Annotated in this window: 87 protein-coding genes (2 of these 87 running past the window's edge); 22 read left to right on the top strand and 65 right to left on the bottom strand. The window is 71.9% G+C overall.

Annotated features, from left to right (window positions below; translation table 11 throughout):
- A protein-coding gene (locus WME79_RS09180; RefSeq protein WP_437534277.1) for a Crp/Fnr family transcriptional regulator crosses the window boundary here: on the bottom strand, nt 1-467 show its 5' portion. It extends 370 nt beyond the left edge of the window; 467 of the gene's 837 nt are visible here — the first part of the coding sequence; its start codon is at nt 465-467; the stop codon falls past the left edge of the window.
- Entirely contained in the window at nt 464-1,285 is an 822-nt protein-coding gene (gene tsaB / locus WME79_RS09175) for a tRNA (adenosine(37)-N6)-threonylcarbamoyltransferase complex dimerization subunit type 1 TsaB (protein WP_437534276.1), read from the bottom strand. The genes WME79_RS09180 and tsaB overlap by 4 nt, the downstream gene beginning before the upstream one ends.
- 125 nt (nt 1,286-1,410) lie before the next feature.
- On the opposite strand from tsaB, the gene WME79_RS09170 reads away from it, so the two are divergent.
- The 5 genes from WME79_RS09170 to WME79_RS09150 all read left to right on the top strand — a co-directional run bounded on the left by WME79_RS09170 (nt 1,411) and on the right by WME79_RS09150 (nt 6,356).
- The gene (locus WME79_RS09170; RefSeq protein WP_437534274.1) at nt 1,411-2,391 is read left to right on the top strand and encodes a hypothetical protein; all 981 of its coding nucleotides are present in this window, start codon (nt 1,411-1,413) and stop codon (nt 2,389-2,391) included.
- 117 nt (nt 2,392-2,508) lie between these two features.
- On the top strand, nt 2,509-3,933 hold the full coding sequence (locus WME79_RS09165) for a trypsin-like peptidase domain-containing protein (RefSeq protein WP_437534272.1): 1,425 nt from the start codon (nt 2,509-2,511) through the stop codon (nt 3,931-3,933).
- A 104-nt stretch (nt 3,934-4,037) separates the two neighbouring features.
- The gene (locus tag WME79_RS09160; RefSeq protein WP_437534270.1) at nt 4,038-4,274 is read left to right on the top strand and encodes a DNA gyrase inhibitor YacG; all 237 of its coding nucleotides are present in this window, start codon (nt 4,038-4,040) and stop codon (nt 4,272-4,274) included.
- The gene (locus WME79_RS09155) at nt 4,271-5,149 is read left to right on the top strand and encodes a hypothetical protein (protein ID WP_437534268.1); all 879 of its coding nucleotides are present in this window, start codon (nt 4,271-4,273) and stop codon (nt 5,147-5,149) included. Before WME79_RS09160 ends, WME79_RS09155 begins: the two co-directional genes overlap by 4 nt.
- 40 nt (nt 5,150-5,189) lie before the next feature.
- On the top strand, nt 5,190-6,356 hold the full coding sequence (locus WME79_RS09150; RefSeq protein WP_437534267.1) for a PrsW family intramembrane metalloprotease: 1,167 nt from the start codon (nt 5,190-5,192) through the stop codon (nt 6,354-6,356).
- 156 nt (nt 6,357-6,512) lie between these two features.
- On the opposite strand, the gene dnaJ is transcribed toward WME79_RS09150, so the two are convergent.
- The 24 genes from dnaJ to WME79_RS09030 form a co-directional block, all read right to left on the bottom strand.
- On the bottom strand, nt 6,513-7,598 hold the full coding sequence (gene dnaJ, locus WME79_RS09145; RefSeq protein WP_437534265.1) for a molecular chaperone DnaJ: 1,086 nt from the start codon (nt 7,596-7,598) through the stop codon (nt 6,513-6,515).
- Nucleotides 7,599-7,749: 151 nt separating this feature from the next.
- Entirely contained in the window at nt 7,750-9,018 is a 1,269-nt protein-coding gene (gene ftsZ / locus WME79_RS09140) for a cell division protein FtsZ (protein WP_437534263.1), read from the bottom strand.
- 245 nt (nt 9,019-9,263) lie between these two features.
- Complete coding sequence (gene ftsA, locus WME79_RS09135) at nt 9,264-10,586, bottom strand: cell division protein FtsA (protein ID WP_437534261.1); 1,323 nt, start codon at nt 10,584-10,586, stop codon at nt 9,264-9,266.
- Between the two features lie 129 nt (nt 10,587-10,715).
- On the bottom strand, nt 10,716-11,735 hold the full coding sequence (locus tag WME79_RS09130) for an FtsQ-type POTRA domain-containing protein (RefSeq protein ID WP_437534258.1): 1,020 nt from the start codon (nt 11,733-11,735) through the stop codon (nt 10,716-10,718).
- Nucleotides 11,732-13,141: a UDP-N-acetylmuramate--L-alanine ligase gene (gene murC, locus WME79_RS09125; protein ID WP_437534257.1), complete on the bottom strand. Its 1,410-nt coding sequence runs from the start codon at nt 13,139-13,141 to the stop codon at nt 11,732-11,734. Before murC ends, WME79_RS09130 begins: the two co-directional genes overlap by 4 nt.
- A complete protein-coding gene (gene murG, locus WME79_RS09120) occupies nt 13,141-14,352 on the bottom strand; it encodes an undecaprenyldiphospho-muramoylpentapeptide beta-N-acetylglucosaminyltransferase (RefSeq protein WP_437534255.1) in 1,212 nt (403 codons plus the stop codon). The genes murC and murG overlap by 1 nt, the downstream gene beginning before the upstream one ends.
- A complete protein-coding gene (gene ftsW, locus WME79_RS09115; RefSeq protein WP_437534253.1) occupies nt 14,346-15,668 on the bottom strand; it encodes a putative lipid II flippase FtsW in 1,323 nt (440 codons plus the stop codon). Before ftsW ends, murG begins: the two co-directional genes overlap by 7 nt.
- Nucleotides 15,668-17,038, bottom strand: coding sequence for a UDP-N-acetylmuramoyl-L-alanine--D-glutamate ligase (murD, locus tag WME79_RS09110; RefSeq protein WP_437534252.1), 1,371 nt, complete (start codon nt 17,036-17,038; stop codon nt 15,668-15,670). The genes ftsW and murD overlap by 1 nt, the downstream gene beginning before the upstream one ends.
- Before the next feature lie 4 nt (nt 17,039-17,042).
- Nucleotides 17,043-18,173 (bottom strand): phospho-N-acetylmuramoyl-pentapeptide-transferase, encoded by a 1,131-nt coding sequence (gene mraY / locus WME79_RS09105; RefSeq protein ID WP_012234296.1) that lies wholly within the window; start codon nt 18,171-18,173, stop codon nt 17,043-17,045.
- The gene (locus WME79_RS09100) at nt 18,170-19,774 is read right to left on the bottom strand and encodes a UDP-N-acetylmuramoyl-L-alanyl-D-glutamate--2,6-diaminopimelate ligase (RefSeq protein ID WP_437534250.1); all 1,605 of its coding nucleotides are present in this window, start codon (nt 19,772-19,774) and stop codon (nt 18,170-18,172) included. Before WME79_RS09100 ends, mraY begins: the two co-directional genes overlap by 4 nt.
- The gene (locus WME79_RS09095) at nt 19,771-21,858 is read right to left on the bottom strand and encodes a penicillin-binding protein (protein WP_437534248.1); all 2,088 of its coding nucleotides are present in this window, start codon (nt 21,856-21,858) and stop codon (nt 19,771-19,773) included. The genes WME79_RS09100 and WME79_RS09095 overlap by 4 nt, the downstream gene beginning before the upstream one ends.
- Entirely contained in the window at nt 21,855-22,208 is a 354-nt protein-coding gene (locus WME79_RS09090; protein ID WP_437534247.1) for a hypothetical protein, read from the bottom strand. Before WME79_RS09090 ends, WME79_RS09095 begins: the two co-directional genes overlap by 4 nt.
- Nucleotides 22,205-23,128, bottom strand: a complete 924-nt coding sequence (gene rsmH, locus WME79_RS09085) for a 16S rRNA (cytosine(1402)-N(4))-methyltransferase RsmH (protein WP_437539805.1) — start codon at nt 23,126-23,128, stop codon at nt 22,205-22,207. Before rsmH ends, WME79_RS09090 begins: the two co-directional genes overlap by 4 nt.
- Nucleotides 23,129-23,148: 20 nt before the next feature.
- Entirely contained in the window at nt 23,149-23,607 is a 459-nt protein-coding gene (gene mraZ, locus WME79_RS09080; RefSeq protein WP_012234291.1) for a division/cell wall cluster transcriptional repressor MraZ, read from the bottom strand.
- A 509-nt stretch (nt 23,608-24,116) separates the two neighbouring features.
- Nucleotides 24,117-24,521, bottom strand: a complete 405-nt coding sequence (locus WME79_RS09075) for a cobalamin B12-binding domain-containing protein (protein ID WP_437534245.1) — start codon at nt 24,519-24,521, stop codon at nt 24,117-24,119.
- 73 nt (nt 24,522-24,594) lie between these two features.
- Nucleotides 24,595-26,757 (bottom strand): GYF domain-containing protein, encoded by a 2,163-nt coding sequence (locus WME79_RS09070; protein WP_437534243.1) that lies wholly within the window; start codon nt 26,755-26,757, stop codon nt 24,595-24,597.
- A gap of 71 nt (nt 26,758-26,828) precedes the next feature.
- Nucleotides 26,829-28,514 carry a response regulator gene (locus tag WME79_RS09065; RefSeq protein WP_437534242.1) on the bottom strand — a complete coding sequence of 562 codons (1,686 nt, stop codon included), beginning with the start codon at nt 28,512-28,514 and terminating at the stop codon, nt 26,829-26,831.
- A 325-nt stretch (nt 28,515-28,839) separates the two neighbouring features.
- Nucleotides 28,840-30,024, bottom strand: coding sequence for a tRNA guanosine(34) transglycosylase Tgt (gene tgt / locus WME79_RS09060; RefSeq protein WP_437534240.1), 1,185 nt, complete (start codon nt 30,022-30,024; stop codon nt 28,840-28,842).
- Nucleotides 30,021-31,145: a tRNA preQ1(34) S-adenosylmethionine ribosyltransferase-isomerase QueA gene (queA, locus tag WME79_RS09055; protein WP_437534238.1), complete on the bottom strand. Its 1,125-nt coding sequence runs from the start codon at nt 31,143-31,145 to the stop codon at nt 30,021-30,023. The genes tgt and queA overlap by 4 nt, the downstream gene beginning before the upstream one ends.
- A gap of 9 nt (nt 31,146-31,154) precedes the next feature.
- Nucleotides 31,155-31,562, bottom strand: a complete 408-nt coding sequence (locus tag WME79_RS09050) for a response regulator (RefSeq protein ID WP_437534237.1) — start codon at nt 31,560-31,562, stop codon at nt 31,155-31,157.
- A gap of 396 nt (nt 31,563-31,958) precedes the next feature.
- Nucleotides 31,959-33,314: a sigma-54-dependent transcriptional regulator gene (locus tag WME79_RS09045; protein ID WP_437534235.1), complete on the bottom strand. Its 1,356-nt coding sequence runs from the start codon at nt 33,312-33,314 to the stop codon at nt 31,959-31,961.
- Nucleotides 33,315-33,524: 210 nt separating this feature from the next.
- Entirely contained in the window at nt 33,525-33,995 is a 471-nt protein-coding gene (bfr, locus tag WME79_RS09040; RefSeq protein WP_437534233.1) for a bacterioferritin, read from the bottom strand.
- A 198-nt stretch (nt 33,996-34,193) separates the two neighbouring features.
- Entirely contained in the window at nt 34,194-34,406 is a 213-nt protein-coding gene (locus tag WME79_RS09035; RefSeq protein WP_437534232.1) for a (2Fe-2S)-binding protein, read from the bottom strand.
- A 321-nt stretch (nt 34,407-34,727) separates the two neighbouring features.
- On the bottom strand, nt 34,728-35,492 hold the full coding sequence (locus WME79_RS09030; protein WP_437534231.1) for an SDR family oxidoreductase: 765 nt from the start codon (nt 35,490-35,492) through the stop codon (nt 34,728-34,730).
- A 188-nt stretch (nt 35,493-35,680) separates the two neighbouring features.
- Here WME79_RS09030 and WME79_RS09025 point away from each other — a divergent pair, with 188 nt between their 5' ends.
- On the top strand, nt 35,681-36,100 hold the full coding sequence (locus WME79_RS09025; protein ID WP_437534229.1) for a hypothetical protein: 420 nt from the start codon (nt 35,681-35,683) through the stop codon (nt 36,098-36,100).
- Nucleotides 36,101-36,136: 36 nt separating this feature from the next.
- Here the strand turns inward: WME79_RS09025 and WME79_RS09020 are convergent, their stop codons facing one another.
- From WME79_RS09020 to WME79_RS09010, 3 genes are all read right to left on the bottom strand, one after another.
- The gene (locus tag WME79_RS09020; protein WP_437534228.1) at nt 36,137-36,805 is read right to left on the bottom strand and encodes a sigma-70 family RNA polymerase sigma factor; all 669 of its coding nucleotides are present in this window, start codon (nt 36,803-36,805) and stop codon (nt 36,137-36,139) included.
- 2 nt (nt 36,806-36,807) lie between these two features.
- The gene (locus WME79_RS09015) at nt 36,808-37,050 is read right to left on the bottom strand and encodes a hypothetical protein (RefSeq protein WP_437534226.1); all 243 of its coding nucleotides are present in this window, start codon (nt 37,048-37,050) and stop codon (nt 36,808-36,810) included.
- Between the two features lie 65 nt (nt 37,051-37,115).
- Nucleotides 37,116-37,643 (bottom strand): hypothetical protein, encoded by a 528-nt coding sequence (locus tag WME79_RS09010; RefSeq protein ID WP_437534224.1) that lies wholly within the window; start codon nt 37,641-37,643, stop codon nt 37,116-37,118.
- A 202-nt stretch (nt 37,644-37,845) separates the two neighbouring features.
- Between WME79_RS09010 and ftsH the strand changes: the two genes are divergently transcribed.
- Entirely contained in the window at nt 37,846-39,669 is a 1,824-nt protein-coding gene (ftsH, locus tag WME79_RS09005) for an ATP-dependent zinc metalloprotease FtsH (protein WP_437534222.1), read from the top strand.
- A 9-nt stretch (nt 39,670-39,678) separates the two neighbouring features.
- Here ftsH and lepB read toward each other — a convergent pair whose 3' ends face one another.
- Nucleotides 39,679-40,413 (bottom strand): signal peptidase I, encoded by a 735-nt coding sequence (gene lepB, locus WME79_RS09000; protein ID WP_437534221.1) that lies wholly within the window; start codon nt 40,411-40,413, stop codon nt 39,679-39,681.
- Nucleotides 40,414-40,562: 149 nt separating this feature from the next.
- Here lepB and WME79_RS08995 point away from each other — a divergent pair, with 149 nt between their 5' ends.
- The 3 genes from WME79_RS08995 to WME79_RS08985 all read left to right on the top strand — a co-directional run bounded on the left by WME79_RS08995 (nt 40,563) and on the right by WME79_RS08985 (nt 44,825).
- Entirely contained in the window at nt 40,563-41,306 is a 744-nt protein-coding gene (locus tag WME79_RS08995) for a shikimate dehydrogenase (RefSeq protein ID WP_437534220.1), read from the top strand.
- Nucleotides 41,307-41,503: 197 nt separating this feature from the next.
- Entirely contained in the window at nt 41,504-42,547 is a 1,044-nt protein-coding gene (locus WME79_RS08990; protein WP_437534219.1) for an arginine N-succinyltransferase, read from the top strand.
- A gap of 196 nt (nt 42,548-42,743) precedes the next feature.
- Nucleotides 42,744-44,825, top strand: a complete 2,082-nt coding sequence (locus tag WME79_RS08985) for an FAD-dependent oxidoreductase (protein WP_437534217.1) — start codon at nt 42,744-42,746, stop codon at nt 44,823-44,825.
- Here the strand turns inward: WME79_RS08985 and WME79_RS08980 are convergent.
- The 8 genes from WME79_RS08980 to WME79_RS08945 all read right to left on the bottom strand — a co-directional run bounded on the left by WME79_RS08980 (nt 44,814) and on the right by WME79_RS08945 (nt 54,285).
- Nucleotides 44,814-45,548 (bottom strand): ABC transporter ATP-binding protein, encoded by a 735-nt coding sequence (locus WME79_RS08980; RefSeq protein WP_012234271.1) that lies wholly within the window; start codon nt 45,546-45,548, stop codon nt 44,814-44,816. The two genes, WME79_RS08985 and WME79_RS08980, sit on opposite strands and share 12 nt — an antisense overlap.
- A gap of 7 nt (nt 45,549-45,555) precedes the next feature.
- Entirely contained in the window at nt 45,556-47,718 is a 2,163-nt protein-coding gene (locus WME79_RS08975; RefSeq protein WP_437534216.1) for an FtsX-like permease family protein, read from the bottom strand.
- The gene (lysS, locus tag WME79_RS08970; RefSeq protein WP_437534215.1) at nt 47,715-49,436 is read right to left on the bottom strand and encodes a lysine--tRNA ligase; all 1,722 of its coding nucleotides are present in this window, start codon (nt 49,434-49,436) and stop codon (nt 47,715-47,717) included. The genes WME79_RS08975 and lysS overlap by 4 nt, the downstream gene beginning before the upstream one ends.
- Nucleotides 49,433-50,576 (bottom strand): peptide chain release factor 2 gene (prfB, locus tag WME79_RS08965; RefSeq protein WP_437534213.1). Its coding sequence is split into 2 segments (ribosomal slippage): nt 49,433-50,506 and nt 50,508-50,576, totalling 1,143 coding nucleotides; the frame shifts between segments, so codons are not numbered across the junction. Before prfB ends, lysS begins: the two co-directional genes overlap by 4 nt.
- 263 nt (nt 50,577-50,839) lie before the next feature.
- Complete coding sequence (locus tag WME79_RS08960) at nt 50,840-51,214, bottom strand: hypothetical protein (RefSeq protein WP_437534212.1); 375 nt, start codon at nt 51,212-51,214, stop codon at nt 50,840-50,842.
- Nucleotides 51,215-51,598: 384 nt separating this feature from the next.
- Nucleotides 51,599-52,126, bottom strand: a complete 528-nt coding sequence (locus tag WME79_RS08955; protein ID WP_437534210.1) for a hypothetical protein — start codon at nt 52,124-52,126, stop codon at nt 51,599-51,601.
- Between the two features lie 77 nt (nt 52,127-52,203).
- Nucleotides 52,204-53,937: a DUF885 domain-containing protein gene (locus tag WME79_RS08950; protein ID WP_437534209.1), complete on the bottom strand. Its 1,734-nt coding sequence runs from the start codon at nt 53,935-53,937 to the stop codon at nt 52,204-52,206.
- 90 nt (nt 53,938-54,027) lie between these two features.
- On the bottom strand, nt 54,028-54,285 hold the full coding sequence (locus WME79_RS08945; protein WP_437534208.1) for a hypothetical protein: 258 nt from the start codon (nt 54,283-54,285) through the stop codon (nt 54,028-54,030).
- Between WME79_RS08945 and WME79_RS08940 the strand changes: the two genes are divergently transcribed.
- Nucleotides 54,284-55,207, top strand: coding sequence for a S1C family serine protease (locus WME79_RS08940; RefSeq protein WP_437534206.1), 924 nt, complete (start codon nt 54,284-54,286; stop codon nt 55,205-55,207). The genes WME79_RS08945 and WME79_RS08940 overlap by 2 nt on opposite strands.
- A 73-nt stretch (nt 55,208-55,280) precedes the next feature.
- Here the strand turns inward: WME79_RS08940 and WME79_RS08935 are convergent, their stop codons facing one another.
- The 15 genes from WME79_RS08935 to WME79_RS08865 form a co-directional block, all read right to left on the bottom strand.
- Nucleotides 55,281-58,514 (bottom strand): efflux RND transporter permease subunit, encoded by a 3,234-nt coding sequence (locus WME79_RS08935; protein WP_437534205.1) that lies wholly within the window; start codon nt 58,512-58,514, stop codon nt 55,281-55,283.
- A gap of 44 nt (nt 58,515-58,558) precedes the next feature.
- Nucleotides 58,559-59,860, bottom strand: coding sequence for an efflux RND transporter periplasmic adaptor subunit (locus tag WME79_RS08930; protein WP_437534203.1), 1,302 nt, complete (start codon nt 59,858-59,860; stop codon nt 58,559-58,561).
- Nucleotides 59,861-60,266: 406 nt separating this feature from the next.
- Nucleotides 60,267-61,865: a glycoside hydrolase family 57 protein gene (locus WME79_RS08925; RefSeq protein WP_437534202.1), complete on the bottom strand. Its 1,599-nt coding sequence runs from the start codon at nt 61,863-61,865 to the stop codon at nt 60,267-60,269.
- A gap of 154 nt (nt 61,866-62,019) precedes the next feature.
- On the bottom strand, nt 62,020-63,114 hold the full coding sequence (locus WME79_RS08920; RefSeq protein WP_437534201.1) for a hypothetical protein: 1,095 nt from the start codon (nt 63,112-63,114) through the stop codon (nt 62,020-62,022).
- A 110-nt stretch (nt 63,115-63,224) separates the two neighbouring features.
- Entirely contained in the window at nt 63,225-64,130 is a 906-nt protein-coding gene (hemC, locus tag WME79_RS08915; RefSeq protein ID WP_437534200.1) for a hydroxymethylbilane synthase, read from the bottom strand.
- On the bottom strand, nt 64,127-65,722 hold the full coding sequence (gene hemA / locus WME79_RS08910) for a glutamyl-tRNA reductase (RefSeq protein ID WP_437534199.1): 1,596 nt from the start codon (nt 65,720-65,722) through the stop codon (nt 64,127-64,129). Before hemA ends, hemC begins: the two co-directional genes overlap by 4 nt.
- A gap of 5 nt (nt 65,723-65,727) precedes the next feature.
- Entirely contained in the window at nt 65,728-66,639 is a 912-nt protein-coding gene (locus WME79_RS08905) for a cytochrome C assembly family protein (RefSeq protein WP_437534198.1), read from the bottom strand.
- 254 nt (nt 66,640-66,893) lie between these two features.
- The gene (locus tag WME79_RS08900; RefSeq protein WP_437534196.1) at nt 66,894-67,292 is read right to left on the bottom strand and encodes a hypothetical protein; all 399 of its coding nucleotides are present in this window, start codon (nt 67,290-67,292) and stop codon (nt 66,894-66,896) included.
- A 209-nt stretch (nt 67,293-67,501) separates the two neighbouring features.
- The gene (pssA, locus tag WME79_RS08895) at nt 67,502-68,320 is read right to left on the bottom strand and encodes a CDP-diacylglycerol--serine O-phosphatidyltransferase (RefSeq protein WP_437534194.1); all 819 of its coding nucleotides are present in this window, start codon (nt 68,318-68,320) and stop codon (nt 67,502-67,504) included.
- A 160-nt stretch (nt 68,321-68,480) separates the two neighbouring features.
- Complete coding sequence (locus WME79_RS08890) at nt 68,481-72,023, bottom strand: hypothetical protein (RefSeq protein WP_437534193.1); 3,543 nt, start codon at nt 72,021-72,023, stop codon at nt 68,481-68,483.
- Nucleotides 72,020-73,192 (bottom strand): TolB family protein, encoded by a 1,173-nt coding sequence (locus WME79_RS08885; RefSeq protein WP_437534192.1) that lies wholly within the window; start codon nt 73,190-73,192, stop codon nt 72,020-72,022. Before WME79_RS08885 ends, WME79_RS08890 begins: the two co-directional genes overlap by 4 nt.
- Nucleotides 73,193-73,434: 242 nt before the next feature.
- Nucleotides 73,435-74,229, bottom strand: a complete 795-nt coding sequence (locus tag WME79_RS08880; protein ID WP_437534191.1) for a hypothetical protein — start codon at nt 74,227-74,229, stop codon at nt 73,435-73,437.
- Nucleotides 74,230-74,420: 191 nt separating this feature from the next.
- On the bottom strand, nt 74,421-78,443 hold the full coding sequence (locus WME79_RS08875) for a serine/threonine-protein kinase (RefSeq protein ID WP_437534189.1): 4,023 nt from the start codon (nt 78,441-78,443) through the stop codon (nt 74,421-74,423).
- Nucleotides 78,444-78,687: 244 nt separating this feature from the next.
- Nucleotides 78,688-79,020 carry a PD-(D/E)XK nuclease domain-containing protein gene (locus WME79_RS08870; protein ID WP_437539804.1) on the bottom strand — a complete coding sequence of 111 codons (333 nt, stop codon included), beginning with the start codon at nt 79,018-79,020 and terminating at the stop codon, nt 78,688-78,690.
- Nucleotides 79,021-79,146: 126 nt separating this feature from the next.
- A complete protein-coding gene (locus tag WME79_RS08865; protein ID WP_437539802.1) occupies nt 79,147-79,518 on the bottom strand; it encodes a hypothetical protein in 372 nt (123 codons plus the stop codon).
- Between the two features lie 199 nt (nt 79,519-79,717).
- Between WME79_RS08865 and WME79_RS08860 the strand changes: the two genes are divergently transcribed.
- The 9 genes from WME79_RS08860 (at nt 79,718) to WME79_RS08820 (ending at nt 94,635) form a co-directional block, all read left to right on the top strand.
- Nucleotides 79,718-83,989, top strand: a complete 4,272-nt coding sequence (locus WME79_RS08860) for a HEAT repeat domain-containing protein (RefSeq protein WP_437534187.1) — start codon at nt 79,718-79,720, stop codon at nt 83,987-83,989.
- The gene (locus WME79_RS08855; protein ID WP_437534186.1) at nt 83,986-84,576 is read left to right on the top strand and encodes a hypothetical protein; all 591 of its coding nucleotides are present in this window, start codon (nt 83,986-83,988) and stop codon (nt 84,574-84,576) included. Before WME79_RS08860 ends, WME79_RS08855 begins: the two co-directional genes overlap by 4 nt.
- On the top strand, nt 84,564-85,634 hold the full coding sequence (gene tsaD, locus WME79_RS08850) for a tRNA (adenosine(37)-N6)-threonylcarbamoyltransferase complex transferase subunit TsaD (protein WP_437534184.1): 1,071 nt from the start codon (nt 84,564-84,566) through the stop codon (nt 85,632-85,634). Before WME79_RS08855 ends, tsaD begins: the two co-directional genes overlap by 13 nt.
- 324 nt (nt 85,635-85,958) lie before the next feature.
- Complete coding sequence (locus WME79_RS08845; RefSeq protein WP_437534183.1) at nt 85,959-86,978, top strand: hypothetical protein; 1,020 nt, start codon at nt 85,959-85,961, stop codon at nt 86,976-86,978.
- A complete protein-coding gene (locus WME79_RS08840; RefSeq protein WP_437534181.1) occupies nt 86,968-88,764 on the top strand; it encodes a hypothetical protein in 1,797 nt (598 codons plus the stop codon). The genes WME79_RS08845 and WME79_RS08840 overlap by 11 nt, the downstream gene beginning before the upstream one ends.
- 11 nt (nt 88,765-88,775) lie before the next feature.
- Complete coding sequence (locus tag WME79_RS08835) at nt 88,776-89,813, top strand: PEGA domain-containing protein (protein ID WP_437534180.1); 1,038 nt, start codon at nt 88,776-88,778, stop codon at nt 89,811-89,813.
- A 33-nt stretch (nt 89,814-89,846) separates the two neighbouring features.
- Nucleotides 89,847-91,433, top strand: a complete 1,587-nt coding sequence (locus WME79_RS08830) for a PGRS family protein (protein WP_437534179.1) — start codon at nt 89,847-89,849, stop codon at nt 91,431-91,433.
- Between the two features lie 463 nt (nt 91,434-91,896).
- Nucleotides 91,897-92,928 (top strand): PEGA domain-containing protein, encoded by a 1,032-nt coding sequence (locus tag WME79_RS08825; protein WP_437534178.1) that lies wholly within the window; start codon nt 91,897-91,899, stop codon nt 92,926-92,928.
- A gap of 318 nt (nt 92,929-93,246) precedes the next feature.
- Nucleotides 93,247-94,635: a hypothetical protein gene (locus tag WME79_RS08820; RefSeq protein WP_437534176.1), complete on the top strand. Its 1,389-nt coding sequence runs from the start codon at nt 93,247-93,249 to the stop codon at nt 94,633-94,635.
- A gap of 341 nt (nt 94,636-94,976) precedes the next feature.
- On the opposite strand, the gene WME79_RS08815 is transcribed toward WME79_RS08820, so the two are convergent.
- The 3 genes from WME79_RS08815 to WME79_RS08805 form a co-directional block, all read right to left on the bottom strand.
- Nucleotides 94,977-97,040, bottom strand: coding sequence for a protein kinase domain-containing protein (locus WME79_RS08815; protein ID WP_437534174.1), 2,064 nt, complete (start codon nt 97,038-97,040; stop codon nt 94,977-94,979).
- A gap of 5 nt (nt 97,041-97,045) precedes the next feature.
- Nucleotides 97,046-98,599, bottom strand: coding sequence for a protein kinase domain-containing protein (locus WME79_RS08810; protein WP_437534173.1), 1,554 nt, complete (start codon nt 98,597-98,599; stop codon nt 97,046-97,048).
- Between the two features lie 263 nt (nt 98,600-98,862).
- Nucleotides 98,863-101,520, bottom strand: a complete 2,658-nt coding sequence (locus WME79_RS08805) for a protein kinase domain-containing protein (protein ID WP_437534171.1) — start codon at nt 101,518-101,520, stop codon at nt 98,863-98,865.
- A gap of 361 nt (nt 101,521-101,881) precedes the next feature.
- Between WME79_RS08805 and WME79_RS08800 the strand changes: the two genes are divergently transcribed.
- The gene (locus tag WME79_RS08800; RefSeq protein WP_437534170.1) at nt 101,882-102,247 is read left to right on the top strand and encodes a cupin domain-containing protein; all 366 of its coding nucleotides are present in this window, start codon (nt 101,882-101,884) and stop codon (nt 102,245-102,247) included.
- Nucleotides 102,248-102,450: 203 nt separating this feature from the next.
- On the opposite strand, the gene WME79_RS08795 is transcribed toward WME79_RS08800, so the two are convergent.
- The 8 genes from WME79_RS08795 to WME79_RS08760 all read right to left on the bottom strand — a co-directional run bounded on the left by WME79_RS08795 (nt 102,451) and on the right by WME79_RS08760 (nt 113,538).
- The gene (locus WME79_RS08795; protein ID WP_437534169.1) at nt 102,451-105,174 is read right to left on the bottom strand and encodes a transglycosylase SLT domain-containing protein; all 2,724 of its coding nucleotides are present in this window, start codon (nt 105,172-105,174) and stop codon (nt 102,451-102,453) included.
- A gap of 264 nt (nt 105,175-105,438) precedes the next feature.
- Entirely contained in the window at nt 105,439-106,521 is a 1,083-nt protein-coding gene (cheB, locus tag WME79_RS08790) for a chemotaxis-specific protein-glutamate methyltransferase CheB (protein WP_272101288.1), read from the bottom strand.
- Nucleotides 106,522-106,614: 93 nt separating this feature from the next.
- A complete protein-coding gene (locus tag WME79_RS08785) occupies nt 106,615-107,541 on the bottom strand; it encodes a CheR family methyltransferase (protein WP_437534167.1) in 927 nt (308 codons plus the stop codon).
- Nucleotides 107,538-109,658, bottom strand: coding sequence for a HEAT repeat domain-containing protein (locus tag WME79_RS08780; protein WP_437534166.1), 2,121 nt, complete (start codon nt 109,656-109,658; stop codon nt 107,538-107,540). Before WME79_RS08780 ends, WME79_RS08785 begins: the two co-directional genes overlap by 4 nt.
- A complete protein-coding gene (locus WME79_RS08775) occupies nt 109,655-110,146 on the bottom strand; it encodes a chemotaxis protein CheW (protein WP_437534165.1) in 492 nt (163 codons plus the stop codon). Before WME79_RS08775 ends, WME79_RS08780 begins: the two co-directional genes overlap by 4 nt.
- Before the next feature lie 56 nt (nt 110,147-110,202).
- Nucleotides 110,203-110,739: a chemotaxis protein CheW gene (locus tag WME79_RS08770; RefSeq protein WP_012234230.1), complete on the bottom strand. Its 537-nt coding sequence runs from the start codon at nt 110,737-110,739 to the stop codon at nt 110,203-110,205.
- A complete protein-coding gene (locus WME79_RS08765; protein WP_437534164.1) occupies nt 110,732-112,996 on the bottom strand; it encodes a chemotaxis protein CheA in 2,265 nt (754 codons plus the stop codon). Before WME79_RS08765 ends, WME79_RS08770 begins: the two co-directional genes overlap by 8 nt.
- The gene (locus WME79_RS08760) at nt 112,996-113,538 is read right to left on the bottom strand and encodes a response regulator (RefSeq protein ID WP_437534163.1); all 543 of its coding nucleotides are present in this window, start codon (nt 113,536-113,538) and stop codon (nt 112,996-112,998) included. The genes WME79_RS08765 and WME79_RS08760 overlap by 1 nt, the downstream gene beginning before the upstream one ends.
- 368 nt (nt 113,539-113,906) lie before the next feature.
- Between WME79_RS08760 and WME79_RS08755 the strand changes: the two genes are divergently transcribed.
- Nucleotides 113,907-115,016: a VWA domain-containing protein gene (locus tag WME79_RS08755; protein WP_437534162.1), complete on the top strand. Its 1,110-nt coding sequence runs from the start codon at nt 113,907-113,909 to the stop codon at nt 115,014-115,016.
- Nucleotides 115,017-115,152: 136 nt separating this feature from the next.
- Here the strand turns inward: WME79_RS08755 and WME79_RS08750 are convergent, their stop codons facing one another.
- Nucleotides 115,153-115,343: the 3' end of a DMT family transporter gene (locus WME79_RS08750; RefSeq protein ID WP_437534161.1), read on the bottom strand. Its footprint extends 646 nt past the window's final position; only the last 191 of its 837 coding nucleotides appear in the window; the start codon falls outside the window, past its right edge; the stop codon is at nt 115,153-115,155.

The raw sequence follows: 115,343 nt of genomic DNA, 5'->3' as shown, positions 1-115,343 counted from the left end.
TTCTGCAGCGTGCCGTGATCGAGCGCGAGCGCGACCCCGCGGGACAGCGCGATCGCCGTCGACGAGCGCGCCGCGCCGCCGAGGAGCGCGGATTCGCCGAACAGATCGCCGGGCTTCAGGACCATCAGGCTGCGCTCGGCGCCGCGGACCTTCTTGATGAGCCGGACCCGCCCTTCCTCGAGGAGGTACGCCTCGGTCCCGGGCTCGCCCTCGCGGAAGATGACGTCGCCGGCCTCGAACGGGCGGCCGAACCGGGCGCGGAGCCGCTCGGGATCAGGCCCCGGCTCGGCCGGCTCCACGCGGGCGGAGAGCGCGGCGGGCTCGTCGCGCGACGCGGCGGGGACGGAGGGAGAACGAGCAGGCTCCGCTGCCCCGGCGGGCGGCGGAGCGCGCTCCGCGTCGCTGGGGCTCGAGGCCTCGCGCTCCGCGTCGGGTGCGACGCCGTCCCCTTCAGGCGAGCTGATCATCGGGGCGGAGTGTATCCCAGCTCGGCCGGCTTCGCGTCCGGCGCGCGCACATAGAGCGGCTCCAGGAGCGCCGGATCGTGCGGGGCCGCCGCTGGCCCGCGCTCGCCGCCCGCGGCGGCCGCCCGGAGCCGGTCGATCGCGAGGCGTCCGACCCATGTTGCGTCGGGGAAATCCAGGGCATCGCCCCGCGCGGCGAGCGGCCGGAGCGCCTCGATCTCCTCGGCGACGGCGCCGACGACGACGATGCGGCGCCCCGCGGCGAGCTCGGCCACGACATCGAACGCCGCGTCGCGCGGCAGGTGGCGCGGCGGGAGCGAAGGCGCCGCCGCGGGCCCGTCGAAGGCGGCCAGGAAGACCTCACCCTTCTTGGCGTCGATCAGCGGGACCAGGAGATCGCCGGGGGTCGCCGCGCCAGCAGCGAAGGCGGCGGCGGCCATCGCCTCGAGCGAGGTGACGCCGGCGACCGGGACGTCCAGCGCCAGCGCGACGCCCTTGGCCGCCGCGACCGCCACCCGGACCCCGGTGAACGAGCCGGGCCCCACGTCGCAGCCGAGCGCCTGCACCGCCGCGGCCGGTATGCCCGCCGCAGCGAGCACCTCGTCGACGGCTCCGAAGATGCGCTCTGCGTGCCCGTGCACGTCGGCGTAGGTCGTCGCCGCGAGCAGCCGCGCGCCGGCCGCCGGCGCCGCGGCGAGGCCGGCGGTGGAGAGGGCGCGGCCCCGCGGCGCCGCCGCCTCGGCGTGCAGGTCCACGTCCGCTGCGTCGAAGAGGGCGGCGCTGCCGCGCGGGGTCGAGGTCGAGAGGGCGAGGAGCTTCAAGGCGCGCTCGGGAACGTTGCAGCCGCGATGCTGTCTGGCAGAACCTCGGGCCAAGGGCAACGAGCTTCAGCGAGGCGCTGGGGCGGCTGCCCGTCCGACTGGGCCGAAGGGCGGGGTGCGAGCCGATGCGCGATCAACGAGCGATGCTGCCGGCGCTCCTCGTATCGGCGCTCGTCCATCTGGGCGCGTGGAGCTCGGCGCGGCTGTCGCCGGAGGTGCCCGCCTGCGATCCCGCCGAGCCAGCGGCAGAGCGCGAGCCGATCGATCTCTGGACCGGGCTCACGGCCGCGCTGCCGGGCAGCGGTGGCGCGACGCGCCCGAGCGACGCTCGCGGCGAGCGCGATGAGGCCGGCGAGCGCGGCGAGCTTACGAGCATGCCAACGGCGCGCGCTCCGGCCGATGCCAGCCGGCCCACGGCACCTGCAGAGCGCCAAGCAGAGGCCGGCGGCGAGCCGGCGCCGCCCGTGACGGCCGCGCCGCGCGGCCATGCAGCACCTCGGCCGAATGCGACGCCCCGGCCCGCAGAGCGACTCCGGGAGCCCGCGGCGAACAGCGAAGCCGGCGCACCGGCGCGCTCCGCCGCCGCGCGGACGAGCGCTGGCGCCGGAGAGGACGGCGAGGGCGACTTCGGGGCGGTCGGCGTCAGCGCGGTGCGCAACCTCGGGCGCGCCTTCACGAGGGCCATTCCGCCCGCGTGCCAGGCGGATCCGATCTGGGCGACGCTCCCGCCCGGAAGCGCGGGGAAGGCGCGCTTCGTGATCGACATCGACGACGCCGGGCACATCGCGACGTGGCGTCCGGAGCCGGGAGGGGAAGAGCCCGCGCGACACCTGAGCAACCTGGCGAAGCGGACGATCGCGCTGCTCGGCGCCGGGACGTTCGCGGTGGCGCGGGGCGCCGTGACGGCGGGGAAGCAGACGCTGGAGGTGAGCGCCGTCGTCCGCGTCGGCGAAGGCGCGGGAGAGACAGGCGCTCCTGCCGATCTGGCGTGGCGCTTCGAAGGGGGGCGCGGCAAGGCGTCGTTCGTCCAGCCCGGTGGCCGCCTGGTGGAGGTCGTCGTCCAGGTGGTGCGCACCGAGGTCGCCCGAGGCGCGCCGCCCGGCTGAGCGGCCAGCGCATCGCCTCGTCCGGCCGACGGCGCCGCTCGGCTGCGACGCGGGGCGCTTTCCAGCGCGCGGTCCTCGCGCGCTTGCGGTCTCGCCTCGAGGCTCTACGTCCGGCGCGTGGGACGGCTCCGCGCTGCCGCATGGGCGTGTGTCGGGTTCCTCGGGACCGCTCCGCTCGCTGCCTGCGACGACCGAGCAGCCGCGCTCTCGCCCCCTCCATCGCCCCGCGGCGCGGCGAGCGCGCCGTGCTCGGTCCTGCGCGCGGAATCGCCGCCCGAGCCGCCGGCGGCCCGCGGCACGATGACCCTGCCTGCGCTGGTCGAGCAGGTGCGGCCGGTGGTGGTGACCATCACCACCCTGCGCGCGCCCTCGTTTCCAGACGGACGCGCGAGCCCGGCGCTCCCGTTCGAGGGCCGTGTGCAGCGGGTGGAGCGGGCGATCGGATCCGGGTTCGTGATCGCCGAAGAAGGGCTCGTGCTGACGAGCGATCACGTGATCGGCGACGCGTTCGGCATCGAGGTGCAGCTCTCGGACGAGCGCGCCTTCGAGGCGACCGTGATCGGGCGGGATCCGACGCTCGACGTGGCGCTGTTGAAGCTGCTCGGAGCGGGGTCGCTGAGGGTCGCCGCCCTCGGATCGAGCGCGCCGGTCCGGCCTGGCGACGGCGTCATCGTGATCGGGAGCCCGTTCGGGCTCGGACCGACGGTGACCCGGGGCATCATCAGCGCGACGTCGAGGCCCATGGGCACGGGGAGCCTCGACGGCTTCCTCCAGACCGACGCCGCCATCAACCCGGGAAACAGCGGCGGGCCGCTCTTCGACGCGACGGGGCAAGTGATCGGCATCGCGACGGCGATCCACGCCGATGGCCGCGGCATCAGCTTCGCCCTGCCGATCGACGAGGTCCTCGAGATCCTGCCCGAGCTGCGGGAGACGGGCCGCGTGGACCGGGGGCGCATCGGGATCAGCTTCCAGGAGGTGACCTCGCAGCTCGCGCGGGTGCTCCGGCTGCCAGGGCGGATGGGCGCGCTGATCACGGAGGTCGAGCCGGAGGGCCCCGGATCGCGGCTGGGCTTCAGGCCGGGCGACGTGATCACGTCGGTCGAGGGGCACCGCGTCGAGCACGCGCGCGAGCTCGCGCGCATGCTCCGGCGAGCCAAGCCGGGAGACGAGGTGGAGCTCATCTACAAGCGCGACGGCGCGGACCGGCGCGCGAGGATGAGGCTCGATCCGTCGGCCCCCAGCGAGCCGTCGTCGAGCTGGCGCGCGCCGGACGAGCGCGCGCCGAGAGAGGCCCAACAGCCGCCGTTCGGCGTCCTGGCGAGCGACGCCTTCGAAGGAGCGCGCATCGAGTCGATCGCGCCTCGGAGCCCTGCGGCTGGCCGCCTCGAGGTGGGCGACGTGGTGCTCGACCTGAACGGCGCGCCGGTGCGGGGCGGCGCCGACCTGACCGCGCGCCTGGGCGCGGCGGCACACCAGGATCTCCTGTTGCGGGTACGGCGCCACGGCGCGCCCCGCTACCTCGCGGTCCCGGCGCGCTGAGCGGGCGTCGCTCCAGCGAGCTCGGTCCAGCGCGCCGAGCGCGGGCCCGCTGCTCACCGAGCGCGGGCTACATGCCCGCAATGGACGCTGCTACGTTACGCCGCATGGGAGCTTTGGCAGGCGCGAGGTGCCCGATTTGCCGCAAGTCGGCGGGGCCCAGGCCCGAGAACCCGGTCTTTCCGTTCTGCTCGCCCCAGTGCAAGCTGGTGGACCTCGGCCGCTGGCTCGACGGTGGCTACCGGGTGCCTGGCCCGTCCGTTTCATCCACAGATGCCGAGACCCTGGAATCGAAGGGACGAACCGACGGGCTCGACGGGAACATCCAGGAAGAGGACGAATGATCGCTCGTCGCACGCTTTGCTTGCTCACCGTTCTCACGTCGGCCTGCATGACGTCCGCGGCCCTGGCACAGCAGGGGCAGCCGCTCCCGGGGACCTCGCCGAGCGTCGGCGCCAGCGCTGCCTCGCCCACCGGCGCCGCGGCCGCGCAGCCGAACCCGTACGATCCATCGATGCAGGCTGGAGGCCTGGCGCCGCCCCCTCCGATGACCACGCCCGAGCCGGAGCCCGCCGCCCCCGACGGCACAGCGCAGCGCCTCGACGAGGCCAGGGAGCGGGACTCGGGGCGCGGCCTCGAGATCGTCTGGCTGAACGTCGAGGGAGGCTACGAGAACGTCGGTCTCCAGACGTTCAACATCGACGAGGACGACTTCACGGCCGGGTTCGTTTCCAGCGCGGCGAACGGGGGCGTCATCGGCGCGGGGGTCGGCGTCCGGCTCCTGTACTTCACGCTGGGCGCCCGCGGACGGGTCGGGTTCTTCAGCGACTGGCAGCTCTTCACCCTGGGTGGCGAGGTCGGCATGCACCTGCCGCTCGGGAGGCTCGATCCGCACGTCGATCTGGGCTTCGGCTACGCCGGCCTCGGCAGCGTCAAGAGCGCGGTGAGCGGCGCGGCCGACGCCATCGCGATCCGCGGCTTCTACGGCAGGGTCTCCGGTGGGCTCGACCTCTACCTGTCGCCGGTCTTCTCGATCGGCGCGAACGCGAGCTGGGAGCTCCTGGCGCTGACCAGGCCGGGGCTCTCCTCGGCCGCGATCGAAGGGATCAAAAACGGAGCCGCCGCACCTCAGCAAGCGAAGGCCGATCTGCTCGCGGCCGACGGCTCCAGCGTGGGCTCGGCCCTCGCCCTGACCGCGGTCGCCGGGCTCCACTTCTAGCCGCAACGAAGCCAGCTCCGCCGCCCCGCCCCTCGCGCCCATGAACGCCGCCGCCGCGCTCCTCTGGCTCGCCACCGTCGCCGCGCCGCTCGGAGGGCTGGCCGCGCTCCTTGTCTGGTCGCAGCGCCTCTATGGCAGGCGCCGGTTCGCGGTGGGGACCGCGCTGCTCGGCGCGCTCGCGTTCGTGCCGGCGCTGCTCATCGAGACCTTCCTCCAGCGCTGGCAAGGCCTCGACAAGTCCGCCAGCGCGCTCGACGCCGTCACGCTCGTCTACATCTTCGTGGTCACGGCGCCGCTCGAGCAGGGGCTCAAGGTGGCGGCGGTCGCGCCGATCGCGCGGCTGCGCGCCGTGGAGGAGCCGTTCGATGGGCTCGTGTACGCGGCTGCCGCGGCGCTCGGGTTCGTGTCGGCCCACAACGCCGTGTACCTGTGGGGCCGGCCGCTGGCGCCGCTCGACATCGCGCGGGCCCTCCTCGCCGTGCCGGCGCACCTCTTCTTCGCCTCGCTCTGGGGCTACGCGCTGGGCCGCGAGCGCACGCGGCCGCTGGGCGGCCGTCGCTTCAACGCCGCGTGGCTCGGCGCGATGGTGCTCAATGGCGCCTACGACTACATCGTCTTTGCGTGCCGCCCGGTCGCGCTCTTCATGGCGGCGCCGGTGCTCCTCGGCGCCGGCCTCGTGACCTTCCTCGCCGCCCGCGACCTGCTCCGCCGAGGCGCGTCGCCGCACAGCTCGCAGCGCAGGGAGCGCCGCTTCCTTCCGCGCATCGCTCCGCCGTCGCTCGGAACGTTGCGTGAGGCGCTCAGGCGCACCGAACGACCGGTGACGCTCACGTGGATCGCCTTCGGCGCGCTCGTCACGGTCGGGGTGATGACGACCGCGCTCGCGATCGCGATCGCGCTCGGCCACCGCTTCGGCGTCGACTTCGCTGCGGTGGACCGGGGCGACGCCTCGACCGCCGCGGCGGCGCCGCTCCTCTTGCTCGTCGCAGCGGCGATCGCCGCCTTCCCCTTCGCTGGTTATCTCGTCGCCCGGGCCTCGTCGACGGGCAGCGTCCTGGAGCCGGCCGCATCGGCGGCGCTCGCCATCCTGGGCTCTCTGGTGCTGCTCGGCCTCGCGGCCCCCGTCGCCGTCGTGTTCGCGGCCGCGCTCGCCCCCATCGCCTTCAGCCTCGCGTGCGCGGGCGCCTGGATCGGCACGACGCGCTGAACGCGGCGCAGACCCACGCCTGGCGCCAGATATCCTGCCAGTTCGCTGGGCGTGAGCGCCGCTCAGAGCCGCGACGAGCCCGCGCGCCCCCGACCTCGTCTCCGCGCAGCCCGCCCCACGCCGCTGCGCTGGCCGGAGCTCGAGCGACCAGCAGACCTATGCGGTCGCCGCCTTCGCCGCTGGCTGGTGCTTGGCTACCTCGTCCTGGAACCTGCGGAGCAGCTCCTGCGCTGCAGGCGACAGGTTCCGCGGCACCTCGACCTGGATGACCACCTGGAGCGCTCCGCGGCCGCGACCGTCGATCCGGGGCGCGCCCTTGCCCTTGACCGAGATCACCTCGCCGGGCTGCACGCCCGCCGGGACCTCAACGTCGACCACCGTGTCGTCCGGCAGGTCGATCTTGACCGTGCTGCCGAGCGCCGCGTCGGCGAAGGAGATGGGCGCCCGCGTGATGAGATCGAGCCCGTCGCGCTCGAAGCGCTCGTCCGCGGCAAGATCGACGTCGACGTACAGATCACCGGGCGGCGCGCCCTGGGCGCCTGGCATGCCCTGGCCCGGCACCCTGAGCCGCTGGCCGCCGTCGATGCCGGCCGGGAAATTGACGACGACCTTCCGCGTCTTCTCGACCGCCCCGAACCCCTTGCAGGTGGCGCAAGGCGTCTTGATGACCGACCCCTCGCCCGAGCATTCAGGGCACGTCTGGGTGAACATCACGAACCCACGCGAGGTCGAGACCTGCCCGGCGCCGCCACACGTACCGCACGGCTTGCGCTTGGTCCCTGGCTTCGCCCCCGAGCCGGAACAGTCGTCGCACGCCACCGGCGTCCGCAGGACGACCTCCCGCTTGCAGCCGAGCAAGGCGTCCCGCAGCGAGAGCCGCTGCTGCACCCGGATGTCCTGGCCCCGCGCGGGCCCGCGCCGCCGGCGCTGCCCGCCGCCGAAGCCGCCGAAGAACTCCGAGAAGATGTCCTGGAAGTGGGAGAAGATGTCGCCGTCGGCCGCGCCGCCGATCCCCTCGAGGCCGGCGTGCCCGAACTGGTCGTACCGCCTGCGCTTCTCCTCATCGGAGAGGACCTGGTACGCCTCGGTGGCCTCTTTGAAGCGGGCCTCCGCCGACGCATCGCCGGGGTTCCGGTCCGGATGGTTCTTCAACGCAGCCTGACGATAGGCCTTGCGAATGTCGTCAGGCGTCGCGTCTCGCGCGAGGCCAAGAACTTCGTAGAAGTCGCGCTTTTCACTCATGAATCGTGGACCGCCGCGTCGATCCTGCCCGACAGCGGGCACAGGCGCCGGCAGACCATAAGTCGTCGTGCGCGCCTGTCAACGCGTAATACAGCGTGAACGCTCGCGGTGGCTGCGCACCGGGAGTTCTTCCGCGCGGGCTGCGCTGCTGCTACTGGCCCCGGCGCTGGAACGCGGGCGTGTCCCAGTCGGAGTCGAGCGGAGGGACGAAGCTCGCGCGATCGCGCGGGCCGCCGCCCGCCGCCTGGACCTGCGGCGCGGGCCGGCGGGTGGTCGGATACGCGACCTCCTCGTGCCGGTGCGGCTGGCGCTGCGTCATGGGCATGGGAGGAGCGCTCGGGGCGGAGCGGCCCGACATCGGCCCGGCCGCCGCGGCCAGCGACGCTCCGATGGAGTGCGCGGTGGCGCGCGGCTGCGCGGCGCTCGCGAGCTGCTGCGGGACCTCGGCGACGAGGTGGTCGAAGCCGGTCGCGATGACCGTGACCTTGATCATCTCGCCCATGTTCTCGTCGATCGTCGCGCCGAAGATGATGTTCGCGTCCTCGTGCGCCTGCTCCTGCACGAGCGTCGCGGCCTCCTCGATCTCGCGCATCCGCATGTCGGGGCCGCCGACGATGTTGATGAGCACGCCGGTCGCGCCCTCGACCGAGATGTCGTCGAGCAGCGGCGAGCTGACGGCCATCTCGGCGGCGAGGCGAGCGCGGCCCTGCCCCTTCGCGCAGCCGGTGCCCATGAGCGCGCGGCCCATGTTCGACATCACCGTCTTCACGTCCGCGAAATCGACGTTCACGATCCCGTTCTGCGTGATGAGATCGCTGATGCCCTTGATCGCCTGATAGAGCACCTCGTCCGCCTTGCGGAACGCCTCGACGAACGAGAGGTCCTCGTCGCCCAGCGAGAGGAGCTTCTGGTTCGGGATCGTGATGAGCGTGTCGACGTGCTCCGCGAGCATCGCGAGGCCGAGCTCGGCGCGCCGCGAGCGCTGCTTGCCCTCGAAGAAGAACGGCTTCGTCACGACGCCGACGGTGAGGCAGCCCTCCTCGCGCGCGAGCTGCGCGATGACCGGCGCGGCGCCCGTGCCCGTGCCGCCGCCCATCCCCGCGGTGACGAACACCATGTCCGCGCCCTGGAGGCACTCCTTCACGCGCGTCACGTCCTCGAGCGCCGCCTTGCGGCCCTTCTCGGGATCGGCGCCCGCGCCGAGACCGCGCGTGACGCTCGCCCCGATGTGGAGCTTGGTCGGGGCGAGGCTCGATCCGAGCGCCTGGGCGTCGGTGTTGACGACGATGAACTCCACGCCCTCGAGGCCGAAGTTGATCATCGTGTTGACTGCATTGCCGCCAGAACCGCCACAACCGATGACCTTGATCCGGGCGTCGTACCCGGTGTGCTCGTCGGCAAACTCGATGGAGAAACTCATGAACTCCTCCCGGGGATGTACTGCTAGCCGCTCGGCCCGGCGCCGACCCCTACGGAGGTCGAGCGGCGCGGAACCCTCAGTGCGCGAGGACGTCCTCGCTCCGGACGGCATTCGGAGGGGCGCCTCTTCCCCTTCGAACACCGCGCTTCAAACCCTCTTGACTTCGCGTTCAAGAAGGAGCGCCGGTGCGCTATCGGACCCTCTCAAACCCAATTCTCTAACAACTTTCTCTTGCCACGTCATGCCTAGAATGCTGCTCGAAGCCAGTTCCAGAACCTCCCGCTCGACCTCTTTTCAATCGGCATTTCTTCGACGACATCTCGACGCAACTCGCGCTCGCGGAGCTTCTCGCGACGGATCTCCGCGCGTCCGGCGTGGCCGGCGTCGAGCGTCACCGGCGTGAGCGCGCGCGCCTGCGCGAGTGCGTTGGCGCCGTACTGAACGAGGCCCACGCCGGTCGCGTACTGCGGGCCGGCGACGAGCTGCGTGATGCCTCGCACGCCGACCGGCACGCCGAGGCGCACGGGCATCCCGAGGATCTCCTCGGCGAACTCTGTCATCCCTTCCATCAGGACGCCGCCGCCGGTGACCACCGCGCCGGCCGAGAGCTGCTCGAGCATCCCCGTGTCCTCGATCCGCTTGCGGATGACCGCGAAGATCTCCTCGACGCGCGGCTCGATGATGTCCGACAGGACGCGGCGCGCCGCCTTGCGCGGCAGGTGCCCGCCGACGCCGGGGACCTCGATCTCCTCCTCGTCGCCCACCATTCGGCCCAGGGCGCAGCCGGCGTTGCGCTTCAGCCGCTCGGCCTCGCCCATCGGCGTGCGCAGCCCGGCGGCGATGTCGGCCGTCACGTTGTTGCCGCCCGCCGGGATCACGCTGGCGTGCGCGATTCCGCCGTCCACGTAGAGGAGCAGGTCCGTCGTACCGCCGCCGATGTCGATGATGGCGACGCCGATCTCCTTCTCGTCCTCGGAGAGCACCGCCTCGGCGCTGGCGAGCGGCTCCAGCACCACGTCGGCCACGGTGAGGCCGCAGCGCTCCGCGCAGCGGACGACGTTCTGCACGCACGAGGTCGCGGCGGTGATCAGGTTCACCTTCACCCCGAGCCGGACGCCGCTCATTCCAACCGGGTCGCGGATGCCGTCCTGGTTGTCGACCGTGAACTCGCGCGGCAGGACGTGCAGGATCTGACGATCCGCGTCGACCGGGATGGCCCGCGCGCCCTCGAGGACGCGCTCGACGTCCTGCCGCGTGACCTCGCCGCCGGAGACCGCGGCGACGCCGTCAGATTGCTGGCAGCGGATGTGGCTGCCCGCGACGCCGGCATACACGGTGCGGATCTCGACGCCCGCCATCGTCTGGGCGGCCTCGATCGCCTCGGCGATCGAGCGCACCGTCCAGTCGATGTTGCTCACCACGCCCTTCCGCAGGCCGCGGCACGGGACGTTCCCCACCCCGAGGATGGTGATCCCATCAGCGTCGATCTCGCCAACGACCGCCGAGACCTTGGTCGTCCCGATGTCGAGTCCGACGACGATCTCAGTAGTCTCCATCCGGCTCTTCATTGCGTGCACCACCTCATGCGGGGACGAGCCCCATGCGCGTGTAAGGCGGGCACGACGCTGCCATGAGCCAGCAGCACCGGCCAAGTTTTGCTCGGCGATCGCCGGCGCGGAGAGCGGGCCCGACGGCGCTCATCTCATCCTCACCACGACGCGCTCGGGGTGCGCGTCGTTGTCGAGGAAGATCACCGACGCGTTCGCCTTTCGCTGGGCGAGCTCGGTGAGCACCCGCGACGCCTGGGCGACCTTGTCCCGGTAGGGTGGCTGCCCGAGGTGGAGCGAGATCGCCTCCTTTCCGATGGTGACGACGATCGACCCGTCCCGCTCGACGTGGAGCTCCTGGGTTGGATAGCGGCGCGCGACGCCCGCGCGCTCCAGGTCCTCGACCACGTCGAGCAAGCGCCGGACCGCGATGACGACGCCGGGGCGATCCCGCGCCACCTGTTCGCCGGTGATCCCCGTGACGATCGGGAGGTCGACGGGGTCGTCCCCGGCGACCTCCTTGAAGAGCTCGCCGTCGCGCGTCGCGAGGTAGAGATCGCCGCCGATCGCGACCAGGGCCTGCGCCTCCCGCTCGACGACGTCGACGTGGATCGTCGAGGGGAGCCTGCGCGTGACCGTCGCCTTCTCGATCCAGGGGTCGGTGGCGATCGAGGCGCCGGCGAGCTCGAGATCGAGCGTGAAGATGTTCTTGCCCACCTCGATGCCGCCGGAGCTGGCCACCTGCTCAGCGGACCGGCGCTGGACGCCGTCGACGAGCACCGTGCGCACGGCGAAGCGAGGGCTCGACACGATGTAGCGTCGCGCGCCCCACGCGACGGCGGTCGAGGCGACGAGCACGACAGCGGCGCCCGCGAGCAGCTGCAGCGCGCGGAGGTGGCGCGCGATCGGCCGTCGAGTGCGCGTCGCCGGGGGCGCGCCCTCGGCGGCCGACGGGCGGGGCGGGCGCACGGAGACGCTCGTCGCGGGCGGGGCCGGCGACTCGTGCGACGGCGGGGTCGACGCGCGCACGCGCTCGTTCTTCGGCGGCACCGCCGCCACGGGCTCGGGCTTCGAGCCGCGCGCGGAGGCCGCCCGGACCGACGGCGCCGCGGGCACCGAAGGCAGCGTGCGGCGACGGTTCGGCGGGGGCGCGCTGGGACGCTCGGTCATGAGCTGCCCTCCTGCGGCGGCGACTTCGCCTCGAGCCGCGCCTTGAGCCCCCGCACGCACGCGTTCACGTCGCCCGCGCCGAGCGCGATGACCACGTCGCCGGGCCGGGCGATCTTCTCGAGGGCCTCCGGGAGGTCGGCCTTGTCGGCGATGAAGCGCGCGTCATGGTGACCGTGCTCCCGGATCGACTGGACGAGGCGCTCCGCGGTGACGCCGGGGATCGGCGGCTCGCCCGCGGCGTAGATGTCCGTGACGAGCAGGACGTCGGCCTGGTTGAAGGCGCGCGTGAACTCGTCGAAGAGATCGCGGGTGCGGGTGTGCCGGTGCGGCTGGAAGGCCACGACGACGCGGTGATCCTCGCCGGGGAACGCCCGGCGGGCCGCGTCGATGGTGGCGCGGATCTCGGCCGGGTGGTGGCCGTAATCGTCGATCATCGTGATGCCGCCGATCGACCCGACGACGGTGAAGCGGCGAGCGACGCCGCCGAACGTGGCCAGCGCCTGCTTGGTGGCGTCGAGCGGCACCTCGAGCTCGTCCGCGACCGCGATCGTCGCGAGGCAGTTGAGGACGTTGTGCGCGCCCGGCATCTTCACCGTGAATCCGCCGAGCGGCTCCCCTCGGCGGTACGCGTTGAAGCTCGTCTCGAGGCCGCGGAACTGGATGCCGCGCGCCGAGTAGTCCGACTGCGGCGAGACGCCGTACGTGACGTGGCGGCGCGGGATGCGCGGGAGCAGATCCTGGACGTGAGGGTGGTCGAGGCAGAGCACGGCGAGCCCGTAGAACGGGACGCGCGCGGCGAACTCGACGAAGGCGTCCTTGATGCGCTCGTGCGTGCCGTAGTGATCGAGGTGCTCGGGGTCGATGTTGGTGACCACCGCGATCGTCGGGGTGAGCCGCAGGAACGATCCGTCGCTCTCGTCGGCCTCGGCGACGAGCAGGTCACCGGCGCCGAGCCGCGCGTTCGTGCCGAGCGCCGCCATCTTGCCGCCGACGACGACGGTGGGATCGAGGCCGGCGGCGCGCAGGACCGTGGCGACCAGGGAGGTCGTGGTGGTCTTGCCGTGCGAGCCCGCGATCGCGACGCCGTACTTCACGCGCATCAGCTCGGCGAGCATCTCCGCGCGACCGATCACCGGGGTGCCGAGCGCGCGCGCCTCGGTGAGCTCGGGGTTCTCGGGGCGGATGGCGCTCGAGTACACGACGACATCGACGCCGCGGACGTTCTCGGCGCGGTGGCCGATGTCGATCCGGACGCCGAGCGACGTGAGCCGCCGCGTCGTCGAGCTCTCCTTGAGATCCGAGCCGGAGACCTCGAACTCGAGCGAGCGCAGGATCTCGGCGAGGCCGCTCATCCCGACGCCCCCGATGCCGACGAAATGGACGTGGCGAACGCGACCGCGGAACATCAGCCTGCCTCCTCCCAGCCGAGGCCAGCGCCGAGCGGCGCGACCTGATTCGTCACGGCGCCGCGCTGCGCCTCGTCAGCGCGCCCCGCGCGCCCTCCGAGGGTGGGGAAGCGCAGCGCGCGGTGGCGCGGAGCCCGCGCGAGCTCGAGCAGATCGGCGGCGACGCGCGCCGCGGCGTCCCGCGTCGCGAAGGTCGCCGCCGCGTCCGCCATGCGGGCGCGGTGCGCCGGCGCAGCCGCGAGCCGGGCGATCTCGTCGGCGAGGCGCAGCTCGGTGGCGTCGCCCTGGGCGATCGCGACCGCGGCGGAGGCCCGCTCGAGGGATTGCGCGTTCCTCAGCTGGTGGTTGTCGGCCGCGAACGGGTAGGGAATCAGGATTGAAGGGCGCCCGACAGCGCAGAGCTCGGCGAGCGTCGACGCGCCCGCGCGGGCGATCACGACGTCGGCCGCGGCGAGCGCCTCCGCCACGTCGTCGATGAATGGGACGACGCGAGCGCGCCCCGCGAGGCCGAGCTCGGCGTAGAGCGACCGGACCGCGGCCTCGCGATCCCTGCCCGTCTGGTGCACCACCTCGAGGTCGACGCCGCGCTCGCGGCCTCGCGCGATCGCGCGGGGGACGACGTCGTTCAGCGCCAGCGCGCCCTGACTGCCGCCGAGCACCAGCAGGCGGAGCGCGCCCTCGCGCGGCGCGTACGGGGCGCGGGCGAAGGCGCGCCGAAGGGGAACGCCGAAGAGGCGCACGGTGCTCGGGCGCAGCGCGCGCGCCGTCTCCGGGAAGGCGACGTACGCGCGATCGACGATGGGCGAGAGCAGCCGGTTCGACAGCCCGAGCACGCTGTTCGGCTCCAGGATCGCGACCGGAACCCCGAGCGAGCGGGCCGCGAGGGAGACCGGCCCGCCGGCGTACCCGCCGAGCGAGAGCGCCACGCGGGCGTCGAGCCGCTCGACGAGCCGCCGCGCCTCCGGGAGGACGCTGCCCGCGCGGGCAGCGCCGCGTACGAAGCCGGAGAGGCCGCCCCCGCGCAGCGGCAGGACGTGGAGCAGCTCGAGGTCGTCGCCGCGCTCGCCCATCACGCGCACCTCGATGCCGCGCGCGGTGCCGACGTAGACGACGCGCGCGTCCGGCGCCGCGGCACGGACGGCGTCGCCCACGGCGATCATCGGGAAGACGTGGCCGCCGGTGCCGCCTCCGGCGATGAGCACGGTCACCATGTGCCGCCCTCCTCGGCCGACGCGGCGACCACGGCCGACGCGCTCGGCGCGTGCGGGATCGGCGCAGCGCCCGCCTCGCCGCGCTTCTCGGGGGCCACGACGGTCCGCGATCGGCTGATGCTGAGCAGGATGCCCGCGGCCGCGGCGTTCACGAGCAACGAGGAGCCGCCATAGCTGAGGAACGGCAGCGTGAGCCCCTTCGTGGGGAGGATCGCCATCGCGACGGCGAGGTTCGTCATCGCCTGCACCCCGAAGAGCGTCGCGATGCCGAACGCCATGAAGCTGCCGTAGTCGTCGGCCGCCTCGAGGGCGATCTTCACGCCCCGTGAGACGATGACGAGGTATGCGGCGCACAGGCCGAGGATGCCGACGAAGCCGAGCTCTTCGCCGACGATCGCGGACACGAAATCGGTGTGCGCCTCCGGCAGGTAGAGCACCTGCAGCCCTCGCCCGAGGCCGAGGCCGAAGAGCCCGCCCGAGCCGAAGCTCATGACCGACTGGAACGGCTGGTAGGCGAGGTCCGCGCGGTTGTTGTCCATGTCGATCCACGCGAGGTAGCGCGCGTAGCGGTAGCCGCTGAAGCGAACGAGCGCGGCGCCGGCGAGCGCCAGCAGCATCGAGAACGCGGCGATGTACGGGACGCGCGCGCCCGCCACGAACAGCAGCGTGAAGGTCAGGAAGAGCAGCACGACCGCGCTGCCGAAGTCGGGCTGCTTGAGGCAGAGGAGCATCAAGAGCCCGACGACGAGGAGGTGCGGGAGGAAGCCGACGGAGAACGACTTGATGCGCTCGGCCTTCTTCGACAGCGAGTAGGCGAGCCAGAGCACGATCCCGAGCTTCGCCACCTCGGCCGGCTGCACGTGGACCGGGCCGAGCGAGATCCAGCGGTAGGCGTTGCCGGCCTTGTGGCCGAGCCCCGCCACGCAGGCGACGAGCATCCCGGTGACGGTGATGAGCACCGGGTACGTGAGGACCTTGAGCCGGCGGTGATCGATGCGGCTCGTGATCCACATCGTGGCGATCGAGAGGACCGCGTAGACTGCCTGACGCTTGAGGAAGAACTGCGCGTCCTTGTAGCGGACCGTCGCCTCGACGGCGCTCGCGCTGTAGACCATCACCACGCCGAAGCCGATGAGCGCCGTGACGACCGCCGCGAGGAAGGCGTCGACCGGCCCCGACGGGCTCGATCGCACCTTCCAGAAGGCCTCGGCGGCCGCCGCGATCCCGCCCGGCGCCGCCTTCTCCTGGTCCGGGGGACCGACGTGCCGGTTCTTGGGTGCATCGGCGCGCGCGCCGAACGCGCTGCTCCACGACATCACGACGCCACCTCCCCGGCGGCCCCGCCGGCAGCTCCCCGGAGCTCGCGGACCGCGCGGACGAAGGCGTCGCCGCGGTCCTTGTAGTCGCGGAACATATCGAAGCTGGAGCACGCGGGGCTGAGCAGCACCGCGTCGCCCGGCCGGGCGAGGGAGCGCGCGGCGAGGACCGCCTCCACCATCGAGCCCGCCCGCGCGATCGGCAGGACGCCGGCGGCTGCAGCGGCGATGCGGTCCGCGGCCTCGCCGAGGACGACGAGGGCGCGCCCCCGCTCGCGCAGCGCGGACACGAGCGGGGCGTAGTCGCCAAGCTTGTCGCGCCCGCCCGCGATCAGGACGGCCTTCGCCTCGCGCAGGCCAGAGAGCGCGGCGACGGAGGCGCCGACGTTGGTCCCCTTCGAGTCGTCGTAATAGCGGACCCCGTCGACGTCCGCGACGAGCGCGGTCCGGTGCGCGAGCCCCTCGAAGCTCGAGAGCGCGTCGCCGATCGCCACCGCGGGAGCGCCGAGCGCGGCGGCGAGCGCGACGGAGGCGCAGGCGTTCGCGAGGTTGTGCGCGCCCGTGAGCCGCACGTGATCCAGCGGGTAGCGGGCGCCGGCGACGCGATCGACGATCGCGTCCCCCGCGGCGCTCACGTCCGCGCGGGCGTCGCGCGCGCTGAACGTCACGACGCGGGCGCGCCCGCGCGCCGCCTGGCGGGCGACGAGCTCGTCGCCGAAGGGGACGACCGCGACATCGTCGGGCGTCATGCGCTCGAACGGGTTGCCCTTCGCGTCGGCGTACGCCGCGAAGCTCGGGTAGCGGTCGAGGTGATCGTCCGTGATGTTCAGCAGCGCGTGGGCGCGCGCGTGCAGCGTCGGCACGCGCTCCGCCTGGAAGCTCGAGATCTCGAGGACGAGGACGTCCCACGCCTGGTCGACGACCTCGGCGAGGGGGATCCCGAAATTGCCGCCGACGAACGTGCGGAGGCCGGCCCGATCGAGCATCGCGCCGGTGAGCGCCGTCGTCGTGCTCTTGCCGTTGGTCCCGCCGACGAGCACGACGGGCGCCGAAACGAAGCGCGACGCGAGCTCGAGCTCGCCGATGACCTCGCGCCCGGAGCGAGCGACGGCGTCAAGCGCGGGGAACGACGGCACGCCCGGTGAGACGACCACGAGGTCGGCGCCGTCGAACAGCGCCGGATCGTGCCCGCCCGGCGCGAGGACGACCCCCTCGCCCTCGAGGGCCGCGGCCGCGGCGGAGAGCCGCTCGCGCGGCGCGCCGTCGTTCGCGATCACGCGCGCGCCGCGCGCGTTCAGGAGGCGCGCGGCCGCGACGCCGCTCCGGCCGAGCCCCACGACGATCACTGTTCGCCCGCGGACGTCCATCATGCCCTCACCGCAGCTTCATCGACGCCAGGGAGACCAGCGCCAGGAGGATGGAGATGATCCAGAAGCGGACGATGATCTTGGGCTCCGCCCACCCCTTCTTCTCGTAGTGGTGGTGGATCGGCGCCATCAAGAAGACGCGCTTGCCGGTGAGCTTGAACGAGAGGACCTGCGTGATGACGCTGACCGTCTCGATGAAGAAGATCCCCCCGAGGATGATCGACAGGAGCTCGTTCTTGGTGAAGACGGCGAGCATCCCGAGCCCGCCTCCTAGGGCGAGCGACCCGACGTCCCCCATGAAGACCTGGGCGGGGTACGTGTTGTACCAAAGGAAGCCGATCCCCGCGCCGATGACCGAGCCGCAGTACACCGACAGCTCGCCGGCCGACGCGATCGCCGGGATGTCGAGGTAGGTCGCGAGCGAGAAGCTCGCGATGGAGGCGCCGACGATGTACGCGAGGATGAGGTAGGTCCCCGCGTTGATGATCACCGGGCCGATCGCGAGGCCGTCGAGGCCGTCGGTGAGGTTCACGGCGTTCGACGTCGCGACCACGACGAAGACGGCGAACGGGATGTAGACGTAGAGCGGCAGCTCGATCGGGTACTTCGAGAACGCGACGAACGGGATCGCGAGCCGCGTCCTGATCTCCGCCCAGTCCGGCGGGAGCTTGGACGCGAGCAGGAACGTGTAGGCCACGGCCGCGCCGCCGATGAGCACCTGGCCGATGAGCTTGTAGCGCCCGGGCAGGCCGCCGCTGTTCCGCCGCTTGATCTTGAGGAAGTCGTCCAGGTAGCCGATGACGCCGTAGCCCGCGGTGACGGCCGTCGTCGCGAGGACGAAGGGGTTCCTGAGGTCGGCCCACAGCACGGTGGGGAGCAGCAGCGAGAGCAGGATGAGCGCGCCGCCCATCGTCGGCGTGCCCGCCTTGATCTTGTGCGTCTCCGGCCCCTCGGCGCGGACCACCTGCCCGATCTGCTTGCGCCGGAGCTCGCGGATGAACCACGGCGCGAGCACGAACGTCAGCACCATGGCGGTGATCGTCGCCATGATCGTGCGGAACGGGATGTAGCGGAGGACGTTGAGCCAGCTCAGCCAGCCGTAGTGGAACTTGAGCGGGTAGAAGAGCTCGTAGATCACCCCGCACCTCCGTGCGACGGCTGCTCGCCGAGGGCGCGCGCGCGGCGTGCGGCGAGCGCGCGCCGCGCCTCGTCGCGATCGTCGAACGGCAGCGTGACGCCGCCGATGATCTGGTACGGCTCGTGGCCCTTGCCGGCGATGAGGACCACGTCCCCCGGCTCGGCGTCGAGCACCGCGCGCTCGATCGCGCGCGCCCGATCGAGCTCGACGACGACGCGCGCGCGCCCGGCGGCGAGCCCCGGCAGGATGGCGTCGGCGATCGCGCGCGGGTCCTCGCTCCGCGGGTTGTCGTTCGTGACGATGGCGACGTCGGCGGCGCGGCCGACCGCCTCGCCCATCTGCGGCCGCTTCAGCGGATCGCGGTCGCCGCCACACCCGAAGACGCAGAGGATGCGCCCGCCGCCGAGGGCGCGGACGCTCGCGAGCACGCGGGCGAGCGCGTCCGGCGTGTGCGCGTAGTCGACGAGCACGATCACATCGTCGGCGCCCGGGGTATCGCAGCGCTCCAGGCGGCCCGCGACCTGGATCGGAGACGAGAGCGCCGCGGCGGCGTCACCGACGTCGAACCCGAGCAGGTAGGCCACGGCGAGGGCGGCGAGCAGGTTCGACGCGTTGTGCGCGCCGAGCAGGTGGGAGCGGATGGTGACCTCGCCGGCGGGCGTGCGGGCGCGGATGAACGTGCCGCTCGCGCTGTGCGCGAGCTCGACGGGGGCGATCTCCGCGGCGTCCGGTCCCGCGCCCACCTCCGCCGAGTAGCGCGCGAGCGTGGCCGCGGTCGGGCGCGAGAGCCCGCCAGGGGCGAGCATCTCGACGAGCTGCCGCCCGAAGGGATCGTCGACGTTGATGACCGCGGCGCCGGGGCCGAGATCCACGAACAGGCGCGCCTTCGCCGCCGCGTACGCCTCCATCGTGCCGTGGTAGTCGAGGTGATCCTGCGTGAGGTTCGTGAAGACGGCGATCCGGAACCGGACCGCGTCGACGCGCTTCGCCGCGAGCGCGATCGACGACACCTCCATCACGAGGTGCGTCGCGCCGCGGGCGACCATCGCGGCGGCGACGCGCGCGAGCTCGTCCGCCTCGGGGCTCGTGTGCGAGGCGTGGACATCGAGATCGCCGAAGCGGTAACCGAGCGTCCCGACGATCCCGGCCTGGCCGCCGCACCGGTCGATGCAGGCCTGGACGAGGTGAGCCGTCGTCGTCTTGCCGTTCGTACCGGTGATGCCGACGACCTCGAGCGTGAAGGTCGGGTGTCCGTAGACCACGGCGGCAGCCTGGGCGAGCGCGAGCGGCACGTCGGGGACCTCGACGCGCGCGGCGCCGAGCGTGTCGGCCGCGCTCCCGCGGGCGACGATCACAGCCTGCGCGCCGCGCTCGATGGCCTCGGGGATGAAGCGCTCGCCGTGCGCCCGCGCGCCCGCGCGCGCGACGAAGATGTCCCCCTGCTCCACCTTGCGCGAGTCGAGGTGCACGCCCGTCACGACCATGTCCGCGGCGCCCGCCGGAGAGAGCGCGGCGCCCGGGATCTCGCGCAGCACGTCGCCGAGGCGGAGCGCGAGCTCGACCTCGGCCAGGCTGGCTTCCTTGTGATCGTGCTCCGTCATGTGGGGGGCTCGAAGATGAGCTTCAGGGGCGATCCCTTGGGCAGCACGGTCCCGGGCGGAGGCTCCTGGCGCGCGAGCCGCCCCGTGCCCTCGACGCTCGGATCGAGCCCGAGCGCCGCGGCGCTCTTCACGGCCTCGCGCTGCGGCAGCCCTGTCAGATCGGGGACGCGCAGCTCCCCCGCCTTGAGCGGCGCGGACGGCGTGACCACCCCCGTCGAGATCGGCGCGGCCGCGGCGCGCGCCTCGCTCAGCACCTGGTAGGTGCTCGCCGCGAGGTCCTCCCCGGACTGCTCGCTGATCTCCGACAGCTTCATCGGCACGCTCCCGCGCGGGGTAACGCCCAGGTAGCGCAGCGCCATCTCACCGACCCGACGGAAGACGGGCGCCGCGACCGAACCACCGGCGTACGTGCCGCCCATCGGCTCATCGAGCACCACCGCGATGGCGATCCGAGGCCTCTCGGCCGGGACGAACCCGACGAACGACGCCACGTAGTGGGTGTCCGTGTACTTGCCCGTCGCGGGATCGATCTTCTGCGCGGTGGCCGTCTTCCCCGCGACGCGGAACCCAGGGATCGCAGCCTCGACGCCGGTCCCGTCCCCCTCCGTCACCGCGACGAGCATCTCCGACATCATCCGCGCGATCGGCGCCGGCACCGTGTCGCGGCGCACGCGCGGCGACGCCTCCGACAGCGTGACGCCCGTGCCGTCGGTGACCCGCTTGATCAGGATCGGCTCGAGCAGCCGCCCGTGGTTGGCGATCGACGCCGACGCCATCGCGAGCTGGAGCGTGGTCACGCTGATCCCCTGCCCGAACGCGGCAGCCGCCGTCTCGACCTGGACCCAGGGGCGTCCGCGCGGCCGCAGCACGCCCACGGACTCGCCCGGCAGCGGCACGCCGGTCAGGTCTCCGAAGCCGAACCGCCGGAAGCCCTCGTAGAGCCGCTGCTCGCCGAGCCCGAGCGCGATCTTCGCCGTGCCGATGTTGGACGACTGGGCGAGGATCTGCGGCAACGTCAGCCACTTGTGGATGTGCGTGTCGTGGATCACGACGTTGTCGATCGCCATGTTCCCCTCCTCGCAGTAGATGGTCGCGCTGGGGGAGACGCTCTTCGCGGCGATCGCGCTCGCGATGGCGAACACCTTCATCGTGGAGCCGGGCTCGAAGCGATCGACGACGCAGCGGTTGCGCCGCGCCCCCGGATCGCTCTGCGAGTAGTCGTTCGGGTTGAAGCCCGGAGCGCTCGCCATCGCGAGGATCTCGCCGCTCTCCGGATCGACGACCACGATCGATCCGCCGAGCGCCTCGTAGGTCTTCATCGCCGCCTCGAGCTCGCGCTCGGCGGTGAACTGGATGCCCTTGTCGATCGTCAGGTGGACGTTGTGCCCGGCGAGCGCCTGCTCGTCCTCGATCCCCTCCGAGAAGATGAGCCGGCCCGATCGATCGCGGAGCCCGCGCACCTCGGACGCGTTGCCGCGGAGCTCGTGCTCCAGGCTGAGCTCGATCCCCTCCTTGCCTTCGCCGTCGGTGGCGACAAAGCCGAGCAGCGGGCCGGCGAGCTCGCGGTTCGGGTAGAAGCGGCGCCCCTCGCCCTCGATCACGAGCCCGCGCACCGGATAGCGCTGCGTCCTGTCCCCGAGCGCGCGGACGTTCTCGACCTCCTGCTCGGAGATGCGGCGCTTGAGCCAGGCGAAGCGGCGCCGCCGGCTGAGCTTCTCCACGACCTCCTCGAGCGGCAGCGAGAGCGCCTGCGCGATGCGCTCGGCATACTGCTGGATCCGCATCGGGACGTACTTCTCCTCGATGCCGCGGAGCATCTCGACCGCGTCCACGGAGACGCTGGGCACCTCCACGCTCTCCGCGAGCGGCGCGCCGTTCCTGTCGTAGATGGTGCCGCGCTTCGGCGTGATGTGGAGCCGCCGCTGGCGCTGCCGCTCGGCGAGGTCGTACCACGCGTCCCCGTCCTCGACCTCGATGCGGTAGGCGCCGGACACGACGCCGCCCAGGCCGAGCGCCATGAGGCCGCAGAGCAGCCCCATGCGGATGCGGATCCACCGCGCGCGCCGGGGATCGAGGTTCTTCACGGCTGCCCTCCGCTCGGCGGCGCGCTGCCGGACTCCTCGCCCTCGGGCTCGCGCTCGCCGGGCGGCGCCGAGTAGCCCCGCACCGGGATCACGCGCTCGGGCGGGGGCGGCGTCATGCCGAGCAGCGAGCGGGCGACCATCTCCACGCGCTGCGGCGTCTCGTAGCTGGCCGCCTCGAGCGAGAGCACCCGCTTGACCTCACGCAGCCGCGCCTGCTCGGCGCGCGCTCGCCCGAGCTTGTACCCCAGGTCGACCGTGCGCCCTCGCAGCGCGAGGTGCACGACGAACGCCGCCACCGTCGCGGCCACCGCGAGCGTCCACAGAATGAGGAACGGACGCTGCTGCGTCACGCGAGCGCCTCCGCCCAGCCCACGCGCCTCGCGGCGCGGAGCTTTGCGCTGCGGGCCCTCGGGTTGTCGGCGACCTCGTCGTCGGCCGCGGTCACCGGCTTCTTCGTCAGCGGCTCCCAGACCTCCGGCTCGCGCAGCGCGCGCTTGACGATGCGGTCCTCCAGCGAGTGGAACGAGATCACGGCGAGCACGCCGCCCGGCGCGATGATCCTGGGCGCCGCCTCGAGCAGCGCCTCGAGCTGGTCGAGCTCACCGTTCACCGCGATGCGCAGCGCCTGGAACGTGCGCGTCGCCGGATCGACGCCGCCGATGCGCGCCGGCCCGACCGCGCGCACCACGGCGCGCCGCAGGTCGAGCGTCGTCTCGAGCTCGCCGCTGTCGGCCGCCTGCTTGATGCAACGCGCGACCCTCCGGCTGCGGCGCTCCTCGCCGTAGCGGTAGATGAGATCCGCGAGCTCCTCGTCGCTGAGCCGCTCGATGAGCTCGAGCGCCGTCTCGCCGCGGCTCGGGTCCATCCGCATGTCGAGCGGCCCCTCCGCGCGGAAGCTCATGCCGCGGGCCGGGTCGTCGAGCTGCATGGAGCTCACGCCGATGTCGGCCACGAGGCCGTCCACCTGCGGGACGCCGAGGGCCGCGAGGTGCCGCTCGATCTCGGAGAACTCGCCGTGAACGTAGGTCACCCGATCCCCCGCGCGGGCGAGCCGGGCGCGCGCGATGGCGAGGGCGCGCTCGTCGCGATCGATCCCGATGACCCGGGCGCCCGGCGTCTCGAGGATCGTCGCGGTGTGGCCGCCGGCGCCGAGGGTGGCGTCGACGTAGACGCCCTCGCTGACCGGTGAGAGCGCGGCGAGCACCTCGCGGCCGAGGACGGAGACGTGCTGCTCGCCACGCGGGCGCGGCGGCGGAGGAGGCAGGTGCATGGGGACTACATTGACGACGTTCATAGGCGGAACTGCTCCGCGATTGCGTTCTTGAAGCTCTGAAGCTCGACCTCGCTCATCTGCTGAGCGGCCTTCCACCGTTCCTGTGACCAGAGCTCGATCGTCTGGCCCATGCCCGCCCACAGCACGTCCTTCGTGAGGTCCGCGTGCTCGCGGAGGGACGGCGGAATGAGGATCCGGCCTTGCTTGTCAAGGTCACACTCGACGGCCGCGGACAGGTAACGGCGCCGGAAGGCGACCACGTTCGAGTCAAATTGCGGAAGTGCTGCAATTTTCGCCTCCAGCTCTTCCCAGGCCTTCATCGGGTACGCGTGCAGGCAGGGGTCGAAGAGGGCCGGGGTGATGACCATCCGCAGGTCGTTCGCGGCCGCGAGCACGTCGCGAAAGCGCGAAGGGAGGCTCGTGCGCCCCTTCGCGTCGATCGCGTGCTCGAAGTGACCGCGAAACATCGTGCTCATCGACCCCAGCTCCGGCTGGCCCGTCCCGCCGAGGGGTTGGCGAGGCGTTGCTCCACCGGGCGCACGCCGCGTCGTGACATTCTCTGCCACTTCTTCCCACGAAGCTCCGCCACGCTACGGAGTGAGGTGCCGAGTGTCAACAGTTTGGGAGATTTCTGGACCTCATCCGCCACCTATGTAGGACATAAACCGTAAAGGTCTCACCCCACAAAACAGCGCGATTTATCGACAAATGCCCCTCGGGCAAGGCCGTGGGAGGAAGTGGGGGGCCGCTCGGAGGTGGGCTGGAACGCGTCGGGCGGACGCTGGCAAGACGGAAAGCAAGCAAGACGGATCGCCGCCCTGAGCACGTCGATTCGCGGCCGGGCGAACGGGTGCGTAGCCGGGTTACCGGACGGGCTCAGCGAGCCCTTGGCTGGGGGGGAAACCGGACGGGGGGGAGCGCGGTGGTGGAGAGTGGGGAGGCGCGCCGCGGTGGTGGAGAGTGGGGAGGCGCGCCGCGGCGGCGGTCAGCTGTGGGGGGTCACGTTGGTCTGGACCCACTCCACGATGCTCTTCAGGGTGGTCCCGGGGGTGAAGACGCCCTTCACGCCGGCGTTCTGGAGCCGCGCGATGTCCTCGTCCGGGATGATGCCCCCACCGAACACCACGATGTCCTCGGCCCCGTGCTTCCGGAGCGCTTCGATAACCGCGGGGAAGAGGGTGTTGTGCGCTCCGGACATGATCGACAGCCCCACGGCGTCGACGTCCTCCTGCACAGCGGCGGAGGCGATCATGTCGGGGGTCTGGTGCAGGCCCGTGTAGACCACCTCGAAGCCCGCGTCGCGGAGTGCCCTGGCGACCACCTTGGCGCCGCGGTCATGGCCGTCCAGGCCGGGCTTCGCCACGAGGATTCGGACTTTGCGCTCTGCCATGAGCGCGTCGATTACCGCCTGCTCGGGCAAACGTAAAGCGAAGCGCCCGCGCTCCGCGGGGATGCACCCCGCTCTACTGCGCGGCGAAGACGAACGGAATCGTCACGGGGGTGGAACCCGAGGAAGGAGGGAACCGCCAGGACTTGATCCGGGAGGCGATGCAGCTCGCCAGGCCGGGGTAATCCTTCTCCGACCCGCCGGCCGAGACCGACTGGACGGCGCCCGAGGCGCCGATGACCACCGAAGCCGAGACCCTGGCGGTGCTGGCCGCGTTGCTGGCGCGCGCGTCGAGGGCAGGCTGCCAGCAGTGGCGCCGGACGCTGGGGCGGTTCGACTCGACGACACCGGAGATCTCCCCCTGGGAAAGCTGGCTCAAGCCGGCGCCGGCCCCCTGGCTGCCCGGTCCGGACGAGGGGCCGGGGACCCCAGCGCCGAACCCGGACCGGTCGAACTGGGCAGAAGCAGAGGCCGATGGAGCGACCGGCTTGTCCGTCGGAAGACGCTGGCTCGCGACGCCGCCCGCCTTGCCCGTCGAAGCGACCTCTGGCCGGGCGGAAGCCGTCTCGGCTGGCGCAGGCGCGTCCGGCTCGACGCTCGGCGGCGGCGGCGGGGCCGCCGTGGGCAAATCGGCCGGCTGGCTCTGCGGCGGGGGGGCGGTCACGACCTGCACGGGCTGCGGCTTCGGGGAGAGCAGGACGAAAGCGGAGACGCCACCGAACGCCGCTGCCATGGCGATGAAGGCGTAAGCGAGCGGGCTCATGCCCGATCGCCGCCGTGGCGCGACCGTCTCCACCAGGCTGCCAGGCGTGGCCACCAGAGGTGCGGGCTCCGCGGCGGAGAGGGCTCCCGCCGGCGCGCTGGGTGAGCCCCCTGCGGTCAGCCTTCCGCCTGCTGGCGCCGTCGCAGAACGCGCTCCCCCAGCGGCCAGGCCGCCCGCGGGCGCCGCCGCAGAGGGCGACCCGCCCGCGGCCAGGCCGCCGGCCCCACGAGCGAGCTCGGTCGAGGCGGACGCGGCCAGCTCGGGTCCGGGCGCAAACGCGACGGGGGCCGTGCGATCGGCCGCGAAGGGATCGGCGAGCACTTCTACCGGCGCAGCGCCCGCGGCGTGGGGCCGCCCGGCGCCTGACGGCGCTCCTGGCCACGCAGCCGGCGCGCTTGCTGCTGGCGCAACCGGGGCGACGCGCGCGACGGACGCAACGGACGTAGCTGACGCGACCGACGATGCGACCGGCGCGGGCAGCGGGGCCGACGCACCGGGCGTCCCCGCCGCCGTGAAGGCGGCGACCGCCGGGGCCTGCTCGTTCAGGCCAGGAGGCTCCGGCTCGCGCGTCGCCGGGCGCGCGGGCACGGCCGCTGGGACCGCAGGGACCCTCGACGAGGAGGGCGCCTTCGCCGACGGAGACGCCTGCGGCTGACCGACAGAGGAGCCCGTGGTGCTGATGCGGCGCGCAGGCGGGGACAGGCGGGTCGACTGAGCCTGCGTGACGATCTCGAGCAGCTCCGGGAAGTTCTTGAGGGGCTGCCACTCATCGAAGCCCTCGCGCCAGACGAGCGACTCGCCGTCCACCGCGCCGGCAAGCGCCTTGTCGCGAATGACCGAGAGCCGCACCGGGCCGAGCGGGACGCCGCCGACCCCGACGTACCAGTCCTCGCTCGACGTGGCGCGCACGGCCGGCGCCTTCCCGAGCGGGCGGTCGTTGGACATCGCGCGCGTGAACGCGCCCGCGGCCCCCGCCGGCGGCGTGGGCTCCGCCGCCCTGGCGGCAGGCGCAGGGGAACGGGCCGGCGCCGCGGGTGCCGGCTGGGCAGGCCGGGGTGCCGGGGAGACCTGCGGTGCGGTCGCCGGACGCGGGCTCGACGCCGGTCCGGGGACAGCGCGCGGCGCGACCGGAGGTCGAGGAGCGCCCCCTGGGCGCGGCAGCGCCTGGGATGCCGGCCGGGGCGGCGCCGGAGCGGCGCCCTGGCCCTGGGACGAAGCCAGCGGCGGCTTCAACGGGCTCGCCGCGCCCGCGTCCGCCGCCGGCGCCTCGTCGCTCGGAGGGGCGACGTGCGCGTCGTCGCCCGCCTCGCGCGGCGGCTCGACCGGGAGAGCACGCGCCACGGAGCTCTCGGTGACGCTCGCGCTGACCTGAATGAGGTGCCCGCATCGCCGGCACTGCATCCGCACCATCTTGCCGGCGACCTTCTCGTCACCGATCTGGTACTTGGCCTTGCAGTTATCGCAGATGAATTTCATCCAAGGACGCGCCTGCCGGTGGAATGGCGCAGTCTACGACAGCTTGGACCAAGACGACATGGGGTAGGCGGTCAGAGCAGCCCGAGCAAGTGCTCCTTGATCGATTGCCGCGTCGGGTCATCGGGAGCGACGCCCAGCGCGCGCTCCCAGGTCTCGATGGCTTTGTTGCGGAACCCGGCCTTCTGATAGAGCACGGCGAGGTTCTTCAGCGCGGGGAAGTGCTTGCCGTTGATGTGCAGCGCCGTCTCCAGCTCCTGGATGGCGTCGTAGAGCTGCCCCTGCTTGCCGTAGAGCAGGCCGAGGTGGAAGTGCAGCCGGTACGCGAGCGGGTCGATGGCCGTGCCCTCGCGCAGGTGCCGCACGGCCTTGTCGAAATCGCCCGCGCGATACGCCGCGATCCCCGCGGCGAGGAGGCGCTCCGCCTCCGCCGAGATCCGGTCCTGATCACCGCGGATCGAGCGCGCCTGGAGCGCGTTCTCCACGGCGGCGACGACATCGGCGACGCGGAAGGGCTTCTCGATGTAGGCCTCCACGCCGTAGCTCGACTTCAGATCCTCCGCGAACCGCCACCCGCGGTAGACGGCCGAGATCATGATGATCGGGATGTGGCCGTAGCGCTGGGTGCCCTTCATGCGGCGGGCGATGTCGAAGCCGTGCACCTCCGGCAGCATGGCGTCGAGGATCATCACGTCGGGCGGATTCTCCTTGACCATGCGCAGCGCGAGGAGCCCGCGGTCGGCTTCCTCCACGCGGTACCCGCGCTCCTCGAAGATGCGACGGAGCAGCTTCCGGATCTCCGGCTCGTCGTCGACGACCAGGATCGTGGTCTGATCGCCCTGCGGCGCCTTGCCTGCGCCCGGGAGCGACTCGACGACGGAGAGATCGCGGTCTGCGGTGCCGAAATCCGTGTCCGTGAGCTCGTCGGCCGCCGCCGCCCTCCGCATGGCGTCGTCGACGACGAGCGGCGGCCCCGCCGGGGAGAGGCGTGCTGGCGACGGGGCAGCAGGCGGGCTCGGCTCGTCGGTGAGATCGGCGAACGAGATCTCCGCGTCGTCGCGCGGGCGCTCCGGCGCAGGCCGTGGCGGCGGCGGCGGGGCGGCGCTGGGAGCAGGCGCTGCAGGGGCCTGGGCCACCGGGGCCTGGGCCACCGTCGCTGGGGGCACGGCGGACGCAGGCCTGCGCGGCGCAGGCTGCGCAGGGGCGGGCGGGGGCGCAGGCGGCGCCTCGGAAGCGGACGCCGCCGTGGAGCCGAGCCCGGCCCGCTTCAGCACCTCGGGCGGGCACTTGGCGCCCACGTAGAACGGCTCGCCCTGCTCCTTCATGTCGTAGGCGGCCGCGATGGTCCGCACGAGGGGGCCCGCGAGCGCGATGTACGGGAAGACGCGCTTGCCGGTCACGAACTCGAGCTCGTCGATCACCTTCTTGTCGGCGGGCGCGGCCATGGCCACGAGGATGCGATCCTCGCGCACGAGCACGGGAAGGAGCTTGTGCTTGGCGGCGATCTCGCGGGGGAGGATGGAGAGGTCGCTCAGCTTGATGCAGACCTGGTTGAGATCGATGCCAGGAACGCCGCTCTGCTCGGAGAGGGCCTTCAGCGCAGCGACCTCGGAGACGGTGCCGCTCTCGATGAGGTTCGTGGCGAGGGGCACCCCCTTCGCACGCGCCTCGAGGAGCGCCTGTTCGAGCTGGGGCTGGGTGACCGCCCGTTGCTGCAGGAGGATGCGTCCGAGCGGCTTCTTGTTGGCGTCTTGCGTCATTCCGCGGGCCGAGTTCGAAGGCTAATGGACGAGGAATGCGCGGGCAAGCACGCGACCCGCGCGCGAAGGCGGCCATCCGACCGACACGACCGGCTCGGGCTCGTGCGCCGGCGGCTCGGGCATACGGCCGGGTCGAGCGCGGCCAGGACGCCGCCCGATGCGCGCGGATCCGAGCGCGCGTCCCGACGCCAGAGGCGAGAGCTCACCATCCGCCCATGTTACTCCGGAACCCTCCGGGCAGCGCAGGCGATGCGCCGGCGGCGCGACGGCGCCCGCTGCACCGGCTCCGCGAACGCATCGAAGAGGCCATGGCGACGATGTAGGGTCACTCGGTTGACTCGGTCGCGCCCACCGTATCGTTCGCGTCGTTCGCGTCGTTCGCGTCGCTTGCATTACCGGCGCCGCTCGCGCCGAGCCACTCGCGAGCGAACGCCGCGTACCTCCCCTCGGCGATCGCCGCGCGCGCCTCTCGCATCAGGCGGCCATAGAGGTGGAGGTTGTGCTCCGTCATCAGGCGCAGCACCAGGATCTCGCCGGCCATGTAGAGGTGCCTCAGGTACGCGCGGCTGTATCCACCGGCGCAGGTCGGGCAAGCGCAGGTCGGATCGAGCGGCGAACGATCCTCCTTGTAGCGGGCCTGCTTGATGACGATCTTGCCGTGCTGCGTGAGCGCCTGCCCGTTCCGCGCGTTCCGGGTGGGGAGCACGCAGTCGAACATGTCGACCCCGGCGCCGATGGCGTGCACGAGGTCGAGCGGCGTCCCCACGCCCATGAGGTAGCGGGGGCGCGTCGGGTCGAGGTGCGGCCCGATCTGCGCGATGACCTCGTGCATCATCGCGATCGGCTCGCCCACGGAGAAGCCGCCCAGGGCGAGCCCGTCGAACGGCAAGGCGCCGAGCTCATCGGCGTGCGCCATGCGCAGCGCGACCGAGGTGCCTCCCTGCACGATGCCGAAGAGCGCCTGGCTCGGGCGCTTCGCGGCGAGGCAGCGCTTCCCCCAGCGCGTGGTCAGGCGACACGCCTCCTCGACCTCTGCGCGCGGCGCGCCGCCTGGCGGACACACGTCGAGCTGCATCGCGATGTCGGCCCCGAGCAGCCCCTGCACCTCCATCGCGACCTCGGGCGTGAGCGCCTTGCGAGCGCCGTCGAGGTGCGATCGGAACACGAAGCCGTCCTCGACGAGGGTGCGCCGCTCGGCGAGCGAGAAGGCCTGGAAGCCCCCGGAGTCCGTGAGCATCGCGTGCGGCCAGCGGGTGAACGCGTGCAGACCGCCGAGCTGCGCGACGAGCTCGGGGCCAGGGCGAAGCCACAGGTGGTACGTGTTGCCGAGGACGATCCTCGCGCCGGTCGCGGCCACTTCGGCCGGGGTCAACGTCTTCACGCTGCCCTGGGTGCCGACCGGCATGAACGTCGGGGTCAGCACGTCGCCGTGCGGCGTGGAGAGCACGCCCGTCCGGGCATGCCCGTCCCTCGCGAGCTCGGAGAAGGAGAAGCCAGGGGTCCGGCTCATGGCGCATCCACCCCGCGGATCAGCATGGCATCACCATACGAGTAGAAACGGTAGCCGGCGTCGATCGCCGCGCGGTACGCGAGGAGCGTGCGCTCGCGGCCGGCGAAGGCGAACACCAGCGCGAGCAGCGTCGAGCGCGGCAGGTGGAAGTTGGTCAGCAGGGCGTCGACGACGCGGAACCGATAGCCCGGCTGGATGAGGAGGCGCGTCTCCCCGGACTGCGCCCGCACGAGGCCTGCGCGGGCCGGATCGGCGGCCGACTCCAGCGCGCGAACCACGGTGGTGCCGATGGCGATCACCGACGCGCCGCGCTCGCGCGCGCCCGCGATCGCGCCCGCGGTCGCGTCCGGGATCGAGTAGACCTCCGCGTGCATCGGGTGCAGGTCGAGATCGTCGACCGTGACCGGCTGGAACGTACCGAGGCCGACGTGCAGCGTGACGCTCGCGATCTCGACCCCGTTCGCGCGGAGCCGCTCGACGAGGCCGGGCGAGAGGTGGAGGCCCGCCGTGGGCGCGGCGACCGCTCCTGGGACCCGGGCGAAGATGGTCTGGTACCGCTCGCGATCGGACGCGTCGTCGCCGCGGCCGAGATAAGGCGGGAGCGGGACGTGGCCGTACGCGTCGATCGCAGCGGCGACGGACAGCCCCGCGGGCGAGGAGAGCTGCACCGTGAGCACGCCGTCCTCGGCCCGCTCCAGCACCTCCGCGACCAGCGCGCCGTCGCGCTCGAGATCGAGCACCGCTCCCGGACGTATCGGCTTGGAGGCGCGCCCCATCGCTCGCCAGCGTTCGGACAGCGGCGCGCTCTCCTGCGGCCCTCCGCCGAGGTCCTCCGCGCCGGCCGGCGCCCCGTCCAGCCGGTGCAGCAGGAAGAGCTCGACCTGCCCGCCTGAGCCGCGCTTCCTCCCGAACAGACGAGCGGGGACGACCTTCGTGTCGTTGACGATAACGAGCGAGCCGCGCTCGATGTACCGGTCGAGATCGCGGATCGCCGTGTGCTCGACCTCGCCCGCCCTGCGGCCGCGATCGACCAGGAGGAGCCTCGCTCCGTCGCGCTCCTCGGGGGGTCGCGAAGCGATCAGCGCTTCAGGGAGTTCGTAGTCGAGCAGCTCGCAGCGCACGCCGCGCTACTAGCACGACGCGGGCGTGAGCACGTTCGTCTTGGCGCGGAGGAAGCGACAGATCTCGCCCACCTGATAGGGCTTGGGGACGAAGGCCACCGCGCCGCAGTCGGCGCGCTCGACCTGGCGCGCGGAGAGATGATAGGCGCTGGAGAGCACGACCCGCACCCCCGGGTACGCATGCCGGATATGCCGCGCCAGATCGAGGCCGTTCAGGTCCGGCATCATCAGGTCGATCATCGCCACATCGATCGGAGACGAGCCGAGGGTGAGCAGCGCATCCTGGAACGAGGCGGCGAACACAACCTCGAACCCCTCGACGCTTAGCCCTGCCGAAAGAGCGCGACGCTGGGAATTCTCACCGTCCACGATCAGCATGCGGGCCATTAAGCGTCCTCCTGCGGCAATCGCCGCCATCTAATACGCCTACTTGTCTAGCAATCGCCGGGCCAAGTTCCCGAATCGACGCGTTGCGGTTGCCGACGCTAAAGTGAAACAGAAGAGCACAGTCTACATCAGCCGCCTCATTGCACTAAGGCAAATCCCGACACTGCATCATTGCAAAGATGCAATCTAGCGTAGGCTAGCTCCCTCGATTTACTGCTGAGTCAGATGGTTTGCTCGGATCGAGCGGCCGCATCCATACGACCCGAGCGGAGGAATGCAGGCTGAGCTCGATGGGCAGCAGGTCGCGGTGCCGGGGGAGCACGGCCCCGCCGAGCGCGGTCCGCCTGAGGTCGCTGTATCCCGCGGGAGCGAGCTGCTGAGCCCGGCCGGTAGGCGATGGAAGACGCCCGGCAGATCGGCGCCGTTTCAGCCCGGGGGATACGTGATCGTCAGGCGGGTCATCTTGCGCCACAGCGTGGTCGCGCTGATCCCGAGCACCTCGGCGGCGCGCTCCCGGCTGCCGTCGCACTCCCGCAGCGCGGCCTCGATCGCCTGGCGCTCGGCGCAGTCGACCACGTCGGCGAGCAGCCTGCCGCCGGCTTCGGGCGCGCGCTGCGGCTGCACCGCGGCGGGCAGCACGTCGTCGACGCTGATGACGCCGCCGCCCGAGAGGGCCACCGCTTGCTCGACCATGTTCTCGAGCTCGCGGATATTGCCGGGGAAGTCGTACTGCGTCAGCGCCTCGATGACGCCGTCGGCGGCGCGGGCGCGACAGCTCATCTTGCGGTTGTACTTCTCCAGGAAAAACTCCCAGAGGATCGGGATGTCCTCGCGACGCGCGCGGAGCGGCGGGAGCACGAAGCGCGCGACGTTCAGCCGGTAGTAGAGGTCCTGGCGGAACCGCTTCTCCGACACCGCGGTCAGGAGCTCCTGGTTCGTCGCGGCGATGATGCGCACGTCGACGTGGATGGGTTTGTTCTCGCCTACCCTGCGGATCTCGTTCTCCTGGATCGCGCGGAGCAGCTTCGCCTGGAAGGTGAGCGGGGTCTCGGCGATCTCGTCGAAGAAGAACGTGCCCCCGTCGGCCTCCTCGAACAGCCCTTTCCTCGCCGAGATCGCGCCCGTGAACGAGCCTCGCGCGTGGCCGAACAGCTCGCTCTCGAGGAGCGTCTCGCTGATGGCGGCGCAGTTGACCGGCACGAACGGGCGGTCGGCGCGCTTGCTGTTGGCGTGGATGGCCTTGGCGACGAGCTCCTTGCCGGTGCCGCTCTCGCCGGTGATGAGCACCGTGGCGTCGGTCGGCGCGACCTTGACGATCCGGCCGAGCACCTCGCGGACCGCCTGCGAGCGGCCGACGATGTTCTCGAACCGGTAGCGCTCCTTGAACTCGCTGGCGAGCAGCTGCACCTCGCCGGTGAGCTTCCGGTTCTGGATCGCGCGCTCGACCTTCACGAGGAGCTCCTGCTCCGAGAACGGCTTCTGGATGTAGTCGAACGCGCCGAGCCGCATCGCCTCCACCGCGCTCTCGATGGTGCCGTACGCGGTCATCACGATGACCTCCGTGTTCGCGTTCGACTCCTTCACCGCGCGCAGGACGCCGATCCCGTCGAAGCCGCCCATCCGGAGGTCGGTGAGCACGACGTCGTACGCCCCTTTGGCGCCCAGATCGGCGCCCTGGCTGCCGTCCGCCGCTTCATCGACCTCGTACCCGGCGCCACGCAGCATCATCGCGAGCGTGGTCCGCATGTTCCGCTGGTCATCGACGACAAGAATCTTCGACATGGATTTCCCCCGCCGCGCTCATCCTCCTCCGGGGACGAGGGCGGCGCGACGATCACGACCGACGTGCCGCGCTGGCGCGTAAGCGCGCGAGCACGGTCGTCCGCGGCGCCTTGGACATGCGTCCAGAGCATCGTACGTCAAGCACGACCTCCGCCGCCAGAAGGGTGCACGGGGGACGCCCTTTGCGCGAGGAGCGTCCCCCACCCTCCCCTACTCGCGGATCTGCTGGGCGAGGTAGGCTGTCTCGCCGAGCTTCTCGATCAGCCCGATTTGTGTCTCGAGCCAGTCGATGTGCTCCTCCTCGGACTCGAGGATCTCGGCCAGGAGATCCTCGCTGGTGCGATCTCCCTTGTCGCGGCAGAGGGCGATCGCCGAGTTGAGCCGCTTGACCGCGTGGTACTCGAGATCGAGGTCGCTCTTGAGCTGCTCCGGCACGCTCTGCCCGATGTGCAGGGTGTCCAGGCGCTGGAGGTTGGGCAGCCCATCCAGGAAGAGGATGCGCTCGATGATCGCATCGGCGTGCTTCATCTCGTCGATCGACTCGGCGCGCCCATGCGCAGCGAGCGTGACGAAGCCCCAGTGCGAGCACATCTTCGCGTGCAGAAAATACTGGTTGATCGCAACGAGCTCTCCGGCAAGCACCTCGTTCAACGCATCAACGACGTCTTTTGCACCCTTCATCGGACCCCTCTCGCGCTCATGGCTGTCGTGCTGGCCCCGCCCCTGTCAGGCGGGGGACGCTGGCTGGAACGCCAGCGCCCCGCACAAATGCGCAAGGTCCGTAGAGGTGCGCAAGCAGTTTCTAAGGAAATAGATGCCGCGGCCGTCGCTCCCGACGGAAACCAGGGCCTTCAGGGTGTTGCCGGTCAAGCCGGAGAATCAGGCTGCGCTGGAGACCGGCGCCATCGTGAGGCGGCGCGGCGTCGAGGCGCCGTCGCGCTCGCCGACAAGCTCGGCGATCGTCGACCGGCAGGAGCCGCACCGCGTACCGGCGCCCGTGCACTCCATCACCTGCGAAACAGAGCAGGCGCCCTCGCTCATCGCTTCGCGAATCTCTCGATCACAGACGCCCATACAGAGGCAGACGTACATGCAGACCCCCGGCTACGGAACGGGTGGGATTGATATTGAACATAGCTTTCAATATCGCAGCGTCAAGGGGAATGTCGCCTGGGCGGATCGCCGCGTTGGCTCGTGGTCCGAAATCCCCCTTGGATCGGGCCAGCAGCGAGCGAGCGAGCGCGAGCGCACCGAGCAGTGCTCGGTCGGTCGAGCGCCACAGGAGCACCGGAGGGAGAGGGATCGGGCAGGATGCAGCCGGTCAGACCGGCGGGAGATGACGCCGCGCGAGCGCGGCCGGGAGGCGAGGCGCGAACGCACGCCCGCCGGGGAGCGGTCGGCCGCGTGACAGCGTCACATCGTGAGGCCGCCGTCGACGTCGATGCAGCGACCGTTGAAGTACTCGCACTCGATCACGAAGCGCACGGCCTGCCAGATGTCCTCGGGTACGCCGATGCGGCCCACAGGGATCATGGCGACCAAGGCGTCGCGCGCCTTCTGGTGCATGCCCTGCGTCATGGGCGTCTCGATCATGCCGGGCGCAACAGCGCCGACGCGGATGCCGAACGGCGCGAACTCGAGCGCCCAGGTCTTCGTGTTCGCCGCGAGCGCGCTCTTCGCGGCGGTGTAGCTCGACTGGCCGCGGTTGCCGTGGCGCGCGATGGAGCTGATGTTGACGATGACGCCCTTCTGCTCGGTCTCGATCATCTTCGCGACGACCTCGCGGACCATGAGCGTGGCCCCCGTCAGGTTGACGTCGATGACGGCCTGCCACTGCGCCGCGCTCAGCTTGACGACCGCCCCCGTCTGCCGGTCCTTCTTGACGAGCAAACCGTCCCGCAGGATGCCCGCGTTGTTCACGAGGCCGTTCAGGCCGCCCATCTCCTCGTGCGCGAAGCGGACGAACGCCTCCACCTCCGCCTCCACCGCCACGTTGACCGCCCGCGCGTGGACCTTTCCGGCGAGCCCCTTGCTCGCCTCGACGAGCGACGCGAGCCCCTCCTCGTTCATGTCGCCGGCGGCGACCTGGCCCCCGAGCTCCGCGAGCCGCAGCGCATAGTGGCGACCCAACCCCTGGGCAGCACCTGTGACGACGAACTTCGTGTCCTCGAGTCGCATGATCGCACTCCTCCAGGGATCGCTCCCGATCACCGTGTCGAACGCGCCGTCTACCACGACACAGCTGCGAGGCGGCGAGCGACGTCGCAGCGCGCCACCAACGCCCGAACCCCCCGCCTGGCATGCAGGCCCCCGCGCAACCCGCGGTCGCCGCTTGCGCCGGGTGGCATCGATGTTATTCAGCGCCCATGAGGTCGATCGCGCTCGCCGCCATGTGCGCCGGCATCCTGACGCTCGCGCCTGCATGTGACCGCGCCCCCCCGGTGCCCGAGACCTCCGATCCGACGGGCAAGGATCTGGTGATCGGCGCCGTGGTCGCAGCCGCCGAGCAGAGCGGAGGGATCCGCATCTACAAGATCGTCGAGGTGGAAGAGCTGCCCACGCCGTTCGGGTCCGATCTGCACATGATCGCCTACGATCCGAAGGTGCAGAGCTTCGCGGAGGCCGCGGAGCTCCGTCGCAAGGGGAAGCTGACCGTCGCGAAGGATCACATGACGGTCCGGCTCGTGTATTTCCTGCCGCGCGACCACCGGGTGATCAGCAACGAGCCGGTCAGCGACGAGGAGCGGGCCCCGTACCTCCGCTCGTTCCAGAGCCGGCAGCGCTGACCGGCATCCGCCGGCGGGCGGCGAGGCGCCCGCGCCTCAGCGCGCTGTGCGGAGCAGCTCACCCAGCCGCTCGATGGCCTGGCTGTGCAGCCGGCTCGCCCAGCTCTTGCTGATCCCGAGATCCTGCGCGATCTGATCGAAGCGCTCGTCGTCGAAGTAGTGGCGCTCCACGAGGGTGCGCTCGCGCTCCGGGAGCTCGCGCACGGCGTGACGCACGGCCTGCGCGAGCTCGGCGCGAGAGGCGTGCTCCTCCGGGTCGTCCGCGGCGTCGGGGACGGCAGCGATGTCCCCGTGACCCGAGAGCAGGCCGAGCGCCATCGCTGCCGCATGCCCGGCGAGCAGATCGCCGAGCCGCGCGGCGTAGGCCTCCTGCGTGGCAGGCGCGTCGGCGTCGTCCTCCGCCCCGCGCCCCTCCGCGAAGCGCGCCGACGCAGCGAGCGCGCTGGCCCGCGCGGCCGCGGAACGCCAGCGCGTCTCCCTCCGGACGCCGTCGAAGATGGCCCACCGGAGCTTCCTCTTGGCGTAGGCCTCGAAGGTGGATCGGCTCGGATCGTGCGTCCGCACGATCTCGAGCAGCGCCGGGTGCCCCAGCGCGACGAGGTCCTCCACCGGGATGCGGCGGCCCAGACGGCGCGCGATGCGCTTCGCGACCAGCTGAAGCAGGTCGAGCCCCTCGGCGAGGAGCCGGTCTTCCGGAGTGCGCACCGCTATCCCGCCTTGGCGCGCTCCGCTGCGCCGAGCACCCCGAACGCCCGCTCGCCGCTCTCGTCGACCTCGCGCGGATGCGCGCGCCGCAGGAGGCGGCTCGCCTCCTCGTCGTGCAGCAAGACCTCCGCGAGCTGCTCGCGCATCCACGCGATCTCGTGCGCGGGCAGGCGCCCCACGTAGGGCGCCACGGCGGCGTCGACCTGAGCGGCGATCCAGGGGTCATCGAGGAGCGAAGCGTCCATGGGTGATGACCATTATATCTGCACAGCGCGCGCCGTCATCCGCCGCTCGCCGCATCGCCGAGGCGTCATTGGGCCGACGGCGACCCGTTGAGGCAGGCCTCGAACACCTTGACGGTCCGCGCGTCGAACGCGCACTTGAGCGACTTCGGATCCACGCTCTTGCCGACGTTCTGCTCACACGACCGCGCGTACTGATCCCCCAGCGTGGCCGCGACGGCGTCGATCTTCTTCTCGGTCTCGCTCCGCTGCTCCGCCGTGAGCTTGGCGCTGAGCGCCGCGACTTGCTCCGAGCGCGTGAGCCCCGTGAGCCGCTTGCCGAGCTCCACGCAGTCGCCATGCATGAGCGCGTAGTCGTCGGGCACCGAGTCGTCGCGTCGCGGCGGCGGCGCCGGCGCCGCCGCGCCGGGCTCTGCGTCTGCCTCCCGCGCCTCGGCGCCCTGGGCGGCATCGCTCGTGGGCTCGGCCGTCAGCGACGGCTCCTCCGAGCGCGCGGGCTCGGGCTGCTCGATCGGAGGCGGCGAGGCCCCTCCGCACCCGAGCAGCAACGTCGACAGCGGACCCATGACCATGATCAAGAAAAGAGCTCTCCCCATGCAGCGAGGGTTGATCGGCTCGCGCCGGGCGTCCATGCCGCGCCGGGCGCGCTCGGCGCTGCGCGGCGGATCGAGCGACGCCTCGGCTTGCCGCGCTTGCCGCGAGGGTGCACGGGCCGCCTTGGCAGGCTCCGTGCAGGGCGCACCGTGACGGCAGGTCGGCCTCGCCGGCCATGTCGCCTGTCCGTGCGGAGGCGGGAGCATGCGGTCGCTCTGGATTGTTCTCGTCCTGGTGCTCGGCTCGGCGTTGCTGCTTCAGGTGATGGCGGCGTCCGACGGCCGGATCCCGTACGCGCGCTTCCGCTCGCTCGCGGAGAACGGAGAGCTCGCCGAGATCGAGATCCGGGACGACATGTACATCGGGCGCGCGGTGCCCGGCCTGAGCGCGCGCGCGCCGCAGAGCTACCGCACGGGGCGCATCGAGCAGACCGAGAAGGATCTGCTCGCCGATCTCGACCGGCGAGGGATCCTGTACACGCGCGTCGCGGACGAGCTGGTGCTGCCGCCGTACCTCTGGCTGCTGCTGCCGCTCGCCGGTCTGGCCGCGATGGGCCACCTCGCGTCGCGCCGTGCGACGACGGCGGGGACCATCTCGGGCGCCGCGACCGCCTTCGGCAAGCACAAGGCGCGGCTCTACGAGGAGCGGGGCGCGATCGCGACGTTCCGCGATGTCGCCGGCAACGCCGAGGCGAAGACGGAGCTCGGCGAGATCGTCGACTTCCTCAAAGCGCCCGAGCGCTACGAGAAGCTCGGCGGGCGGATGCCCAGAGGGGTGCTCCTCGTGGGGCCGCCCGGCACGGGCAAGACGTTGCTCGCTCGAGCGATCGCGGGAGAGGCGAGCGTCCCCTTCTTCAGCGCAACCGGGTCGGAGTTCGTGGAGATGTTCGTCGGCGTCGGCGCCGCGCGCGTGCGCGACCTCTTCTCCCAGGCGCGCGAGAAGGGGCCTTGCCTCGTGTTCATCGACGAGCTCGATGCGGTCGGCAAGGTGCGCGGCCTCGGCGGCTCCGTCGGCGGCCACGACGAGCGGGAGCAGACGCTCAACCAGCTCCTGACCGAGATGGATGGGTTCGACGCGCACACGGCCATGGTCGTGATCGCCGCGACGAACCGCGCCGAGATCCTCGATCCGGCGCTGCTCAGGCCAGGGCGGTTCGACCGCCGGGTGCACATCGACCGGCCCGACCTCGCCGAACGGAAGGAGATCCTCGCGGTGCACGCGAAGAAGGTGGCGCTCGATCCTGGCGCGGATCTCGACGCCGTGGCCGCGCAGACCGCGGGGCTCGTCGGCGCCGACCTCGCGAACATCGTCAACGAGGCGGCGCTTCTCGCGGCGCGGCGCGGCGCGGAGGCGGTGGGACACAGCGACCTGGAGGCGGCGATCGAGCGCGGGCTCGCGGGGCTCGAGCGCCGCGGCAGGCGGCTTGGAGCGCGCGAGAAGCTCGTCGTCGCCTACCATGAGGTGGGGCACGCGCTGACGGCCTCGCTGCTGCCGACGCAGGATCCGGTGCGCAAGGTGTCCATCGTGCCGCGGGGGCCGGGCGCGCTCGGGTACACGATCCAGCAGCCGCGCGAGGATCGTTACCTGTGGAGCCGGCAGGAGATCCTCGATCGGCTGGTCGTGCTGCTGGGCGGGCGCGTCGCCGAGGAGGAGGCCGTCGGAGACCTCTCGACCGGCGCGCAGGACGATCTGCTCAACGCGACCGACCTCGCGCGTCGCATGGTCCGCGAGCTCGGGATGGGCCAGGGGGTCGGGCTCTCGGCGCTCGAGCCGCGCCGGCCGCTGTCGTTCCTCGGCGAAGCGCAGGGCGCGATGCCGTCCGGCGCAGGCCCGCGGGAGTGCAGCGACGCGACCGCGCGCGCGATCGACGCGGAGGTCGCGCGGATCCTCGCGGACGCGGAGGCGCGGGCGCGCGCCTTGATCCAGGGGCGCCGACAGACGCTCGAGCGCATCGCCGCCCGGCTCTACGAGGTCGAGACCCTGAGCGGCGATGAGCTCAGGGAGATGGTCGCAAGAGGGGAAGCCTAGAGCAGCCGCTCAGTCGACGCTCCGCAACGCGCGGGACAGATCGAAGCCCGCGGCGTCATAGTGATAGACGACGCGGAGCACGCGGCCGCGCAGGAGCTCCCTCGGCACCGCCCCCATCGCCCGGCTGTCGAGCGAGGCGGCGCGGTTGTCGCCCATCACGAAGAGGTGGTCCGGCGGGACGACGACCGGACCGAACGCGTCGAAGTCGGTCTCGCCTGCCGCGTGCGTGACCTCGCCGAGGTGCTCCACCCTCGTGCCGTCCCCGAGCTGCTCGAGCGCTTGCGCCGCGCCGTCGACGTACAGCACGCCTTGCCGGAGCATCACCGTCTGACCCGGGAGCGCGATCACCCGCTTGACGAGGAGGGTGGAGCCGCCGCGCGGATCCGCGAAGAGCACCACCTCGCCGGCGCTCGGTCCGCTGCGCTCGAACAGGTAATGATCCGTGAGCGGGACGCGGAGCCCGTAGGCGACCTTGTCGACAAGGATGCGATCACCCGGGGCGATCGTCGGCCACATCGAGCCGGTGGGCACGTGGTACTGGTCCGCGAGGGTCGAGCGACCCAGCGTGAGGATCGCGAGCGCCGCGAGGATCTTGAGGAGGCTCCGACCGAACGGCGCGACCGTCTGGTAGGCGCGCTGCGCGAGCGCGCGATCGGATCGAAGCGTGAAAAGTCCGGCCTTGTCGGGCGGGAGGCACACCGCCGCGGCCTCCACCGCCGGCCGGGGAACGCTGGGCTCGCTCATCTCTGGCGGGGCTAGCATCCGCGCTCGAGACAAGCCAGCTTCGCTGCATGCACGGCTGCACTTCATCGACTGCACCACTCTCCCAAGCTCTGGGCCGCCTCACACTCTGCGGATCAATGTCGCGTCATCCGGTAACGACAGGGGCCGCCATGCACCTCGCCGGCTACCGCGCGCTGGGACTCGATTTTACCTATATCCCTTTTGCGGTGACCGATGTTGAAGGCGCGACGCGAGGGATGCGCGCGCTCGGGATCCGCGGCCTCGGCGTGTCGATGCCCTACAAGCAGGCGGTAATTCCATTGCTCGACGAGCTCGATCCCGTCGCCGAGCGGATCGGCGCGGTCAACACGATCGTGAACAACGACGGGCGCCTGAGGGGGTACAATACCGACTGGATCGGCGCGGTGCGGGCGCTCGAGGAGGTGACGCAGCTCGGGGGCGCGCGGGTGATGCTCCTCGGCGCCGGCGGCGCGGCGCGCGCGGTCGCGTTCGGGCTCGCGGAGCGCGGCGCCCGCGTCACGGTGGCGAACCGCGATCTCGAGAAGGCGCGGCAGCTCGCGGCGGCGGTCGGCGGCGCGGCCGTGCCGCTCGACGCAGCGGCGCTCTCGCCCGACCACGGCGTCCTCGTGAACGCCACGTCGCTCGGCATGGCCGAGGTCGATCCGCGAAGCCCTGTCCCGGAGGTGGTATTGCGGGAAGGTCTCCTGGTGATGGATATCGTGTACAAGCCGATGATCACGGAGCTCGTGGCGGCGGCGCGGCGGCGCGGAGCGATCGCCGTTCACGGCGGGAGGATGCTCCTCCACCAGGCTGCAGAGCAGTTCCGGCTGTACACCGGGCGGGAGCCGCCGCTCGATGCCATGGACGAAGCGCTGCGCGCTCAGCTCGGCTGACGCGCGGAGCCGCCGCTCGACGCCACGGACGAAGCGTCGCGCGCTCAGCTCGGCTGACGCGCGCGACGTCCCGCGCCAGGCTCGCGCTGTCTGGCGCCTGTCCGGCCGGCAAGGTGCGCGGCGACCGCCGCTCTGCGCCGCGCGCACGGCCTCCGGAGCAATGGCCAAGGACGGGCGCCACGCGTAGGCTTCCGGCGATGGTCTCGTTTGAGATACGCGCAGCCGTGACCGGCGACGAGGAACAGCTCCTCTATGTCGCGCGCCACCTGAACTCGGTCAACCTGCCGAACAACCGTGACGCAATCCACGAGATCGTCGCCGAGAGCCACAAGAGCTTCAACGGTACGATCCAGGATTCCCGCCTCCGCCAATACGTCTTCGTCCTCGTCGACCTGACGAAGGGCGACAAGGGCATGATCGTCGGGACGTCGATGATCATCGCGCAGCTCGGCCGGCGCGGCGTCCCCTACATCTTCTTCGACGTGCTCGACGAGGAGAAGTACTCGGCCACGATCGACAAGCACTTCCATCATACCGTGCTGCGCATCGGCTACTCGTACAACGGCCCCACGGAGATCGGCGGGCTCGTGCTCATGCCGGAGTACCGGCAAGGGCCCGAGCGGCTCGGCACGATGATCTCCTATGTTCGCTTCCTCTACATGGCCGCGCGATCCGCGCTGTTCCAGGAGGAGATCCTCGCGGAGCTGATGCCCCCCCTCGAGCCGGATGGGACAAGCCACCTCTGGGAAGCGCTCGGGCGCAAGTTCACCGACATGAGCTATGCCGACGCGGATCTCCTCTCCAAGAAGAACAAGGAGTTCATCAAGGGGCTCTTCCCGGAGGGGACCATCTACGCCTCGCTGCTGCCCGAGGACGCGCAGCGCGTGATCGGGAAGGTCGGGGCGCAGACCCGGGGGGTGGAGAAGCTGCTCCGCCGCATCGGCTTCCGCTATGCCCACAGGGTCGATCCGTTCGACGGAGGGCCGCACTTCACTGCCCGCATGGACGAAATCTCGCTCGTGAGCGATACGCGCCGGGCGAAGGCGGGCCGCCCGTTCACCCCGAGCCCGTCGGATCCGAAGGGCATCCTCGCGATCGAGCGCCCAGACGCCCCTTATTTTCGCGCGGTCGCCGCGAGCCTCCGCGATGAGGGAGAGCTCGGCATGGCGATCGCCGAGGACGCCTGGAAGCACCTCGAGCTCCAGCCTCGCTCGCCGATCTGGGTCCTGCCCATGCCGTGACAGGGCGCCTGCGCGCCACGTCCAGCACGCGCAAGACCAGCGGCTCAGCCCGCCTGCGCGTCACGTCCGGCACGCGCGAAACCAGCGGATCAGCCCGCATGCACGCCATGTCCACCAGCGGATCAGGCCGCCTTGCACCGTGACGATTCTGTTGCTACAGAATTAACAGAAGTTTTCACGAGCGGTTCGGAGGACCATGACCCTTGGATTGGACCTCGATTTCGGGCGCTTGCCCGCGCTGGAGCGGAGGGAACGCTGGCCCGGGACACCGAGGGAGGATGCCGGCGCGGAGAGGGCCCCCGAGGCAAAGGGCGGCGCAGAGCCCAGGCTCTCCGGGCGGGAGATGCGTATCGCCGCCGCGCTCGCCGAGGCGGCGATGCCGCCCGGCCGCTTCCTCGACGGCGCAGGCGCCGCGACCGCCAGCCGACTCGCGGCCTGGCTCGGCTCGATCCCGCCGCACCTGGCCCAGGGGCTGCGCGCGGCGCTGTGGGCGATAGAGCTCGCCCCCCTGCCGTTCCGGCTCAGGCCGCTGTCGGCGCTGCCGATCGAGGAGCGGATGGAGGTGCTCCGCGGCTTCGAGCAGAGCCGGGCGCGGACGCTGCGTTCGCTGCTCCGCGCCGCGCTCACGCCGCTCCGGTTCGTCCACTACGACCGGCCCGAGATGTTCAAGCACGTCGGCTGCCGTTACGAGCTGCCCACCGTGCGCGACGAGGCGCCGCGCTGGCTCGCGCAGGTGACGGACGGGCGCGAGGTCGAGGAGGACCTGGAGCTCGAGTGCGAGGTCCTCGTGATCGGCACCGGCGCCGGCGGAGCGGCCGCGGCCTACGAGCTCGCGTCGCGCGGACACGCGGTGCTCATGCTCGAGGAGGGCGACTTCCACCGCCGCTCGAGCTTCACCGGACGGCCTGCGCGCGCGTACCGGGAGATGTACCGCGACCACGGGCTCGACATGACGCTCGGCAACGTGAATATCCCCGTGTTCGCGGGGCGCGCCGTCGGGGGGAGCACCGTGATCAACTCCGGTACTTGCTACCGGGCTCCGGAGAGCACCTTCGCGTCGTGGCGAGACGGCATGGGGCTCCCGGCGGAGTTCTCGTCCGGCGGGCTCGCTCCTTATTACGAGCGCGTCGAGCGTATGCTCCAGGTCGCCCCCGCCGACCCGCTGCACCTCGGGGCGATCGGGCCGATCGTCCGGCGCGGTGCGGAGCGGCTCGGCCTGCGGCACGGGCCGCTCCAGCGCAACGCGCCGGACTGCGATGGGCAGGGGATCTGTTGCTTCGGCTGCCCCACAGGGGCCAAGCGCTCGACCGACGTGAGCTACGTACCCGAGGCGCTGAAGCGGGGCGCGCAGCTCATCACGGCGGCGCGGGTCAGGACGATCGAACTCGTGGCGGGCCGCGCGCGGGGGGCGACTGCAGTGCTCGGCGGTGACACGAGGGCCGGAGGCAACGGCGACCGCGCGGCGAGCGGCGCAGGGCGGCAGCCGCGGCTCGTGGTCAGGGCGGAGGCCGTCGTCGTGGCCGGCGGCGCGCTGATGACGCCGCTGCTCCTGCGCCGGAGCGGAGCGTGCCTGTCGAGCGGCGCGCTGGGAAAGAACCTCTCGATCCACCCGGCCTCGAAGGTGATGGCGCTCTTCGATGAGCGGATCGATCAGTGGCAAGGCATCCCGCAGGGCTACCAGATTGACCACTTCGCCGATGAAGGGCTGATGTTCGAGGGAGGCTCGCTCCCCTTCGACGTCGCCGCGCTGGCCGTGCCCTGGACGGGACACCGCTACACGGAGCTGATGGAGCGATACCCGCACCTCGCGACGTTCGGGTTCATGATCAAGGACACGAGCCGCGGCGAGGTGAGGCCCGGGATCGGCGGCACGCCGCTCGTGCTCTACACGATGAACCGGGAGGACGTCGCCAAGATGCAGCGCGGGGTCGAGCTGCTCTGCGAGGTGTTCCTGGCCGCGGGGGCGCGGCGCGTCCTGCCGCTCGTCGCCGGCTGCGACGAGGTGAACGGCCCCGCGGACCTGGAGCGGCTCAAGGCGCGGCAGATCAAGGCGGGGGACCTCGACGTGGCCGCGTTCCACCCGCTCGGGACGTGCCGTATCGGGGTGGATCCGCGGTCATCGTGCCTCGGGCTGGACCATCAGGCGCACGACGTCGCCGGGCTCTACGTGTGCGATGGAAGCGCGATCCCCTCGTCGCTCGGCGTGAACCCGCAGATGACCATCATGGCCATGTCGCTGCGCGCGGCCGAGCTCCTGAGCGAGCGGCTATCCCGCTGAGCCATCGCGGTACCCGAGGGCCGCGGCGCGCTCGCTGCCGATTCGATCGCTCTCGATCGTCCCGTCGCGCATGGTCACCACGCGCGGCATCGACTCGGCGAAGCTGAGGTTGTGCGTCACCACCACGACCGTGGTGCCGTGCTTGCGGTTCATCTCGAAGAACAGCTGGTGAATCGAGTCGCTCGTCGCGGTGTCGAGGTTCCCGGTCGGCTCGTCGGCGAGGAGGAGCTTCGGCGACAGGACGAGCGCCCGCGCCAGGGCCACGCGCTGCTGCTCGCCGCCCGACAGCTCCCCCGGCCGGTGCGTCGCGCGCGCCGCGAGCCCGACCTCGGCGAGCAGCGAGCGCGCGAGCGGCTCCATCTCGCGGCGGGTCTTCCCCTGGATGAGGCCCGGCATCATCACGTTCTCGACCGCGTTGAACTCGGGGAGCAGGTGGTGGAACTGGAAGACGAAGCCGATCGTCCGGTTCCGGATCGCCGCGAGGCGCGAGCCCGGCAGGCCGGTGAGCTCGTCGTTGCCGAGGCGGATGCGGCCGCTCGTGGGGAGGTCCAGCGTGCCGATGCAGTGGAGGAACGTGCTCTTGCCGGCGCCGGAGGGGCCCACAAACGCCACGACCTCGCCCTGGTTGATGACGATGTCGATGCCGCAGAGCACGTGGAGCTCGCGGCCCATGTGAACGAACGTCTTGCGGAGGTCTTCGACGACGACGAGCGGAGTGGACATGGAGTGATTACTCGTAGCGGAGCCCGTCGACCGGAGAGAGCCTCGAGGCGGCGCGGGCCGGGTAGATGGTGGCGATGGTGCAGATGAGCATCGACGCGACCGCGACCATCGCGTAGTCGGAGAGGTTCACGTTCACGGGCAACCGGTCGATGTAATAGACGTCCGGATCGAGCCGGACACCGAACCAGTACAGGCCCGTGCAGACCGCGAGCGCGGTGCCGACACCGTAGATCGTGCCGATGGCGCCGATGATCACGCCCTCGAGCATGAACACGCGCATCACCGCATTGTCCGAGGCGCCCAGCGCCTTCAGGACGGCGATCTCCTTGCCCTTCTCGGTCACCATGAGGAGCAGCGTGCAGACGATACAGAAGCTCGCGACCGCGATGGCGATGGACAGGATGATGAACGTCGCGATCTTCTCCAGCTTGAGCGCGCTGAAGAGGTTCTTGTTCATCTCCATCCAGTCGCGGACGCGGAGCTGCGGCGGCGGCTTGCCGCCCTCCGGCGCCTCGTCGAGCGCGGCGCTCGCGGCGACGGCCGCCTCCACGGCCGGGCGGACCTCCTGCACCCGCTCGGGATCCGGGACCCGGATGTCGATATGGGTGATCTTGTCGTCGAGGCTGAAGAACTTCTGCGCCTCTTCCATCAAGACGTACGCGTGCGTGACGTCGTACTCGTACATGCCGCTATAGAAAATCGCCGCCACGCGGAACTTGCGGGAGCGCGGCATCACGCCGGTGGGACCGAGCTCGCCCATCGGCGACAGGAGGGTCACCTCGTCCCCGACGAGCACGTGCAGCGATTTCGCGAGCTCGCGGCCGATGATGACGCCCGGGTAAACGCGCGTCTGCTGCTTCAGGTAGTCGCGCACCGACGGGTCGACGTCCGTTGGCTGGCGGAAGTCCGGCCCCTTGAAGTACGGCTCCCCGCCCGGACCTCGACCGATGACCTCCTCGGGAGGCAGGCTCGTCAGCCTCTCGGGCTCGCGCAGGTAGTCGAAGCTGCCGACCTCGATGTTCTTGGCGAGGTCGATGACCTGCCCGATGGTGTCCGGATCGATGCCGCGGACGAGCGCGCCCGCGGTGTTCGAGGCGCTGGAGCCCATCGCCTCGCCGGCCGCGACCGGGGTCGCGGCGCCTCCGTAGGGCGCGAGCGCGACGCGCACCTGGGTGAGCTTGTCGTCCCAGTTGCCGAAGCCGCCAGGGCGGGAGGCGTCGACGACCATGTGCGCGTTGTTGCCGAGGATCTTGCGCTTCAGGTCGGCGCCGAAGCCGCCCATGATGCTCGTCACCGAGCACAGGGCGCACGAGCTGACGGCGACGCCGGCCATCGACAGGACCGAGATGACCGTGAGAAAGCCGCTCTTCGAGGCGCGCACGTGGCGCGCGGCCACGTGGGGCACGAAGCTCCGGCGCTCGAGCGCGTCGAGGGCGATCGGCAGGAGCGCCGACAGCACGAAGAACAGGAAGACGACGCTCGAGACGAGCGCGGTGAAACGGATGATCTGATCCGTGGAATTGAACGACGCGCCCTTCCCGACGGGCATCCTGGCCGTGAGCGTCGCGGTGACACCGAACGCCACGCCGACGATCGCGCCCCACCACCAGCCGAGCGCGCGATAGAGCCCCTTGCGGACAGGGCGGCTCCCGGCGACCAGGTAGCCCGTGCCCGCGCCGAGCAGGACGCCTCCAAGAATCCACCTGAAGGTCGGGTGGATGGGCAGGACCGCGACCCAGAGGACGACGATCGCGAGCGCGGCGAGCAGGGATACCAGGCCGAGCACGCGGAGGCCCACGCGGGCCTTGGACCCCCACCTGCCGGAGAGCCACCGGGCGTTGTCCGCGGTCATTCTGGCCCGGAACAGCCGAAGGGCACCCCCTACGACCAGCGAGGCGACGAGCTGGGCGATCAACTCGGTATTGCTGGAGAAGAACGCGCCGATGAGCGCGAGGCCCTTCGCGCGCCCGCTGGACGCGATGAGCGTGAGCGCGAGCAGGCTGGCGCCCGTGAGCGCGACCACGACCCCGCCGCGCACGACGCCGGGGCGCCGCGGCTCCAGCTCGCCCTTCTTGTCGAAGCGGGTGTAGCCCCGCCAGGCGAGCAGGACGATGCCCAGAGCGACGGCGGCGAGGAGCGCAGCCTGCAACGACCTGGAGAGCTCGATCACGCGTCGGTCTCGGGACGGAGGAGCGGGAACAGGATGACGTCGCGGATGGAGGTCGCGCCGGTGAGGAGCATCGTCAGGCGATCGACCCCCATGCCGAAGCCCGCCGTCGGCGGGAGGCCGTGCTCCAGGGCGCGGACGTAGTCGGCGTCGTAATCCATCGTCTCCTCCTCGCCCCGCGACTTCTTCTCGACCTGCGCGCGGAAGCGCGCGTCCTGGTCCTCGGGGTCGTTGAGCTCGCTGAAGGCGTTGCAGAGCTCACGGCCGTCGATGAAGAGCTCGAAGCGGTCGACCAGCGAAGGATCGCTGTCCTTCTTGCGCGCGAGCGGGGAGACCTCGAAGGGATAGTCGATGATGAAGACAGGGACGCTCTTGTCGCCCGACTCCGTGCGGTAGTCCCTCGTGAGGAACGGCTCGACCACGTACTCGTAGGCGCAGAAGACGAGCTCACCGGGCGACTCGCACTTCTTCGCGCCGGCGCGGAAGTTCGTCCAGTCGATCTCGCGCCCGGCCGCCTTCGCCGCCTTCGCCCACTCCTTGATCGGGGCGTCGTCCGCGGCGACGCGCTGCGGGACGTCGGCCGGCAGGCCCGACTTCGCCAGGGCGCGGGCGATCCCCTCGGCCATGGGGACACGCTCGAAGCGCTCGAGCGAGTACGTGCGCTGCGCGGCCCAGGTCGCGTGCTCGGCCGGGAGCCGCTGGGCGAGGCGGGCGTCGACGTGGCGGAGCATCGCCTCGGTCGCGTCCATCAGCGTCTCGTACGTCGCGTACGCCTGGTAGTACTCGAGCATCGTGAACTCGGGGTTGTGCCGCGTCGACAGCCCCTCGTTCCGGTAGCAGCGCGCGATCTCGTAGACGCGCTCGAAGCCGCCGACCACGAGCCGCTTCAGGAAGAGCTCCGGCGCGATGCGCATGAAGAGCCCGAGGTCGAGCGCGTTGTGGTGGGTCTTGAACGGCTTCGCAGCCGCGCCGCCGACGAGCGTGTGCATCGTCGGGGTCTCGACCTCGAGGAAGCCGCGCGCGTCGAGGAACTCGCGCAGCGCGGCGACGATCGCCGTGCGGGCGCGGAAGACCCCCGCGACGTGCGGGTTGGCCACGAGATCGACGTACCGCATGCGGTAGCGCGACTCGACGTCCTTGAAGCTCGTCTTGGTCGGCAGCGGGCGGTAAGCCTTCGTGAGCAGCCGGAGGCGCTCGGCGCGGATCGAGAGCTCGCCCTTCTGCGTCGCCATCGCGACGCCCCGGGCCTCGACGAAGTCGCCGAGATCGATGTCCTCCAGCCGCTCGAAATCGGCGAGGCTCCCCTGCTCGCAGTAGAGCTGGAGCTCGCCGGTGCGGTCGCGCAGCCGGACGAAGGTGACGCCGCCGAACGAGCGCACGAAGAGGACCCGACCCGCGACGCGGAACGGGACCGGCTCGACGCGCGCTGGATCGTAGCGATCTGCCGCGGCGGCGCCGGGCCGCTCGGGCGCCGCGCCCTCGGGCCTGGGCTCGGCCGCGGCCCGCGCCCCGTCGAAGCGGGCGCGGACGGCCGCGAGCTCGACAAGCGGCTCGCCCTCCGTGACGTCGTTGGCGAACGGGTTGTCGCCGCGGGCGCGGAGGCGCGCCGCCTTCGCCTTGCGGGTGGCGATCAGCGTCTCTTCGGCGCGCGCGGCCTCGGCGGCCTCCTTCACGAGCCGCTCGGTCTTCTTGTCGTTCGGTCTGTCTTTTTGCTGGCTCACGGAGCGTCGTCCTCCGCGACGGAGCCGCCCTTCCTGAGCGAACCGCCGGCCGCGGCGAGCAAGTAGGCCTCGATGAAGCCCTCGAGATCGCCGTCGAGGACGGCGTCCACGTCGGTGGCCTCGGTGGAGGTGCGCACGTCCTTGACGAGCCGGTAGGGCGCGAGGACGTAGTTCCTGATCTGGCTGCCGAAGTTGATGGCGCTCTTCGCGGCGTTGTAGGCCTGGACCTCGGCGTCCCGCTTCTGGAGCTCCATCTCGTACAGCTTCGCCTTGAGGACCTTCATCGCCATCGCGCGGTTCTGGTGCTGGCTGCGCTCGGCGCGGCACACGATGTTGAGGCCTGTCGGGAGGTGCCGCAGGCGAACGGCGGTCTCGACCTTGTTCACGTTCTGCCCGCCCTTGCCGCCGGCGCGCATCGTCGTGATCTCGATGTCCTTCTCGTTGACCTGGATGTTGATCTCGTCGTCGCTGTCCGGGGTGACCTCAACGGCGGCGAACGCGGTCTGGCGCGTGTGATCGGCGTTGAACGGGCTCATCCGGACCAGGCGGTGGACCCCGGCCTCGGAGCGCAGATAGCCGTACGCGGCGTCGCCGCTCACCGTGAGGGTGACGGCGTCGATGCCGGCCTCATCGCCGTCCTGGTAGTCGATGATCTCCGTCTTGTACCCGCGGCGCTCGCAGAAGCGCAGGTACATGCGGAGGAGCATGGACGCCCAGTCCTTCGCGTCGGTGCCGCCGGCGCCCGGGTGGATGCTGACGATGGCGTTGCCGCGGTCGGCGGGGCCAGACAGCATGCGATCGAGCTCGACCTTGCGCAGGCGCCCGGCGATGGCGTCGGCCTGCGCGTCGGCGTCGGCGATGACGCCCTCGTCGCCCTCGGCAGCGCCGAGCTCGAGGTACTCCGCGAGATCCTCGATCTCGCGGCCGAGCCGCTGCGCCACCTCGAGCTTCGACTCGACCTGGGCGCGCTTGCGGAGGACAGCTTGGGCCTTTTCCTGATCGTTCCAGAACCCCGACGACAGCGTCGTCTGGGTCAGGTCCTGGAGCATCCGTTCGAGCTTGGGGACGTCAAAGATGCCCCCTTAGCGCCTCAAAGCGCCTTTTGATGTCCAGGACTTTCTCGCGGGTCTCGGAGAGCATGGCCGGGGATCTATTCGATCTGGGCGGCGATCGCCAGGAGAGACGCCAGGCGAGACCGCCGCGCGCGGGCGGACCGATGCGGCTCCACGCCGGGCCCACGTCGGGCGCGCCGGCGACGCGCTCTCCAACGCGGCGCGCGGGCGGGAGAGGGTGCGGCGGATGACCCGGCGCCGCGGATTCCTTGGCCGTGGACCGCGTCACGACCGCCGGACGCCCCGAGGCCGCGCGAGCTCCGCTCTTCCCGGCCAGCGCGACAAGGCGCCTCAACCAGGAGTCGGCGCAGGGACGGATTGCCGGACGGCGCGGCGGATCCCGGACCAGAGCCGCTGAGCCCTCCGCGCTCGCCTTGGGTTCCGCAGGGCATCCCTGAGGGCCCGGAGGGAGACCGCAGGAGGCGGCGCCTTGCTGCTCAGCGCGGCGTCGAGGTAGCGGCCCAGGAACTCCGTCAAGGCGATGGCGGTGACCGCATTGGAGAAGAGACCGGCGACCGGGACGAGGCCGAGCGTGAAGTTGGCGAAGAGCCTTACGGCCGCTCCGCCCCAGATGATCTTGCTCACCTGCAGCCACGGAGCCCTGCGGAGCGGCACGCCCCGGCGCCGGGTCAGCGACACGGAGAAGGAGTAATGAATGGGAACCACGATCAACTCATCTGCGCCAGGAATGGGCTGAGTGACGAAGCTGATCACTGCAGCGATGGCAGAATACTTGTTGGTCAGCCGGCGGATCGTCGGTTCCATGGGTCGTATATACGGCGTGGAGCCGGCCGCCGGGAGGCCGAGACAAGCATGTTGACGAGGGTGCGGCGCGCGCAGCCGAGGGCGGATCACGCTCGGCCTGGACGAAGCATGAGAGTCTCCGCGCTCGTCGGTGTCCTTCGGGCCCTGGAGATCGTTGCGGATATAGAGAGAGCTAGATGTTCAAAGCACGTTGGAGCGACCCGCGGATTGGACTCCGAGCCTGGGAAAGACCATTTCCCGCGCATCCGCGCTCCACACCTCCGCGGCGCTCGCGAGGCGCCGGCGCTACGGATCGAGCCCTTCCCTGCATGCGACCCGGAGCTCACCGAGCGCGGCGACGAGCGCTCCCCGCTCGCCCTGCCATGCCGGCGACGGGTCCTCGGCGTCACGCCGGCGGAGGTGCTCGCGGGCCTCGTCCCAGAGCGGACGCGGCGGCACGAGCGGCGGCACCCGCGCGCGCACGGCGTCCGTCAGGCGCAGCACGCGCTCGACGCGGGACAGCGCCTCGCCGAGCGGCACCTCGCCCGCCTTGCAGCGCCGGAGCAGGCCGCACTCGTAGCTGCTGCACACGGAGAAGCGCATCTCGTAGACGGTGCACTTCCGGTCGAGATGGCAGGGGCACGGCAGGCTGAAGGCGTCGTGGTACTGATTGCAAGCGAGCGGCAGGCGCAGCTTCTCGGCCCGCGGGAGCTCGTGCTCCTCGAGCGGCGCGACGTCGAAGAGCAGCCCCGTGCAGCAGAGGCCGCACGCGGTGCAGAGGTCCGAGCCATCCGGCCGAGCCGCAGGAGCTTCGTTCGCTGGGAGAGCGCTCACCCGCGTCGATTGGCACGCGCGTGGCCGCGCGTCGAGGCGCGAAGCGGGCGGGCGACGCGCGCGTGTCTGACGAGCGCTCAGTGCGCGGCGTCGTCGAGCACGATCTCGCGCAGGTGGTCGAGCCCGACGGACCCGGAGCCGATGACCCTGGCGTGAAATGCTTTCAGATCGAAGGCGTCGCCCTGGCGGCGCCGCAGCGTGTCGCGCAGCTCCAGGACGACGCGCTCGCCGACCTTGTAGGAGATCGCCTGCCCCGGCCAGCCCAGATAGCGCGTCGCCTCGCTGTGCGCGTGATCCGGCGGGAGGAAGGCCCGCCGGTGGAGGTACTCGACGGCGATCTCGTAGCGCCAGGGCTCCCCGGCGTGGAGCGGCGCGTCCCTGGGGATCGGCAGCTCCAGGTGCATGCCGATGTCGAGGACGACGCGGTAGGCGCGCGTCAGCTTGCCCGAGAGCATCCCGAGCACGTAATCGGGGCGCTCGAAATAGCCGAGCTCGTACATGAGCTGCTCGGCGTAGAGGGCCCACCCCTCGGCGTGGCCGGAGTTCGTCACCAGGAAGCGGTGGAGTCGGCTCAGCCGGTCATCGAGGTGCACCTGGAGCGCGCACTGCAGGTGATGGCCAGGAAAGCCCTCGTGGTACGCCGTGGTGATCTCCTCGTAGAGCGGGAACGCCTGCTTCGTGCCGGGCGCGTACCAGACGGTGCCGGGCCGCTTGAAGCCGTCGCTCGGGGGCACGTAGTAGGCGCCGAGCGCGCCGCCCGGCGGAGCGAGCTTCACCTCGATGTGGCGGATGGGCGCCGGGATGTCGAAGTGCACGCCGTCGAGCTCGGCGAGCGCCTTTCGCTGGCGTTCTGACATGATGCGGAGGAACTCGTCGGCGCCTTGCGCGCTCCGGGTGGGGTCGGTCACGAGCAGATCGATCACCTCGGGCAGCGACGCGCCGGGGAGGATCTCGGCGGCGAGGCGCGCCATCTGGGCCTCGATGGCGTGCACCTCGGACCACCCCCAGGCGTAGGTCTCGATCGGGTCGATGCTCGCGCCGAGGAAGCGGCGCGAGAGGCGCAGGTAGCGCTCCTCTCCCACGGCGTCTGCGGCGCGCGCGCTCGGCAGGTACGTCTGCTCCAGGTAGCCGGCGAACTCGCCGAACGCGGCGCGCGCCCGCTCGACGCCGTCGGCGACGCGTGCGCGGCTGGCGGCGACGCGCGCGCGACCGGCGCCCGCGCCGCAACCCGACGCCTCGTAAGCGGCCGGCAGGGTGAGGAAGAACGACGCGTCGCCCGCCTGGTAGCGCGCCTGCTCGATCACGGCGAACACCTGGCGACGCGCGACGACCTGGCCCGTCCGGCGCCCCTCCTCGAGCGACGCGCGGTAGCTGTCGCACGCGCGCGGCAGGCTCTCCAGGCGCGACGCGATGGCCTCCCAGCCGGCAGCGCTGCGGACATCCATGAGGTCGAAGACCATCCGGAGGTGCTGGAACGCCGACTCGATGTTGTTGAGATCGCGCAGGTGCTCGCCGTGACGGAAATCGTCGAGCCGCTCGTCCAGGTGATCCGCCATGACACGGCGTGCGAGGCGACCCCACCGCGCCTCCGCCCCGGGGCGCGGCGGCGGCAGCGAGCGGAGCCGCTCCTGGAAGGACGCGACCGTGGTGGCCCAGGACGCGGCGCCGCTCGGGCTCCAGTCGTTCCAGGCGCCTTCGTCGCAGGGGATGCCCGCGAGTGTGGCATGGGCAGGGCAGCGGGCAGCGAAGGCTTCGACGAACTCGTCGCTGAGGGCGAAGATCGGATCGCGCGCGTCGTGGTCTTGGCTCACTGCGACAGCATATGCGGCGACGACCGGATTTTCTCCGGGCGCGCGAGACGATCCGTCGGGTCTTCGTTACGCTTGCTGGAGGGAGGTCGCTCACGCGGCGGCCTCGGGGAGCGACATGAACCACCGCAGCCTGCCAGGCGAGCTCCATGACGACGACCGGCGCTCCTGCGCCGCTCCTCCATCGCGCCCCCGACCCCCGCAGCGGCCCGTCTGGCCGCGCGCCTCGGCGCTCGTCGCTGCAGCGGCGATCGCGGCGCTCGGCTGCGCCTCGAGCTCGGCAAGCCAGCCGGCGATCTCCGCGTCACAGCCCGCGGCGATGACGCCAGCGCAGATCGCGGCGCGCGCCATGCCAGCGGTCGTCACGATCCGCGGCGACGGCTCGCTCGGGGCGGGCTTCCTCGTCCGCGAAGACGGCTGGATCGCGACGAATTTCCACGTCGTCGCCGGGATGCCGGACCTCAAGGTCGTCCTCTCGGATCAGAGCGAGCACCCGGTGCTCGAGGTGCTCGCGTTCGACGAGGCTCGGGATCTCGCGATCGTCCGGATCCACGCGCCGCGGAGGCTCCCGCTGCTCTCCCTCGGCAACAGCGGCGCGGTCCGTCCCGGCGATCCGGTCGTCGCGATCGGCCATCCGCTCGGCCTCGCGGACACCGTGTCGAACGGCCTCGTGAGCGCGGTCCGCGTCGTGGATCCGGAGCTGACGCTGCTGCAGATCTCCGCGCCGATCGCGCCAGGCTCCTCGGGCGGCCCGCTGTTCAACGAGCACGGCGAGGTGATCGGCGTCGCCGCGGCGGTCTCGACGCAGGGGCAGAACCTCAACTTCGGCGTGCCCGCCGACTACCTCAAGCGGCTGCTCGTGCGCCCCGATCCCGTCCCGCTCTCGACGTTCGCGGCCGAGACGGCCGACGAGGAGGAAGGGCTGCCGGCGGTCAAGCGAGCGGTGCCCCACCACGCGCTCGCGATCCTCCGCGGCTGCACCGAGGGTGATCTGCTCGTGCTGGCGCGCACGATGGACGGCGCGATCCAGGTCGGCTCGCCCCTCTACAACCAGGGGGATTTCGCGTCCTGCTATCACATCTACGCGGGCGCCTCGCTCGACATGGAGCGCCGGCTCGGCTCCACGTGCAGGGGCCCCAAGAACGCGCTCGCCGAGGGCCGGCGCAAGGCCGCCGGGCTCGACGACGAGGCCGCCCAGGCCTGGGCGATGCGCGATGCGTTCGACGGGTTGCTTGAGGTGATCCTGCGCAAGGTCCACGGCGAGGCACAGTGAGCGGCGCCTCGCCGCGGTAGCAAAGGGGGCCGGGCGCGGCGCGCCGCGGCCCCGGAGCGCTGCCGGGGTACTGCTAGTCGAGCTGCGCCGGCGCCGGCCGGCCCGCGTCGTGCACGACGGCGCGCGCCGCGGCGCCGCGGTGCCCTGCCGCGACAACCCCATCCCCCGCCGGAGCGACGCCGTCCTCCCCCGCCCCGCGCGGCTCGCGCGGCTCGCCCTGATCGTCGCTGCCCCGCATGAAGGGCAGGATCCGCTTGAGCCACGACGAGACGTCGTCGAACAGCGAGTAGGCGACCGGGGTCGCGAGCAGCGTCAGGAGGAGCGCCAGCGTCTGCCCGCCGATGATCACGAAGCCGGTCGCGCGGTTCGTGCCCGAGCCGGCGCCGCTCGAGACGACGAGCGGGATCATGCCGGCGACGAACGCGAGCGTTGTCATCAGGATCGGCCGGAGCCTGTCGCGGTTCGCCTCCAGGATGGCCTGCGCCCGCGGCAAGCCGTGCTCGCGCAGCTTGATCGTGTGATCGATCTGGAGGATCGAGTTCTTCTTCACGACGCCGAACAGCACGACGATGCCGAGCAGCGAGAAGATGTTGAGCGACTGCCGGAAGATGATGACCGCGATGAACGCGAACGGCACCGTCAGCGGCAACGACAGGAGGATCGTGATCGGGTGCAGCCACGACTCGAACTGCGCCGCGAGCACGAGGTACATGAAGACCAGCGACAGGAGGAGGGCGACGAGGAAGCTCTTCATCATCTTGACGAGCTCCTTCGACGCGCCGACGGGGCCAGCGGAGTAGCCGGACGCGAGGTTCATCTGCGACACGGCCTTGTCGAGCTCCTGGATGACCGTCTGCTGCGAGTACCCCGCCTCGAGGTTGGCGGTCAGCATGACCTGCCGCTGCCGGTTGTACCGCTCGATGCGCGACGGGCCCGTCCCCTCGGAGAACGACACCACGTTGTCGAGCGTCACGGCGCCGAGCTTGGTCGACGGCACCGTGATCTTCGCGAGGCCCTCCTTGTCGGAGCGGAAGCTCGGCAGCGCGCGCGCGCGCACCTCGTACTGCTCCCCGCCTTCGTTGTAGGTCGACACCTTGTACCCGCCGACCAGGAGCCGCAGGGTGCTGGCCACGTCGCCGACCTGAACGCCGAGATCGGCGGCCTTCTTGCGGTCGATGACCACGCGCATCTCCGGCTTGCCCACGAGCAGCGACGTGTCCGGATCGACGACGCCCGGGATCGCCTTGAGCTTCTGCAGCAGCGCGTCGGAGTAGTGGCCGATCTTCTGGAGGTCAGGGCCCTGCACCTGGTACGCGATCTGGGTGCTCTGACCGCCGGAGAAGGCGGGCACGACGCCGATGTTCGCCCGGAGCTTCTCCGCGTCGAACTGCGGCTTGAGCTCTCGCCGGGCGCGATCGATGAGGTCCTGCTGCGACAGCGCGCGCTGATCCGCCGGCTTGAGCTTCACGTAGATGGTGGCGAGGTTCGGCGTCTTCTGCGGATCGTCGCCGATCGTCGTCAGCGTGTAGGACACGCCGGGGAGCTTCTCGATGTCCGACGCGATCCGCGTGGCGATGACGCGCGTCCCGTCGAGGCTCACGCCCTCGGGCGCGCGCATGCTGACCTGGAACTGCGACTCGTCCTCGACCGGGAGGAAGTTGAACTTGGCCATCTTCCCCAGCACCGGGATCGAGAACAGCGCCAGGAGCGACGCGAGCACGATCACCCAGCGGTGCGCCATCGACCAGCGGAGGAGCGCCATGTAGCCGCGCTCGATCGGCCCGTAGAAGCGCGACTCCTTGGAGCTGGCGGCGTCGTGCTTCTCCGGCTTCTTCAGCCATCGCGCCGACAGCATGGGCGTCAGCGTGAAGCTCACGATCAGCGAGACCAGGATCGAGAACGCCATGGTGAGGCCGAACGAGTTCAGGAAGCGGCCGACGATGCCGCTCATGAACGCGACCGGGAGGAACACGGCGATCAGCGAGAGCGTTGTCGCGAGGACCGCGGGTCCGATCTCCTTCGTGCCCTGGAGCGCCGCCTCCCACGGGCTCGCGCCCTTCTCCTCGATCCAGCGGTAGCAGTTCTCGAGGACGACGATCGCGTCGTCGATCACGATGCCGACCGCCAGCGTCAGCGCGAGGAGCGTGATCCCGTTGAGCGTGAAGCCCGCCACCTTCATCAGGGCGAACGTGGAGATGATGCTCGTCGGGATGGCGATCGCCGAGATCATCGTGCTGCGGGCGTTCGCGAGGAAGAGCGCGACGATGATCGCGGCGAGCAGCGCGCCGAGCACGAGGTGCTCCTTGACGGCGTGGACAGAGTTCTTGATGAACTCCGACTGATCGCGGGCGACGGCGATGCTGTACCCCTCGGGGAGGCGCTTCTCCACCTCGCTGATCCGCGCCTTCAGCCCGTCGATGACCTCGACGGTGTTCGTCCCGCTCTGCTTGCGGATGCTGAGGAGCACGGCGGGATCGAGGCCGCGGAAGCCGGCGGACTCCGGCTCCGCCATGCCGTCCTGGACCTCCGCGACGTCGCCGAGCCGGACGGCGTAGCCGTCGCGGTTCGCGAGCACGATGTCCGCCATCTGCTGGACCGACTGGACGCGGCCGCGCGTCCGCAGGGTGAGCGCCCTGCCCCCTTGCTCGATCCGGCCGGCCGGGATCTCGACGTTCTGGCTCGCCAGCGCCTGGGCCACCACGCCGCCGGTCAGGGCGTACTTCTCGAGCTTCTCCGGATCGATCCAGATGTTGATCTGCCGGCTCCGGCCGCCGATGAGCAGCACCTGTCCGACACCGGCGAGCGACTCCAGCTCGCGCCGGAGCGTCTTGTCGGCGAACTCCGTCACCGCGCGGACGTCCGCCTTCGGAGACGAGACGGCGAGCGTGAGGATCGGCGCGGCGTCCGGATCCAGCTTGCCGACCACCGGAGGATCGATCCCTTCCGGCAGATCCGCGAGGATGCCTTCGACCTTGTCGCGCACCTCCTGCGCGGCGACGTCGACGTCCTTCTCGAGCTGGAAGGAGATCATGACCTGGCTGAGCCCCTCGACCGAGGCGGAGCGCAGCTCATCGATGCCGCTGATCGTGTTGACCGCCGACTCGATCTTGTCGGAGATCTCCGTCTCCACCTCCTCGGGCGCGGCGCCGGGGAGGACGGTCGTCACGACGATGAACGGGAACTCGACCTTGGGGAACCGGTCCACGCCGAGACCGAAGTAGGAGAACGCCCCGAGCACCGTGAGGAGCAGGACGATCACCGAGGCAAAAACCGGCCTACGGATGCAGATTGCCGCGAGCCATTGCATGGTCGCTACCTTTCTTCAGTAATGAGGCGCGCGGTGCGCTCGGCTCACTGCGCCGCCGCGACCTCGATGCCGTCCGCCAGCTCGCTCACCTTGTCGATCGCGATTTCATCCCCCTCGGCGAGGGGACCGACGACCTCGACGAGGCCTTCGATCTTGCGGCCGGGCTTGACGAGCCGCTCCGTCACGCGATCGCCCGACTTCACGAACACACGTGCGCTCGTCCCGGAGGTGCCGACCGCCGACTCGGGGACGAGGATCGCCGTTCTTGACTCACCGGTCAGCGTCAGCTGACCCTGCGCGAAGAGGCCGGGGCGGAGCTTGCCCTCGCTGTTGTCGAACTCGGCCTCCACGGGCAGGGTGCGCGACGAGGCCTTCAGGCTGGCGCCGATCCGCTTCACGACGCCGGGGAACAGGCGATCGGGGAAGGAGGCGACCGAGACGCTGACCGGCTTGCCCACCTCGATGTTCGCGATGTCCGCCTCGGGCACGTCGATCCGCAGCCGCAGCGGGTTGTCGCGGACCACGACCGCCACGACGCGGCCCGGGCTGGCGTACTCGCCGACGCTGATCCGCTTCTCGGCGATCGCGCCGTCGAAGGGCGCCCGCACCGTCGTGTCGAGCACCGCCTTCGAGGCGAGCCCCGCCTGCGCCTGCGCGGACGTGAGCGCCGCGACGGTCGCGCGGATGCCGTTGACCGCGGCCTCGTACTGAGCGGTCGCGTTCTGGGCCTGCGTGCGCGCCGCGTCCCAGGTCGACTGGGGGACGGCGCCCTGGTCGTAGAGCTGCTTCACGCGCTCGGCCTCGGACTTCGCGAGCTCCATGCTCTGCTTCGCGGCCCGGACCTCCGGCACCTGGTCGGGATCGATCCCCTTCGGCGACGCGCCGTCCTGCAGCGCGAGCTTGGCCCGCGCCTGCGCGACGGCCGCGGACGCGGCCTGGGACTGGAGCGCGACGTTGCGCGCGTCGAGCACGACGAGCGGATCGCCCTTCTTGACCCGGGAGCCCACGTCGATCGCGACGCTCACGACCAGGCCGCCGACCTGCGTCGCCGCCTCGCTCGTCTCGTCGGCGACCAGGGTGCCGCTGATGTCGAGCGTCTGCGCGAGCGGGCGCGCGGTCACCTTACCGAAGTGCACCGCGGGCTTCTGGCGTGGCGCGGCGGTGTCGCGCGCCGGCGACGGCTGCGCGTCCGCCTCGGGGCGGCGACAGCCGATCACCGTGGGCACCGCGAGCGCAGCGAGCAGCGCCGCGACGACGGCGGCGCGGGAGTGATTCGATGCGGCGCTACGAGCGCCGAGAGCCCATCGAGCGATATGGCGCTCGGGTCCGCAAGGAGGATGTGTCATGGGGAGTCCGCCCGGTTCTTTGCCAGCGCCTGCCGGTGCGGTCCAGGAGCAAAGCTGGCGGGCAACACACTAGGGTGCTGACCGGCCGGTCATCAAGGGGGTGTTCCGGACAAGGTCTCCGTCCCTCTCGCACTTCATGCCGCCATGGCCGCGAAAAACGTGCTGAGAGATGTGCGCCGGGTCGCGCCGCCGGCGGCCGGCGACGAAATAGGCGGGTGAATCGCGGGTCACCCTCCCGAAAAGAGGCGCAGAGGGCCCGGCTGCGGGGCGCACACGCCCTCCCACGGAGATCCTGCGAGATACCGTCGCAGAATATTTTAACACAATTTAATTCTTCTTTACCGGAAAGAGATCTGCCCCTGCAGCGTGGGAGATCCGGAGGTGAGCGGCGCAGAGGAACGCTGGCTCAGCGCCACGGGTCGAAGGCGCCTCGGAGCGCCGGGCCCGAGAGCTCGGCGAGGAAAGGGTCGAGCGCGCAAAGCGCGTCGAGCCACGCCACGTCGGAGGGCGAGGCCGTGGGCTGCTGGGCCAGGCGCGCGAGGCGGCGGGCGCGGGTCGCGTGGGCATGGGCGCGCGCCTCGGCATAGGAAGCCATCTCCCCCGCTGACATCATGAAGGCCCAGTCGCTCGATTGAAGGAGGAGGAGCTCGCGGATCGCCTGGTCCAGCGCGCGACCGGGCAGGCCGTCCGCGTGGCGGCAACGCGAGAGCGCGCCCAGCACGGCGCGCTCGGCGTGGTGCGCGTGGCGCCACAGGAAGGACGCGCTCGGGCCCGTCCAGAATGCGCCGAACCCGCCTTCGCCCCACGTCGAGGCGGCAGGCTCCACGACCTCGACGGGCGGATGGCGCTCCAGGTACGCGCCGAGCGCGATCGGAACGGCGCGATCCGAGGCCGCGAGGCGGCGCAGGGCGTGCTCGAGGAACTCGGGCCCTTCGAGCCACCAGTGGCCGAAGAGCTCGGCGTCGTACGGGGCCACCAGGATGGGCGGGGCGTTCACGCCGCGGAGCGACGCGAGCGCGGCCTCGCGGCGGGCCACGAAGTCCGCGGCGTGCGCGCGCGCCTGCGCGGAGGCGCGGGCAGGGTCGTACGGGGCCTTGTCGGGGCCGGGCCCGGTCACGCGATGGAGCTTGAGGCCGGTCATGAGCCGGGTGCCGTCGGGACCGACCTCACCTTCGAGCTCGCGCTCGGGCAGGTCGAGCCCGACGTCGCGGTAGAACTCGCGGTAAACCGGGTGACCCGGATAGCCGGCGTCGCGCGACCAGACCTCGCGCGCGCTGTCACGATCGCGCCCGAAGCACGCGAGGCCGGCAGGCGAGAGCACCGGGACGGACGCGCCGGCGGATGCAGGCGGCGCGGCGAGCGTGAGCGCGTGGGCGTCGAGCACGGTGAAGCGGACGCCCGCCGCCGCGAGATCGGCGTCGAGGCCGGGCGCGTAAGCGCACTCGGGCAGCCAGAGGCCGCGGGGCTCGGGCGAGCCGGTGAAGGCCGCGAAGGCGCGGCGGCCGAGCCGTAGCTGCGCCCGGATCGACGCCGGCGTGGCGAGCAGCCCGGGCAGGTACGCGTGCGTCGCGGCCGTGGTGAGGAGCTCGACGCGGCCCGCTCCGGCGTGGCGCACGAGGGCGCCCGGGACATCGCCGCCCAGCGCCTCCCAGGAGCTCGCCGCGTCCGCGAGCCGCGCGCGGTAGAACGCGGCGGCCTCGGCGAAGCCGCTCCCGGCGAAGCGGGCCTCGACCCGGGCCGCCAGCGCGGTGAGCCGGCGGAGGTGGTCCTCGAACCGGCGAAGGAGCAGCTCGTCGCGCAGCATCGCGAGGAGCGACGGCGAGACGGAGAGGGTCAGCGGGGCGACGACGCGATCGGCGGCGAGGCGATCGAGGACGCCGAGCAGGGGGAGATAACACTCCCAGAGCGCCTCGAAGAACCAGCGCTCCTCCAGAGAGCGCACGTGCTCGGGGTGACGCACGTACGGCAGGTGAGCGTGGAGGACGAGGGCGACGTAGCCCGGCATGGAGCGCTGGGCGGCGGAAAAACGCCGGTGGGCTGTCGTCTCGCACGGTCACGCCCGCGCGGGAAGCGCGCGGCGAACACGCTCTCACAGACGACGCGCGAGGCGCAGGCCGACGGGCCCCCTCTGGACGCGCCGGCGCACAGAGCGCTGGCGATCACATCGCCAGGTGACCGTTCATCCCGGCGTGGTACAGAGAGCCCTGATCGTGCACTGAAGAGGCCGCGGGTGCCTCCTCCGGCTCGGACGCCTGCGCTTCCGGTGCAGGTGCCTGCGCTTCCGGCTCGGACGTCTGCGCCTTGCGGGGCTTGAGAACGCTGCGCGTACCAGGCCCCGGGACGAGCTTGCGGATCGACCGGTTCTTGCGGCGCGCCTCTGCGAAGCTGCGCATCGCAACAGCCATCTCCCGCAGGAGCCGCCCCTGGGCGCGCACCAGCGCGGCCGGGTCGCGCTTCGCCGCGCCATCCGCCTCGCCCTCGCCCTGCGCGTCACCGTCGTTCGCGGCCTCGGCGCCCTCGCTCGCGGCCTCGGCGCCCTCGGCGCCATTGCTCGTGGCCAGGGCGACGTCGCTGGCGGCACGTTCCAGCTCATCAGCAGATCGCCAAGCAGTCTGCGCGTGGGCGTCGGTGAGACCAGCCGCCGCGACGAGCGCGCGATCCACATCGCCTGCCCGGCCCAGCCAGTCCTGCGCGAGGAGCGAGAGGGCGCGCAGCGACGCCGCGAGATCGCGGTCGTCGGAGACCGTCCCCTGCGCCCGCTCGAGCGCCTCGACCTCGGCTTCTACCCCGCCGGCCAGCTCGGCGAGCATGCCGAGGAGGTATTCGCGCGTCTCGAGCGACGCCGCGCGCGCATGCTCTCCGAGGCAGCGCGCAGCGCCGGGGGAGCCCTGCGCGCTCTTGTACAGGGCGCGCTCCTTCGCGAGCGCGAGGAGGCACTCCAGCAGCCAGGTGAACCGATCTTCCGAGTACCGCAGCCCCTCGTGGGGCCCCTCAAGCGTCTTCTGGATCCGCGCCGCCCACTCGAGCCCCTCGCGGAACACCTGTCCGCTCTTCGCCCGGCCGCCGAGCTCATCGCATTGCGCATCCGAGAACCGGCTCCGGAACGCGGCCCGCTGCACGTCCGTCAGCGGCCACCTGGGGCGCAGCATCCGCTCGACCTGAGCGATCTCACGCCACCGCGCCGCTTCGCCTGCGCCGTAACGCTCCGTCCGCTTCGCCTTGACCGTCTGGGCGCTCGATATTGCCTTCGCCATGCGATCTTTGAATCTCATTCAATCGAAATACAGTTTCTCCAGGCAATCGTCACAGAAATTCCACACTAAAAATGTTCTGGACGTGAGAGCCTCTTACCAGGTTATCTGTCTCAACCTTTCTTGAGCTCCGCACCAAGGTCCGCCCCGATGCGCTCTGTTTCGCGCACGTTTCTGGGCCACGACAGGCGCCTTTCTGCCCTTCGCAACCGGGAGCCGTCGGGCTCGGCAAGGAGCGCCCGAAGCCACAGCGCATCGCCGTCTCGCACCGCATAAGCGGCCACCGGCGTCCGGCAGCTGCCTTCCACAGCGGCCATCACGGCGCGCTCCGCGGAGACGCAGATCGTGGTCTCGGCGTCCGCGAGCGTCGCCAGGACGTCGCGCACGCTGGCGTCCGCCGTGCGGCACTCGATGCCGAGCGCGCCCTGTCCGATCGCCGGCAACGACACCTCGGGCGACAGCACCTCCGTGGCGCGGCCTTCGAGGCCGAGCCGCTTCAGGCCGGCGAGCGCCAGCACCACGGCGTCGAACCCGCCGTCGAACACCTTGCGGAGCCGCGTGTCGACGTTGCCACGGACCGGCTCGATCACGAGATCCGGGCGCGCCTCGCGCAGCGCGACCGCCCGGCGGAGGCTCGAGGTCCCGACCCGGGCGCCCGCCGGCAGCTCCGCGAGCAAGGCGCCGCTCCGGGTGACGAGCGCGTCGCGAGGGTCCTCCCGCGCGGGGATGCAGGCGAGGCACAGCGCGGGGGCGATCTCGGCGGGGACGTCCTTGATCGAGTGGACCGCGAAGTCGGCGCGCCGGTCGAGGAGCGCCTCTTCGAGCTCCTTGATGAACAGCCCTTTGCCGCCGATGTCCTGGAGCGAGCGATCCTGTGTCTTGTCGCCCGAGGTCACCACCTCGAGCTCGCGCAGGGAGAGATCGGGCACCGCCGCTTCGAGGGAACGGGCGAAGGCGCGGGACTGGGCGAGGGCGAGCGCCGAGCGGCGCGTGGCGAGGGTGAGCTCCGTGGGCATCACGCTCCCTTTAGCCCAGCTGCGCTCACGGCCGCGGCTGGATTCGCGACGGCCATGACGCTCGCCTCGGCGGGCTGGGGGCGCCCGCCGGGCTGCCGCGTGTAAACGCCGTTGTCCTCTGCAGCCTGGGGGCGCGGATCGGCGTGCCGGGGCGAGGCACCGCCCCGAGCGCCGGAGGCGGGAGGCGCTGCTCCGCGCGCGGACCGAGGCGTGGGAGGCCCGTCCACCGCGCCGCGCAGCTCCCCCTCGGCGAGCGCCGAGGCAGCGGCGTTTTCGACCGGCGCGCCGTCGATGTCGAACAGCTCCCGGAGCGAGTCGACGTGCTCGGCGACGCGGGGATCGCTGGCCATCGCGCGGAGTCGCGTGGTGGGCACGTGGAGCAGCTTGTTCGTGGCGGCGTCGATCATCATCGCGAGGGCCTGGCGCTCGACCGCGCCGAGGTGCCGGAGCTTGCCAGAGAGGCTGCGCTCGACCTCGGCCGCGAGGATGGATCGCGTGCGGGCCCGCAAGCCCACGATCGTGGGGGTCAGGGCGCGCTCGAGCGTCCACGCCTCGAAGGCCTGCGCCTCGTCCGCGACGATCGCCTCGGCGCGCGCCGCCTCGGCGGCGCGCCCCTCGACGGACTGCGCCACGATCTGCGAGAGGTCGTCGACATCATAGAGGTACACGCTGTCGAGCTTGTTGACGGCGGGGTCGATGTCACGCGGGACCGCGATGTCGATGAGAAACAGGCTCCTGCCCTTCCTGGCCTTGCGGGCTCGGCGGACGAGGTCGGGCGTGACCACGTAATTGGGGCTCGAGGTCGACGAGATCACGATGTCGGCGTCGATGACGGAGCGCTCGAGGTCGGCCCAGGGGCGAGGCTCGCCGCCGACCTCGCGGGCGAGCGCGGCGGCGCGGTCCGGGCTCCGGTTGACCACGATGAGGCGGGCGCCGGCGCGGACGAGGAGCTTCGAGGCGGCCTCGGCCATGTCGCCGGCGCCGATGAGCAGCGCCGTGTGACCGGCGAGATCGGCGAAGATCTGGCGGGCGAGATCGATGGCGACGCTGGAGACCGAGACCTGCCCGGCGCCGATCGCCGTCTCCGTGCGCACGCGCTTGCCGACCTTGATGGCGCGGTGGGCCGCGCGGCCGAGCCTTGCGCCGAGGGTCTTCGCTCCGCGGGCCACCTCGATGGCATCCTTCATCTGCCCGAGGATCTGCGGCTCGCCGACGACCATCGAGTCGAGCGACGCGGCGACGCGGAAGAGGTGGAGGACGGCATCGCTCCCGACACGGCCTGCGAGGTGGCCCCGGACGGCGTCTCCGCCGAGGCCGACGAGGGTCGCGACGGCGGCGCGCAGCGCCTCGTTGTCGCGCGAGAGATCCTCGTCGGACGGCGGCGGAACGCTCCCGGGGCGGGACGGCGCGGGCGCCTGCTGCCGGGGTGAGGCGTAGATCTCGACGCGGTTGCAGGTGGAGAGGAGGAGCGCCTCGCCGATGGCGGGGTGAGCCGTGAGGCGCGCGAGCACCTCGGGCAGCCGATCCCGCCCGATCGCGAGACGCTCGCGCACCTCGATGGGCGCGGTCTTGTGGGAGAGCCCGACGAAGATCACCTGCGCTAGCCTCCGAGCCCCGAGGCGGGACGGATGAGATAGATGATGAGCACCGCTCCGGCGCAGGCGAGCCCCGCGATGGTGCCATACGCCGCGCGACGGCCGCGCCAGCCAGCGGCGGCGCGCAGGAGCAGGACGAGCGCGATGAGGAGCCATGTGGCGTAGCCGAAGATGGCGCGCATCACCTCCTCGGCGTTGCCCATCTCGAGCCGGTGCGCCCAGTACGTCCCCGTGACGATGCCGAGCGTCAGCAAGGGGAAGCCGGCGCTCAGGAAGCGATGGATGGCGCGGTCGAGCGTGTCGAGCGGCGGGAGGTTGCCCATGCGCTCGAGGTGCCGCTTCTGCTTGAGCCGCTTCTCCTGGACGAGGTAGAGCGCGGCAGAGGCGCCGGCGAGCAGAAAGAGGGCGATCCCGAGCAGGTTCGCCATGACATGCGCCGCGATGAACAGCGGGCTGAGCTTCGGCTCGGGGTGCGGCTTTCCGAGGAAGAACGTGCCGAGCAGGAAGGCGAGCCCGAGCGGCCCGATGAGGAGCCCGAGCGCGTCGATGCGGAAGCGATGACGGGCGACGAGGTAAACGGCGATCGCGAGGAGGGACGCGACCGAGAGCATGAAATGAACAGAGTGCACCGGGCAGACCCGCGCGACGAAGCTGGCGAGCGTGACGTAGGTCGCGTGCCCGAGGGCGCCCAGGCCGAGCAGCAGGGGCGCGTGCCGAGAGGCGGAGGCGGCGACCGCAGCGCTCGGCCGGGCGCCGGGGTCGTGGACGCGCGCCCCCGCGCCGAAGAGGCCTGCGAGGTCGCCCGCGGAGGGGAGCCGCGCGCGGCTGCGGGCGACGTCGAGGAAGAAGAGCGCGCTGGCAGCGCTGTAGAACAGCAGGGCGAGCGCGAAGCTGATCCCGGAGATGACCTCGGGCATGGCCCCGTTATAGCCTGCCTCACCGGGGATGGCCCGCCGGCCGCAGAGGCTCGAGCGTACTCTCGTAGGCCCAGGCCTGACAGCGCGGAAGTGCCGGGAAGGCGGGCGCGAGAGACCGTATTGACAGCGGGTCGCCACCGCGCGGGCGCGGCGCGCCGGCGGAGGCGCCGAAGCAACCGGGCGCGGCGCCGGAGCAACCGGGCGCGAAGCCGGAGCAACCGGACGCGGCGCCGGAGCAACCGGGCGCGGCGCCGCTACATCTTGCTTGTGAGGAACGCGGCCAGGAGCTCTTCGTCGCTCGTCGGGCTGCTGGACGCGGTCCCCGCCGGCGCGGCCTTGCGGTGCTCGGCGAACGTGCCCACCGGGGCGCCGATGAACCCCGGGATCACGTCGTAGGCGTTGTCGCCGATGATCATGGACCCTTCGAGGATCTCCGCCCCGAGCTCCCGGAGGAACGCGCGCGTCTTGACCCTGCCGAGGACCTCGTGGATGTCCGCGGAGCCTGTCACCTCGCGGAGCACGCGGATCGCCTCGATGATCTTGTAGCGGCGACCCTCGGTCTTGATCAGAAGCTCGTCGTTGTTCAGATCGACGCGGTCGCTCGCGATCCAGTCGTCGAGCGCGGCCTGCGGAAAGAACACGCGGTTCTTCATCGCACGCAGTCTACTCAAAAATGAGGCGGAGCGGTTGGGCCGCGATGCCGGCGGCCAGGGGTGAGCCCGAGCGGACGCGCGTCAGGCCGCAGGCGCTTCAGGCCGCAGGCGCTTCAGGCCGCAGGCGCTTCAGGCCGCAGGCGCTTCAGGCCGCAGGCGCGTCAGGCCGCAGGCGCTTCAGGCCGCAGGCGCTTCAGGCCGCAGGCGCTTCAGGCCGCAGGGGGTACCCTGGGCGGAGGCACCGAGTCCCGCCGCAGGCCGCGGAGCCGCGCAGGCAGGTGCCAGAGCGACTCGAAGATCCCGAGCAGCACGTAGAACCCGAGCAACCACACGAGCACGAACGCAGGCTGCAGCTGCGTCGAGATCACCGCGCTCGACCCGACAGCGAACGCCACGAAGAGCACCGTCCGGACGTTGAGCCGGAGATCCTTGAAAGAGCGGAACCGGATGGTCGAGACCATCAGCAGCGACAGGATCGTCGTGGTGACGAGGATCGCCGACGCGTAGCGCTCGCCGCCGATCTCGCCGGCGGCCGCGTGGTTCGCGACCACGATCGAGACGAGGATGCCCGCCGCGCCCGGGATCGGGAGGCCGACGATGTACTTCGAAGGCTTCGTGGGCTTGCCCGCCTCACCCATGGAGAGGACGTTGAAGCGCGCCAGCCGGACCGCGCCGCACGCCGTGAAGATGAACGACACGAGCAGCCCCGCGAGATCGAAGCGGTGCAGCGTCCACTGATACACGAGCATCGACGGCGCGACGCCGAACGAGACGATATCGGCCAGCGAGTCGATCTGCAGGCCGAAGGCGCTCTGGGTCTTCGTCATCCGCGCGACACGCCCGTCGAGGGTGTCGAAGAACATCGCGAAGACGATCAGCAGCGCGGCGCGGTAGAAATCATCTTCCGACTGCGCGGTCGCGGAGCGCCGGATCGAGTCGAAGCCACAGAAGATCGATGAGAGCGTGATCAGGTTCGGAAGCAGGAACAGCGTCTTCCTGAGCTCGAACCGCCGTCGCTTCCGGATCATGCCGCCTCCCAGTTAGGCAGGCCAGGCTATCGCCGCAGGGACCGCGAACGCAAGCGCCGAAGCGCACACGCGAGTCGCTAGAAGGTTACCGCGAGCCAGGATTCGGGATCGTTTCATTCCGCTGTCATCTTCGTTGCAGACGTCGTTTTTCCGCCGTCGCTCAACGTGCGAGCCGCGCCATACCCGGCTCACTCCATACCGCCTCCGGGACCTCCGCGCCGGGATCGAAGCGGCACACCATCGGGCGGAGCTCGACGGCCGGGCCGCTCGCTCCGCCCGCAGCAGCAGCCGAGCCCGCCGCAGCCCGGAACAACCACGACTGGGCGAGATCACCGGGGATGATCGCAGAGCGGGGAGCCCTCCCGATCGCTCGCGCCTCCCAGCCCGCAACACACGGCGCGGCAGGCGTGCCGTGGAGCACCATGGAGGAGGTCAGGAGCACCGTGACCTCGGGCGGGCCGGAGGGACCAGCGGCGTCGACGACGAGCACCGGGTGGCGTGTGCCCGGGAACAAGGCCGTGCTGCCGAGGAAGAACGGCGCCTCCTGGCGCGCGGTCGCCGCGCGTTCGGCGGCAGAGCAGGGGCGCGGCGTGTCTCCGAGGTCGAGCGGCGTCGGCAGCGGCTGCGCGGGGCCGAGCGTGCCATCCGCGCGGAACGGCTGGAAGATCGACCACGCTGCCGCGTGCCCGGGATCGGCGACCAGCGTCGTCACGCCGATCGACCGTCCAGCGTAGGTCCAGTCGGTGTGCACGATCCGATCGCGGCCCGCCGGCGGAGCGACCGAGACGGCGTCGATCGCCCACGCGGCGCCCGGGCCCGGCGCGGCAGACGCGCCGGCGGGAGGCGCCGGGCGGTGGGCGAGCAGCATCCCGATCACCGGGCCGTTCGACGCCTGCCGGACCATCCCCACGCCGACGGGCTGGCCGTCCGCCAGGACCGCATCAGCGCGCACGTCGAGGCTGCCGTGAAGGCCCGACGCGGGCCAGGACGGGAAGTCGAAGCGCTGGAGCTTCCCCGGCGGCTCGTAGAAGAACGTGAGCGCCGAGTGAGCGCTGTCGGAATGCGGCCTGATGAAGAGCCCCCGGAGCGAGACCGACAGGAGCGCGGGATCGAAGAAGTCGTCAGGGGGCGCCGCGCGGCGCGAGGCGGCGCCTGCCGGGCCGGCCTGCGGCCGGGCGCCCGCGCGCGGCTTTCGCGCGGCGTCGGGGACGACCTTCACGTCGCCGAGCTCGAACGGGCCGGCGTCGGGGATCGTGCCGCGGCCCGAGGTGCCATCCATCCAGTTCTCCCAGGCGACCTCGACGTTGCGCATCGGGGCCCCCGGCGCCGCCGCGCCGCCTGGGATCCGCAGGCGCGCCACGGCGTAGCCCTCCATCTGGGAGGTGACGTTGGTCGCGACCCGCGCTCGCCCGAGCCCCGCCGGCACCGCGGGCAGCAGCGATCGCGTGACGACCCGCGCCTCCCCGGCGCCGGACTCGGGGAGCATCGCGGAGACGACGTCGACGGCGCCGCTCGGGGCGCGCGTGAGCAACGACCACACCGACCGGCCGCGCAAGAGCTCGTCGCCGTCGGGCAGGCCGAGGCCGCTCGAGTCGACATGGTCAACGCGCGTCCACTTCGAGGACGGCAGCGTCTCGCAGACGATGGGCGTGCGCGCGGAAGGCTGCGCGCGCGGGGCCGGCTCCGGCGCGCGCGGCAGCGCGCCGTCGGCCTGGCCGCCCCAGCCGACGCGGGTCGCCACGTCGCCGAAGAGGCAGCCGCTGGCGCCGCACGCGATCGGGAGCTGGGCCTGCGAGAGCTCGCGCGAGAGCGCCGGCATCTCCGGGAGCTCCGCCCAGCTCACGCCGCCGTCGAGCGACTCCCAGAGCGCCGCGACGTCATCGCCGCTCTCGCGCGCGCGCGACGCGAGCGCGAGCACGCGCCGCCCGAAGCCGGCGAGCGCCGCGCTCTCCGCCGGCGGGGTCGTCGCCGTGAGCACCCGGCCGTCCTCGTCGGCGGTCAGGTACGTGAGCGAGCCGCGCTCCGAGAGCAGCAGGCTGACGGCGCCGTCTTCCGCCACGCGCAGCGCGCTCTCCTCGACGATCTCGAACCCCTCCGTCGACGAGCCGTCGCCCGGCCCGCCCTCGGCGTCCTCGTCCTCGCCCTCGGCGCCATCAGCCTGCGGGGCGGGCAGCGCGGCGGTCGCGTCGAGCGGCCGCGGCGCGAAGGTCTCGCCGCCGTCGTGCGAGACGAACAGCGCGAGGCGCTCGTCCTTGCCGCGGAAGCCGAGGAAATACGCGGAGCGCCCGTCCGCCGAGAACGCGGGCAGCACGGCGGGGGCGCTGAGCGTGGGGGCCGCCGCGAGGGCGACCGCGGCGCGATCCTCGTCGTGGGCGCCGTCGTGGGTCAGGAGGAGCGGCGCGGTCGGCTTGCAGCTGTCCGCGCCGTCGCTCGTCTTGCAGACGCCGGTCAGGAGCGCCGCGCCCTCGGGCGCCACCGCGACGCCGACCTGGTCGATGTCGGGCGTCTCCAGCGTGGCGACCGGCGACCACGCGCCGCCGCCGTCGTCGCTGCGGAGCACCCGCGCCACGACGCGATCGCCGTCCGGCTCGGCGCACACCGCGACGACGCGCCGGCCGTTCGCGCCGAGCTTGATGCTCCCGCAGTCGCCCGTGCCAGGCATGGCCGCTTCCTTGAGCGGGCCCTCGATGGGGCCGCTCGCGAAGAGCCACGGCGCGCCGGCGTCTTCCGGGCGGACCGCCTCGACGTAGCGATCGCCGCTCATCGCCGCCCGCCCGATCGCCACGGCGGAGGCGGACGGGGCGCGCGGGGTCGTCACGTCGAGCTCGACTTCAGCCCGCGGGAGCGTCGCCGCGCTGCGGGAGAACGCGGGCGCGTGCCGTGGATCCCAGGTCGCCGACGCGAGGAGCCCCTCGGCGAGGAGCTCGCCCCCGGCGGCGCCGACCCGCGAGAGGCCCATCGTCGGGAGCGGCGCGCGCGCCCAGGTGCCCCCGCCGTCCTCGCTGGCGAACAGCGCCTCCGGCAGCGCGAGCACGAGCGCGCGGCCGCCGTCGGCCATGGCGACGCCGAAGGCGCGCGGCTGGGCCCCGCCCTGCCCCGCGGCGCCGTCGAGCAGGACCGGCTTCCAGCCGAGCTCCTCGCGCCACCGGAGCACCCCGCCGCCCCGGGTCACGCCGATCAGCGAGCCGCCGGCGCCCGCGACCTGCAGGAGCGGCTCGGGCGGAGAGAGCGCCCGCGTGAGCTGGCCGAGCGGCGAGGAGGCCTCGTAGATCGCGCCGCTCTCGCCGACGAACATCCAGGAAGCCGGCGAGCGCCGCACGATCGCGGTGAGCTCCTCGGGCGCAGGCGAGGCGCTCGTCCTGCCCTGGCCGGCGCAGCGCGCGGCCTGCGCAGCGGGCCCGGCGGCGCTCGACGGCGGCGTGGACGTCCGTGAATCGGGCGTCACCGTCCATCGCTGCCCTCCCTGGGCGACGACGACGCAGCCGGCACCGGCGAACGGCGCCCACGCGACCGCGGCGTCGGGCGCCGCCGGGTGGTAGCTCCAGCGCGCCGGCGAGGAGTAGGCCGCGCCCGCGGCGTCCGTCGACGGGAGGGCGGCCGCGGCAGGGCGGGACGGCTGCGCCGGGGCGCCCGAGCAGCCCGCGAGCGCGCACGCCGACGCGAGCGCGATCGGCGCGCGGGTCCGCGACGGCGGCGCGGTCATTCGACCCAGCGGGCGACGAACAGGTTGGTCTCGCCAGGCTTCGCGCCGTACCGGTTCGAGGCGAAGACGACGTGCTCGCCGGTCGGTGAGAACATCGGGAAGCTGTCGAAGCCCTCGTAGAAGGTCACGCGCTCGACGGGCGGCACGCCGTCCGCCGTCGGGGGCGCCTCGGAGTCGACAAGGTAGAGGTCGAAGTTGGGCATGCCCCGGGCACCCAGCGGGGTGCTGAAATCGGAGGCGAAGAGGATCCGCCGCGAGTCCGGGAGGAAATACGGCGCGAAGTTGGCGCGGCCGTTCTTCGTCACCGGGCGCGGGTTCTGCCCGTCGGCGCCCCCGACGAAGATCTCGAGCGCGCTGGGGCGCACGAGCCCCTTGGCGAGCAGCGCACGGTAGTCGTCGAGCGCCGTTCCGGTCGGGCGGCTCGCCCGCCAGACCAGCTTGGTCGCGTCGGGGGAGAAGAAGGCGCCGCCGTCGTAGCCGGGCGTGCTCGTGATGCGCTTGACGTCCGAGCCGTCGAGCTTCGCGGTGTAGAGCTCGATGTCCCCGTCGCGCGTGCTCGTGAACACGAGGCGCGAGCCGTCGAACGCGACGGTCGCCTCGGCGTCGTAGCCCTTGCCCTGGATGAGAGGGCGGAGCTCCGAGCCGTCGGCGTTCGCGGTGTAGATGTCGAACTCGTCGAGCGGCCAGACGTACCCCTGCGAGTGGTCGGGCTTCGGCGGGCACGCCTCGCCGGCGGCGTGCGTGGAGGCGAAGAGGACGCGCGCCTGGGCGGAGGCCGCGGGCGCGGGGAAGAGGAAGTAGCCGCAGGTGGTCTTGCCCTGGCCGTTCGAGACCCGGCGGACCTCGCCGCTCTCCAGATCCAGGATGTATTGCTGGTCGCACGTGTTCCCGTCGCGGGTCGACTGGAACACGAGCTTCCTGCCGTCGGGCGACCAGTAAGCCTCGGCGTTCTCGCCGCCGAAGGTGAGCTGCCGGAGCTCGGCGAAGTGCTTCTCGCGCGGATCGGCCGCGACGCTCTTGCCGGCGCGGATGCGGAAGGGAAGCCACTCGGGCTTCGCCGTGGTCGTCGCCTCCGGGATCTGGCCGAGGGGCTCCTTCGGTCGGGGTTCCGAGGAGGCACAGGCGGCGAGCAGCAGGCAGGCGAGCGGGGCGGGCAGCCTTCGTTTCATGGCCGCGCGACCATAGTACGAAAGCGGCGAGCCGTCGCGGGGAGGCGGCCGCAGCGGGTCAGCCCGAGGCAAGGCGCGGGTGGCGAACCGGGCGGTGGCGCGGGTCGGGGGGCCTGCTCGGCTGCTGATGCCGGAAAATCACGCGTTGGCGAACGCACCTGAGCTGGCGAACGCACCTGGGAGGAGCCCGTGGACGTCCCCCATGCCGTCGACGAGGAGCACGCGACGGAAACCCGGACCCGCTACTCCCGAAAGATGGTCACCGTCGTCGGCGTCGTATGGCCACCGCCAACGCAGTTCGGGAAGCTGCCGTCCGACGTCGGAGCGCCGCAGACGTCATCGCAGTCGCCGAGGACGTCGACGATGCAGCCCTGCGTGTCGACGCCCGTCCCGCCGCACACGCGGCTGATGAGCGTCGAGCCGGGCGACTTGCACGCGAACCGGCGCTGCTCGGGCGCGAAGAGGTCGCCGAAATAGGCCCCCTCCCGCTGAGGAAAGGCTTCCTGCTCCGCTTGATCCGCGTCAAGGGCCTTGTGCTTGCCACGCATCGAGAGAGGCACGCTCTCCCCGAGATAGTTGATCCTGGCCAGGATGCAGGCGGAGAGCCAGCCCTGACAGCGGGCGTTGCACTGACCATGATCTCGGCCCCACTCGGGAGAAAGACCGATGCTCCCATCGAACCCATAGGTCTCGCCGTCCATGGAGACCTGCACGGATTGCCCGTCGGGGAGCGCGCAGCCCACCACATACTTCAAGAACTCGCGGGCCAGGGGATCCCGCAGCGCGCTCATGACATTGCTGCTGCTCGCGATCGCTTCGCTCGTCAGCGGGTTGCCCGTGAGCGCATCCGTCGCGAGCCTGTCTGTCGTGAGCGCGCTGGCCTTGAGCGCGTTCGTCGTGAACGCGTTATGCGTCATCACCTGCTGCGCCGCCACGCCGCCGTCTTCCTCCAGCGGATCCGCCTCGCCGATACAGGCCGCTAGACAGATGCACCAGAGACCCAGAAACGAGATTGCGAGTTTGAAACGGTACTGCATAACCCCCTCCCCACAATTGAAACACGCGTCGGGAATTTCCTCAACGAATTTTCCGGAGGAACCCTACGAATCCGCGCCTGCGATGATGTCGTGAGAACAGCGAAAAACGGCGTATCAGGCGCGCTCGTGGGCGGCGCGCGACCCCTGGGAGAGGCGCGCACAGAGAATCCCACGTGCGGCGAAGTGCGAGCTCATGGCGCGTCTCGGTCGCCGAGCCACTGCGCCGCCAGCGCCAGTACCTCCCGATTGTCGAGCGCGGACAGAAACTGGTCTCGGTAACGAGGATTCGATATCTGCTTGGCGCGAGAGAGCACGCTCTGGCGCGCCTGCGCGATCGCGGCGACCGCCTCGACCTGCCGGCCGCTCGCAAGGAGCGCCTCGGCCCGCACGAGCCGGATCAGCGACTCGCCCTCCTCGACCGCGCCGAGCGACTCCAGGAGGGAGAGCGCGTCGCCGGACAGCGCCAGCGCCTCCTCGACGCGGCCCTTCCGGAGCAGGACGCGCGCAGAGAGGGCCCACGCTGCGGCGCGCAGCGGCGGCGCGCTCTGCAGGAGCTCCGCGGCCGCGCGGGCCTCGGCCTCGGCTGCGCCGAGGTCGCCGCCGAGCAGCGCCGCCTTCCCCAGGTAGGCGCGGGCGATCCCCTCCGCCCTCGGATCGCCCAGCCGCTGGAACGTCGCGATCGCCTCCGCCTCGACCCGCCGAGCCTCGTCGAGATCACCGCGGGCGATCATCACGTTGCCCAGGTTGCTGCGGGCGAACGCGGCCAGATCCGTCAGCTCCATCTGCTCCGCAGCGCGGAGCGCGGCGCGCAGCGCGGCCTCGGCCCCCTCGTAGTCGCCGAGCTCCATGGTGATCGAGCCCAGGTTCACCTGCAGCGAGCACGCGTTGCGGCGGTCGCCGCTCCGCTCGAACACCGCGAGCGCCGCCTCGATGCCGTCGAGGCAGGCGCCGGGATCGCCAGAGGTCATCGCGCGGATCGCGCGCGCCTCGTAGAGCCTGGCGAGCACCTCGACGTCGAGGGATCGGCCTTCCGCCCCGCTGCGCTCGAGCGCCTCGATGAGCCCGTCCGCGGCGGCGTAGCGACCGCCGAAGACAAGCCACAGGGCCCCCTCGACGAGGCAGATGTCCCTCCGGGTCAGGGCGCCCTCGCGCGGCGACGCGCCGCGCGCGGTCGCCACCCACGACTCCACGCGCTCGAACGCACCTTGCTTGCCAGCGGCCATGATCACCCCGGTCACGGCGCGGTACCAGGACGGCGAGCCTGCCTCGAAGAGCGCGACGGCGTCGAGCGCGCGCTGCTCGGCCACGGCGAAGTCGCCGCGCCACACGCGGGCCTCCGCCTCGACGAGGAGCAGCCCGCCCGCCTCCTCCCCGGTCGCGCCGCACTCGCGGCCACGCTCGGCATGGCCGATCGCGGCGAGGAGATCGTTGCCGCGCAGCGCCTGCTCCGCCGCGCGCCCGTACCACGCCGCCGCGCGCCCCGGCTCGGCGCCACGCTCGAAGTGCTCCGCGAGCTCCGCCGCGTCGCCCTTCCCCTCCCCTTCGAGCCACTCGCCCGCCAGGCGGTGGCCGAGCCGCCGGTCGTACTCCGTCAGCGCCCCGTACGCCGCCTCCCGCACAAGGCCGTGCCGGAAGCTGTACTCGGGATCGTCCGCGCCCGCCTGGATGGGAGGGCCGGGCTCGAGCGCCGCGGCCCGGCCTGCCGGCGAGGCCTCGCGCTCGGGCCCGTCGCCAGCCCCCCCGCCGGCCCCCCCGCGCGCGGAAGACGCGGCGGAGAGGCTCTCGCCGTGCGCGCCGCCCCGGCCAGGCTGCCGCCTCTGGACGATCACCTCACGCTCGACGAGCTCGGCGAGCCAGACTGCCACCTCGGCGTCGGCGCCGCCGAGCAGCGCGGCGACGCCGGCGGGCCGGAAGCTCTGGCCGAAGACGCTCGCCGCCCGGAGGACACGCCGCGCCTCGGGATCGAGCGCCTCGAGCCGCGCCTGCACCATCGCCAGCACCGTCTCCGGCAGCGCGGCCCCTCGCCCCTCGGCGGCAGCACGGATCTGCTCTTCCAGGAAGAAGGCGTTGCCGTCGGCCCGCTCGATCAGCGTGCCGATCATCTCCTCGGTGACGGCGCCGCCGAGCGCCTGGCGCGCGAGCCGCTCGCTGGCGCGGCGCGAGAGCCCCGTGAGCTCGATCTCCTGGACGCCGCGGCCGGCCCACAGCTTCGGGAACATCTCGCGCACCTCGGGCCGGCCGAGCGCCAGCACCATGAACGGCGCGTCGCGCAGGTTGCGGAGGGCGCTGTTGATCATGCCTACCGTGGGCAGGTCGCCCCAGTGCATGTCCTCGAGGACGAGCAGCACCGGCTGCGCTGCGCACTCCGCGCGCAGGAACTCCTCCCACGCGAGGTGCAGCTGATCGCCCATCAGCACGGAGCTCCGCCGCGCCGCCCTGAGCGCCTCGCTGGCCTCGTCCGGGAAGGGCGTCCCCACGAGCTCGCCAAGGAAGGGCGCGACGTGGGCGCCGCGCTCGCCGTGACGGCCGACGCGCTCGCGGATCTTGCGATGCACCGCCGCGGCCGGCGCGCCGTCGGCGACGCCGAGCGCGCGGCGGAGCACCTGCGCCAGGAGGCCGAAGGCAGAGCCGGCGCTCATGGGGTCGCCGCGCGCGATCCAGACCGCCATCGGCTCGTCCCGCGCCCGGAGGCGCCGGAGCAGCTCGACGCGCAAGCGCGACTTGCCCATGCCGGCGGGGGCCGTCACCAGCACCGCGGACGGGGTCTGCTCCTCGATGCACTGGACGAAGGTCGCCTCCAGGAGCGACAGCTCGCGGTCACGGCCCACGCAAGGCGTCGGCTTGCCCAGGAGGCGCGGCACCGCCTCGAGGTCGTCGCACTCGCCGCGCAGGAGGTGGCCGGCGTGATCCGACCCGAGATCGAAGCGCGCGCCGAGCAGGCCTGCCGTGACCTCGTCGATACGGACCACGCCGAGCCGCGCCTCGTCGCCGGCGAGCAGCGCGGCGGCCTGATCGATGAGCTTGCCGATGGGAGAGCGGGCGGTGATCTCGGCGCGCCCAGACACGAGCGCGACGGGCGCGCCGCCGAGCAGCACCTGCATCGCGAGCGCGCACCGCGCCCCCCGGGCGGCGAGATCGGTCGGCGCGACGAGGCCGGACAGCACCACGACGGGAGAGCGCGCCTCGATGATCTCGAGGCGCCCCTGGTGGCGCTCGGCCAGGGCGCTGAGCGCGCGCACGCGGAGCGCGTCCTCGCCCTCGGACCGGGTAGCGTCGTTGTCGAGCGCGCCGTCGCGGGCGACGAGGAGGCAGATCATCCGGCGCTCGCCGGTCGTCAGCTCGGGCGTGGGGCCGCCGATGGGCACGGGGAGGCCGCGCCGCGAGGCAGGCGCGAGCTCACCGAGCGACCCGAGCTCGGCGGCCACGGCCGCGCCGTCGCGGGGGCGGTCGCGCGGGGCCTTGGCGAGCATGCGCGTCACGAGGTCGTCGAGCGCGGCCGGGACCTCGCCGCGGAGCTCCCGGAGCCGCGGCGGATCCTCGAGGAGGACCTTCACGAGCACGGAGAGGCCGTCGTTGCCGACGAACGGGGGCCGGCCGGTGAGGCAGCGGTAGAGGATGCAGCCGAGGGCGAAGACGTCGGCGCGGGCGTCGATGGCGACCTCGCCGCGCGCCTGCTCAGGGGCCATGTAGCCGGGGGTGCCGAGCATCACGCCGGGCATGGTGAGCTCCTGGCCGGCCTCCGCGACGCGCACGACGCCGAAGTCGAGCAGGGTGACCTCGTCGACGGAGCCGCCGACCAGCAGGAGGTTGCTCGGCTTGAGGTCGCGGTGGACGATGCCGAGCCGGTGGAGGGCCCCGAGCGTGGAGGCGACGTGCACGCCGAGCGAGAGGCTCTCGGGGACGGTGAGCGGCTCGCGGAGCAAGCGCTCGGCGAGGGTCTCGCCGGAGAGCCACTGCATGGCGAGGTAGAGCTGGCCGCCCTCGGTCGTGCCGTGGGCGACGTACCCGACGACCCCGGGGTGACGGAGCGCGGCGAGCGCGTGGGCCTCCCGGCGGAAGCGGTGCGACTCCTGCGGGCCCGTGCGCTGGAGGATCTTCAGCGCGACCGGCTCGCCCGTGAGCCGATCGTGGGCGCGGAAGATCTGCGCCATGCCGCCAGAGCTCGCGTGCCCTTCGATCTCGAAGCGGTCGGCGACGATGTCACCAGCGCGCATCAGCGGTACCCCTGAGACGACTCAGAGAGCCGCAGCGCTCGCCTGTGGGGTGCTTCGGACGAGCTCATCGCAGGGACCGAGGATATCCAGAACTGCAGCGCTCCCCGTCAGCAAATTGTGCTGTAAGCAAGGCAACGTCAGGGACCGCTGCGCGATGAGCTCGCCGCACGCGGCGAGGGCGGATCCGAGGTTGTGCGCCTCACCACATACGAACAACGATGTACCCGACGTCTGCCCGAGTCGATTAGCCCGACGCGTGTCCGTCCTTGGCGCCGAGTACGTCATCGACGAGCTTCACCCAGGCGCGCTTTCCGTCGAAGACCGCGACCAGCTCATGCACAGGGGCTGCGCCGGCGGCGACCAGCTCGACCGCGTAACGGCGATCACGGACTTGCCGCGCCGCGGCCAGGAGCGCCTGCTCCGGGGTCTCGCCTCGCTGTGGCACCTTGAGCTCCAGCACGACGCCTGGACGGCCCGGCGCGCGCGGCCGCACGAGCAGGTCCGCGCGGCCGAGCCCGGACTCGCGGTTCGAGCGAACGTCGTAGTCGCCCTCGAGCTGCACGAGGAGGCCCAGAATGAAGCCGTGATAGAGAGAGGGGTTGTCCTTGAGGGCGGCAGAAGAAGAAGTTCCGGAAGAACAGCATCACCTCGCCGAAGAAGCCGTTCAGGAAACCGGACTGGATGGGGGAGTCGTACTCGTCGATCAGGATGGCCACCTTCTGGCCGTTGTAGCGTGCGAGGTGATCGGAAAGCTCTTCGGTGAGCCACTGCAGTCTTCCTTGGAGATCTCTCCGAGGAGCATGTGCTCGTAGTGTCGCCGCTCATCGGGGCGGAGCGCGTCGCTCTTCAGCAGGTGTTGATGCTGGCTATAGAGGCGCTGCACCTCGGTGCGGATCGCGTCCAGCGTGATCTCGTAAGAGAGGGTCTTGATGTCCTTGAACGTCAGAAGGAGGACGGGGTACTGCTGGAAATGCTCACGCGCCGTCGGGTCGCTCCAGACGGCGAGATCCTGGAACAGCGGGGAGAGGACCTCGTCGCGTTTCCCGAGGAAATACGCGAGGGTGGATAGGTTCAGTGTCTTTCCGAAGCGGCGCGACCGCTGGAACAGGACGATCTGCGCAGGATCGGCGAGGAGCTCGGCCGGAATTGGAAAGACGTCTGCTGAGCTCAGCAGTCTCGCATGTCCCGCATCCGCGCCGCCCCGATCGCCCCGGTTCCCGGCGACGCCGCTGCTCCGCGTGGCCCGCCGCGCACCGCCGATCTACCCTACCCAGGTGCGATCCCACGTTCTGGCCGGCTGCCTCGCGGTCCTGATCCCCGCGGCCGCGACGCTCGCGATCCCGCACGCCGAGGCCGCGGATTTCGATCCGTCCGGCCGCGGCAAGCGGCCCAGGCCGAAGACCCCGAAGCCCGGCGGCGGCAGGCCTGGCCCCGCCGCGCGGCCGCAGCCCGCGAAGCCGCCGCAGGCGAAGCCGGAGCCGGCAGAGACCGGCGATGGGAAGCGGGGCGGCCCGTCGAGCGACGCGCTGATCGCGCGCTACACGGCCATCGTCATGAGCCAGCCGAGCGCGCCCTTCCCGCTCCAGCGCCTCGCCCAGCTCTACCGCGAGCGCGACGGGAACCTGAAGAAGCTCGTCGAGGAGTTCGAGCGCCGCGCCGCGCAGCCCGGGGCCGACGCCTGGGCCTCCAAGGTCGTGCTCGCCGGCGTCTACAAGCAGGACGGGCGCTACGACGACGCCATCAAGACCTACGAGGCCGCCATCGCGGACCGGCCCGGGGACCCGGCGGCCATGATGGCGCTCGCCCAGCTCGAGGCGGATCGCGGCGACAAGGCCCGCGCGCGCGCGCACTACGAGAAGGCGCTGCCGCTGCTCAAGGTCCCCGCGGACGTCGAGCAGACCCGGCGCACGCTGCTCGCGCTCTGCCTCGACCTCTCCGACTTCGATGCGGCCAAGGCGCAGCACGACGCGCTCGTGAAGAACGCGCAGGGCTCGCTCTTCGTGAAGGCCGAGCTCGGGCGCGAGCTCTCCGCGCGCGGGCACCACGCGCGCGCCGAGGCCGAGTTCCGCGAGCTCGTGAAGGCCGCGGCCGGCGACAACCGGGCGCTCGCGCCGGCGCTGCGCGATCTCGGGCAGGCGCTCGCCAAGCAGAAGAAGATGGACGAGGCGCTCACCGTGCTGAAGCGGGCGCTCGCCATCGCCGGCAGCGCCGCCGGGGTGCGGGCCGAGATCCTGCTCATCATGACCGACGCGTTCCGCGCCGAGGGCAAGCTCTCGGAGCTCATCGCGATCCTCGAGGCCGAGAAGGGGCAGGACTTCCAGCGGCTCGCGACCCTGGGCGCCCTGTACGAGGAGACCGGCGACGTCGACAAGGCGATCGGGATCTACAGGAAGGCCCTTGCGCTCGACGGCAAGCACATCGACACGCGGCTGCGGCTCGTCCACCTGCTCCAGACCGCCGGCGAGCTCGACGCCGCCATCCGCGAGTACGAGCTCCTGATCAAGGCGGCCCCGGGCAACGCGGACTTCGTCTTCGAGCTGTGCGAGACGCTCATCCAGCGGGGCGACCGGCCCAAGGCGCTCGCGCTGCTCACCCAGCTCGAGGGGCGCGTCGCGGACGAGGCCGAGACGCTCGCGGCCGTCGCCGATTTCTACGAGCGGGTGGAGGAGAAGGATCGGGCCCTCAAGGTGCTCCAGCGGCTCGCCGGGGCCGCGGGCGGGGATCCGAGCCACCTCGTCGACCTGGGCGACCGGTATTTCCAGGCGGGCGACAAGAAGAAGGCGCTGGAGACCTGGGCGCGCATCAAGCAGGTCGTGCCGAGCCGGGCGCGCGCCGCGGCCACGCTCGGCGAGGTGTACCTCGACCACGACATGGTGGCGGAGGCGCTCGCCGCGCTCCGGGAGGCGGCGCAGCTCGAGCCCGCGAACAGCCGCTACAAGAAGGCGCTCGCGATCGCGCTGGAGCGCACCGCGAGCGCGCTCGGCAACGCGGGGCCGCGCTACACGGAGGCGCGCGAGCTCTGGGAGCAGCTGCTCGCCGGGGCGGGCAACGACAAGCTGCTCGCGCGCGAGGCGCGCACCCACATCGTCAGCCTCTGGTCGCTCACCCACGAGCTGCCGAGCCGCGTCGCGCCGCTCAGCGCGCGCTTCAACGCGAACCCGCCCGACCTGGAGGCGGGGCGTCTGCTCGCGGAGGTGCAGCGCAAGCTGCACCGGCTGCCCGACGCCGAGGCCACGCTCCGGAGGCTGGTCCAGGCCGCGCCGGGCGACGAGGACTCGCTGCTCGCGCTGGAGCGCGTGCTCGTGCTCCAGCAGAACCTCCTCGGCGCGATCGACGTGCTGGGCAAGCTCGTCGAGGTGAACCCGAAGCGGGCCCGCGAGTTCTATCAGCGCATGGCGCAGTACGCCGCGGAGCTGTACCGCGACGACGACGCGATCCGGTACGCCGCGCGGGCCGTCGAGCTGTCGCCCGAGGACGCGAGCGGCCACCAGAAGCTCGGCGACATGTACCGCCGGCGGCAGGACTTCCCGCGCGCGATCGCCGAGTACCGGCAGGCGCTCGCGAAGAACGACCGGCTGTTCCCGGTGTACTTCGACCTCGCCGAGCTGCTGCTCACCGCGGGGCAGGCCGAGGAGGCCGACCGGCTCTTCCGCCGGGTGGTGAGGGCGTCGAACGACGAGGAGCTCGTCGCGCGCGCGGCGCGGATGTCGATGCAGGTGAACCTCGGCAGAGGCTCGCTCGAGGTGCTCGAGCGCGAGCTCCTGCCGGTCGCGGTCGGCAACCCGCAGAAGCCGCTCTACCGGCGGCTGCTCGTGGAGCTCTACGGCGCGATGACCTTCCCGCTGATGCAGAAGGTCCGCGGCGACGGCCGCGCGGCGAGCGCGGCGGCGCGCGCGGAGCTCGCGAAGATCGGCGCCCGCGCGGTGAAGCCGCTGCTCGACGCGCTCGCGGACGAGAAGGAGTCGCAGCAGAAGATCGCGATCGAGGTGCTGGCCTACGTCGAGAACAAGGGCGCCGGGCCGGCGCTCTACAACTTCGCGATCGGGCAGGCGGACAAGGGGCTGCGCGCCCGCGCGATGATCGCGTGCGGCGCGCTGCGCGACCCGGCGATGCTGGAGCGCTACGAGCAGATGCTCGCGCCGCGGGACGCGGCGGCGAGCGTGCTGCCGAACGACGCGGTCGCGGTCGCCGCGACCTGGGGCGTGGCGCGGCTCGCGGCGGGCGGCGGGCGGCCGGCGGCGAAGGCGGTGGCGCTGCTCACGCGGCTCCTGTCGTCGCCGGCGCCGGAGGTGCGGGCGCTCGCGGCGGTCGGCCTCGGGCTGACGCACGACCGGAAGCACGCCGCGGCGCTGTCCGCGGTCGCGAGGGCGCCCGAGGCCGGCTCCGTGCCGCGCGCGGCCGCGGTCCGCGCGCTGGGCGAGCTCGGGGGCGGCGGCGAGGGGCCCGCGCTGTTCATGTCGCTCGCCGACTCGAGCGAGCCGGAGCTCCGCCGCGCGGCGCTGATCACGCTCGCGCGGCTCGGCGGCGGCGGCAACGCGGGACCCGGGGGCGGCGGCGCCGGCGAGACCGAGGCGGTCGCCGCGGGCGGGGCCGCCCAGGCGATCGCGGCCGGCGCGTTCTCGTCGGACGAGGGGCTGCGCGCCGCCGCGGTGTCGGCGGCGGTCGCGCTCACGCGGCGCGCGTACCCGCGCACGCGCGAGCCGCTGCCCGTGCCGGACGGCGCGCTGACGGTGAAGGACGTGCTCGCGGGGCTCGACCCCGATCCGCCCGGCCCGGAGGATCGCGCGGCGGCGCTCGTCGCGCTCGGCCCGGCGCTGCAGAAGGCCGCGGTCGCCGCGGTCGCGACGTCGCCCGAGCGGGCGCTGGTCGTCGCGGACGCGATCCTGTCGCGCGGCGCGGCCGTGTCGGGCGGGACAGGCGGCGATCGCGGCGCCGGCGGGGGCGGCGCGGCGCTCGGGCTCGCGCCGTTCACGGACGGGCGCGCGGCGCTCGGCCCGGAGCCGAGGCGGCAAGTGGAGTCCGCCGTGGAGGGGATCGCGGCGGCGGTGGTGAGCGGGTTCGTGGCGCTCGTGCGGCACCCGGCGATCGAGGTGCGCACGCGCGCTGTCGAGCTGCTCGCGACCCGGCCCGAGCCGGAGGCGCAGGCGGCGGTGGTCGACGCGCTCGGCGATCCCGAGGAGAGCGTGCGGCGCGCGGCGCTCTCGGCGCTCGGCGCGGTCCGGCAAGGGCCGACGATCGCGGCCGTCTCGGAGCTCTTGCGGACCTCATCGAGCTGGCCGCTGCGCGTGCGCGCGGCGGAGGCGCTGGGTCGGCTCGGCGCGCCGGGCGGGAGCGCGGGCGGCGGCAGGCCCAGTCAGGTCGCCGAGACGCTCGGCGAGGCGGCCCGCGCCGACGCGTATGCCCTGGTGCGCGAGGCGGCGGCCCGCGCCCTCGCCTCCGCGGACCGCGCGGCGGCGGCGCCGGTGCTCCGGCAGCTCGCGGCGAGCGATCCCGAGCCGCGCGTCCGCCAGACCGCGGCCGAGCTGATGCGGAGCGCCGCGCCTTGAGCCGCGCCGCTCCGCCCGGGCCGCGGCGCCTCGCGCTGCGGCTCGCGCCGCTCGCCCTCACCGGCGCGATGAGCGCCGGCGGGGCGGCCGGCTGCGACGACCTGAGCCGGTTCTCGACGGCCGACGGGGAGGCGTACTGCGGCGCGATCACGCTGGGAGGCGCGTTCCGCACAGGCCTGAGCCCGCGGGTGCAGATGCGGCTCACGCTCGACGCGGACGCGCTCGACGGGCCGGAGCCGCCGGGCGCGCTGTGGACCTACGAGGCGCCCGACGGGGCCACGTCCGAGCGGCGCCTCCTCGACGGCGCGCCGCTGCGGCCGCTCGGCGCGCTCGCCCACGATCCGCTGTCGCGGCTGGAGTTCGGGGAGGGCCGGGAGCGCAACGCGATCTACGCGGTCGACGCGTCCGAGGCAGAGGCGGAGTCCATGCTCGCGGTGCTGTCGCTGCGCACGGACGAGTCGGTCGAGGTGCGCCTGCTCCGACCGGGCCGGGCGCCGCTGGCGTCGGGCGAGGCAGAGGCGGCAGGGCAGCGGCAGGTGTTTGGCAATTTCAGGCTGACGCGGCGGACAGGGACATGCGGGTTCTAGGGATCGAGACATCGTGTGATGAGACGGCGGCGGCGGTGGTCACCGAGGGAGGCGACGTCCTCTCGGACGTCGTGCGCAGCCAGGTGGCGCTGCACGCGCCTTACGGGGGCGTCGTGCCCGAGGTCGCGGCGCGCGATCACGCGCGCGCGGTGGTCCCGGTGGTGCGAGAGGCGCTCTCGCGCGCGGGCGTCTCGGCGGCGGATCTCGACGGCGTCGCGGTGACGTCGCGGCCGGGGCTCGCCGGGGCGCTGCTCGTCGGCCTGCAGGCCGCGAAGGGGCTCGCGTGGGCCGCGGGCAAGCCGCTCGTGGGCGTCGATCACCTCGTGGGGCACCTGCTCGCGGTGTTCCTGCGGCGAAGCGGCGCACCTCTCCCGGACGAGCACGAGCGGCCGTCGTTCCCGTACGTGGCGCTGCTCGCCTCGGGCGGGCACACGGCGATCTACCGGGTGGATGGCCCGGCGATCGGCGCGATCCGGGAGCTCGGCGCGACGCGCGACGACGCGGCGGGCGAGGCGTTCGACAAGGTGGCGAAGCTGCTGGGCCTCGGGTATCCGGGCGGGCCGGTGGTCGATCGGCTCGCGGCCGGGGGCGACGCGGCGGCCGCGGCGGACGCGGTGCCGGCGCTGATGGCGCGCAAGGAGTCGCTGGAGTTCAGCTTCTCGGGCATCAAGAGCGCGGTCGCGCGGCACGTGGCGAAGCGGGGGCGGCCGGAGGGGCAGGCGCTCCGCGACCTGTGCGCGGCGTTCCAGGGGGCCGTGGTCGACGCGCTCGTGCAGAAGACCGTGCGGGCCGCCCGGGCCGAGGGGATCGGGCGGGTGGTCCTCGCCGGTGGGGTCGCGGCGAACCAGGGGCTCCGTGCGACGATGGCCGCGGCGTGCGAGCGGCGGGGCCTCGCGCTGTTCGTGCCGCCGTTCGCGAGCTGCACGGACAACGGGGCGATGATCGCGTATGCGGGCGCGCTGCGGCTCGCGGCCGGCGAGCGCGACACGCTGGATCTCGCGCCCGAGACGAGGACGGCGCTGCCGCGGGTGACCCGCAAGGGCGGTGGCGCGCGGTGAGCGGGAGAGGCCGGTAGCGGGATCGCCGCCGGAAGCGGAGAAGGCGCGGGTCCTGTGTGTGGGGACATGGCGTCCGGCGGCGGACGATGGCGGACGATGGCGGACGATGGCGGACGATGGCGAACGATGGCGAACGATGGCGAACGATGGCGAACGATGAAGTGATGGCTCGTGCTGGGGATTACCTCGGACTTGTACGCTGCGGCGAGCCGTGGTCAGATGCGCTCTCAGGATTCAGGCCGGCCCACGCCTGCCGTTCTTCCGGCCGCGCGGGACAGGACAGGGTGGGATAGCCCGCCCGGCGGGGCGCGAGGATTGTAAGCCATGCAGGTTGTTCTACCGATAGTGCTCGGGTTGATCGCGGTGGCGTGCGGCGCAGGCGCCGTGTTCCTGTTGATGCAGGCCACGCAGCTGAAGCGGAAGCTCCAGGACGCGAACCAGCACATCGAGGCGCTCCGGCAAGCCAAGGGCCAGCTGGATCAGCTGCGGGCGCAGTACGGGCAGCTCCAGCAGGCGCTCGATCTCGCGAGGAACGACGATCGCCAGAAGGTCGACTGGCTCGATGCCCAGCAGAAGGAGATCGACTGGTACAAGAGCGAGCTCGAGAGCCGGCCGAAGATCACGCAGAAGCGGTACAAGATCCTGACGCTCGGCATCAAGTGGACGGGCAAGACGTCGCTCACGCTCAAGTGGGCGAATCCCCTCGTGGATCTGGGCACGCTGCAGGGGACGAAGATCGAGCGTTACGAGCGGACTGTCAGCCACGTCCTCACGAAAGAGGTGTTGACGGAGCACGTGTTCGAGGTCGGCGACTGGGGCGGCGAGCACATCGTTGACGCGCAGCAGGAGCTCATCATGGAGGAGATCCATGGGCTCTTGATGGTCGTGGATCTGGCGGGCAAGGACGGGCAGAAGGTCGAGCCGTCGCGGATCCAGGAGCAGCTCCGGGAGTTTCAGCCGCAGTCGCTGCAGTTCTTCTTCAGCCCGAAGACGCTGGCCTCGTGCAAGGCGGTGGTGCTCTTCATCAACAAGTCGGATGTCCTGTCCGGGACGCCGGCCGAGGTGGAGCGGGAGGCGCGCGGGTATTACAAGGCGCTCATCGACAGCCTGGAGCGGTACAAGAACAACATCGATATTCGCGTGCTCGTCGGGTCGGCGAGCTACGGGCACAGCACACATCACCTGTTCTCGCACTTCGTGGAGAAGATCCTCCCGAAGAACGCGTATGATCCGCAGCTCCTGCAGCGGATGAAGCAGGACGTCTCGCCGAGCGCGGCGCTGTCGCGGACCGCGGCGCTCCCTGCCCCGCCGGTGCCGCAGCAGGTCAGGCCCAATGTACGGTAGCGAGGGCGCTTCAGGGTATGTGATCCCGCGGTACCGCGCGCCGGCGGACGCGGCGTGGTATCACGTGCTGCACGGGAACATCCCGGGGCACCAGATCGACTTCATGTACTGCCCGGAGGTGCCGCAAGGGCCCCTCACGACGACGCAGTTCAGCCACCTGGCGCGGCTGATGAAGTACATCGAGCCCGCGACGGGGTCGACGCACGCGTTCGCGATTGGCAATCTGTCGAGGGATGACACGCAGCATGAGCCTGGCCACGGGGCGGTGGGGCTCATCTTCGGGTTCCGGATCGGCGGGGCGGTCGACCACGCCGGGCGAGGGAACCCGCCGTTTGCGCACGGGATCGTCGCTGTGGATCGGGACCTCGGGTATACGACGCTGCTGGAGGCGTCAGCGACGTTCTACCGGCATGTGATGAACGCGACGGAGGTCAACTCGTCGGCGGGCATGTTCTACCGCGAGTACACGGGCGCGGTGCGGGAGGCGCCGGAGCGTGTGGCGCACGTGCTGGAGCGGTATGTCGAGGAGTTCGGGGATCTGCCGTATCTCCGGCGGAGCGGCGCGACGTGGGACTGGGTGGCCGACGAGGCGGCGCAGCCGAAGCGGGTGGTGATCGTCCACAAGCCGGATGAGCCCTTCGGGGCGATCGCGCACGCTGCGGCGAAGATCGCGACGGTGCTGTACCGGTCGAACATCAAGTGGACGTCCATCACGAGCGGGCGAGAGGCGGATATCCCGGGCGGGGTATCGGTGCGGTTCGTGAGGGAGCGGGACGTCACGATGGAGGACCGGCACGGGGCGCTGATCCGGATCGAGGAGGTCTCGGAGGACGAGGGGGAGATCGCGCGGAGGATGTTCGGAGCGCGGCCGCAGGGCGAGGTGGAGGAGAAGCCGCAGTTCGGCGGCGGATGGCGTGAGCGGTTCGCGGCGCAGCAGGGGGGGACGGGGCCGGTGGGGGTGGCGGGCGCGATGCCGGGGGTGGCGCTGCAGGAGCGGCGGGTGCCGGCGCCGGGGTCGATGCCGCCGTCGCAGAAGGGCGTGGCGGGGCCGGCGGGGCCGGCGTCGCAGCAGGTTGGGCCGAAGGGGACGCTGGTCATCGATTCGGAGAAGCTGCTCGGGAGCGCGGCGCTGACAGCGGGAGGCGAGGCCGGGGGCACGGGGCCCGTGCGGATGGGCCAGGCGGGCCCGGGAAATGCCGTTGCGGCGCAGGCGGCGGGCGGCGTTGCGGGGCGGGCGGCGAGCGGCGGGGCGTGGAGCGCGCCGGCGGCGCCGATGCCGCCGGGGCTGAGCGTCGGCGGGGAGGAGCGCGACGAGATCCCGGTCATCGTGGAGAAGCCGGCGTCGTCGCGGACATGGATCTGGGCTGTCGCGGGGCTCGGCTTCGTGGCGGTAGCGGGTATGGTCGCGGTGCTGGTGTCGCAGGGGGCACCCGGAGGGGGGACTGCAGCGCCGGAGGCAACGGGGCCGGGCGTGGCGTCGCCCTCGGGGAGCGCGGCGGCGCCAGGGCCGAGCGCCGGGGCCGGCGCGGCGTCGACGGGGTCGCCCTCCACAACCGCGCTGCCATCGCCGTGGGCGCCGCCGGATGCGACGGCGAAGCCGCAGGCAGGACAAGAGCAGCCGCAGGAGAGTGAGCCTCAGTCGAAGACGCAGCCATCGGGGCGGAACAGGAACACCAAGGTAGGTGGGGCCGCGACGGGGCGCGTTGACCCGAAGCCGAGAGTAGGTAAGGTGCCGTCGTCGCGCACCTCCGAGCCGCCTCTCCCCGAAGGGAAGCCAGACTTCTGATGACTCCGACGATGAAGAAGCGTCCGCTGCTGTGGTGTTGGAGCGTCGCCGCGGCCTTGACGGCGCAGGCGGCGAGCGCGCAGCAGCCGGCCACCCCGGCCGCCGCCAGCGAGACTGACGCGCTGACGGACAAGGCGCGACAGCTCTATGAAGAGGGGAGAGAGGCGGCAGCGGCAGGGAAGTGGGCCGATGCGCACGCGTCGTTCCTCGCGGCGTGGGCGATCAAGCCCCATTATCAGATCGCCTCGAACCTGGGGGTGACCTGCCTGAAGCTTGGCAGGAACCGCGAAGCCGCGGAGTACCTGACGCGATACCTCCGAGAAGCGCCTGCCACGAAGGTGAAGGAGCGGCAGAGCGCGGAGGCGTCGCTGAAAGAGGCGCTCGCGAAGATCGCGTCCGTCACCGTGCAGGTCGCGCCGCAAGGGGCGGTCGTGACGGTCGACGGGACGGCCGTGGGGAAGGCGCCTCTCGCGGATCCTGTGTTTCTCGATCCGGGAAAGCATGAGGTCAGCGCGAGGCTCGACGGTTACGTGGCTGTGACACGACCGATCGTCGCGGTGGCGGGCGGGATCGACAAGCTGGTGCTCCAGCTCGAGCGCACGCCAGCAGCTGGGGTGGTGGCCCCCGGATCCGTCGGTCCGACGGCGCCAATTCCGCCGCGGGACAACGTGCGGACGGCGGTGCTCATCGGGGGTGGCGCCGTGGCGGGGGTCGGCGTGGGTGCGGGCGTGCTCTTCACGGTGCTCGCAAACGGGCGGGCCGGCGACGCAAGGCGACTGAGAGCTGAGATCATCACGGAAGATCAAGAACAGAAGAAGTGCCCGACGGTGAATCCGCAAAAATGCGCGGACCTGAGCGATGCGGTGGACGCCAGGGTAGCTCTCAGCAACTCGGCACTCTGGAGCTTCGTGGCAGGCGGGGCGGCTGGGGTTGGCACGCTCATCTATGGACTCATCACGATGGAATCCGCAGCGTCAAGCAGAAGCGTGCAGGTGACACCTCTTTGGGGGCCGCAAACTGCTGGGATTTCTGCCAGCGGTTCTTTTTGACCTGAACAGAGTCGAAAGGGAGAAGACTGCACCATGCGCCGTCGTGCCCACTTCGCTTCCCTGGCCCTTCTCGCAGTGACGGCCATCGGCGTCAGTCACGCTGGATGCATCGTCTCACTAGAATATCCCGACGAAAAGCTCGACGAGCCTCGTACTATCCCCAATCCGACCCCTTCAGGGTGTGTGCCCAGCGAACGCGACACCTGGACTGCAGCACAGGCCTGCGGCGTATTCGTATCGAACACGCAGGGGCACGACGACAACGACGGCACGCCCGGGAAGCCAGTAAAATCTCTCAAGCAAGCGCTTCTCCTCGCCGAGTCCAAATCGAAGCGCGTATACGCATGCGCCGAGGAGTTCGACGAGGCTGAGACCGTTGAGGTTCCAGCCGGCATGACGCTCTACGGCGGGCTCACATGCGACAAGGTAGAAAATGGCCTTGATTGGCGCTGGGTAGACGACACGACGCGAACAAAGCTATCGGCTCCGTCGGGAACGATACCCCTGAAGATCACAGGGAAGAACAGCCCGGCAGTCGTGCACCTGGAGAATGTGCACGTGATCGCCAAACCGATCCGGCAAGGCGGTTCTGCAGAGCCGGTGCTGTCATCAATCGCCCTGGTGGCCTCAGCAGTGCGCCTGGTGGAGCTGAAGCACAGCATGCTCGAAGCCGGGGACGCAGCACCCGGGCTCGAGGGAGAGCCGTACGAACAACCTGCCAGCCCGGGAGCGAAGGGCAATCCAGGAGAGGACGCGTGCTCAGGTAGCACCGTCAACAGCGGCGAGACTCAGTTCAACGATTGCGGCACACCGGATGAAACGGATGACTCCTTCGGCGGCGCCGGCGGGGCGGGGCGGCCTGATACCGGCGACCCTGGCGTACCAGGGTACCCGAACGATCTGGTGAACGGCGGCACCGGGCAAGTAGGAACGACCGCTTGTACGTCCGGCCAGATCGGTGGAGATGGCACCAACGGCGAGCCGGGCAGCGGCGCCACAGGCGACGGCAGCATCACGCCCGAGGGTTACATCGGCGCTTCCGGCGCTCCCGGCACGTCCGGCACCACAGCCCAAGGCGGTGGTGGAGGGGGCGGCGCTCGCGGGGTTCCGATGACAACAACGAGTCCACGGCGTTCGTGCCCAGATGGCACGCCGCCGCTCGGGGGCGCCAGCGGCGGTTCAGGCGGCGCGGGCGGCTGTGGCGGGGCCGGTGGCAGAGGTGGCGGTCCAGGCGGCGCAAGCATTGCCCTCATCAGCATCAACACCGAGATTTCATTTGATGGGGTCACCCTCAAGACCGGCAACGGGGGCAATGGCGGCAACGGTGGCCCTGGACAGGACGGCGGAATGGGGGGAATGGGCGGTCCGCGGGGGGAAGCCCCTGACGGAACGAGCAACCTACTCCATGGATGCGACGGGGGCCCAGGTGGGATAGGCGGCAATGGCGGCACAGGCGGCGGAGGGCGCGGTGGTCATTCCGTCGGAATCGCATTCCAAGGTAAGCCGCCCGCTCTCACGGGCGTGACATTCGAGCTTGGCGCACCTGGCAATGGCGGCACCGGCGGCGATGCCGGCCACAACGGAGAGAACGGTCGGAAGGCTGACCGATTCGAATTCTAGATCCTGCGTCCGCGTGCCTGCTCACCGCAGCACGCTGCAACGTCAACCCAGGACGCCTGCTCGGCGCGGGAACAGCTATCACCTCCTCGTGGACGAGAGGGATGCGCCCGCCCCCGGCGTTCGCAGACGCAAGTCCAATCAGCCAACGGCCAGGCTCGACCTCAGCAGCGCCGCTCGAGCGTCCCAGCCCCGATCGCCCCTCGGCACCCCCGCACCACTCCACCCCCGCCCTCCCCTTCCCCGGCGATGTGCTCGCGCACACCATGACCCGGATCCTCATCGACCCGATCCCCTCGGCAACCCAGGCGCTACGGCGCCACTGCACCATCACACCCCGTGTAAAACGGGACGACAAAAGCTTCCGTCACCCCTCGGAAGAGGTACGGTTCGAGCTCCAGGGTGGGTAAAGTACTGCGGTAACCTTCTCTGAACCGCAGCTTCCTGTAGCACCGCCGGACTCATCATGACGACGAACCGCCCGCTGCTGTGGACCTTGAGCGTCGCCATCGCCTTGCTGGCACCTGTCGCCGATGCGCAGCAAGCGGCCCCTCGGGCCGAGGCGCAGGAGAGCGACGCGCTGACGGACAAGGCGCGCCAGCTCTTCGAAGACGGGGTGAAGGCGGCCCAGGCGGGGAAATGGGCCGACGCGCATGCGGCGTTCCTCGCGGCGTGGGGGCTCAAGCCGCACTACCAGATCGCCTCGAACCTGGGCGTAGCCTGCCTCCGCGTGGGCAAGCCCCGCGACGCGGCCGAGTACCTGACGCTCTACCTCCGCGAGGCCCCTGCGACGAAGGTCCAGGAGCGGCAGCGCGCGGAGGCGTCGCTGCAGGAGGCGCGGGCGCAGGTCGCAGCCGTCACGGTCCGCGCCGCGCCGAACGGGGCCGAGGTGACGGTCGACGGAGCCAGCGTCGGGCGAGCGCCGCTCACGGACCCCGTGTTCCTCGATCCGGGCCGGCATGAGGTCGGCGCGAAGCTCGACGGGTACGTGCCGCAGGCGCGGCCGGTCGAGGCGACCGCGGGCGGGACGGAGGCGGTGGTCCTCGAGCTGCAGCGCCCGCTGGCGCCCGACGCGAGGCGTGCCAACGCTGAACGGGGCATCTTTCCGGCGCCCGGGACCTCGCGGGGCGGCGGGCGAACGGCGGTGCTCGTCGGGGGTGGCATCGCGACCGGCGTTGGCGCCGCGGCAGGCGTGCTCTTCACGGTGCTCGCGAACAACAGCGCCGGAGAGGCCGAGACGCAGAAGACGACGCTGCTCGCCAGCGGTCGGAACCCATGTACAACCCCGTCCGCACCAGCGGCGTGCGCACAGCAGGGCAAGGCGCTCGACGAGAGCACGCTGTACAGCAATGTGGCGTTCTGGAGCTTCGCGGGGGCTGGAACGGTCGGCCTCGGGACGCTGCTCTATGCCATCGTGAGCGGCCCTGAGGCCCGCGTGCAGGTGACGCCCACGGTGGGAATCAACGACGTGGGGCTCTCGGTGGGCGGCGCGTTCTGACGACGGCGACCCCAAGACAATGGAGAATGGCTGATGCCTCGGACTGCTCGTACCGCTGCGCTGCTCGTGCTTGGAACGACGGCCGCCAGCCTCGATCTGGCGGGCTGCTTCCCGTTCTCGCACCACGACGATTGCGAGCACAAGCCCATGTACTGTGAAGCGAATCAAAGCGGAGCAGGGGGAGCCGGAGGCGTGGGCGCCGGAGGGACCGGTGGCGCAGGAGGGAGCGGCGGCGCAGCGGGGACCGGGGGTGCAGGGGGGACTGGCGGCGCAGCGGGGACCGGGGGTGCAGGCGGGGGCCCGCCGCCGCTGGTGTGCGTGCCCAGCGACGGGCAGGGCTGGACCGCCGACGAGAGCTGCGGTGTGTTCGTGTCGGCCACGGCGAGCGACGGTGGTGACGGGACCCCGGACGCGCCGGTGAAGACGCTCGCGGAGGCCATCGAGCTCGCCGCGCGCATCGAGGACAAGGAGGCGCGGCGCGTGTACGCGTGCGCCGAGAAGTTCGAGGAAGCGCTCACGGTGACTGCGGGCGTGACCATCTTCGGTGGGCTCGATTGCAGCGCGAACTGGCAGTGGGAGGATGGGGGGAAGACCACCCTCACGGCGTCACCCGGGGCTGTACCTCTGACGATGCGCGCTGGAGACGAGGCGGTGCACATGGAGGATGTCCATGTCGTCGCTCGGTCGATCGATTCGAACGATGCGGGGACCTCGGCCATCGCAGCGATCGCCGATCACGGCAAGGTCGACCTGGTCCGGTGCACCCTCAAGGCGGGCGATGCGGCGCCCGGGACTCCGGGGGCGGCCCCTCCTTCGCCGCGCGAGAAGGCGTCGGACGGCAGCCCCGGGACCGCCGCTTGCTCGTCGTCAGCGGTAGAAACGGTCGCGCCGCTGCCCAATGAGTGCGGCACAACGGATACCGCCGACGACTCGCGCGGTGGCCGGGGCGGAAATGGTCGGGTAGCCGAAGGGACCGACGGCAGCAGCGGTTCTCCCGGCGGTGAGGCCCATCCCAACGCCGGCCAATACGGTTCCACATGTAGCAGCGGTACGAAGGGCAGCGACGGTGACTCCGGCGAGCCAGGCGCAGGGGCACGCGGCATCGGCCAGCTCTCAAGCACCGGCTATGCCGGTTCATCCGGCAGCGATGGCAAGAGCGGGAAGACCGCCCAGGGTGGCGGCGGAGGCGCCGGTTCCCGCGGGACCACGTCATGCTCTGGTTCAGAGGACGGCGGTGCCAGCGGCGGCAATGGCGGGGCAGGCGGCTGCGGCGGGATAGGCGGCAGGGGCGGCTCTCCGGGTGGGTCCAGCATCGCCCTGCTCAGCCTCAACGCAAAACTCACGCTCCGTGACGTCAGTCTGATCGCCGGCAAAGGCGGCCAAGGCGGCAACGGTGCCGTCGGCCAGACGGGCGGGCCCGGCGGCAGCGGCGGCAGGGGCGGGTTGAATATGACTCCCTTCGACTACCTGGCCGATGGCTGCGCCGGCGGCATGGGCGGCCAGGGCGGCACCGGCGGCAAGGGCGGCGGCGGTCAGGGCGGCCATTCACTCGGCATCGCCTTCCTGGGCACTCCGGACACTTCCCCGTCTCTCGACAATGTTGAGGTCGAACTCGGCGAGCCCGGCGCCGGCGGCATTGGCAGCGACGACGAACACGCCGGCGAGACGGGTAAATCCAGCGCGATGCTGGCCTTCTCGCCTCCGTAACGCGCTCCGGCGCCGTGTGGTCCTGTGGCGGCATCTCCGCCTCGGTCTGCCGCTCGCTCGCGCGGAGGGCCGACGGGTCTCGGGGACTTCGCTCATCGATCTACCGAGGTCCGCCCTCGATCCAGCGACGCGCGACATCGATCTTCCGCTGTCGCGCGCCGGCAACTGGCAGCGGCACGTTGATCGTTACTTGCTGGCGAGAAGCATGCTCGGAAGCAGCTTGTACGCCTCGATCAGGCCTGACATAGGCCCTCCGGTAGGTCCCGCCGGCTGCGCAGGCTTACCGTTGCGCTCACGCGGCCGGAACGACGGGAGCCCTGCTCCTCCGAGCTCAACACCGCTCAGGGAGCGTAGGGATCCTTCTTCTTCGCCTGGTCCCGCAGGCAGTTCGTCCGCATGAACCCTGTCTTGCCGGCGCACGGATCCGCGGGTTGCCGCCGGACCGCAGGTGGCTGCGCAGGCCGCGACGATGCGGGCGCAGCCTGCGCCGATGCGGGCGCAGCCTGCGCCGGAGGCTGGATCTTGGGCTGCGCTGCAACGACCGACCGCGCCGCTGCAGGCGCTGCAGCAGGTGGCGACGCCGCGACCACCGACGCCACCGCCGGCGGATTCGGCGCCTCCACCGCCGGCTGACTCTGCGCCGCCAACGCCGGCTCCACGGCTGCCGGCCCGGCGTCCGGCGCGCTGTTCGCCCCGCCGGCATCCACCGGCTCATCCACCCTGGGCGGCTCAGCTGCCGCCGAAGCCTGCGGCGCAGCCGTCGCCGAGGGCGGCGGCTCCGGCGGCCTTGCCGCGCTCGCGGCGCTCTCGATCCCGGCCTCCGGCATCGCCTCGAGCCCGGCTGCGTTCTCCGTGGGCGCTGGTGAGCGCAACACGACGAAGAGCGCTGCGCCCACCAGGCCAGCCGCGCCGGCGGCGAGCGCCACCACAGCCGGGACTGGAAGGCGCTTCCAGCCTCCCTGCCGCCGCGGCGTCGTCCGCGGCTCCTGCAGAGGCACCGGCGTCGCACGCGCTGCCCAGGGTGACGGCTGCACACCTCGGCCTCCCGGCACGAGCGGAGCGCTCGTCGATTTCCCCGGCTCGCCGTGGCCCCACGCTGGTGAGGCGCCCAGCGCCGCCTCGGCGCTCGCCATGGCCTCCGGATCGAGCCTCTGGGTCAGCTCGGCGTTCCACGCCGCCGCCGGCGCCCCACTCGCCATCGGCGACACCGGCGCCCCGCTCGCCATCGGCGACACCGGCGCCCCGCTCGCCATCGGCGACACCGGCGCCCCTGCCGGCGGCGCCCCGCTCGCCATCGGCATCGGCGACACCGGCACCCCTGACTGCGGCGCCCCGCTCGCCATCGGCATCGGCGACACCGGCACCCCTGACTGCAGCGCCCCGCTCGCCATCGGCGACACCGGCACCCCTGACTGCGGCGCCCCGCTCGCCATCGGCGACACCGGCACCCCTGACTGCGCCGCGCCAGGAGATGCGGGCGCCGCCATGGCCGCCCTCTGCCCGCCGCCCGCACCGCCCACTCCCCCGACGGCGAAGCCCGCCCTCGCCCCCGCGGCCGTGTACCCCTCGAGGAGGTCCGCCACCTCCGCCGCCGACCCGATCCGCTCGTCGCGGTGGCGCGCCATGCACCGCGCCACGAGCTCCACGAGCCCCGGGTCTACCCGCCGCACGTACCGGGAGATCTTCGGTATCTCGCCCGTCAAGATGCCGGTGAAGACCGCCCTCGCGTCCCCCTGGAACGGGCGCATGCCCGTCAGCATCTCGAACAGCACAACGCCGAGCGACCAGATATCGGCCCGGTGGTCGACGTTCGGCTCGGCCCTCACCTGCTCCGGGCTCATGTAGAGCGGCGATCCCACCGCGCCGCCCGTCGCCGTGCGGATGCCGTCATTCACGGAGAGGTTCTTCGCGACCCCGAAATCGAGCACCTTCACCACCGGCTCGTCCGCGTCGGCCTCGCGGTGCAGGAAGATGTTCGCCGGCTTCAGATCGCGGTGGACGATGTGCAGCGCGTGCACCGCCGCGAGCCCCCTCGCCACGTCTCGCCCGATCGACGCCGCCACGTCCGCGTCGAGCCGCCGCCTGCGCACGAGCAGCTCCGCGAGCGTCTCCCCGGTGAGCAGCTGCATCACCAGGAAGGGCTCGCCGAACTCGGTCTCCCCCATGTCATACATGTCGATGACGTTGCGGTGTCGCAGCGCCCCGCCATTGCGCCCTTCGCGCTGAAGCCGCCGGCGTAGCTCGGCATCCGGGCGGTGAATCAGCTTCAACGCCACCTCGCGCGACGTCGACAGGTTGAGCGCCGCCCACACGACGCCCATGGATCCCTCTCCCAACCGCCGCACCAGCTTGTATTTCTCGGCGATCAGCAGGCCGGCAGCGATCTGCGTGAAGGAGGTGGACATCGAGCTCAGCAGGGTGGGTCGAGGCGCATCGCCGCGACGGGCGAGGTCGCTTTACCTAGCGCAAACGAGAGGGCGACGCGGAAGGTAGCACGCTCTCCGCCGGGGTCCCTCGGGCGCTCCACCTCACCGCGCCGCAAGAGATACCCCGCGGCCATGCCGATCCCCAGGAGGAGCGCCGCCGCGACCACGGACATCGCGATCCACACGACGGGCGAGCGGGCGGGCACAGGAGGAGGCTTCTTTGGCTCGCGGAGCGGATCGAGCGGCACCGTGCCGCCGAGCGACAGCGCCTGCCCGAGGGGAGCGGCCGGACGCGCCAGCGACGCGCTGGCCGCTGATCGATAGGCGACCGCCTGCTCCGGTGACAGCTTGATCGTCCCGTGGTCCCCCAGCAGAGGATGGCTCGCAATCCGCTCCCGATGCCCCGCTGTCGCCGTGCCCCCACCCACCGCCGGCTGCGCCGGCCACGGTACCACCGCCGGCTGCGCCGGCGCCGCAATCGCACCTCGCGGCCCTGAGACCGGCGTGATCGGGTGTCCCTGCGGGGCCTGCAGATAGGCCATGGACGCCGGGAGCGGCGTCCCGGTCGCCGGCGTCGGCGACCGCCCAGGAGCGGCCCCACCCCACGACCCTCGCCCGAGGTGCTGCGGGATCTCGTACCGCAGGTCCGGCGCCGAGGGCACGCGCGGCGGCGCCGACGGCGTGACGAACGGTTCGAGCGCCGCCGCGACCTCGGCCGCCGAGCGCGGTCGCTTCTCGCGATCGCGCTGGAGACACTGCGTCACCAGGGCATCGAGGCCGGGATCGATCTGCCAGACGGACTGGGACACCGCCGGGATGTCGCCCTGAAGCACGTTTCTCAGGAGCTCATGCGCCTTGCCCTGGATCGGCCGCCTGCTCGTGAGCATCTCGAACATCACAACGCCAAGCGCCCAGAGGTCCGCGCGAGTGTCGATATCGCTCTGCGCCCGCACCTGCTCCGGGCTCATGTACGCCGGCGAGCCGACGAGGATGCCTGTCGCGGTCCTCACCTGTTGAGGACCCGCGAGGAACTTGCTCACGCCGAAGTCGAGTATCTTGACGATGGCATCGCTCTCGCCAGGCTCGGTGTGAAGAAAGATGTTGGACGGCTTCAGGTCGCGGTGGATGATGCCCCGCTCGTGCGCGGCGGAGAGGCCGCGCGCGATGTCCCGAGCGATGCGCGAGGCATCGTGGATCTCCAGCTTGCGCTTGCGCTTGAGCAAGGACGAGAGCGTCTCGCCGGAGAGCAGGGGCATGACGAGGAACGGGTCCCCGCTCTCCGTCTCGGCAGCATCGTAGATATCGACGATGTTCCGGTGGCTCACGGCGCCGCAAGCGCGCGCCTCCCGCAGCAGCCGGACGCGGAGCTCCGGGTCGGGCCGCACCAGCAGCTTGAGCGCGACCTCCCGAGAGGTAGCCTCGTTGTGCGCTGCCCAGACGACGCCCATCGCCCCTTCGCCGATCCGTCGAAGGAGGCGGTATTTGCCGCAAATGAGCGCACCTGGCGGCGGCGCGGCAGGAGCCGAAGGGGACTGCATGGGGTGGTCTCGCTGGAGGACGGACGTAGCAGCAGGTCGACGGTGCTTGGAAAGAAGTGTCGCAGGTGAGGCAGCGCACCGTCAAGAACCGTCAAGAAAAGCTGCTGGCCGGGCTCGCAGCGCGCGAAGCCAGCTCCGATACTTCCAGTGTGGCCACGCGCTCAGCGCGACATGATCGTCGCTGCCTCGTCGCTGCCCAGGAATCGCGGCGCGACCGTGGTGTCATCTCAAGAGGGGCTGACCGAGCCGCGGAGAGGTCGAGTCTATTTCTTGAGCTTCGCCTCGCACTGCTTCTTCGCCAAGAACCTGAGATGAGCGCACGAGGTTGCGGATGGAGCAGCCTTCACGGGCTGCGATGTCGCGGGAGGCGCCCCGAGCATCGAGCTGCCCGGCTTCGCGCCGCTCGCCGTCCCCGGCGCCGACGCACCCGCTCCGCCGCCTGGCGCCGACGCACCCGCTCCGCCGCCTGGCGCCGCCACGCCCGCTCCGCCGCCTGGCGCCGACGCGCCCGCTCCGCCGCCTGGCGCCGACGCGCCCGCTCCGCCGCCTGGCGCCGACGCGCCGGCTGCGCTGCTCGCCGGAAGGGCGCTCGGCGCCGATGGCACGGGCGGCGCCAACGCCGAGGAGCCCGGCGGCGCCTCCGCGGATGGCGCCGCGGGCTCCTGCGCCGCGGGCTCCTCGTTCCGTGGCGGCGCTCCCCCGCGCTCCGGCGCGGCGCCCCTGTCTTCTCCGGCGCGGTCCAACGACGGCATCGCGCTCCCGGACAGTTCCGGCGCGGCCGACGATGTCTCCGGCGACCTCAGCGAGATGAGCATCCCCACGACGATCAGCGACAGCGCAGCAGCCACGATCGCGAGCGTTGCGGCCGTACGCCTGCGCCTCGGTTCGTCGCCGTGCGGGGCCCGCTCCTGAGCGTCCTGGGCCTGGTGCACCCCGATCTGATGGACCGACGGGTGGTTCGAGACGAGCGGGGTCGTCGACGAGCTTCCCGCCTGGCGCGGCGCGCCCGTTGCCGTTGTCGCGCCCGGCCTGGAGTCCGAGGCGCTCGCGCCGGCTTCCGGGCCGAGCCTCGCGGCCGGTGCCGAGTTCCAGCTCGACGGCGCGGCGATGCCTCCGGGCGGCAGCGCACCAGCAGGGCCGAGGCCACCCGGTCCCGCCCCTGCCTCGGGCATCGGCGGCGCATTCATGCGCACCGTCATCGCCCAGGAGCCCTGCTGCGGCGCCGCCACGGGCGCAGGCTGCACCGGAGCGGAATGCGCCGCGCTCGCCTGGGATGGCTCCGGCGCTGCAAACGCGGCCACCGACGACGACGTCCGCGGCGCAGCGGCGGCAGGCCCCGCCGCCGGATAGGCTCCCGACCCGGCGCGCGGCCCCGCGGGCCCGGGCCCCGCGGGCCCGGCCGCATCCGCGTTCTGCCGCGTGAGGGGCAAGGTCGCCACGTCCTCTTCCCGCAGCGCGCGCACCACGGCCGCCGCGGCCGGGTGCTGGCCCGAGCTGCCCGGACGCCGAGGAACCGCGCCCGCCGCATGGCCGGCACCCGACGCTGGCCCACCCTCCGCCACGCGGCTCATGCCCGACGCTGGCCCCGCAGCCACCTGCCCCGGCCCCAGCGACGGCGACCTGTGCGCCTCAGGCGACTCCTGCAGCGGGAGCGGGGCCCGCGGCCCCCCACCGAGCAGCGCCAGCGGCAGTGCTCCCGCGCCCACCTCGACGCTCCCCGACCGGTTCACCACCGACCCGGGTTGCGCCATCGACGCAGGCTGCGCCGCAAACGCCGACCCGGGTTGCGCCATCGACGCAGGCTGCGCCGCAAACGCCGACCCGGGTTGCGCCACCGACGCAGGCTGCGCCGCAAACGCCGACCCGGGTTGCGCCACCGACGCAGGCTGCACCGCAAGCGCCGGCCCAGGTTGCGCCACCGACCCAGGTTGCGCCGCCAGCGCCACCGTGCCGCCTTGCGAATCCTGCCAGCCGGCGTCCACGTCCTCGTCCGGGGGCGCCACCCGCGCCTCCGGCGACGACTGCCGCAGCGCCACGTCCCTGCCCGGGCCCACGCCGCGCTCCGCGTACCGATCGAGCAGCGCCGCGACCTCCGCCGCAGCGCTGATCCGCTCCGCGCGATCCCTGCGCATGCAGCGGGCGATCAGGTCGACGAGCCCCTGGTCCACCCGCCTCAGGTACTTGGACACGGTGGGGATCTCGCCCGTCAAGATCCCCATGAACACCGCCTGTGCGTCCCCCTGGAACGGGCGCATGCCCGTCAGCATCTCGAACAACACAACGCCGAGCGCCCAGATGTCGGCCCGGTGATCGACGTTCGGCTCGGCCCTCACCTGCTCCGGGCTCATGTAGAGCGGCGACCCGACCGCGCCGCCCTGCACCGTGTGCAGGCCGTCGTTGACCGAGAGGTTCTTGGCGACCCCGAAATCGAGCACCTTCACCACCGGCTCGTCCATGTCCGGCTCGCGGTGCAGGAAGATGTTCGCCGGCTTCAGATCGCGGTGGATGATGTGCATCGCGTGCGCCGCCGCGAGCCCCCTCGCCACGTCTCGCCCGATCGACGCCGCCACGGGTGGGTCGAGCCGGCGCCGCCGCGCGAGCAGATCGGCCACGGTCTCCCCCGTGAGCAGCTGCATCACCAGGAACGGCTCCCCGGCCTCGGTCTCCCCCATGTCGTAGATGTCGATGACGTTCCGGTGCCGCAGCGCCCCGCAGTTGCGCGCCTCGCGCTGCAGCCGCAGCCGGAACTCGGTCTCCGGCCTATGGATCAGCTTCAGCGCCACCTCACGGGCCGTCGCCACGTTCACCGCCGCCCAGACAACGCCCATCGCCCCCTCGCCGATCTGGCGCAGGAGCCGGTACTTCTTGTCGATCAGCACACCGGACGCGAGCAATGTCGAGCTCTTCGGCGAGGGCATCATCGGCTTTCCGGAAGCGCGGCACGCCCCGCCATCACGGAGCGCACACGGACGGCCGCGACCAGCAGAGCGAGGCGAGCAGCGGCGCCCCCACGACGCTCCCACCGCCCAGCGCTCGCGCCGCGCGATCCGTCATCCACCTGCGCCCGTGCGACGTGACATCCGGTCCCCAGGTCCACGGGACAGCCTCCTGTGCGGGGCATCCTACAGCAGTTCTCCCTGGCGCGATACGTTCCCTGCGGCGACCAACGCACGAAGAAGACCGACGAGGAAAGAGGGAGAAGCCCGATTCGCTCCCGCCAGGACTGGACCCACGCTCGTCGCCAAACCCGACGAATCACTCGTGGAGGAAAGCGAGGCGCACATGAGCGACACAACCATCATGAAGGTCTCCTCCGGCCGCTCTCCGACAGGCCAGATGGGGCAAAAATACCTGGCCTCCGGGATCCAGGTCTCGATGCGGCTCTGGGAACGCGAGCCGCCAGGCGACGCCAAACAGTCGACCGTGCGGGATTACGAGACCGTAGGGTTCGTCATCGCTGGACGGGCCGAGCTGCTCATCGAGGGGCAGATGGTGCGCCTCGAGCCGGGCGACTCCTGGACGGTCCCCAAGGGGGCGTCGCATTCCTACAAGATCATCGAACCGTTCACCGCCGTGGAGGCGACGAGCCCGCCCGCCGGCGTCCACGGGCGAGATGAGACCAGGGCGACGCCCTCTGGCAAGACCTGAGACCACGACGCGGGGCTCTCGCCCCCTGGAAGCCCGAGCTCACCCGGACCTAAGGCATCCCCTTAAATTCTCCGGAAAATTCACAGGGAGGCGGGGAGACGGGGAGGGAAATCTTCAAGATACTCCCCGTCTCCCCGCCTCCCTGTTCAATTTCCCCGCTGACAAAGGGCTGCAAAATAAGGGGAGTCCTTGGCACCCGGACCTCAAAGCGCGGCGCCGGCCCCAGCCGCGGGCTTCTCCTTGTCCTGCGCCCCCTTGGCGCGCCCCGCCGGCTGCTGCTCGGCGGCGCCACGCCCCGCCGGCTTCTTGTCGTTCGCTCCGCCCGCCGCCGGCTTCTTCTCGCCCTCGGCGGCCTTCTTCTCGCCCTCGGCGGCCTTCTTCTCGCCCTCGGCGGCCTTCTTCTCGCCCTCGGCGGCCTTCTTCTCCTCCAGCCTCGCTCCGGCCAGGTCGCCCGCGCCCGCCGCCCCCACGCCGCCGGGCTTCCCCTCGCCCGCGCCCGCCTCGGCGTTCGCCCCCTCGGCCCGCGCCGGCTTCCCCACGCCCGCGCTGGCGGCCACGACAGCGCCTGCCGGCTTGCCGCTCCCGTCCTTGGCGACGGCCGCGCTGCGGCCGTCCTCCCCTGCGCTCGCGCGCGCCGCCTCGACGGGCGCCACGGGCGTCACCAGCACCGCCGGCTTGACCGGCTCGGCCGCCGCCTTGTCGCCGTCGTCCACGGCGCCCGCGGCCGAAGCCGACGCCACACGGACCTCGTCCTCGCGCGGCTCGACCGGCGCCGGGTCGTCCGGCCGCGAGGTCGGCACGTACACCACCAGCCGATCCCCTGGCATCAGCGGGCTCCGCCTCGAGCGCTGGTTGATCCGCTCCAGGCTGCCGACGCTCAGGCCGTACCGGCTCGCGATCTTGCTGAACGAATCGCCCTCTCGCACCGCGATCTCGATGCGCTTCCGCCCCTTCAGCCCCTCGAAGTGCGCGAAGAACTCCTCCGAGCCGACCTCCATGACGCGCGCGTCGCCCTCGTCGAGCAAGAACACGCCGTCGTGGCGCTGCGACCTCGGGACGAACAGCTGGAGCGTCATCCCCTCATGGAGCGACGCCCCTGGCGCCAGCGTGTTCCAGCGGCAGATCTCGTCGGGCGTCACCGAGAGCACCGCCGCCAGATCCCGCAGCGCATCGCCCGCGACCACCCGATAGAACACCCGCCGGCGCCCCTCGTAGGAGAAGCGCTGCGCCGGGACCACCACGACCGGCTTCCCCTCCGACGACAGCGGCGCGCCGCTCGCGAGCAGGTGCTCGGCCGCCGCCACCCCGACGCCCTCCGCCGCCGGGACGAACAGCAGCGCCCCAGGACGCACCGGCTCGCCAGCCCGCAGGCCGTTCAACGTCTGCAGCGTCCACCGCGTCGTCCGCCGGAACGTCGCGATGTCGTCGAGCGACTCGCCCCAGCGGACCAGGTAGCGCTCGAGCTTCGGCTCGCGATCCAGGAGCCTCGGCATCGACTTCGCCGCGCGCGCCCCCGCACCCGCGGGCACCCGGACCTCCCAGCGCGCCTGCTCCTTCGCGTCCACCGGCGACGGCGGCGTGCGCTTCGCCACGAGCTGCGGGTTGAGCGCCTCGATCTCCTGCGCCTCCGCGCCCGACGCCGCCGCCACCGCCTGCAGCGACACCCCGGAGCCCAGCGAGATCTTGTCGAACGTCACCGCCGGATCGAGCTCCACGTCGTCGCACCCGAACACCGCCGGGTTCCGCGCCACGATCGCGATCGCGAGGATCTTCGGCACATAGAGCGCCGTCTCGAGCGGCATCCCCGCCTCGAGCCGCGACAGCTCCCAGAAGTCGTTCGTGTTGTACTTCCGGATCGACGCGAGCAGCCCCCCGTACCCCATGTTGTACGCCGCGAACGCGAGCTCCCAGCCGCCGAAACGCCGCCGGAGATCCGTGAGGTACCGCGCCGCCGCCAGGGTGGATCGTTCTGGATCCAGGCGCTCGTCGACCCAGCGGTCGACGGTGAGGCCATAGATGCGCGCGCCCTCCGGCATGAACTGCCAGAGGCCGGCCGCGCCTGCCGGGGACTGGATGGTCGGGTCGAAGCCGCTCTCGACGAGCGAGAGCCAGAGGAGATCCTCCGGGAGCCCCTGCTCGCGGAGGACGCGGCGGATGGCGGCGCCGTAGCGGCCGCTCTTCTTGATCCACGTGACCACGGCGGAGCGGCCACGCGGGTCGTCCTTGTAGTACTCGAGGTAGCGCACCACCCGGCCGTCCCAGCGAACCGGGATCTCGGGCAGATCGAGCTGACGCAGCCAGGAGATGTCGCGGGTCTCCTCCGCTTCCGCCAGCGGGGCGGGCAGGCCCGCAGGCGGCAGGCCGGAGACCTCGAGGCGCGGCTCGCCCGCGCCGAGCAGGAGCGTGCCGTCGACCGGCCACGCGGGCCCGGCGCTCGGGGCCGCCCCGGGAAACAGCGCCAGATCGATCGCGCGCAGCGTGCGGAGCTCGGGCGACTCGCCGGTGCTCGCCCCCGCCGGCGTCGCTGTGCCCGCGATGACCCGCCGCGCCGCCTCGTCCGGCACGCCGGGCTCCCCCGCCTTGCGCGTGATCTTCGCCGCGCCCTTCTTCGAAGGCTTCGATCGCGCAGCGGCCTTCGCCGGCGCCTTGGCCGCGCTCTTCGCGCCGCCCTTCCCGCCAGACACGGCCGCCACCCTGACCGGCGCCGGCTTCTCCGCCTTGCCCTCGGCCGACCCATCCTTCTTCGCGTCGACCTTCGCCGGCTCGACCTTCGCGGGCTCAGCCTTTGCGGGCTCAGCTTTCGCCGCACCTGCCTTCGCGGGCTCCGCCTTCGCCGCGTCGACCTTCGTCGCACCGGCCGCAGGCGCCGCTACCTCCGAAGGAGGCGCCGCAAGGCCGTCGAAAGCCACGCCCGAGAGGGCGGCCAACCAGCCAAGACATACAAGCCTGCGTGCGGCGCGTCGGATCCGCATGTCAGGGACCGACCTGTCTCACGATGCGCCCGAGGGGTCAACTTTGGCAGCCCACCGGAACCCAGCCCACCGTGGAGCGCCGATCCCCTGGATCAACCGAGAAATGAACCGCCAAGCGCGCCAAGGACGCCAAGATTTTGTGATCCTTCTTGGCGTCCTTGGCGCGCTTGGCGGTTCGAAATTCTGCCCTACGCAGGAGGTTTCAATCCGTCTGTTGCTCTAGGAGAGAAGCGCGATGAAGTCGCCGATCGCAGTGAAGGGCAGGCTCTCGTTCACGACCCCGGCCCGCACCGCAGCCCCGGGCATGCCGTAGACCACCGCCGAGTCCTCGCTCTCGGCCACGACCGTGCCCCCGGCCGCGCGGACCGCCCGTGCGCCGTTCACCCCGTCGTCGCCCATCCCCGTCAGGATGATGCCCACCGCGCGGCTGCCGCCCACCTGCGCCACGCTCCGGAACAGCCGGTCCGCGCTCGGAACGTACCGATCCCCAGGCGCCGGTGCCCCCACCCGGATCCGGATGTCGCCGCTCAACCCGACCCCGCTGCCCGGCGTCACCGCGATCTCCATACACATCCGACCCGGGCACACATAGGCCTTGCGGGCCACCACCTGCTCGCCGTTCTGCGCCTCGACCACCCGGAGGCCGCCCTTCCGATCGAGCCGCTCCGCGAACGTGCGGGTGAACTTGTCCGGCATGTGCTGCGCGATGAAGATCGCGCCGGGGAAGCGATCCGGGATCCGGTTGAAGATCTCGAGGAGCGCCGTGGGCCCGCCCGTCGACGAGCCGACCGCCACGAGGTGGCGCAGCGAGACGCCGAGCCGCGACGACTCCTGCACCGCGCGCGGCGATGCAGGCTGCGCCGCCCGCGCCGGGGCCGGCGCAGCCGGCATCGGAGACCGGGGACGGAGGTAACGCACCAGCAGGACCTTCTGGATGATCTCCCGCCGGATCTGCGCGTCCGCCGTGAACTGCCGGTCCGGCTTCGCCACGAAGTCGACGGCGCCCAGCTCGAGCGCCTTGAAGACGTTCTCCTTGTGGCTGTAGCTCGAGACGATGATGACAGGCGTCGGCTGCCTCGCCATCAGGATGCGGAGGAAGGTGAAGCCGTCCATGCGCGGCATCTCGAGATCCAGCGTGATCGCGTCCGGCCGGAGCTGCGCGGCCTGACGGAGCGCGTCGTCGCCGTCACCGGCCTTGCCCACGACCTCGATCTCGTCGCTTCCGCTCAAGATCTCGGCGATGTTGCGCCGGTTGTACGCGGAGTCGTCCACGACGAGCACGCGCAGGGGAGCGAATGTCATGAGCGCAAAACCTTCCGCCGGAGGTTCATTCTACCCCACCCGGAGCGCCATGGGACCAACCGTCGCCTGCGCAGCCTCGACTTCGTCGGCGCCTCATCCGCCCTCCTCCCCGCCGCCCCGCTCCGGACCGCCCCGATCGGGCGAGATCTCCGGGATCCCCAGACGCAGCGTGGCCGCCGGCTTGCGGTACACGAGATCCTCCCGCAGGTGCACGAGCTCGAACGCGGTCGTGACGTTCAGGAGCGACTCGGAGTGGCCCAGCAGGAGGAACCCGCCGGACGAGAGGCGCTCGTAGAAGATGTCGATCACGCGGCGCCGCGACTCCTCGTCCAGATAGATGAGGACGTTGCGGCAAAAGATGACGTCCACGCGCCCGACCACCGCGGCGCGTGACGAGTCGAGCAGGTTCAGGTGGCCGAACTGACAGAGCGCCCGCAGCTCGTCCGCCACGTGGAACCCGTCCGGGCGCTCCACGAAGTAGCGCCGCTTGAGGTCAGGCGGCGTCACGCGGAACGACGAGGCGCCGTACACGCCCCTGCGCGCCGCGATCACACAGCGGCGGGAGATGTCGCTGCCGAAGATGCGGACCTCGCGGCGCTCCGCGGCGCCCGACTCCCGCGCGGCGATCGCGATCGAGTAGACCTCCTCGCCGGTCGAGCAGCCCGCGCTCCAGATGGACAGCCGGCCCTTGGCGCCCCCCGCCTTGACGATCATGGGCACGAGCTCGCTCATGAGCGCCCGCAGCTGGTAGTCCTCGCGAAAGAAATACGTCTCGTTGACGGTGATGAGCTCGAGCGCCTCGTCGAGCTCGACGCGCCCGCGGCTGTGGAAGCGCAGGTACTCGTAGTACTGCGCGAACGACGAGAGCCCGAGCTCGACCACCCGCTCGCGCAGCCGGCGCTCCATCGACGTGCGCGCCTCGGGCCCGAACTGGAGCCCGCAGTGCTTGTTGAACAGGTCACGCAGCCTCTGGAACTCGTCAGGCAAGAGGCGGATCTCGTCGTCCCGCCGCCGGTTCACAGCACCTTCCCCGACGGCGGCCCGCCGGCCATCCCCGAGGGGGACGCCGGGCCTTCACCGCCGTCGATGGCCACAGGCGCGCTCAGCCGCTCCGCGGCGTCGCTCCAGGGAGGATCCGAACGGAACGGCGCGCCCCCCTGCGCCGCGGCCGCGATGAGATCGGGCTCCCCCGACGCGCGCACCAGCCCGAGCAGCTCGCGCGCGCGCGCCCGCTCGTCGCTCGCGCGATCCGAGAGCGACGCGTACAGGCGGCCCAGCGAGCGCGCCGCGGCGAGCCGGACCTCCCGCTCCTCGTCGGCCAGGGAGAGGCTCAGCACGTCGAGCGCAGAGACGCCCGCCGCCGCCGCGATCGCGGTCACGGCCGCCCGGCGCGCGCGCACGTCCCCCACCGACGCGACGCTCGTGAGGAACGCGATCTCCTCCGGCTCCGCGTCGCCGAGCGCCTCGATCACGATCGCCGCCGCGAGCTGGGTGTCCTCCGCCAGCGCGAGCCCGCGCGCGAGCTCGCGCGCCGTCTCGGGGTAGCGCTCCGTGAGCCCCGCGAGCGCGCTCTCCGCGGCGCGCGCCACCGGCAGCGAGATCGCGCGCGTCTGCGACACGACGAGCGGGAAGTCGATCGCGGCCCCGATCTTCGCGAGCCCGTAGAGCGCGCTGGTCGCCACGAGCGTCGAGGGGCTCCGGACCGATCGCCGCACCGCGCCGAGCAGCTCGGCGAGCGTCGCGAGGGCGGCGGGCTGCTCGCCCTCCAGCGCGCTCTCGCGCCCGCCCTGCTCCGCGATCGCCACGGCGCCATCGAGGAGCGCAGCGGTCGCGTCGTCGACGCCCTCCCAGAGATCCGGGTCGGGATCGATGTGGCGCTCGAGGTAGGACAGCACCGAGGGCAGCGCCTCTGCGCCGAGCAGCCCCAGCGCGCGCTGCGCCGTCTCGACGAGCGCGGGCTCGATCATGGCCTGCACCGCGGCGTCGGCCGCGCCCGGGGCGCGCGCCATCGCCGCGAGCAGCAGCGCCTGGGCGCGCCCGCTCACCGGATCCGCGCCGAGGCCGCGCCACGACGGGGGCTCCGCGCCGCCCGAGCCCGGCGCGGCGCCGGCGGCCTGGACGAGGCGGGCGCCCACCTCGGGCGGCGCCTCCCGGAGCGCGTCCACCGCGTGCGACGCGAGCGGCCCCTCGGCGAGCCGCGCGAGCGCCCGGACGAGCTGCGCGAACGCGCCGCCCCGCGCCGTCGCGAGCGCCGCGCAGAGCGCCCGCGGCGCCTCCGGGCTCTCCGCGAGCGCCGCGGCGACCAGCGCGGCCGGCCGGAGGATCGGGTCGTCGATGAGCGACGAGAGCACCCGCCACGGCACCGGCGCCTCGAGCCCGTTCAGCCCGTTCAGCGAGGTCAGCCGCACGAAGCGATCCCGGTCGGCGAGCCGCTCGTACAGGATGTCCGTCACCCGCTCGCGCGCGATGAGCCCCATCCCGGCGATCGCCTCGATCGCGCTCTGGCGCAGGTTGTCGTCCTGCTCGGCGAGCGCCGCGTAGAGCGGGTCGAGCGCCGCCGGGTCGCGCGTGCGGCCGAGCGCGTCGACGACGAGCTTGCGCTCGTCCCCCGCGAGCGCGCCGAGCGCGTCGACGAGCGCCGGCGTGGCGTCGCGGCCGCAGTAGCCGAGCACCTCGATGGCCGCGTTCCTGAGGCCGACGTCCTCGCTCTTCTGAAGCGCGTCGAGGAGCGCCGCGACGAGGAGCTGCGGGGCGGACGGCCGATCGCCCTCCGTGCCGGCGCCGGGTGAGGCCGGCCGCTCCCCCTCGGCGGCCAGCTGCGCCGGCGCGGAGACCGGCGCGGCCTGGATCAGCCGGTGGCAGGCGTAGGTCGCCTCCTTGCGGACGCGCCAGTCGGGATCCCCGAGCGCGCGGAGCAGGAGCGGCAACGCCTCGACGACGTCGGCCCTGCCGAGCCGCGCGGCCGCCTGGCGGCGCTCCTCGGCGTCGTCCGCGGAGAGCGCCGCGGCGATGGCCGCGATCGGCATCGGCGTGCTCCGCACGCTGGGCGAGATGGACTCAGGCTCGGCCGGCCAGGAGCCCGCGTCGCCCGCGCGCGGGCCCTCGAACGGACCCAGATCGTCAAACGCGCGGCTCACGGGGCCTCCAGGAGGGCGCCCGACGCGGCGAGCGCGAGGGCGAGCTCGATGAAGCGCCCGACGTCGAGCACGAAGATCATCCGTTCGTCGTGGGTCGTCACCCCCATGATGCCGCGCAGATCGCTGCTGCCGCCCACCGGCGGCGTCGGCCGGTAATCGCCGCTCGTCCCAAAGACCTCCGTCACCGCGTCGACCACGAGCCCTACCGTGTGCGTCCCCACGTCGACAAGGATCCACTTGGTGCTGCGGGTCGGATCGACCGGGGGCAGACCGAAGCGCACGCGGAGCTCGATGACCGGTACCACCTCACCGCGGTGGTTTGCCACGCCGGCGACCTCGGGGGGCGTGTGCGGCAGCGTGGTCACTTCGAGCGGATTCACGATTTCGCGGACCCGCGTGATGTCGATCGCGTAGTGGACGTCGCCGACCACAAAGCCGACGAGGCTTTTCTGCGGGTCGGGACGGCTGCGCTCTCCAGTCAACGGCATCTGAGCCTCCGAGCGCCCGGGCTCTACGAGCCGCCCGGGCGCGGACGAATCGTCCGTTAGGACGCGAGTATGGCCTGCAGGTCGAGCAGGATGATGACGCGCGGCTGCGCCTCGCCCTGGGTGCCATCCGACGCGCTCGCCCCGTGCATGGGCCGGGCGATGCCGGCGATGTAGCCCGCCACGTCCCCCCCGAGCGCCGTCGCGGCGTGCTCGATCTCGGCGTCGGCGAGCCGGTAGACCTGCTGGACCTCGTCGACGAAGAGGCCGAGCGTCTCGCCGTTCGCCGCGTCGACGAGCAGGATGCGCGCCCGCCGCTGCGCGGCGCTCTCGTGGAGCCGCATCCGCCGCCGCAGATCGATGACGGTGACGAGCTGCCCGCGCACGCTGACGATGCCCATCGTCGAGTCCGGCGCGCGCGGCACCGGGGTGAGCGGGGGCGGCTTCAGGATCTCGCGCACGAGCGAGACGGGCGCGGCGTAGGTGTCGCCCGCGAGCGTGAACGCGAGGTACTCGGTCCGCGGGCCGCTCGCCTGCGCGCGCGAGTTCCGCTTCGAGACCGGTATCCGGGCGGGCCTTCGGGTGAGGTTAGCCATGGGTGCTCCGCGGATCGTTGCGCTGCCGGTCCCCGCCGTGGAGGATCTCCTCGATGAGCGCCGGCGCGTCGAGGACGAGCGCGATGCGCTGATCGCCGAGCTCGGTGGCGCCGGAGAAGCCGCGCACCGAGGAGAGCGACGGGCCGAGCGCCTTGATCACGACGTCCTGCTGCCCGATGAGCGTGCTCACGACGAGGCCCAGCCTGCGCGCGCCGACCGACGCCACGACGATGTACTTGCGCTTGCTGCCCCCCTGGAGCCCGAGCGTCGCGCGGCCGCCGTCGCCCCGGCGCCCGCCGGACACCGCGGCCCGCGCCGCCGAGCCGCCGCGCGCGCCGCCGAGCAGGCCGGCGATGCGCGCGCTGAGCTCCTCCTCCTCGTTCAGGCCGAAGAGCCGCGCCAGGTAGCAGAGCTGGAGCGTGCTGTTGCGCAGCGTGATCATCTCGCGGCCGTCGATCTGCCGCACCGTGGTCTCGTCGAGCGCGACCGCCTCCTGCACGTTGGTCAGCGGGATGGCGAACAGCCGGTCCGCGACCCGGACGATGAGCGCGCTGATGATCGCGAGCGTGATCGGCAGCGTGACCGTCATCTTGGTGCCGATGCCGGGCTCGCTGTGCACGTCGATGACGCCGCCGAGCTTGCTGATGTTCGTCTTCACGACGTCCATCCCGACGCCGCGCCCCGAGAGCTCGCTGACGTCGGTCTTGGTCGAGATGCCCGGCTGGAAGATGAGGTTCAGCACCTCGCGGTAGCTCGTCGTCCGCGCGTCCTCCGGCGTCATGACGCCGCGGCGCAGCGCGGCGTCGAGCAGCTTGTCGACGTCGATGCCCTTGCCGTCGTCCTCGATCTCGATGACGACGTGGTTGCCCTTCTGGAAGGCGTTCAGCGCGATCGTGCCGACCGCCGGCTTGCCCACCGCCTCGCGCATGCTCTTCGACTCGATGCCGTGGTCGATGGCGTTGCGCATCATGTGCATGAGCGGGTCGCTGAGCTCCTCGACGATGAGCTTGTCGACCTCGGTCTCGGCGCCCGTGATGACGAGGTTCACGAGCTTGTCGGCGTCGCGGCTGATCTGGCGGACGACGCGCGCGAGCTTGTCGAAGACCTGCCCGAGCGGGACCATCCGGACCTCGAGGATGCCCGCCTGCATCTGGGCGAGGTGCCGGTCGAACGTGCGCTGGAGCCTGTGGAGGTCCATCGAGAGCTCGCGCTCGGTGGGCGCCGCGCGGAGCCGCTCGACGAGGCGGCCGAGCGCGGAGCGGACGAGGGCGAGCTCGCCGACGATGTTCATCAGCCGGTCGAGCTTGTGGATGTCGACCCGCACCGTCTGCGCGACGGAGCGGATGGAGCTGAGCTCCCCCTTGCGGTTGCCGCGCGCGCTCGACGGCGGGCTCGCCGCCGACATCGAGCCGGTCAGGTCGACGGCCCGCGACACGCCGGTCGGCGCGCCGCCCCGGAGCGCCGCGGACATCGACGGCATGCCCGGCGGGGCGACCCGGCCGTGGCCGTTGTTGTTGCGCCGCGGGATCTCCTCGACGGCGGCGCCGGCCTGGTGCAGCGCGCGCTGGAGCTCCTCGAGCGGCGCGCGCGAGGCCATCAGGATGTCGAGCTCGATCGAGTCCTGGTCCGCGCCCGCGCCGGTCGGCAGGTAGGTGATGATCTCGCCGTACGGCTTCGCGGTGATCTTCAGGTCGTCGAGGGCCTGATCGATCGTGGCGAGGTGGAACTGCACGCGGAGCCGGAACAGGGTCATCCCGCTCGCGATGTTCGTGCGCAGCCGGTGCTCTTCGTACTCGGTGAGCACGGAGAGCAGCCCTGGATCGAGGTCGTAGTTGTCGTCGGGGAGGCCGGCCGCGCTCGGGCCTGCGTCCTGGTGCAGCTGGCGCAGGAGGTCGTCGACCTCGGGCATCGGCGCGTCGCGGCCGTCCTTCTCGTTCTGAAGGATGCGCCCGTAGAGCTCGACGCTGCGGAACAGGAGGTCGAGGACCGACGCGCTGACCTCGATGCGCCCGAGGCGGAGGTTGTCGAGCAGCTCCTCGAGCTCGTGCGAGAGGGTGGCCATCCGGGTCGCGCCGAAGAGCCCGGCGAGCCCCTTCAAGGTGTGCACGGCGCGGAAGACGTCGTTGATGACGTCGGGGTCGACCTTGTTGGTCCGCACCGCCTCGTCGAGCGCGAGGAGGTCGCGCCCGAGCCCCTCGACGATCTCCTGCGCTTCCGAGAAGAACTCTTCGCGCGCCCGATCGCCGCTGTCGACCATCAGCCGCCGCCTCCCTCGCCGGAGCCGGGCTGCTTGGTGCGGGCCGCGGGCTCCTCCGCGCGCGGGGCCTCTGCGCGCGGAGAGGGAGCGGCTGCGCGATGATCGTCGACGCCGGCGGCGCCGTCAGCGGACGAAGCGCCGGCCTGCGGCGCCTCGGCCCGCGCGTCGAGGCTCGCGACCACGGCGTCGCGCAGGGCCTCTGGCGTGAACGGCTTCGGGAGGAAGCGGTCGGCGCCGAGGCGGAGCCCGCGCTGGATGTCTCGTTCGGTCGCCTGCGTGGAGATGATGAGGATCGCGACGTGCCGGTAGCGGTCGCTCTGCCGGACGAAGCGGATCACCTCGAGCCCGTTGATGTCGGGCATGTTGATGTCGGTGATCACGAGGTCGAACGCGCCGCGCGGCAGGAGCCGGAGCGCGTCGAAGCCGTTCACGGCCTCCACGATGTCGACGTCGCCCGCGAGCCCCAGCACGCGGTCCTCCAGCGTCGAGCGGATGTACGCTCGCATTGCCGGCGAGTCCTCGACGATCAGGATGCGTGCCATGCGGCGACAGGGTAACGGAAATCGGCCCGGGGAGACCAACTCGCTGAGCGCCCGGAGACGACGCGCGCGGTCTTCGGCGCGCGCGGGCCTATGTACGGCGGTCTCCCTCCCGGAGTAAACCAGCGCGAGCGCTTCCCTGCACGATCGGCGAGGCGACCGCGCGGGCGGCGCGTCTGGCGAGGCAGCGCGGGCGGCGCGGCCGGGCGGGACCACCGCGCGCGGCGCGGCCAGCGCCTCGGGGTGTGGGGTCCCGCCCTTCCCGCCGGCGCGGCCGTGCGGCCGTGCCCGCCCGGCGAGGCGGCTGCGGGGAGGGGCTGCCTGCGGCAGCGAATTGACATCGCGGCGTCCGATGCGCGCTAATCGCGCGCGTGAAAATCCTCCTTTGTTCTCCAGCGTTCCGGATCCTGCTCGCCGCCCTGTTCGCCCTGTCGAGCGTGGCGTGCGGCGGCGGGCTGCGGGTGACTCGGATCAACTCCGCCCAGAAGAAGCCGAACAACGTCTGGGTGTTCTTCAGCGTCGATGCCGGCGAGGACGAGCCAGTGGGCGGCCTCACGGCCGAGGACTTCGAGATCTACGAGGACGGCGAGATCGTCTCGAAGTTCGAGAGCAAGCAGACCATCCAGAACCCCGAGGTCGCGGCGGTCATGTACACGATGCTGCTCGTCGACATGAGCGGCAGCATCACGGAGTCGGGTCAGGCCGACGCCCTCGTCGACGCCGCGCAGTCGTTCAGCGATCGGGTGGGCAAGAGCCAGAAGGTCGGCGTCTACGCGTTCGACGGCGAGGTAAAAATCCATTCGGTGGTGCCGTTCACCGAGGCGCAGGGCTCGGTCGAGGGCGGGCTCGAGGGGCTCCGGAGCTACAAGCCGAAGGACACGTCGACGAACCTCCACGGCGGCGTGGTGGAGGGCATCCGGGAGCTCAAGAAGCAGCTCGACAAGGACCGGCGCCCCCTCAAGTTCGGCACGCTCGTCGTCTTCTCGGACGGCACCGATCGCGCGAACCGCGTGAGCCGGGAGGACATGCTGAACGAGCTCAAGAAGGAAGAGTACGAGAACTACCAGATCTTCGTCGTCGGCGTCGGCGCCGAGATCGAGAAGGCGCGCCTCGACGAGATCGGGCGCGACGGGACCGAGCTCGCGGCGGACCAGGCGAAGGTCAAGGAGTCGTTCGACAAGATCGCGGCGAAGATCGAGGCGCACATGAAGCGCTTCTACCTGCTCTCGTACTGCACGCCGGCGCGCGCGGGGGAGCACGAGGTGGAGATCAAGGCGATCCGGAAGGATCCGTCGGCCTCGGGGTCGCTCGCGTGGAAGTTCAACGCCGACGGGTTCGGGCCGCCGCCGGAGTGCGATCCCAACACCCCGCCGTCGTTCGAGCTGAAGGCGACCGTGCCTGCGGACGGCGACAGCGGCGGCGGAGCGGGCGGGAAGGCGAGCTTCAAGGCGAACGCCAACGTGAAGGTCGAGGCGAAGTGAGGTGCGCCGCGGCCGCTCGAGGCGGCCGCGACGCCGTTCCAGCGGCTCGCCGCGCCCTGCGGCGGGCCTGCTCCAGCCAGGCTCGAGCCTCCTCCCTCCCGTCGACGTTCACGCGTCGACGTTCACGTGTCGACGTTCACCCTCCTCGGCTCGGCGCCGGCGCTTCTGGCGGCGTGGCGCGCGCTGCCAGCAGGATGCGCCAGGCGGTGGCGCCGAGGAGGACGGCGCCGCCCACGGTCGACCAGATCCCAGGGCGCTCCCCGACGAGGAGGAGCGCCCAGACGGGGTTGAGCACCGGCTCCAGGAGCACCAGCAGCGAGGCCTCGA

This window comes from Sorangium sp. So ce726 (assembly GCF_051521405.1).
In the GTDB taxonomy this organism is placed as follows: Bacteria; Myxococcota_A; Polyangia; order Polyangiales; family Polyangiaceae; genus Sorangium.
This window is presented reverse-complemented; position numbering and strand designations above follow the sequence as displayed.

Excerpts from the sequence above, each read along its gene's own strand:
- WME79_RS09075 (WP_437534245.1), bottom strand. The coding sequence starts at position 24,521 with ATGGCAGAGCGCAAAGTCCGAATCCTCGTGGCGAAGCCCGGCCTGGAC.
- WME79_RS08940 (WP_437534206.1), top strand. The coding sequence starts at position 54,284 with ATGCCAGCGGTCGTCACGATCCGCGGCGACGGCTCGCTCGGGGCGGGC.
- WME79_RS08980 (WP_012234271.1), bottom strand. The coding sequence starts at position 45,548 with ATGTCCACTCCGCTCGTCGTCGTCGAAGACCTCCGCAAGACGTTCGTT.
- WME79_RS08770 (WP_012234230.1), bottom strand. The coding sequence starts at position 110,739 with ATGGCTAACCTCACCCGAAGGCCCGCCCGGATACCGGTCTCGAAGCGG.
- cheB (WP_272101288.1), bottom strand. The coding sequence starts at position 106,521 with ATGACATTCGCTCCCCTGCGCGTGCTCGTCGTGGACGACTCCGCGTAC.
- WME79_RS08890 (WP_437534193.1), bottom strand. The coding sequence starts at position 72,023 with ATGACCGCGCCGCCGTCGCGGACCCGCGCGCCGATCGCGCTCGCGTCG.
- ftsH (WP_437534222.1), top strand. The coding sequence starts at position 37,846 with ATGCGGTCGCTCTGGATTGTTCTCGTCCTGGTGCTCGGCTCGGCGTTG.
- rsmH (WP_437539805.1), bottom strand. The coding sequence starts at position 23,128 with ATGCACCTGCCTCCTCCGCCGCCGCGCCCGCGTGGCGAGCAGCACGTC.
- WME79_RS08920 (WP_437534201.1), bottom strand. The coding sequence starts at position 63,114 with ATGGCGAAGGCAATATCGAGCGCCCAGACGGTCAAGGCGAAGCGGACG.
- WME79_RS08875 (WP_437534189.1), bottom strand. The coding sequence starts at position 78,443 with ATGCGCGCTGGTGACATCGTCGCCGACCGCTTCGAGATCGAAGGGCAC.
- WME79_RS08905 (WP_437534198.1), bottom strand. The coding sequence starts at position 66,639 with ATGCCCGAGGTCATCTCCGGGATCAGCTTCGCGCTCGCCCTGCTGTTC.
- WME79_RS09035 (WP_437534232.1), bottom strand. The coding sequence starts at position 34,406 with ATGTACGTCTGCCTCTGTATGGGCGTCTGTGATCGAGAGATTCGCGAA.
- WME79_RS08830 (WP_437534179.1), top strand. The coding sequence starts at position 89,847 with ATGCGCCGTCGTGCCCACTTCGCTTCCCTGGCCCTTCTCGCAGTGACG.
- WME79_RS09025 (WP_437534229.1), top strand. The coding sequence starts at position 35,681 with ATGAGGTCGATCGCGCTCGCCGCCATGTGCGCCGGCATCCTGACGCTC.
- WME79_RS08765 (WP_437534164.1), bottom strand. The coding sequence starts at position 112,996 with ATGGTCGACAGCGGCGATCGGGCGCGCGAAGAGTTCTTCTCGGAAGCG.
- murD (WP_437534252.1), bottom strand. The coding sequence starts at position 17,038 with ATGATGGACGTCCGCGGGCGAACAGTGATCGTCGTGGGGCTCGGCCGG.
- WME79_RS08760 (WP_437534163.1), bottom strand. The coding sequence starts at position 113,538 with ATGGCACGCATCCTGATCGTCGAGGACTCGCCGGCAATGCGAGCGTAC.
- WME79_RS08990 (WP_437534219.1), top strand. The coding sequence starts at position 41,504 with ATGGTCTCGTTTGAGATACGCGCAGCCGTGACCGGCGACGAGGAACAG.
- WME79_RS08995 (WP_437534220.1), top strand. The coding sequence starts at position 40,563 with ATGCACCTCGCCGGCTACCGCGCGCTGGGACTCGATTTTACCTATATC.
- WME79_RS08775 (WP_437534165.1), bottom strand. The coding sequence starts at position 110,146 with ATGCCGTTGACTGGAGAGCGCAGCCGTCCCGACCCGCAGAAAAGCCTC.
- WME79_RS08810 (WP_437534173.1), bottom strand. The coding sequence starts at position 98,599 with ATGCAGTCCCCTTCGGCTCCTGCCGCGCCGCCGCCAGGTGCGCTCATT.
- pssA (WP_437534194.1), bottom strand. The coding sequence starts at position 68,320 with ATGATCCGGAAGCGACGGCGGTTCGAGCTCAGGAAGACGCTGTTCCTG.
- dnaJ (WP_437534265.1), bottom strand. The coding sequence starts at position 7,598 with ATGAGTGAAAAGCGCGACTTCTACGAAGTTCTTGGCCTCGCGCGAGAC.
- ftsW (WP_437534253.1), bottom strand. The coding sequence starts at position 15,668 with ATGTCGTGGAGCAGCGCGTTCGGCGCGCGCGCCGATGCACCCAAGAAC.
- ftsZ (WP_437534263.1), bottom strand. The coding sequence starts at position 9,018 with ATGAGTTTCTCCATCGAGTTTGCCGACGAGCACACCGGGTACGACGCC.
- WME79_RS09010 (WP_437534224.1), bottom strand. The coding sequence starts at position 37,643 with ATGGGGAGAGCTCTTTTCTTGATCATGGTCATGGGTCCGCTGTCGACG.
- tsaD (WP_437534184.1), top strand. The coding sequence starts at position 84,564 with ATGCGGGTTCTAGGGATCGAGACATCGTGTGATGAGACGGCGGCGGCG.
- WME79_RS09030 (WP_437534231.1), bottom strand. The coding sequence starts at position 35,492 with ATGCGACTCGAGGACACGAAGTTCGTCGTCACAGGTGCTGCCCAGGGG.
- tgt (WP_437534240.1), bottom strand. The coding sequence starts at position 30,024 with ATGAGCCGGACCCCTGGCTTCTCCTTCTCCGAGCTCGCGAGGGACGGG.
- murG (WP_437534255.1), bottom strand. The coding sequence starts at position 14,352 with ATGGTGACCGTGCTCATCGCCGGAGGCGGCACCGGCGGCCACGTCTTC.
- WME79_RS08985 (WP_437534217.1), top strand. The coding sequence starts at position 42,744 with ATGACCCTTGGATTGGACCTCGATTTCGGGCGCTTGCCCGCGCTGGAG.
- WME79_RS08945 (WP_437534208.1), bottom strand. The coding sequence starts at position 54,285 with ATGGCGCGCGCCGCGATCTGCGCTGGCGTCATCGCCGCGGGCTGTGAC.
- WME79_RS09050 (WP_437534237.1), bottom strand. The coding sequence starts at position 31,562 with ATGGCGGCGATTGCCGCAGGAGGACGCTTAATGGCCCGCATGCTGATC.
- WME79_RS08885 (WP_437534192.1), bottom strand. The coding sequence starts at position 73,192 with ATGAAACGAAGGCTGCCCGCCCCGCTCGCCTGCCTGCTGCTCGCCGCC.
- WME79_RS09065 (WP_437534242.1), bottom strand. The coding sequence starts at position 28,514 with ATGACGCAAGACGCCAACAAGAAGCCGCTCGGACGCATCCTCCTGCAG.
- bfr (WP_437534233.1), bottom strand. The coding sequence starts at position 33,995 with ATGAAGGGTGCAAAAGACGTCGTTGATGCGTTGAACGAGGTGCTTGCC.
- WME79_RS09150 (WP_437534267.1), top strand. The coding sequence starts at position 5,190 with ATGAACGCCGCCGCCGCGCTCCTCTGGCTCGCCACCGTCGCCGCGCCG.
- WME79_RS08880 (WP_437534191.1), bottom strand. The coding sequence starts at position 74,229 with ATGCAGTACCGTTTCAAACTCGCAATCTCGTTTCTGGGTCTCTGGTGC.
- WME79_RS09070 (WP_437534243.1), bottom strand. The coding sequence starts at position 26,757 with ATGAAATTCATCTGCGATAACTGCAAGGCCAAGTACCAGATCGGTGAC.
- murC (WP_437534257.1), bottom strand. The coding sequence starts at position 13,141 with ATGTTCCGCGGTCGCGTTCGCCACGTCCATTTCGTCGGCATCGGGGGC.
- WME79_RS09155 (WP_437534268.1), top strand. The coding sequence starts at position 4,271 with ATGATCGCTCGTCGCACGCTTTGCTTGCTCACCGTTCTCACGTCGGCC.
- WME79_RS09160 (WP_437534270.1), top strand. The coding sequence starts at position 4,038 with ATGGGAGCTTTGGCAGGCGCGAGGTGCCCGATTTGCCGCAAGTCGGCG.
- WME79_RS08815 (WP_437534174.1), bottom strand. The coding sequence starts at position 97,040 with ATGTCCACCTCCTTCACGCAGATCGCTGCCGGCCTGCTGATCGCCGAG.
- WME79_RS08930 (WP_437534203.1), bottom strand. The coding sequence starts at position 59,860 with ATGACACATCCTCCTTGCGGACCCGAGCGCCATATCGCTCGATGGGCT.
- WME79_RS09130 (WP_437534258.1), bottom strand. The coding sequence starts at position 11,735 with ATGACCGAGCGTCCCAGCGCGCCCCCGCCGAACCGTCGCCGCACGCTG.
- lepB (WP_437534221.1), bottom strand. The coding sequence starts at position 40,413 with ATGAGCGAGCCCAGCGTTCCCCGGCCGGCGGTGGAGGCCGCGGCGGTG.
- ftsA (WP_437534261.1), bottom strand. The coding sequence starts at position 10,586 with ATGAAGAGCCGGATGGAGACTACTGAGATCGTCGTCGGACTCGACATC.
- WME79_RS08835 (WP_437534180.1), top strand. The coding sequence starts at position 88,776 with ATGAAGAAGCGTCCGCTGCTGTGGTGTTGGAGCGTCGCCGCGGCCTTG.
- WME79_RS09015 (WP_437534226.1), bottom strand. The coding sequence starts at position 37,050 with ATGGACGCTTCGCTCCTCGATGACCCCTGGATCGCCGCTCAGGTCGAC.
- WME79_RS08900 (WP_437534196.1), bottom strand. The coding sequence starts at position 67,292 with ATGAAGAACCGCGTGTTCTTTCCGCAGGCCGCGCTCGACGACTGGATC.
- WME79_RS08840 (WP_437534181.1), top strand. The coding sequence starts at position 86,968 with ATGTACGGTAGCGAGGGCGCTTCAGGGTATGTGATCCCGCGGTACCGC.
- WME79_RS09170 (WP_437534274.1), top strand. The coding sequence starts at position 1,411 with ATGCGCGATCAACGAGCGATGCTGCCGGCGCTCCTCGTATCGGCGCTC.
- WME79_RS08825 (WP_437534178.1), top strand. The coding sequence starts at position 91,897 with ATGACGACGAACCGCCCGCTGCTGTGGACCTTGAGCGTCGCCATCGCC.
- WME79_RS08935 (WP_437534205.1), bottom strand. The coding sequence starts at position 58,514 with ATGCAATGGCTCGCGGCAATCTGCATCCGTAGGCCGGTTTTTGCCTCG.
- WME79_RS08925 (WP_437534202.1), bottom strand. The coding sequence starts at position 61,865 with ATGCCGGGCTACGTCGCCCTCGTCCTCCACGCTCACCTGCCGTACGTG.
- WME79_RS08800 (WP_437534170.1), top strand. The coding sequence starts at position 101,882 with ATGAGCGACACAACCATCATGAAGGTCTCCTCCGGCCGCTCTCCGACA.
- WME79_RS09100 (WP_437534250.1), bottom strand. The coding sequence starts at position 19,774 with ATGACGGAGCACGATCACAAGGAAGCCAGCCTGGCCGAGGTCGAGCTC.
- WME79_RS08805 (WP_437534171.1), bottom strand. The coding sequence starts at position 101,520 with ATGATGCCCTCGCCGAAGAGCTCGACATTGCTCGCGTCCGGTGTGCTG.
- mraZ (WP_012234291.1), bottom strand. The coding sequence starts at position 23,607 with ATGAGCACGATGTTTCGCGGTCACTTCGAGCACGCGATCGACGCGAAG.
- WME79_RS09045 (WP_437534235.1), bottom strand. The coding sequence starts at position 33,314 with ATGTCGAAGATTCTTGTCGTCGATGACCAGCGGAACATGCGGACCACG.
- WME79_RS08845 (WP_437534183.1), top strand. The coding sequence starts at position 85,959 with ATGCAGGTTGTTCTACCGATAGTGCTCGGGTTGATCGCGGTGGCGTGC.